General features: G+C 66.9%; 99 protein-coding genes and 3 tRNA genes (2 of these 102 only partly in view). 69 read left to right on the forward strand and 33 right to left on the reverse strand.

Features of this window, described 5'->3' with window-relative positions:
- The 9 genes from rpsH to map all read left to right on the forward strand — a co-directional run.
- A protein-coding gene (gene rpsH, locus HLA91_RS01915) for a 30S ribosomal protein S8 (RefSeq protein WP_102161510.1) crosses the window boundary here: on the forward strand, positions 1-287 show its 3' portion. Its footprint begins 112 nt before the window's first position; only the last 287 of its 399 coding nucleotides appear in the window; its start codon lies off the left edge, out of view; its stop codon occupies positions 285-287.
- Between the two features lie 17 nt (positions 288-304).
- Positions 305-841: a 50S ribosomal protein L6 gene (gene rplF / locus HLA91_RS01920; protein WP_170273284.1), complete on the forward strand. Its 537-nt coding sequence runs from the start codon at positions 305-307 to the stop codon at positions 839-841.
- Between the two features lie 2 nt (positions 842-843).
- On the forward strand, positions 844-1,224 hold the full coding sequence (gene rplR / locus HLA91_RS01925) for a 50S ribosomal protein L18 (protein ID WP_102161513.1): 381 nt from the start codon (positions 844-846) through the stop codon (positions 1,222-1,224).
- Positions 1,221-1,880, forward strand: coding sequence for a 30S ribosomal protein S5 (rpsE, locus tag HLA91_RS01930; protein ID WP_102161515.1), 660 nt, complete (start codon positions 1,221-1,223; stop codon positions 1,878-1,880). The genes rplR and rpsE overlap by 4 nt, the downstream gene beginning before the upstream one ends.
- Positions 1,880-2,062 carry a 50S ribosomal protein L30 gene (rpmD, locus tag HLA91_RS01935; protein WP_102161517.1) on the forward strand — a complete coding sequence of 61 codons (183 nt, stop codon included), beginning with the start codon at positions 1,880-1,882 and terminating at the stop codon, positions 2,060-2,062. Before rpsE ends, rpmD begins: the two co-directional genes overlap by 1 nt.
- A gap of 1 nt (position 2,063) precedes the next feature.
- On the forward strand, positions 2,064-2,516 hold the full coding sequence (gene rplO / locus HLA91_RS01940) for a 50S ribosomal protein L15 (protein WP_102161519.1): 453 nt from the start codon (positions 2,064-2,066) through the stop codon (positions 2,514-2,516).
- A gap of 256 nt (positions 2,517-2,772) precedes the next feature.
- Positions 2,773-4,074: a preprotein translocase subunit SecY gene (gene secY, locus HLA91_RS01945; protein WP_170273285.1), complete on the forward strand. Its 1,302-nt coding sequence runs from the start codon at positions 2,773-2,775 to the stop codon at positions 4,072-4,074.
- A gap of 125 nt (positions 4,075-4,199) precedes the next feature.
- The gene (locus HLA91_RS01950) at positions 4,200-4,769 is read left to right on the forward strand and encodes an adenylate kinase (protein WP_170273286.1); all 570 of its coding nucleotides are present in this window, start codon (positions 4,200-4,202) and stop codon (positions 4,767-4,769) included.
- Positions 4,769-5,641 carry a type I methionyl aminopeptidase gene (gene map / locus HLA91_RS01955; protein WP_102161523.1) on the forward strand — a complete coding sequence of 291 codons (873 nt, stop codon included), beginning with the start codon at positions 4,769-4,771 and terminating at the stop codon, positions 5,639-5,641. The genes HLA91_RS01950 and map overlap by 1 nt, the downstream gene beginning before the upstream one ends.
- A gap of 75 nt (positions 5,642-5,716) precedes the next feature.
- On the opposite strand, the gene HLA91_RS01960 is transcribed toward map, so the two are convergent.
- Positions 5,717-5,992, reverse strand: coding sequence for a hypothetical protein (locus HLA91_RS01960; protein WP_170273287.1), 276 nt, complete (start codon positions 5,990-5,992; stop codon positions 5,717-5,719).
- Positions 5,993-6,112: 120 nt separating this feature from the next.
- On the opposite strand from HLA91_RS01960, the gene HLA91_RS01965 reads away from it, so the two are divergent.
- Positions 6,113-6,367, forward strand: a complete 255-nt coding sequence (locus tag HLA91_RS01965; RefSeq protein ID WP_170273288.1) for a BlaI/MecI/CopY family transcriptional regulator — start codon at positions 6,113-6,115, stop codon at positions 6,365-6,367.
- Between the two features lie 111 nt (positions 6,368-6,478).
- Complete coding sequence (locus HLA91_RS01970; RefSeq protein WP_170273289.1) at positions 6,479-6,967, forward strand: hypothetical protein; 489 nt, start codon at positions 6,479-6,481, stop codon at positions 6,965-6,967.
- Here the strand turns inward: HLA91_RS01970 and HLA91_RS01975 are convergent.
- Positions 6,921-8,066 (reverse strand): MalY/PatB family protein, encoded by a 1,146-nt coding sequence (locus HLA91_RS01975; protein WP_338076718.1) that lies wholly within the window; start codon positions 8,064-8,066, stop codon positions 6,921-6,923. The two genes, HLA91_RS01970 and HLA91_RS01975, sit on opposite strands and share 47 nt — an antisense overlap.
- A gap of 223 nt (positions 8,067-8,289) precedes the next feature.
- Here HLA91_RS01975 and HLA91_RS01980 point away from each other — a divergent pair, with 223 nt between their 5' ends.
- Positions 8,290-11,232, forward strand: coding sequence for an alpha/beta hydrolase (locus tag HLA91_RS01980; RefSeq protein WP_239557010.1), 2,943 nt, complete (start codon positions 8,290-8,292; stop codon positions 11,230-11,232).
- A 134-nt stretch (positions 11,233-11,366) separates the two neighbouring features.
- Here HLA91_RS01980 and HLA91_RS01985 read toward each other — a convergent pair whose 3' ends face one another.
- Positions 11,367-12,380 (reverse strand): C2 family cysteine protease, encoded by a 1,014-nt coding sequence (locus HLA91_RS01985; protein ID WP_170273291.1) that lies wholly within the window; start codon positions 12,378-12,380, stop codon positions 11,367-11,369.
- A gap of 220 nt (positions 12,381-12,600) precedes the next feature.
- Between HLA91_RS01985 and infA the strand changes: the two genes are divergently transcribed.
- From infA to HLA91_RS02020, 7 genes are all read left to right on the forward strand, one after another.
- Complete coding sequence (infA, locus tag HLA91_RS01990; RefSeq protein WP_019159374.1) at positions 12,601-12,822, forward strand: translation initiation factor IF-1; 222 nt, start codon at positions 12,601-12,603, stop codon at positions 12,820-12,822.
- A gap of 78 nt (positions 12,823-12,900) precedes the next feature.
- Positions 12,901-13,014 (forward strand): 50S ribosomal protein L36, encoded by a 114-nt coding sequence (gene rpmJ, locus HLA91_RS01995; protein ID WP_102161533.1) that lies wholly within the window; start codon positions 12,901-12,903, stop codon positions 13,012-13,014.
- Between the two features lie 205 nt (positions 13,015-13,219).
- Positions 13,220-13,588 carry a 30S ribosomal protein S13 gene (rpsM, locus tag HLA91_RS02000; RefSeq protein ID WP_102161535.1) on the forward strand — a complete coding sequence of 123 codons (369 nt, stop codon included), beginning with the start codon at positions 13,220-13,222 and terminating at the stop codon, positions 13,586-13,588.
- A 42-nt stretch (positions 13,589-13,630) separates the two neighbouring features.
- Positions 13,631-14,035, forward strand: coding sequence for a 30S ribosomal protein S11 (gene rpsK / locus HLA91_RS02005; protein WP_102161537.1), 405 nt, complete (start codon positions 13,631-13,633; stop codon positions 14,033-14,035).
- A gap of 170 nt (positions 14,036-14,205) precedes the next feature.
- Positions 14,206-15,198 carry a DNA-directed RNA polymerase subunit alpha gene (locus HLA91_RS02010; protein WP_170273292.1) on the forward strand — a complete coding sequence of 331 codons (993 nt, stop codon included), beginning with the start codon at positions 14,206-14,208 and terminating at the stop codon, positions 15,196-15,198.
- 36 nt (positions 15,199-15,234) lie between these two features.
- Entirely contained in the window at positions 15,235-15,828 is a 594-nt protein-coding gene (gene rplQ, locus HLA91_RS02015) for a 50S ribosomal protein L17 (protein ID WP_170273293.1), read from the forward strand.
- 191 nt (positions 15,829-16,019) lie between these two features.
- On the forward strand, positions 16,020-16,181 hold the full coding sequence (locus HLA91_RS02020) for a hypothetical protein (protein ID WP_170273294.1): 162 nt from the start codon (positions 16,020-16,022) through the stop codon (positions 16,179-16,181).
- A gap of 27 nt (positions 16,182-16,208) precedes the next feature.
- On the opposite strand, the gene HLA91_RS02025 is transcribed toward HLA91_RS02020, so the two are convergent.
- From HLA91_RS02025 to purU, 5 genes are all read right to left on the reverse strand, one after another.
- Entirely contained in the window at positions 16,209-17,384 is a 1,176-nt protein-coding gene (locus HLA91_RS02025) for a nitroreductase family protein (protein ID WP_170273295.1), read from the reverse strand.
- Positions 17,381-18,607, reverse strand: a complete 1,227-nt coding sequence (locus tag HLA91_RS02030; RefSeq protein ID WP_170273296.1) for a hypothetical protein — start codon at positions 18,605-18,607, stop codon at positions 17,381-17,383. The genes HLA91_RS02025 and HLA91_RS02030 overlap by 4 nt, the downstream gene beginning before the upstream one ends.
- Positions 18,607-19,086: a hypothetical protein gene (locus HLA91_RS02035; RefSeq protein ID WP_170273297.1), complete on the reverse strand. Its 480-nt coding sequence runs from the start codon at positions 19,084-19,086 to the stop codon at positions 18,607-18,609. The genes HLA91_RS02030 and HLA91_RS02035 overlap by 1 nt, the downstream gene beginning before the upstream one ends.
- Positions 19,087-19,088: 2 nt before the next feature.
- Positions 19,089-20,693, reverse strand: coding sequence for a phenylacetate--CoA ligase family protein (locus HLA91_RS02040; protein WP_170273298.1), 1,605 nt, complete (start codon positions 20,691-20,693; stop codon positions 19,089-19,091).
- A 112-nt stretch (positions 20,694-20,805) separates the two neighbouring features.
- Positions 20,806-21,729: a formyltetrahydrofolate deformylase gene (gene purU, locus HLA91_RS02045; protein WP_165884702.1), complete on the reverse strand. Its 924-nt coding sequence runs from the start codon at positions 21,727-21,729 to the stop codon at positions 20,806-20,808.
- A 221-nt stretch (positions 21,730-21,950) separates the two neighbouring features.
- Between purU and glyA the strand changes: the two genes are divergently transcribed.
- Entirely contained in the window at positions 21,951-23,231 is a 1,281-nt protein-coding gene (gene glyA, locus HLA91_RS02050; RefSeq protein ID WP_170273299.1) for a serine hydroxymethyltransferase, read from the forward strand.
- Positions 23,231-24,121, forward strand: coding sequence for a bifunctional methylenetetrahydrofolate dehydrogenase/methenyltetrahydrofolate cyclohydrolase (locus HLA91_RS02055; protein ID WP_170273300.1), 891 nt, complete (start codon positions 23,231-23,233; stop codon positions 24,119-24,121). Before glyA ends, HLA91_RS02055 begins: the two co-directional genes overlap by 1 nt.
- A gap of 97 nt (positions 24,122-24,218) precedes the next feature.
- On the opposite strand, the gene HLA91_RS02060 is transcribed toward HLA91_RS02055, so the two are convergent.
- Positions 24,219-24,707 carry a GNAT family N-acetyltransferase gene (locus tag HLA91_RS02060; protein WP_102161564.1) on the reverse strand — a complete coding sequence of 163 codons (489 nt, stop codon included), beginning with the start codon at positions 24,705-24,707 and terminating at the stop codon, positions 24,219-24,221.
- Positions 24,708-24,998: 291 nt separating this feature from the next.
- Here HLA91_RS02060 and HLA91_RS02065 point away from each other — a divergent pair, with 291 nt between their 5' ends.
- Complete coding sequence (locus HLA91_RS02065; protein WP_170273301.1) at positions 24,999-25,808, forward strand: exodeoxyribonuclease III; 810 nt, start codon at positions 24,999-25,001, stop codon at positions 25,806-25,808.
- Positions 25,809-26,154: 346 nt separating this feature from the next.
- Entirely contained in the window at positions 26,155-27,774 is a 1,620-nt protein-coding gene (locus tag HLA91_RS02070; RefSeq protein WP_204514179.1) for an ABC-F family ATP-binding cassette domain-containing protein, read from the forward strand.
- A gap of 115 nt (positions 27,775-27,889) precedes the next feature.
- Here the strand turns inward: HLA91_RS02070 and HLA91_RS02075 are convergent, their stop codons facing one another.
- Both HLA91_RS02075 and HLA91_RS02080 read right to left on the reverse strand, forming a co-directional pair.
- Positions 27,890-28,096, reverse strand: a complete 207-nt coding sequence (locus HLA91_RS02075) for a YbdD/YjiX family protein (protein WP_102161567.1) — start codon at positions 28,094-28,096, stop codon at positions 27,890-27,892.
- Positions 28,097-28,098: 2 nt separating this feature from the next.
- Complete coding sequence (locus HLA91_RS02080; RefSeq protein ID WP_102161568.1) at positions 28,099-30,423, reverse strand: carbon starvation CstA family protein; 2,325 nt, start codon at positions 30,421-30,423, stop codon at positions 28,099-28,101.
- Positions 30,424-30,794: 371 nt separating this feature from the next.
- On the opposite strand from HLA91_RS02080, the gene trpS reads away from it, so the two are divergent.
- From trpS to HLA91_RS02095, 3 genes are all read left to right on the forward strand, one after another.
- Positions 30,795-31,811: a tryptophan--tRNA ligase gene (gene trpS, locus HLA91_RS02085; RefSeq protein ID WP_170273302.1), complete on the forward strand. Its 1,017-nt coding sequence runs from the start codon at positions 30,795-30,797 to the stop codon at positions 31,809-31,811.
- Positions 31,783-32,424 carry a 2'-5' RNA ligase family protein gene (locus tag HLA91_RS02090; RefSeq protein ID WP_170273303.1) on the forward strand — a complete coding sequence of 214 codons (642 nt, stop codon included), beginning with the start codon at positions 31,783-31,785 and terminating at the stop codon, positions 32,422-32,424. Before trpS ends, HLA91_RS02090 begins: the two co-directional genes overlap by 29 nt.
- Before the next feature lie 63 nt (positions 32,425-32,487).
- Complete coding sequence (locus tag HLA91_RS02095) at positions 32,488-33,537, forward strand: App1 family protein phosphatidate phosphatase (RefSeq protein WP_170273304.1); 1,050 nt, start codon at positions 32,488-32,490, stop codon at positions 33,535-33,537.
- Here HLA91_RS02095 and HLA91_RS02100 read toward each other — a convergent pair.
- The 5 genes from HLA91_RS02100 to sdhC all read right to left on the reverse strand — a co-directional run bounded on the left by HLA91_RS02100 (position 33,529) and on the right by sdhC (position 38,330).
- Entirely contained in the window at positions 33,529-34,749 is a 1,221-nt protein-coding gene (locus tag HLA91_RS02100) for a D-alanyl-D-alanine carboxypeptidase family protein (protein WP_338076719.1), read from the reverse strand. The two genes, HLA91_RS02095 and HLA91_RS02100, sit on opposite strands and share 9 nt — an antisense overlap.
- A gap of 142 nt (positions 34,750-34,891) precedes the next feature.
- Positions 34,892-35,683 (reverse strand): succinate dehydrogenase iron-sulfur subunit, encoded by a 792-nt coding sequence (locus HLA91_RS02105; RefSeq protein WP_170273305.1) that lies wholly within the window; start codon positions 35,681-35,683, stop codon positions 34,892-34,894.
- Positions 35,683-37,443 carry a succinate dehydrogenase flavoprotein subunit gene (sdhA, locus tag HLA91_RS02110; RefSeq protein WP_102161580.1) on the reverse strand — a complete coding sequence of 587 codons (1,761 nt, stop codon included), beginning with the start codon at positions 37,441-37,443 and terminating at the stop codon, positions 35,683-35,685. The genes HLA91_RS02105 and sdhA overlap by 1 nt, the downstream gene beginning before the upstream one ends.
- A 57-nt stretch (positions 37,444-37,500) precedes the next feature.
- A complete protein-coding gene (locus HLA91_RS02115; protein ID WP_102161582.1) occupies positions 37,501-37,947 on the reverse strand; it encodes a succinate dehydrogenase hydrophobic membrane anchor subunit in 447 nt (148 codons plus the stop codon).
- A gap of 5 nt (positions 37,948-37,952) precedes the next feature.
- Entirely contained in the window at positions 37,953-38,330 is a 378-nt protein-coding gene (gene sdhC / locus HLA91_RS02120) for a succinate dehydrogenase, cytochrome b556 subunit (protein WP_102161584.1), read from the reverse strand.
- Between the two features lie 345 nt (positions 38,331-38,675).
- Between sdhC and HLA91_RS02125 the strand changes: the two genes are divergently transcribed.
- The 5 genes from HLA91_RS02125 (at position 38,676) to HLA91_RS02145 (ending at position 43,961) form a co-directional block, all read left to right on the forward strand.
- Positions 38,676-39,791 (forward strand): mannose-1-phosphate guanylyltransferase, encoded by a 1,116-nt coding sequence (locus HLA91_RS02125; RefSeq protein WP_170273306.1) that lies wholly within the window; start codon positions 38,676-38,678, stop codon positions 39,789-39,791.
- A gap of 112 nt (positions 39,792-39,903) precedes the next feature.
- Positions 39,904-41,079, forward strand: a complete 1,176-nt coding sequence (locus HLA91_RS02130) for an amidohydrolase (protein WP_102161588.1) — start codon at positions 39,904-39,906, stop codon at positions 41,077-41,079.
- Positions 41,070-42,266: a BMP family ABC transporter substrate-binding protein gene (locus HLA91_RS02135; protein WP_170273307.1), complete on the forward strand. Its 1,197-nt coding sequence runs from the start codon at positions 41,070-41,072 to the stop codon at positions 42,264-42,266. The genes HLA91_RS02130 and HLA91_RS02135 overlap by 10 nt, the downstream gene beginning before the upstream one ends.
- A gap of 23 nt (positions 42,267-42,289) precedes the next feature.
- Entirely contained in the window at positions 42,290-43,402 is a 1,113-nt protein-coding gene (locus HLA91_RS02140) for an adenosine deaminase (RefSeq protein ID WP_170273308.1), read from the forward strand.
- A gap of 4 nt (positions 43,403-43,406) precedes the next feature.
- On the forward strand, positions 43,407-43,961 hold the full coding sequence (locus HLA91_RS02145; protein WP_170273309.1) for a hypothetical protein: 555 nt from the start codon (positions 43,407-43,409) through the stop codon (positions 43,959-43,961).
- A gap of 20 nt (positions 43,962-43,981) precedes the next feature.
- On the opposite strand, the gene HLA91_RS02150 is transcribed toward HLA91_RS02145, so the two are convergent.
- Genes HLA91_RS02150 through HLA91_RS02160 form a run of 3 tightly spaced genes read right to left on the reverse strand, consistent with a single transcriptional unit; the run spans position 43,982 to position 46,090 of the window.
- Entirely contained in the window at positions 43,982-44,809 is an 828-nt protein-coding gene (locus HLA91_RS02150; protein ID WP_170273310.1) for a hypothetical protein, read from the reverse strand.
- A gap of 17 nt (positions 44,810-44,826) precedes the next feature.
- On the reverse strand, positions 44,827-45,558 hold the full coding sequence (locus tag HLA91_RS02155; protein ID WP_170273311.1) for a tyrosine-protein phosphatase: 732 nt from the start codon (positions 45,556-45,558) through the stop codon (positions 44,827-44,829).
- Between the two features lie 13 nt (positions 45,559-45,571).
- Positions 45,572-46,090 (reverse strand): MarR family winged helix-turn-helix transcriptional regulator, encoded by a 519-nt coding sequence (locus tag HLA91_RS02160; protein ID WP_170273312.1) that lies wholly within the window; start codon positions 46,088-46,090, stop codon positions 45,572-45,574.
- Between the two features lie 330 nt (positions 46,091-46,420).
- Here HLA91_RS02160 and sucC point away from each other — a divergent pair, with 330 nt between their 5' ends.
- From sucC to HLA91_RS02175, 3 genes are all read left to right on the forward strand, one after another.
- Complete coding sequence (sucC, locus tag HLA91_RS02165) at positions 46,421-47,590, forward strand: ADP-forming succinate--CoA ligase subunit beta (RefSeq protein ID WP_170273313.1); 1,170 nt, start codon at positions 46,421-46,423, stop codon at positions 47,588-47,590.
- A gap of 24 nt (positions 47,591-47,614) precedes the next feature.
- On the forward strand, positions 47,615-48,511 hold the full coding sequence (sucD, locus tag HLA91_RS02170) for a succinate--CoA ligase subunit alpha (RefSeq protein ID WP_170273314.1): 897 nt from the start codon (positions 47,615-47,617) through the stop codon (positions 48,509-48,511).
- A gap of 630 nt (positions 48,512-49,141) precedes the next feature.
- A complete protein-coding gene (locus HLA91_RS02175) occupies positions 49,142-49,924 on the forward strand; it encodes a hypothetical protein (RefSeq protein ID WP_170273315.1) in 783 nt (260 codons plus the stop codon).
- On the opposite strand, the gene HLA91_RS02180 is transcribed toward HLA91_RS02175, so the two are convergent.
- Positions 49,905-50,306: a universal stress protein gene (locus HLA91_RS02180; protein WP_170273316.1), complete on the reverse strand. Its 402-nt coding sequence runs from the start codon at positions 50,304-50,306 to the stop codon at positions 49,905-49,907. The genes HLA91_RS02175 and HLA91_RS02180 overlap by 20 nt on opposite strands.
- Positions 50,307-50,459: 153 nt before the next feature.
- On the opposite strand from HLA91_RS02180, the gene HLA91_RS02185 reads away from it, so the two are divergent.
- From HLA91_RS02185 to HLA91_RS02200, 4 genes are all read left to right on the forward strand, one after another.
- Positions 50,460-51,788, forward strand: a complete 1,329-nt coding sequence (locus HLA91_RS02185; RefSeq protein ID WP_170273317.1) for a class I SAM-dependent methyltransferase — start codon at positions 50,460-50,462, stop codon at positions 51,786-51,788.
- A 75-nt stretch (positions 51,789-51,863) separates the two neighbouring features.
- Positions 51,864-53,672, forward strand: coding sequence for an N-acetylglutaminylglutamine amidotransferase (locus HLA91_RS02190; protein WP_212753884.1), 1,809 nt, complete (start codon positions 51,864-51,866; stop codon positions 53,670-53,672).
- 81 nt (positions 53,673-53,753) lie between these two features.
- Positions 53,754-55,448, forward strand: a complete 1,695-nt coding sequence (ngg, locus tag HLA91_RS02195) for an N-acetylglutaminylglutamine synthetase (RefSeq protein WP_170273318.1) — start codon at positions 53,754-53,756, stop codon at positions 55,446-55,448.
- Between the two features lie 246 nt (positions 55,449-55,694).
- Positions 55,695-57,062 (forward strand): osmoprotectant NAGGN system M42 family peptidase, encoded by a 1,368-nt coding sequence (locus HLA91_RS02200; RefSeq protein WP_204514180.1) that lies wholly within the window; start codon positions 55,695-55,697, stop codon positions 57,060-57,062.
- A gap of 57 nt (positions 57,063-57,119) precedes the next feature.
- On the opposite strand, the gene HLA91_RS02205 is transcribed toward HLA91_RS02200, so the two are convergent.
- Together HLA91_RS02205 and bcp are read right to left on the reverse strand one after the other, a co-directional pair.
- Positions 57,120-57,201 (reverse strand) — tRNA-Leu (locus tag HLA91_RS02205).
- A gap of 164 nt (positions 57,202-57,365) precedes the next feature.
- The gene (gene bcp / locus HLA91_RS02210) at positions 57,366-57,839 is read right to left on the reverse strand and encodes a thioredoxin-dependent thiol peroxidase (RefSeq protein WP_170273319.1); all 474 of its coding nucleotides are present in this window, start codon (positions 57,837-57,839) and stop codon (positions 57,366-57,368) included.
- 202 nt (positions 57,840-58,041) lie between these two features.
- Here bcp and HLA91_RS02215 point away from each other — a divergent pair, with 202 nt between their 5' ends.
- The 4 genes from HLA91_RS02215 (at position 58,042) to HLA91_RS02230 (ending at position 67,257) form a co-directional block, all read left to right on the forward strand.
- Entirely contained in the window at positions 58,042-58,326 is a 285-nt protein-coding gene (locus tag HLA91_RS02215; protein ID WP_102161613.1) for a DUF3618 domain-containing protein, read from the forward strand.
- A gap of 32 nt (positions 58,327-58,358) precedes the next feature.
- Complete coding sequence (locus tag HLA91_RS02220) at positions 58,359-58,652, forward strand: GroES family chaperonin (RefSeq protein WP_102161615.1); 294 nt, start codon at positions 58,359-58,361, stop codon at positions 58,650-58,652.
- A gap of 84 nt (positions 58,653-58,736) precedes the next feature.
- Positions 58,737-58,809 (forward strand) — tRNA-Lys (locus HLA91_RS02225).
- 465 nt (positions 58,810-59,274) lie between these two features.
- Positions 59,275-67,257, forward strand: coding sequence for a DUF7507 domain-containing protein (locus tag HLA91_RS02230; RefSeq protein WP_170273320.1), 7,983 nt, complete (start codon positions 59,275-59,277; stop codon positions 67,255-67,257).
- Positions 67,258-67,533: 276 nt separating this feature from the next.
- Here the strand turns inward: HLA91_RS02230 and HLA91_RS02235 are convergent, their stop codons facing one another.
- Positions 67,534-68,634 carry a hypothetical protein gene (locus HLA91_RS02235; protein WP_170273321.1) on the reverse strand — a complete coding sequence of 367 codons (1,101 nt, stop codon included), beginning with the start codon at positions 68,632-68,634 and terminating at the stop codon, positions 67,534-67,536.
- Positions 68,635-68,817: 183 nt separating this feature from the next.
- On the reverse strand, positions 68,818-70,482 hold the full coding sequence (locus tag HLA91_RS02240) for a hypothetical protein (RefSeq protein ID WP_170273322.1): 1,665 nt from the start codon (positions 70,480-70,482) through the stop codon (positions 68,818-68,820).
- A gap of 204 nt (positions 70,483-70,686) precedes the next feature.
- On the opposite strand from HLA91_RS02240, the gene HLA91_RS02245 reads away from it, so the two are divergent.
- The 3 genes from HLA91_RS02245 to HLA91_RS02255 all read left to right on the forward strand — a co-directional run bounded on the left by HLA91_RS02245 (position 70,687) and on the right by HLA91_RS02255 (position 75,511).
- Positions 70,687-70,762, forward strand: a tRNA-His gene (locus HLA91_RS02245).
- A gap of 688 nt (positions 70,763-71,450) precedes the next feature.
- Entirely contained in the window at positions 71,451-73,751 is a 2,301-nt protein-coding gene (locus HLA91_RS02250) for an AAA family ATPase (RefSeq protein ID WP_170273323.1), read from the forward strand.
- A gap of 269 nt (positions 73,752-74,020) precedes the next feature.
- Entirely contained in the window at positions 74,021-75,511 is a 1,491-nt protein-coding gene (locus HLA91_RS02255) for an alanine/glycine:cation symporter family protein (protein ID WP_170273324.1), read from the forward strand.
- A gap of 12 nt (positions 75,512-75,523) precedes the next feature.
- On the opposite strand, the gene HLA91_RS02260 is transcribed toward HLA91_RS02255, so the two are convergent.
- On the reverse strand, positions 75,524-76,600 hold the full coding sequence (locus tag HLA91_RS02260) for a GNAT family N-acetyltransferase (RefSeq protein ID WP_170273325.1): 1,077 nt from the start codon (positions 76,598-76,600) through the stop codon (positions 75,524-75,526).
- A gap of 360 nt (positions 76,601-76,960) precedes the next feature.
- Between HLA91_RS02260 and HLA91_RS02265 the strand changes: the two genes are divergently transcribed.
- The 8 genes from HLA91_RS02265 to HLA91_RS02300 all read left to right on the forward strand — a co-directional run bounded on the left by HLA91_RS02265 (position 76,961) and on the right by HLA91_RS02300 (position 87,636).
- Complete coding sequence (locus HLA91_RS02265; RefSeq protein WP_170273326.1) at positions 76,961-79,459, forward strand: choice-of-anchor M domain-containing protein; 2,499 nt, start codon at positions 76,961-76,963, stop codon at positions 79,457-79,459.
- 5 nt (positions 79,460-79,464) lie between these two features.
- On the forward strand, positions 79,465-81,006 hold the full coding sequence (locus HLA91_RS02270) for an anchored repeat ABC transporter, substrate-binding protein (RefSeq protein ID WP_170273327.1): 1,542 nt from the start codon (positions 79,465-79,467) through the stop codon (positions 81,004-81,006).
- Positions 81,003-81,968 (forward strand): choice-of-anchor M domain-containing protein, encoded by a 966-nt coding sequence (locus HLA91_RS02275; RefSeq protein WP_170273328.1) that lies wholly within the window; start codon positions 81,003-81,005, stop codon positions 81,966-81,968. The genes HLA91_RS02270 and HLA91_RS02275 overlap by 4 nt, the downstream gene beginning before the upstream one ends.
- A gap of 11 nt (positions 81,969-81,979) precedes the next feature.
- Positions 81,980-82,747, forward strand: coding sequence for an anchored repeat-type ABC transporter ATP-binding subunit (locus HLA91_RS02280; protein WP_259855203.1), 768 nt, complete (start codon positions 81,980-81,982; stop codon positions 82,745-82,747).
- Positions 82,744-83,610: an anchored repeat-type ABC transporter permease subunit gene (locus tag HLA91_RS02285; protein WP_170273329.1), complete on the forward strand. Its 867-nt coding sequence runs from the start codon at positions 82,744-82,746 to the stop codon at positions 83,608-83,610. Before HLA91_RS02280 ends, HLA91_RS02285 begins: the two co-directional genes overlap by 4 nt.
- Complete coding sequence (locus HLA91_RS02290) at positions 83,603-85,702, forward strand: hypothetical protein (RefSeq protein WP_170273330.1); 2,100 nt, start codon at positions 83,603-83,605, stop codon at positions 85,700-85,702. The genes HLA91_RS02285 and HLA91_RS02290 overlap by 8 nt, the downstream gene beginning before the upstream one ends.
- The gene (locus HLA91_RS02295; RefSeq protein WP_239557014.1) at positions 85,699-86,619 is read left to right on the forward strand and encodes a lytic transglycosylase domain-containing protein; all 921 of its coding nucleotides are present in this window, start codon (positions 85,699-85,701) and stop codon (positions 86,617-86,619) included. The genes HLA91_RS02290 and HLA91_RS02295 overlap by 4 nt, the downstream gene beginning before the upstream one ends.
- A 102-nt stretch (positions 86,620-86,721) precedes the next feature.
- Positions 86,722-87,636 (forward strand): CPBP family intramembrane glutamic endopeptidase, encoded by a 915-nt coding sequence (locus tag HLA91_RS02300; protein ID WP_170273331.1) that lies wholly within the window; start codon positions 86,722-86,724, stop codon positions 87,634-87,636.
- Here the strand turns inward: HLA91_RS02300 and HLA91_RS02305 are convergent.
- The 3 genes from HLA91_RS02305 to HLA91_RS02315 are packed head-to-tail and all read right to left on the reverse strand — an operon-like array spanning position 87,621 to position 90,864.
- Positions 87,621-89,198 (reverse strand): tripartite tricarboxylate transporter permease, encoded by a 1,578-nt coding sequence (locus tag HLA91_RS02305; RefSeq protein ID WP_170273332.1) that lies wholly within the window; start codon positions 89,196-89,198, stop codon positions 87,621-87,623. The two genes, HLA91_RS02300 and HLA91_RS02305, sit on opposite strands and share 16 nt — an antisense overlap.
- Complete coding sequence (locus tag HLA91_RS02310; RefSeq protein WP_338076720.1) at positions 89,198-89,833, reverse strand: tripartite tricarboxylate transporter TctB family protein; 636 nt, start codon at positions 89,831-89,833, stop codon at positions 89,198-89,200. The genes HLA91_RS02305 and HLA91_RS02310 overlap by 1 nt, the downstream gene beginning before the upstream one ends.
- Complete coding sequence (locus tag HLA91_RS02315; protein WP_338076721.1) at positions 89,830-90,864, reverse strand: Bug family tripartite tricarboxylate transporter substrate binding protein; 1,035 nt, start codon at positions 90,862-90,864, stop codon at positions 89,830-89,832. The genes HLA91_RS02310 and HLA91_RS02315 overlap by 4 nt, the downstream gene beginning before the upstream one ends.
- A gap of 228 nt (positions 90,865-91,092) precedes the next feature.
- Here HLA91_RS02315 and HLA91_RS02320 point away from each other — a divergent pair, with 228 nt between their 5' ends.
- Entirely contained in the window at positions 91,093-92,409 is a 1,317-nt protein-coding gene (locus tag HLA91_RS02320) for an MFS transporter (RefSeq protein WP_239557015.1), read from the forward strand.
- A 59-nt stretch (positions 92,410-92,468) separates the two neighbouring features.
- Here the strand turns inward: HLA91_RS02320 and mgtE are convergent, their stop codons facing one another.
- Entirely contained in the window at positions 92,469-93,821 is a 1,353-nt protein-coding gene (gene mgtE, locus HLA91_RS02325) for a magnesium transporter (RefSeq protein WP_170273333.1), read from the reverse strand.
- A 77-nt stretch (positions 93,822-93,898) separates the two neighbouring features.
- Between mgtE and HLA91_RS02330 the strand changes: the two genes are divergently transcribed.
- Positions 93,899-94,876, forward strand: a complete 978-nt coding sequence (locus tag HLA91_RS02330) for an SCO6745 family protein (protein ID WP_170273334.1) — start codon at positions 93,899-93,901, stop codon at positions 94,874-94,876.
- On the opposite strand, the gene orn is transcribed toward HLA91_RS02330, so the two are convergent.
- Positions 94,863-95,423, reverse strand: a complete 561-nt coding sequence (gene orn / locus HLA91_RS02335) for an oligoribonuclease (protein ID WP_239557144.1) — start codon at positions 95,421-95,423, stop codon at positions 94,863-94,865. The genes HLA91_RS02330 and orn overlap by 14 nt on opposite strands.
- 283 nt (positions 95,424-95,706) lie before the next feature.
- Here orn and HLA91_RS02340 point away from each other — a divergent pair, with 283 nt between their 5' ends.
- The 3 genes from HLA91_RS02340 to HLA91_RS02350 all read left to right on the forward strand — a co-directional run bounded on the left by HLA91_RS02340 (position 95,707) and on the right by HLA91_RS02350 (position 100,215).
- Complete coding sequence (locus HLA91_RS02340; protein WP_170273336.1) at positions 95,707-97,341, forward strand: DUF8094 domain-containing protein; 1,635 nt, start codon at positions 95,707-95,709, stop codon at positions 97,339-97,341.
- A gap of 37 nt (positions 97,342-97,378) precedes the next feature.
- Positions 97,379-98,338, forward strand: a complete 960-nt coding sequence (locus HLA91_RS02345; protein ID WP_170273337.1) for a tetratricopeptide repeat protein — start codon at positions 97,379-97,381, stop codon at positions 98,336-98,338.
- 119 nt (positions 98,339-98,457) lie between these two features.
- Entirely contained in the window at positions 98,458-100,215 is a 1,758-nt protein-coding gene (locus tag HLA91_RS02350) for a DUF8094 domain-containing protein (RefSeq protein WP_170273338.1), read from the forward strand.
- Between the two features lie 103 nt (positions 100,216-100,318).
- Here HLA91_RS02350 and HLA91_RS02355 read toward each other — a convergent pair whose 3' ends face one another.
- Positions 100,319-100,732 (reverse strand): hypothetical protein, encoded by a 414-nt coding sequence (locus HLA91_RS02355; protein WP_375545110.1) that lies wholly within the window; start codon positions 100,730-100,732, stop codon positions 100,319-100,321.
- Entirely contained in the window at positions 100,729-101,079 is a 351-nt protein-coding gene (locus HLA91_RS02360; protein WP_170273339.1) for a hypothetical protein, read from the reverse strand. The genes HLA91_RS02355 and HLA91_RS02360 overlap by 4 nt, the downstream gene beginning before the upstream one ends.
- A gap of 47 nt (positions 101,080-101,126) precedes the next feature.
- Between HLA91_RS02360 and HLA91_RS02365 the strand changes: the two genes are divergently transcribed.
- The 7 genes from HLA91_RS02365 to HLA91_RS02395 all read left to right on the forward strand — a co-directional run bounded on the left by HLA91_RS02365 (position 101,127) and on the right by HLA91_RS02395 (position 112,551).
- Complete coding sequence (locus HLA91_RS02365; RefSeq protein WP_170273340.1) at positions 101,127-102,392, forward strand: aminotransferase class V-fold PLP-dependent enzyme; 1,266 nt, start codon at positions 101,127-101,129, stop codon at positions 102,390-102,392.
- The gene (gene mnmA, locus HLA91_RS02370) at positions 102,389-103,567 is read left to right on the forward strand and encodes a tRNA 2-thiouridine(34) synthase MnmA (RefSeq protein ID WP_170273341.1); all 1,179 of its coding nucleotides are present in this window, start codon (positions 102,389-102,391) and stop codon (positions 103,565-103,567) included. The genes HLA91_RS02365 and mnmA overlap by 4 nt, the downstream gene beginning before the upstream one ends.
- A gap of 77 nt (positions 103,568-103,644) precedes the next feature.
- Positions 103,645-105,699 (forward strand): alpha/beta hydrolase family protein, encoded by a 2,055-nt coding sequence (locus HLA91_RS02375; RefSeq protein WP_170273342.1) that lies wholly within the window; start codon positions 103,645-103,647, stop codon positions 105,697-105,699.
- Positions 105,696-106,856, forward strand: coding sequence for a uroporphyrinogen decarboxylase/cobalamine-independent methonine synthase family protein (locus HLA91_RS02380; protein WP_170273343.1), 1,161 nt, complete (start codon positions 105,696-105,698; stop codon positions 106,854-106,856). Before HLA91_RS02375 ends, HLA91_RS02380 begins: the two co-directional genes overlap by 4 nt.
- A gap of 343 nt (positions 106,857-107,199) precedes the next feature.
- A complete protein-coding gene (locus tag HLA91_RS02385) occupies positions 107,200-108,000 on the forward strand; it encodes a hypothetical protein (RefSeq protein WP_170273344.1) in 801 nt (266 codons plus the stop codon).
- Between the two features lie 462 nt (positions 108,001-108,462).
- Positions 108,463-110,715 (forward strand): NAD-dependent DNA ligase LigA, encoded by a 2,253-nt coding sequence (ligA, locus tag HLA91_RS02390; protein ID WP_204514181.1) that lies wholly within the window; start codon positions 108,463-108,465, stop codon positions 110,713-110,715.
- A gap of 375 nt (positions 110,716-111,090) precedes the next feature.
- Positions 111,091-112,551, forward strand: a complete 1,461-nt coding sequence (locus HLA91_RS02395) for an AAA family ATPase (RefSeq protein WP_239557016.1) — start codon at positions 111,091-111,093, stop codon at positions 112,549-112,551.
- Here HLA91_RS02395 and HLA91_RS02400 read toward each other — a convergent pair.
- Entirely contained in the window at positions 112,545-112,784 is a 240-nt protein-coding gene (locus HLA91_RS02400; protein ID WP_170273346.1) for a hypothetical protein, read from the reverse strand. The two genes, HLA91_RS02395 and HLA91_RS02400, sit on opposite strands and share 7 nt — an antisense overlap.
- Before the next feature lie 154 nt (positions 112,785-112,938).
- Here HLA91_RS02400 and HLA91_RS02405 point away from each other — a divergent pair, with 154 nt between their 5' ends.
- From HLA91_RS02405 to gatB, 4 genes are all read left to right on the forward strand, one after another.
- Positions 112,939-113,412, forward strand: a complete 474-nt coding sequence (locus HLA91_RS02405; RefSeq protein WP_170273347.1) for a hypothetical protein — start codon at positions 112,939-112,941, stop codon at positions 113,410-113,412.
- 85 nt (positions 113,413-113,497) lie between these two features.
- Positions 113,498-113,803: an Asp-tRNA(Asn)/Glu-tRNA(Gln) amidotransferase subunit GatC gene (gene gatC, locus HLA91_RS02410; RefSeq protein ID WP_165882458.1), complete on the forward strand. Its 306-nt coding sequence runs from the start codon at positions 113,498-113,500 to the stop codon at positions 113,801-113,803.
- Positions 113,803-115,308, forward strand: coding sequence for an Asp-tRNA(Asn)/Glu-tRNA(Gln) amidotransferase subunit GatA (gene gatA / locus HLA91_RS02415; protein ID WP_170273348.1), 1,506 nt, complete (start codon positions 113,803-113,805; stop codon positions 115,306-115,308). The genes gatC and gatA overlap by 1 nt, the downstream gene beginning before the upstream one ends.
- Positions 115,309-115,317: 9 nt before the next feature.
- Positions 115,318-115,343: the beginning of an Asp-tRNA(Asn)/Glu-tRNA(Gln) amidotransferase subunit GatB gene (gatB, locus tag HLA91_RS02420; protein ID WP_170273349.1), read on the forward strand. 1,453 nt of this gene lie beyond the right edge of the window; the window shows 26 of its 1,479 coding nt (coding positions 1-26); the start codon lies at positions 115,318-115,320; its stop codon lies beyond the right edge, outside the window.

Here is a 115,343-nt window from a genome sequence, read left to right on the forward strand (position 1 = left end):
AGATCCTCAAGGCAGAGGGCTTCATCGCAGACTGGAGCGTCGAAGACGCCGAGGTCGGCAAGAAGCTCATGCTCGACCTGAAGTTCGGTCCGAACCGTGAGCGTTCGATCGCCGGTCTGCGCCGCATCTCGAAGCCGGGTCTGCGGGTCTACGCCAAGTCCACCAACCTCCCGAAGGTCCTCGGTGGTCTGGGCATCGCGATCCTGTCGACCTCCTCGGGTCTGCTCACTGACAAGCAAGCCGCAAAGAAGGGCGTGGGCGGAGAAGTCCTCGCCTACGTCTGGTAAGGGAAGGAGAGCAAGCAATGTCACGTATTGGCAAGCAGCCGATCTCCGTTCCGTCTGGTGTTGAGGTCAACATCAACGGCCCCGAGCTCGACGTCAAGGGACCGAAGGGCAACCTCTCGGTCACCATCCCGGAGCCTATCTCGGTGAAGCTCGACGACGGCACGCTGACCGTCGAGCGCCCCAACGATGAGCGCGAGTCCCGTGCCCTGCACGGCCTGACCCGCACCCTGATCAACAATCAGATCATCGGCGTCACCGAGGGCTACTCCAAGCAGCTCGAGATCGTCGGCACCGGTTACCGTGTGCAGGCCAAGGGCCAGAACCTCGAGTTCTCCCTCGGCTACAGCCACACGATCACCTTCGAACCGCCGGAGGGCATCACCTTCCAGGTCGAGGGATCGAACAAGGTGACCGTCACCGGCATCGACAAGCAGCTCGTCGGAGAGACCGCAGCGAACATCCGCAAGCTGCGCAAGCCGGAGCCCTACAAGGGCAAGGGCGTGCGCTACGCCGGCGAACAGATTCGCCGCAAGGTTGGAAAGGCTGGTAAGTAATCATGGCCTTCGGAATGAAGAAGAGCTACGGCAAGGGCAAGGCTGCCGCTCGTGCCCGCCGCCACGCTCGCCTGCGCAAGCACATCTCCGGCACCGCCGAACGTCCGCGCCTCGTCGTGAACCGTTCGTCGCGGCACATGTTCGTCCAGGTCGTCGACGACTCCGTCGGCAAGACGCTCGCCTCGGCCTCGACCATGGAAGCCGATCTGCGCGCATCGAGCGACGACAAGACCGCAAAGGCTCGCAAGGTTGGCGAACTCGTCGCCGAGCGTGCGAAAGCAGCCGGTATCGAGGCTGTCGTGTTCGACCGTGGCGGCAACGCCTACCACGGTCGCGTGGCAGCGATCGCCGAGGGTGCCCGTGAAGGAGGACTGTCCCTGTGAGCACTGAAGAGAACAAGGACCAGCAGGTCACCAGCACCGAGAACGCCCCGAAGCAGGACGATCAGCGCGGCCGTGGCCGCGGTCGTGGTCGCGGTGAAGGCGGCGGACGTCGCGGCGGTCGTGGAGACCGTGACGACAAGAACCAGTTCATCGAGCACGTCGTGACCATCAACCGTGTGTCGAAGGTCGTCAAGGGCGGACGTCGTTTCTCGTTCACCGCTCTCGTCGTCGTCGGCGACGGTGACGGCATGGTCGGCATGGGCTACGGCAAGGCGAAGGAAGTTCCCGCGGCCATTGCCAAGGGTGTCGAGGAGGCGAAGAAGAACTTCTTCCGCGTCCCGCGCATCCAGAAGACCATCCCGCACCCGGTGCAGGGCGAAGACGCCGCTGGCGTCGTCCTCCTGCGTCCGGCCGCACCGGGTACCGGTGTGATCGCCGGTGGTCCGGTCCGCGCCGTCCTCGACTGCGCAGGCATCCACGACATCCTCTCGAAGTCCCTGGGCTCGGCCAACGCGATCAACATCGTGCACGCGGCCATCGCAGCCCTCAAGGGCCTCGAGCGTCCTGAGGAAGTGGCAGCACGCCGCGGACTCCCGGTCGACGAAGTTGCACCGCACGCCATGCTGCGGGCTGCTGAAAGCGGGGCGAACGCGTAATGGCACAGCTGAAGATTACCCAGGTCAAATCGACAATCGGTGGCAAGCAGAACCAGCGCGATACGCTGCGGACCCTCGGTCTCAAGCGGATCAACGATTCTGTCACGCGTGAGGACAGCCCGGAAGTCCGCGGCATGGTCAACACCGTGCGCCACCTGGTCACATGTGAAGAGGTGGACTGAAATGGCAGATGAGAAGGCACTCAAGCTCCACCATCTGCGTCCTGCTCCCGGCTCCAACACCGCCAAGACCCGCGTGGGTCGCGGTGAGGCGTCGAAGGGCAAGACCGCCGGTCGCGGCACCAAGGGCACCAAGGCCCGCTACCAGGTGCCGCACGGCTTCGAAGGTGGACAGACCCCGCTGCACATGCGCCTGCCGAAGCTGCGCGGCTTCAAGAACCCGAACAAGGTTCACTACCAGGTTGTCAATCTCGACAAGCTGTCGTCGCTCTTCCCCAACGGCGGAGACGTGACGGTTGAAGACCTCGTCGCCAAGGGCGCAGTGCGCGCCAACCAGCCGGTCAAGGTGCTCGGCACCGGAGAGATCTCCGTGGCCGTGAACATCACCGCTGACAAGTTCTCCGGCTCTGCAGCCGAGAAGATCGCAGCGGCCGGCGGCTCGACCACGACGCGCTGAGGATCCGTCCTCACCGTCTGAAGAGCCACGCTCTGAGATGAAGAGGGAGGTCCGCCCCGTGCGGGCCTCCCTCTTGTCGTCTCCGACCACGGCAGCCGAGCCCTGTCTCCGCGCCGAAATTCTCGCTTTCCGATTGCTCTCTGGCAGGCGAGTCCTGATAAGGTCGGTCAGGTACTAAATGACTTGAACGTATTCTCGGGCCCGTGAGCAGCCACCGCTGCCTGCCTGCCCGAGGTGAAGATCCCCAGGAGGACGCTTGCTCGGCGCAATTGGGCGGGCTTTCAAAACGCCCGATCTGAGGAACAAACTCCTCTTCACTCTCGGCATCGTTGTGCTCTACCGCATCGGCGTCTTCATCCCGGCCCCCGGCATCGACTACGGGCAGGTGCAGGAATGCGTTGCCTCCCCGCAGATGACGCAGGGCGCCTTCGGGCTCATCAACCTCTTCAGCGGCGGCGCGCTGCTGCAGCTGTCGATCTTCGCGCTGGGCATCATGCCCTACATCACCGCCAGCATCATCACCCAGCTGCTGCGCGTCGTCATCCCACGCTTCGAGGCCCTCCACAAGGAAGGCGCCTCCGGCCAGGCCAAACTGACCCAGTACACCCGCTACATGACGATCGGCCTCGGCCTGCTCAACGCCACGACACTCGTGACGACCGTGCGCTCCGGCGCACTCTTCGGCGACGTCGCAGCCTGCCAGAACCTCATCGTCAACGACACCTGGTGGGGCATCGGCATCATCGTGCTCACTCTGACCGCCGGCACCGGCCTCATCATGTGGATGGGTGAGCAGATCACCGAGCGCGGTGTCGGCAACGGCATGTCGCTCATGATCTTCACTGCCGTGGCCGCCGGCTTCCCGGCCTCCTTCGGCGGCATCCTGCGCACCCAAGGCATCGACATCTTCGCCATCGTGCTGCTCGTCGGCCTGGCGATCGTCACCCTCGTCGTCTTCGTCGAGCAGTCCCAGCGCCGCATCCCGGTCCAGTACGCCAAGCGCATGGTCGGCCGCCGCATGTTCGGCGGCACCTCCACCTACATCCCGATCAAGGTCAACCAGGCCGGCGTCATCCCGGTCATCTTCGCCTCCTCGGTGCTGTACCTGCCGAGCCTCATCTCCCAGTTCGGCGACCCGGAGTCGTCGTGGGTGCAGTGGATCAACAAGTACTTCACCTCCGGTGACCACCCGCTGTACATGGCGATCTACTTCCTGCTCACCATCTTCTTCGCCTACTTCTACGTCGCGATCACCTTCAACCCCGAAGAGGTCGCCGACAACATGAAGAAGTACGGCGGCTTCATCCCCGGCATCCGCGCCGGCAAGCCGACTGAGCGCTACCTCAGCTACGTGCTCACCCGCATCACCTTCCCCGGTTCGCTCTACCTTGCGGTCATCGCGATGATCCCGCTCATCGCGCTTGTCCTCATCGGCGCGAACCAGGACTTCCCGTTCGGCGGCACCTCGATCCTCATCGTCGTGGGCGTCGGCCTCGAGACGGTCAAGCAGATCGACTCGCAGATGCAGCAGCGCCACTACGAGGGCCTCCTGCGCTGATCGCCGGGGCTGCGGCGCCCGCCCGGGCTGCCGTGCCCGAGGCGGTGGGCGCCCAGGTGCCCCGCCGCCGGACCGGCCGGCTGGCCGGTCGTAGAATGGGGGCACACTCCTATGAAAGGAAGCACATGAGCGTACGCATCATCCTCATCGGCCCGCCCGGTGCCGGCAAAGGCACCCAGGCCGCCAAGCTGAGCGAGAAGCTCGGCATCCCGGCGATCTCGACCGGTGACATCTTCCGCGCCAACGTCGCCGGAGAGACCGAACTCGGCAAGACCGCCAAGCGGTACATGGACGCTGGCGAGTACGTGCCCGACGAGGTCACCAACTCGATGGTCCAGGACCGTCTCGGACAGGATGATGCGCAGGCCGGCTTCCTGCTCGACGGCTACCCGCGCACCGAGGCGCAGGTCGCCGAACTCGACCGCATCCTCGAGGGCATGGGGGAGAAGCTCGACCACGTCGTCGAGCTCACCGCCGACACCGACGAGGTCGTCGAGCGTCTGCTCGCCCGCGCCCAGCTGCAGGGCCGCAGTGACGACACCGAAGACGTCATCCGCCATCGCCTCGATGTCTACGCCGAGCAGACCCAGCCGCTGACTGACATCTACGCTGAGCGCGGCCTGCTGCGCCAGGTCGACGGACTCGGCGAAGTCGACGCCATCACCGACCGCATCATCAAGGCCATCGACACCTGATGTTCGGACCGCGCCTGGAGCTCAAGACCCCGGCACAGATCAAGACCATGCGCAAGGCTGGTCTCGTCACACGGGCGGCCCTGGAGGCCGCCCGTGCGGCGTGTGTGCCCGGTGCCACCACCGCCGATGTCGACGCCGCCGGTGCCCGCGCGATCGCCGAGGCCGGCGCGCGCTCGAACTTCAAGGGTTATCACGGCTTCCCCGGCACGCTGTGCGTGTCGGTCAATGAGGAGATCGTCCACGGCATCCCCGGCGGCCGGGTGCTCGAAGCCGGCGACATCGTCTCGATCGATGGGGGCGCGATCGTCGGCGGATTCCACGGCGACTCTGCGATGACGGTCTTCGTCGGCGGCGAAGAGGCTGCCAGTGCCGAGGACCGGGAGCTCTCCCGGGTCACCGAGGCATCCATGTGGGCAGGCATCGCCGCCTTTGCCACTGCCGCCCGCGTCGGGGAGATCGGTGCCGCGATCGAGGAGACCGTCGACGATCTCGGCAGCGCAGCCGCCCTGAGCGAATCGCTCGGCACACAGCGCTCGCGTGGCTTCGGTCTCATCATGGAGTACACCGGCCACGGCATCGGATCCCAGATGCACATGGAGCCCGAAGTGCTCAACTACGCAGCCAAGCAGCTCGGCCCCAAGATCAAGCCCGGACTCGTGCTGTGCATCGAGCCGATGCTCACCGCCGGTTCTGCTGCCACCGAGGTGCTGGACGACGACTGGACCGTCGTGACGAAGGACGGCTCGCACGCCTCGCACTGGGAGCACGCCGTCGCCCGGCACTCGAAGGGCATCTGGGTGCTCACCGCACCCGACGGGGGAGCAGCGGGACTGGCGCCCTACGGCATCACCCCGGTGCCGCTGGAGGACTGAGACCGGCGCCGCCGTGAGGCATCACCAGCTGGCCGACATGACCGGCTGGCCGACGTGACCGGCTAGCTGCACCGCTCAGCCGGCTGCGGGACGCCGCGCAGCAGCCTGCTCGTCTGCAGCCGGTGCTGACTTGTCGACAACTCCGCCGCCGACATAGGTGCCGAGGTACGTGCCGCCGAATGTCAGCAGTCCCAGGCCGAGCATCCAGAACACCGTCTGCTCGATGCCGTATCCGATGATCATGAAGATCGCGAACGTGATCACCAGCGTGATCGACGTGGCCATGATCGCCATGCTCGCGGCGTGCTGAGACTTGTACATCGCTGTCTGTGCTTTGGGATTGACCGTCACCATGCCGATTCTTCTCCTCAAATACCCGAAACATCTGTGATTCCACCGTAGGGTGAGGGAAAGCTCAGTGGCTAAGACGTCCCGAATCGGAGCAGAACTGTGGCGCATGAGCGTTATCGCGTGACCCGAGCAGGATTCGATGTGGTGTCGGTGTTCGGCAGCCTCAGCGCTGCAGCCGGGCCCGGCACTGTGATCACTGCTGTACTTACAGAGCGCGGCTGGACGGCATCGAACGTCCGCAACCAGGTCACCCGGCTGCTTGAGCGCGGCGTGCTCACGGCCGAACGGGCCGGCCGCCACGCCGTCTACCGGCTGGCTCCGGCGATCGCCCGTCGATTCAACTCGATCCGCGGCTGTGCCGAAACACCGGCCTAAGACGGGTACTTCTATGCGATCTTCTACTCGATTCCAGAGACCGAACGCGGACTGCGGGACCGGCTGCTCTACGCAGCTCGGTACGGGGAGTTCCATCTGCTGCGTCCCGGTGTGCTCATCGGCCTGTCCGACAGCGCGGACTTCGTCCTCGGCACCACTGGTGAGGCGAGCCCGGACAGCTGGATGATCACCGGGCGGGTGACGCCGGCGGATCTGTCAGAGGCGCGCCGGATGGCGGCGATCGCGTTCGACCTCGCCGATATGTGGAAGCGCATCGGAGAGCTGCGCGGAGACGTCGCCAAGGTCGTCGGCGACGAGGCGTGCTCCGGCAACCGCTACTTCGATGTCTTCTACCGCGCATCGAGCGAGTTCATGCAGCTGCCCCACCTGCCTGCCGAGCTCGTCGATGGTCCGCGCCCCGAGCAGGAGCTCGGCGCACTCATGAGCCAGCTCCTCGACGTCTTCGGCCGACGCTACTTAGCCGACTGCCAGAAGGCGGCCCAGCAGGCGTCGGGCGCTGACCTCATCGAATACGTGCCGTGGGGTGAGCCGATCAGCGCGGCTGACAGGCCTTCGCAACCCGTTCGACAATCTCGGTGAGGATCGCGGCGGTCGTCGCCATGTTCACGCGCACGCAGCCAGCACCCACACGGCCGCACTCCTGGCCGTTGGTCAGCGCGACCTTCGCGTGCTCGCGCAGGAATGCTGCAGCGTCCTCGCCGATGTCGTAGGCGCGCAGGTCGAGCCACGCGATGTAGGTGCCCTGCGGCACAAGGTAAGACGCCTTCGGCAGATGCGTGTCCACCAGCTCGGCCATGAGCTTGCGGTTGCCGTCGAGGTAGTCGATGAACCGGCCGAGCCATTCGTCACCGTCGCGGTAGGCCGCTGTCGTGGCCACCAGTCCCGGGTTCGCTGCGGCACCGGAGACGAAGCGCGCCCGATCCCGGTAGACATCCCGGTCCTCGGGGTTGGTGAAGAGCACCTGCGCGCATTTGAGCCCGGGGATGTTGAAGGCCTTCGAGCACGAGGTTGCGGTGATCGTGTGCCGGCCCGCCGCCTCGGACACGGTGGCGTAGGGAACGTGCTGCAGGCCGTCGAAGACGAGCGGGGCATGGATCTCATCGGAGAACACGCGCGCGTCGTTCTTCTCGATGAGCTCAGCGATCCGCTCGTGCTCAGCACGCGTGTAGACCTTGCCGACCGGGTTGTGCGGATTGCAGTGCAGGAACACGGCACCGGGTTCGAGAGCGGCGTCGAGGGCGTCGAAGTCGATCTCCCAGGCGTCGGCCGTGCGGATGAGCGGCACCTCGCGCACCAGGCGGCCGCGCGTGGCCGGGGCGATGAAGAACGGCATGTATGCCGGCGTCAGCAGGACGACCGGGGCCTCCGGCGGCGCGAACAGATCGAGGGTGGCCAGGAGTGCCGAGAGGACATCGGGTGCGAAGTCGATGTCGCTGGGGGAGATGTCCCAGCCGTAGCGGCGGGCGTGGAACTCAGCGGTGGCCTGACGGGCTTCAGCGTGCATCGCCTGGGGAGCGTAGGTGAAGAGCTCCTTGGCGGTCAGCTCCTCGAGCGCATCGTGCACACAGGGTGCCGTGCCGAAGTCGGCCTCGGCGATGAACGCCCCGAGCGTTCCGGGGAATGTCGTCCACTTGACCGATCCGCGGTCGACGAGCTCCGCGGGCGTGTATTCCTTCACCTGATCTGTCCTCTCTTCGGCGTCATTGCCAGCATCCAGCCTAGCGCTGACTGCGCACGTGCCGAAAACGCGGACTCCAGCCGTGGAGTCCGTCCCCAGATGCGCGGAAAACACTACTACTTTCGTCATAGATCGAGTCGCTGACCAGCGGCGATGTCCGCACCTCCAAAAAGTATGAGAGAAAGGTCACAAATCGCACACTTTTCGCAGTAGGCTCTCGGGTATGACTGATTCAAGACAGACACCGCCGGCGCTGCGCAGAATGCGCACCGCCGGCGTCGCTACGACTGTGACTCTGGCGATGACCCTTGGATTCGGCACCTCTGTCCTCGCTGCACCGTCGCAGCCGGCGGAGAGCGCGCCCCAGACGGCCCCCGAATCGACGACGAACCCCACCGACATGGTCGACAAGCTCACCATCGCCTACACCGGCGAGACGACGATGGCCGAGGCAGAGACCCTCGAGATCCCCGTCACCGTCAAGGGCGACGCCGGCGATGTCCTCACCCTCAGGCTCAAACACGCCCAGAACAACGAAATCGTCGAAGGCACCGACACTGACGTCACGATCGGGGAAGACGGGACGGCAGAGGAAACCCTCGAAGTCGAGGACCTCGCACCGGGCACCTACGCGATCACCGGCGGCGACGAAAACCTCATGAACTCCGACAAGACCTTCACCGTCGAGGAGAAGGAAGGCGCAGAGGCGCCCGAGGCCGGTGACAACCCTGAGTCCAACGACCCGGAGGGCAAGGACCTCACGACCGAGCGCGAAGACGGCCTCGACAAGTACTACCCCGAGCTGGCCAAGGAGCTGTTCGACGAAGACGGCGACGGCACCTACGAGATCCCCGAGCCGGCCGCCGGTGGAAAGAGCACCGGAAACGTCCCGAAGGGCCTGGAGAAGCATTACGGCCAGGCGCTCAACCTCTCGGCCGAGAACTGCGAGAAGCTTGGCCACCCCAACTTCGAGCAGCGGATCGGCCGCGCCCCTGAGTGCGGTTACGTCATCATGCCGATCGACGCCGAGGACCCGAGCGCAGGCAACATCGCCGTCTCGGTCATGAAGGTCAAGGCCGGCAAGGTCGAGAACGGCACGTTCGTCGAGAACAAGAACCCGCGCGGCACCGTGCTGTGGAATCCGGGCGGCCCGGGCGGCTCCGGCATGACCCTCTCGGTCGCTGGCGCGCTCTACGAGCCCGACCTGGCAGCCGAATACGACATGCTCGGATTCGACCCGCGCGGCACCGGCACCTCGATGCCGTTCTCGCAGTGCTCCTCTGACGAGCAGATCGACAAGGACCGCGAGTCCAACCCGCACGGCAAGGACACCCGCGAGGAAGTCGAAGGCGCACTCAAGGAGCAGACCGAGCGTTTCGCCAATGACTGCTTCGAGAACACCGGCAAGGCCTTCGACCTCGGTGAGGGCGGGCAGAAGAAGCTCATGCAGCACCTGGGCACCTGGGACGCTGTGGGTGACATGGACCTCATGCGCTCGGCATTCGGCGATGAGAAGCTCAACTTCATCGGCTTCTCCTACGGCACCCGCCTCGGCTACGTCTACTCGCAGAAGTTCCAGCCCAACGTCGGGCGCCTCGTCCTCGACGGCGTCGTCGACCCCGGCAAGGTCGATGAACTTGCTGCGATGAAGGCGATCAACGCCGCCTCCGATAAGTTCATGCAGAATGGCGGCGACGACCCGGCTGATGACGAAGACAAGACCATCAACCAGGGTGCTGGCTTCCAGAACACCTTCGAGCAGTTCGCCAAGGACTGCACCGCCAAGGGCGCGCAGAAGAAGACCTGGGGCGAACTGTGGCCGGATGTCTTCGGTGACAGCCCGATCGCTGACGAGACCTTCAGCTGTGCACTCGGTGATGGAGTCGAGGACGTCGATCAGCTCACCGATGCGAACGCCAAGCTGCTGCAGACGCTTGAGTCCAAGCCGCTGCCGACCGGCCAGCCGAACGACGACCGGATGGTCTCCTTCGCTGACGGCCGCACCGGTGTCTTCCAGGCGCTGTACTCCGAGACGCTGTGGCCGCAGCTGGCCTACGGCCTTGCCGAGCTCAAGCAGGGTGAGACCGCCGGCATGCTCATGCAGCTGGCCGACAGCTACAACGACCGCGACGAGAACGGCCACTACGCGCCGATGCTCCAGGCGTTCACCAACATCCGCTGCACGGACGCCAACAGCTACGGTGACATGCCCGACATCGAGAAGGCACGTGACTTCGCCGAGCGCTACGACAAGGCCGCTCCGTTCCAGCGTTCGTCGAAGACCCCGGGTGAGTACGACTACTGCGACTTCTGGCAGTTCAAGGGCACCCTGCCCGCGCCGGAGAAGCTGACGAAGGTGCCGAACATCCTCGTCGTCTCGACGACGCATGACTCGGCCACCCCGTACCCGGCAGGGGTCAAGCTCGCCCGCGTCATCGACGGCACCCTGCTGTCGGCCTCGGGAGCTTCGCACACCTCGTACATGAAGCGCGACCCGAACATGACCTGTGTCGACGACACCGTCAACGACTTCCTTATCAACGGTGACGTACCTGAGGACGGCGACTACGGCAAGAAGCTCGACAAGCCCGACACCGTCAAGGATGATCGCGGCAACGACGTGACGCTCACGACCCAGTGCAAGGTCGAGACGTTCCGCTCGTCTGGCTTCTCGATCTCGACTGACAAGGCACACGCTGGTGAGAAGCTGCTCTACACCGCTGAGCACCAGGACGATGTCGATGACTACTCCGTCGCCTTCGACGGCAAGAAGGTCGCTGAGGGCACGATGGACAACGGCGGCAACGCCGCCGGTCAGTTCACCGTCCCGGAGGACGCCAAGCCCGGCAAGTACGAGGTCACCCTCGTCAACGCCGCCGGCGATGTCGTCGCCACCGACTTCCTCGAGGTCATGAGCGATGACAAGCCCAAGGGCGATGACGACGATGACTCCAACGGCGGTGGCGACACCGACAAGGACGACAAGGGATCGGACGACGACGGCAAGGGCAAGAAGGACGACGGCCGCGACAAGAATGCCGACAAGGACGGCAAGCTTCCGCGCACCGGTGCTGAGATCATGCCGTACCTGCTCCTCATCCTCGCCCTCATCGGCGGCGGTTCCGCAGCACTGTACAAGTCGCGCCGAGTCTCCTCGGACAGCTGAGTGACCAGCTGACACCTGAACCGCACAGTTCACAGTGAGCGATCCACAGGGGCGGTCTCTTCGGAGGCCGCCCCTGTGGCGTGTCTGGAATCGGCCGGGCGCGTGAGCCCCGCAGCAGGGGAACAGCGCCGTTGTCAGGCGTCGGTGAGTATCGGCCCAACGTTGACCGACAGGAAGATCCGCCGGAACTGCGCCTCCGACAGGTACAGGTCGGTGCGCCGCGGATGGCGTGAGCCCGGTCGCGGGTCGGCGCCGCCGAGCGGATTGCGCAGATGGATGCGCAGCGGGCCTGCACCGTCCGGCAGCTGCCGGCCGTCCTCATCGACCCGAGCTATGCCGCAGACAACGTAGACGTGCCCGTTCATGACAGCGATCTGCCGGGCGGGATCATCCTCACGTGGGATGAGCCTGGCCGGCTTCCAGCGCAGCAGCGTCGAGGCCACCACCGGCCGGCCGGCATCCAGCCAGGACCGTACGGTGGCCAGCCGGGGCACCGGGCGGGCCGGGGTGACCTGGCCGGTGAGCAGATAGAAGGCGTTGCCGGCGAACCCGTGCTCGATCCCGGTGTAGCTGCCGCGCCCGAAGGTGACAGCGGCGGCCTTCTCGACAAGGCTGGCGAGATTCGCCCGTCCCCGGGAGTCCCCGGTGCGGTGTCGGGCGGGCACGAACGGGGAGATCGTCACCGCCCGTGCTCGTAGCCCGGTGTGCAGTCGCACCTGGATGAGCCCATTGGGCAGCGACTCGATGAGTGAGGCGGTGAAACCTGGCTGGGTGTGCTCACAGGCGGCGAGGGCTGCGATGAACCAGCAGTCGCCCAGCCTGCCCTGCTGCACCTCGACAGGCGTCTCGATCACCGAGCCGGTTTCATCGGTGGGCACCTCGACGCCGACGTCGAGAGCCTGGGAACCACGGGCGCGGGGCTCCAAGGCGGGCAGCGCTGCCAGGGCGGCTGCCGCCTCGGGCGCGGATGCGGGGATGAGCGCCTCCACAGCGCGCGCGGCGCGGTGGTGATAGAACCCGGCCCGGCGCAGCAGGCGGGGGAGAGGTGTGAAGCGGGAATCCGGTTCGCCGGACAGTTCGGCATTGAGCGCGCCGGCATCGGCGGGCGTGAGGAAGGGCGCAGTCGCAGGCGCAGAAATGAGTGGCACGAACACACGGTTTCGTGTAGAGTAGTGGATTGGTCTGTGACCTCTGGACATGCCAGTTCCGTCTTTCTCCGGGTAGCTTAGCCCATCCGGTGAGCCGTGCGGAACCGGACACTCCGGGTCAGGACTGCCGGTCGAATCAGGCCCCACCCGGGCAGCCGAAGCGGGCCTGAGACACGAACGAACGCAGCATGTCTGCGGGAAAATGGGGTTGACGAACGATATGGCCAAAAAAGAAGGGGTCATTGAGATCGAAGGAACCGTTGTCGAAGCACTCCCGAACGCCTCGTTCCGGGTGGAGCTGACCAACGGCCACAAGGTTCTGGCGCACATCTCAGGAAAGATGCGCCAGCACTACATCCGCATTCTCCCCGAGGATCGCGTCGTGGTGGAGCTCTCTCCCTACGACCTGTCCCGCGGTCGCATCGTCTACCGGTACAAGTAACAGATCTTTTCGACCGCTACTCTGCGTCGCCCCCAGGAAGCCTCCTGGGGTTTTCGCAGTCAGCAAGAAGGACTCACGATGAAGGTTCACCCCAGCGTCAAGAAGGTCTGCGAGAAGTGCAAGGTGATTCGGCGTCACAGCCGCGTCATGGTGATCTGCGACAACCCGCGCCACAAGCAGCGCCAGGGCTGATCGCTCACTTAACGCAGACTCCCGTTCGCTCCTGCTAGATGCAGCTGCGAGCACCACACCCAAGCAGACCTCGCCCCCTGCGGCAGGCCAGGCCCAGCCTGACAGGCAGCAGGACGACACCCCCGGTTCGGAGGCCGGGGACCCGGGACATCTCGGGACAGGTCTGAGCAAGCACCTTCGAAACGAAAATACGGAGTAAGAACTTATGGCACGTCTTGCCGGAGTCGACCTCCCGCGTGAGAAGCGCGTGGAAGTCGCCCTGACATACATCTATGGTGTGGGCCGCACTCGTGCGAGCCAGACCCTGACCGAGACCGGGATCAACCCGCACACCCGCGTCAAGGACCTCAGCGATGATGAGCTCGTGCAGCTGCGCGACTACATCGAGGGAACGTTCAAGGTGGAAGGCGACCTGCGCCGCGAAGTGGCCGCAGACATCCGCCGCAAGGTTGAGATCGGCTGCTATGAAGGCCTGCGCCACCGCCGCGGCCTGCCGGTGCGCGGTCAGCGCACCAAGACCAACGCTCGCACCCGCAAGGGCCCGAAGCGCACGGTCGCCGGTAAGAAGAAGTAATCCCGCTTTCACCGAACACCCTCGATCAGGAGTTTGAGATCTATGCCTCCCAAGTCACGCGCAGGAGCAGTGCGCAAGCCGCGTCGTCGCGATAAGAAGAACATCGTCAACGGCCAGGCCCACATCAAGTCCACGTTCAACAACACGATCGTCTCGATCACCGACCCCACAGGAGCTGTGATCTCCTGGGCTTCCGCCGGTGAGGTCGGATTCAAGGGATCGCGCAAGTCGACCCCGTACGCCGCGCAGATGGCCGCTGAGTCCGCTGCCCGCCGCGCCATGGAGATGGGCCTGAAGAAGGTCGACGTCTTCGTCAAGGGCCCGGGTTCGGGACGCGAGACCGCGATCCGCTCGCTCCAGGCCGCCGGCCTCGAGCTGGGCACCATCCAGGACGTCACCCCAACGCCGCACAACGGCTGCCGCCCGCCGAAGCGCCGTCGCGGCTGAGCCTCTCCGGTTCCCCGCTCCCGAGGCGGGCCGCCTGCTGGCAGGTGAGCCCGCCTCGGGCACGGGGGACCGGACGCACTGTCCACCACCCGCAAGCGTTACGAGTACTGACTTACTCAACTAGTGCATGCGAGCGTCATATAGCGGATGCTCGCTGAAAGGAAGCCCACGTGCTCATTGCACAGCGCCCCACGCTCACGGAAGAGGCTGTATCAGCCAATCGATCGCGCTTCGTCATCGAGCCGCTCGAGCCCGGTTTCGGATACACCCTCGGCAACTCGCTGCGTCGAACCCTGCTCTCGTCCATCCCCGGTGCCTCGGTTACGAGCATCCGCGTCGATGGCGTGCTGCACGAGTTCACCACGGTGCCCGGAGTGAAGGAGGATGTCACCGAATTCATCCTCAACCTCAAGTCCCTCGTCGTGTCCTCGGAGTTCGACGAGCCGGTCGTGGCCTACCTGCGCAAGCAGGGCCCGGGCACGGTCACCGCTGAGGACATCTCGGCCCCGGCCGGTGTGGAGATCCACAACCCCGAGCTCTACATCGCCACGCTCAACGAAGACGGCCGCCTCGACATGGAGCTGACCATCGAGCGCGGTCGCGGCTACGTGTCTGCTGCGCAGAACAAGAACGCCGACGCCGAGATCGGCCGGATCCCGGTCGACTCGATCTACTCGCCGGTGCTCAAGGTCACCTACAAGGTCGAAGCCACCCGTGTCGAACAGCGCACCGACTTCGACCGTCTCATCGTCGATGTCGAGACGAAGCCGTCGATCGCCCCGCGCGACGCGGTCGCCTCGGCCGGCAAGACCCTCATCGAGCTCTTCGGCCTGGCCCGCGAGCTCAACGTCGAAGCCGAAGGCATCGACATCGGCCCCTCGCCGGTGGACGCTGCCCTGGCCGCCGATCTCGCTCTGGCGATCGAGGACCTCGACCTCACGGTCCGGTCCTACAACTGCCTCAAGCGCGAAGGCATCCACACCGTCGGAGAACTGGTCGCCCGCAGCGAAGCAGACCTCATGGACATCCGCAACTTCGGTTCGAAGTCCATCGACGAAGTCAAGGCCAAGCTCAACGAGCTCGGACTCAGCCTCAAGGACAGCCCGGCGGGCTACGGCGAGGCTGGCGAACAGATGAGCTACGTCGACGACGAGCAGTACTGAGCGGCTGACCGAACAGAGATTTCAAGGAGATAAACAATGCCTACGCCTACCAAGGGCAACCGCCTCGGCGGCTCCCCGGCGCACGAGCGGGCGATGCTGAACAACATGGCGTCCCAGCTCTTCGAGAACAAGTCCATCACCACGACGGTGACGAAGGCCAAGCGCCTGCGTCCGGTCGCCGAGCGCCTCATCACCTTCGCCAAGCGTGGTGACCTGGCTGCTCGCCGCCGCGTCATGCAGCAGATCGGCGACAAGTCCGTCGTCCACGAGCTGTTCACCTCGATCGCTCCGGCTGTCGCCGAGCGTCCGGGCGGCTACACCCGCATCACCAAGATCGGTCCGCGCAAGGGCGACAACGCCCCGATGGCCGTCATCGAGCTCGTGCTCGAGGCCTACTCGCCCAAGCAGGCCACGGTGAAGGAGGCCGAGGAGACCACCAAGGCCGCCGCTGCCGATGAGCCCAAGGCCGAGGACACCAAGGCCGAGGACACCGCCGGTGACGACGAGACCCCCGAGGTCGAAGAGGATGTCACCTCCGGTGCCCAGGACGACGAGGCACAGGAAGCCGCCGAGCAGTCTGAGGATGCCGCGAAGGCCGAGGACGTCGAGAAGACAGACGACGAGAAGTGAGTCGCTGAGCGTCCTGCAGCGTCACGCTGAGCATCGCAGGCCCGGAACCGCTGAGGTTCCGGGCCTGCAGTGCATTCGGGCCGCAGGTGCGGTCAGCTGGACGGATCGTCAGGGCCAGGCGCTACCATCAAGGGACATTGACGCATGCCGGCCTGCCATCGCGAGCAGGCCGCATCCGGAAAGGAGCGCACATGTCACCGAGGAACAAGAAGAAGCGCAAGCAGCAGGGCCGTTCGCCGCAGGAGGGCCGGGCACTGCTCGTCGGCCTGGCCAGCACCCTGCTCGGTGCAGCCGTTACCGCGGTGACGCGCAAGATCGCCGGCGACCGGCGCCGGCGCAGGAAGAAGAAGTGACAGACTCAGCGCTCGGCGCTTTGCAGCTCAGCGCAGCCGCGGTGAGCGCGGCACGGGGCCGGTCGACCGTCCCACCGTGAAAGCGGTGAAGGGCTGGTAGACCGGCTTCCCGCCGTTGCGGGCCGGGGCGGTGCGGCGCAGCACATCGGCGAGCATCGCCGCCGGCAGCTGCACATCCTTGAGCTGCGACTCGACCGAGACCCGCAGCCCATGGCGGGCGAAGATGAGCCACAGCCGCATGAGCTCGCGGCCCAGCAGCACCCAGCGTTCGGCGCTGACCTCACTGGGATGCCGAGCTTCGATCGCCAGTGCCAGCCGGTCCGGGGCGCGGCGGGTGATGAACGTCGGCAGCATCGTCGACCAGGCACCAGCAGTCACGAGCATGTCGCGCAGCCGGGCACGGGCCTCATCCGGTGCCTCATCACCGCCGAGCAGGCGGGCTGCCAGCCGGGAGGTCCGGCGCGGCAGGCGCAGGGTCTCAGCCGTCAGACCGTCCTCCTGATAGCGGGGATCGCGGTCGTCAAGCCGCAGCCAGCGCAGCGTCTCATCGAAGGCCTCCCGCGGCTCGAACGGCGCCGACTGCGCATAGCGGGCGGCCTTGACCCAGATTGCCTCTGGCACCTGCGCGATGACGATGCCCGAGATCCGGTCATCGACCTCCTGCCGGTGCACCTCACCGTGGGCGGTGCGATCGAGGATCGCCTGCGGGCGCAGCGCGGCATACTCGGCCACCGCTGCCTCGACTGCGGCGGTGTCGCGGCGCAGCCGGCCGCGATCAACCTGCCGGGTCAGCACCTCAGCAACCGAGAACCCCGCCGAGACCTCCGCATCGGGAGGTTCCGCCGCATCGGCCACGGGCGCCGCACCGCCCGCCGGCTCGGCTCCAGCGGGCGTCAGCAGGAACGTGATCGTCACGTCATGCCGCGCACCGGTGACCGTGAGCTCACGCAGCCGCAGGTCCTCCTCTGCTGCGGCGATCGCACAGGCCTCAACCCAGCAGCCCAGTGACATGCCGAGGTCCGCGCCGTGTTCGTCGCCGACCGGCAGTGTGCGCTCGGGGTCGGTGCGCACCCGGATTCTGGCCCCGGCCCCGGTGATCTCGAGCAGTCGCGGCAGCCACGGCTGCGTGTTGTGGGCGCTCGGCGCGCGGGAGGCGATGTCGAAGAGACCCTCGATCGTCTCGGTGGTCAGCGGTCGGGTCATGCCTGCACCTCGCGGAAGAAGAAGCGGAGTTCGTGAAGCCAGTGGCCGCCGGCCTTGCCGGGCACGGCCGAGGAACCGAGATTGTCATCACCGACGTACGTCACGCGCAGCCGCCGGTAGCCTTTGCGCACGAGTTCAGAGTACATCTTCCGCGCCAGCAGGGAGACGAGCCCGCGGCCCTGCGCGTCCGGGTGGGCGGCCTGGATGATGAGCACCGCGTCGCGCCCCGTGCCCGAGGCGGTGCGCCCGGTGAGCTGTTCGCGCGCCAGCAACCCGGCAGCCCTGGCATTGAGCCGTCCGCCAGTGGCCCGCAGCACGTTGACCGGGTCGGGGACGGTGAGGATGAACGCCGCCGCCGGGTCGCCTGGCCCGGCATCAACGTCTTCGGCGGTGACGATGAGGCCGGGGTCCATGAGCATGGCCAGCCCCTGGGTCTGGGAGGCGAACTGGGTGTTCGAGATCTGCGTGTAGTAGGCCAGCCCGTCGAAGGCGGCGTTCATCGTCGGCTGGATGCGGTTCAAGGCGCGGGACAGCCCGAGCCGGGAGGGCGCGGAGATGCGCACGCCGGCGGCAGCACACTCCTTCTCAGTCGGTGCCGTGGCCCGGGCGGCAGGGACATCGGCGAGCTCGACCTCCCATGTGTGTCCGCCGCCCCAACGGTGGAACCCGGCCGCCTCATAGATGTGAGCAGTGGCCGCAGTGTTCCAGGCGGTGTCGAAGAAGCCGGGGTGTTCGTGTCCGGAGACCACGACGCCGCCGGTCTCGTTCGGCAGCAGGGACACCGGGCCGAACAGGTGGGTGCAGCCGGCCGCCTGCGCGCGGGCCTCCAGCTCGGCGAAGAGCGCCTCAGCAGCCTCCGGGGTCTCGAACTCGGTAGCGCCGAACAGCTGGGCGCGCACCTGCCGGTGCTGCCAGTCGTCGACGACGTCTGCCTGTACCTCTGGTGGGGTGAGCCTGCGGCGCAGTCGGCCTGAGAGCCGCTCATCGAGTGCCGGATACCGGTGGGCGGTGGTGCGTCCGACGACTCGGCCGCCGGGATCCTTGGCGATGAGCAGGGTGACATCGGGAAACCAGGAGCGGCCGGTCCACCAGGCGGTGATATCAGAGCGCAGCAGCGGCACCCAGTGATCGGCCCCACCCTGGCTGGCTGCCAGCGTGGCGGAGAAGTCGAGGAATTCGCGCAGCTCAGCCCGGGTGGAGACTTCGGAGACGGTGATGAGCATCAGCGACCGGCACCCAGCTGAGAGCCTGCACCCACGGTCGCCGGCGCCTCGGCGGCGGTCTCACCGGCCACAGGGGAGAACCGGTCGATCATCCCGGTGGAAGCGTCCTCGGCGCGGAAGATCCCGTTCGTGTATCCCCAGTCCTCGGCGGTGAGGATGCGGATGAACCCGCCGCGGGCCGGGGACTCATCGCCGCGGCCCACCAGCCAGCGCATGATCTCGTGGTGCTCGTGCGTGCGGGCGAAGCGCATGAGGTCGTCCTGGGTTTCGAAGGCGACGATGAGCCCGATGCGTTTGGGGAACTCGTAGTAGCTGCGATGCCACAGGTAGCCCGGCGCGCGCTTGAGCGCCCGGGCGAGCTTGGGCCAGCGGCGGATCTGGTCGGCCATCGCAAGCGAGGAGCGGTATTCGTTGCAGCCGAGGAACACCGAACCAGCCCGGCCCTGCGGCGGGGTGTGGGAGAAGTCGGTTGTGCGCATGGTCAGTCCTCCGTCATGAGGTAGACGTTCTTGATCTTCGTCTGCCCGCCGGTGAACGGGCCGGTGCCGTGGTCGTGGAGCTCGAGGTGGATTTCCGCGGCCGAGGGGTCCTCTTCCAGGGACTGCTTGAAGTCCCGGGACACCTCGGTCAGGTGGTCGAGCACCCCGGACGTGAGGGCCGCGGTCATCGCGGTGCGCTCGCCGTCGGTGAGCGCGCGGGCCTTTGCGCTGTCGCGCAGCTGGACATGCAGGGCCGGGCGGACCTCCAGCTCGCCGTGGTCGCGCAGCTCGATGCGGAAGGACTCGATGAGCCCGGCGAAGCGCTCATGGCGGTACAGGCCGTTCTCGACATCGAGCGGGTAAATGTTGGCGCCCATGTAGGAGATCGTCGAATCTGCTCGGCCGTAGAGCAGCACGAACGGCAGCCGCATCCCCTGCCGGCGGAACGCCGACGACAGCCGGGAGGCTAGCTCTGGGAACTGGCGGGTGATGGCGACCATGTCGGGGAAGTCGATGAGGGTTGCTTCATCGCCGATGTTGTAGCGCAGCCTGGGGCTCATGACCGAGGCGGAGTTGATCGTGACGACGAGCTCCCCGTCGTCGGTGGTCTCCAGGAAGGTCTCCAGCGGGTTGTACTGGAAGATCATCGGCGTGCGGTCCTCACCCTCGCCGAGCAGTGCCGCACGGAAGGCGTCGTTGCGGGTGAGTTCGCGACGGATCTCAACGGCGACATCGGTCTCACCGGCCATCCCGATCGTCAGATCCGAGGCGCCGTATCCGGAGTAGACGCGCTCGAAGCGCTTCTGCACATAGTCGCGCAGCCCCTCGGTCATCGCCTCCCCGCCGACGAACCCGTTGAGTGTGAACTGATCCCAGTATTCGGGGTCCTCGGCGTCCATCCGGTCGACGAGGTGTTTGAGGAACGGGGGGTAGGCGCTGATGAGATACGTGTGCTGGGGGCCGAAATGGCGCAGCGTGTCGAGGATCTTCTCCAGGTCCGGGCCGGTGTTCTTCACCATCGCGACCTTCGCCATCGCCAGGCCGGTGTTCGTGCCGGTCGCCCAGGCGCCCATCGAGAAGGCGTTGATGCAGAAGAGGTCCTTCGAGCCGAACAGGAAGGTGACGTAGCCGGCGACGTTCTTGTGCACGGTCGCCAGCTCCTTCTTCGAGCGCATCCAGTTGTACGGGGTGCCCGAGGAGCCGGAGGATTCGTCGACGACGGTGCCGACCATGTCGATGCGGCCGTTCCAGCACCGGTCCTCCTCGGAATACGCGCTGACATACCCGGACTTCGAGGTCTGCGGGTAGCTGTCGAGGTCCCACCACCGGAACGCGTAGTTGTTGGCGACCAGATGGTCCTGATAGGCCGGCACATCGAGGCTGGCCTGCTGGCAGATCATCCACGCGTTGAGATTGGCGAAGCGCTCCAGGCCCGGCCGGTAGTTCCGGGCGGTCAGCCGCCACAGCGCCGGATGCGCCCGGTAGGCGGTGTAGGCGGTTGTCAGCCCGAGGTTCGTCAGCCGCAGCAGTGCCTGCCGGGCGAGGTTGACCGGCCCGCGCTTGATCACCGGCTGGCGGAGGGCGTCGTCGCTGTTGAGGTTGCTCATAGGGCCAATCTATGGCTCCACACGCACCAGCGGCAGGGTCTGCGTGTGATCGTTCGGCAACATCCCAGCAACGTGCCGGTGGCCGGGCCCGCTCCCGAGGCGGTGGCCGGGTTCAGTCGAAGACGACGGTGCGGTGCCCGTCGAGCAGCACCCGGCCCTCGGCATGCCAGCCGACAGCGCGCGAGAGCACAGCTGCCTCGACGTCCTGGCCGAAGCGGATGAACTGGGCCGGGGTGTGCCGGTGCTCGACGCGCACGACGTCCTGTTCGATGATCGGGCCCTCATCGAGGTCATCGGTGACGTAGTGGGCGGTCGCGCCGATGATCTTGACCCCGCGGTCGTGGGCCTGATGGTAGGGGCGGGCGCCCTTGAAGCTCGGCAGGAACGAATGGTGGATGTTGATGATCCGCCCGGCCATCCGCTCGCACAGGGCAGGGGAGAGGATCTGCATATAGCGGGCGAGCACGACGAGTTCGATGTCGAGCTCATCGACCAGCCGCAGCAGCTCCGCCTCAGCGTCGGCCTTCGTTTCGGCGGTGACGGGGATGTGGTGGAAGGGCACCCCGGCGTGCTCGGCCATCGGGGCGAGCACCTCGTGGTTGCCGGCCACTGCCGCGATGTCGATCGGCAGCGCCCCGGAACCGGTGTGGAACAGCAGACTGTTGAGGCAGTGCCCGGCCTTCGACACCATGACAAGCGTGCGCAGCCTCCGATCGGCCCGGTGCAGCTCAGCGGACATGTTCAGCCGCTCAGCAACCGGGGCCAGTGCCGCCCGGATCTCGTCCTCACCGGTGTGGGTGCGGAACTGCATCCGCAGGAAGAACTGGTGGGTGTCCGGGGAGCCGAACTGCTGGGATTCGGTGATCGTCGCCTCGATGCCGACGAGCATCCCGGACACGGCGTGGACGATGCCGCCCTGGTCGGGGCAGGCGATCGAGAGCACCCATTCGGGTGCCGTGTCCGCTCCCGAGGCAGGGGCTGGGCTGGCGGCTGGAACTGCGGTGGCGGGCGTGCTGGGCGAGGCGGGGGTCTGCATAGCTCATAAGTGTAGGCACGCGCGTGCGCGCGCCGGCGTTCGACCCCGGCCTCGGGCGCTGGGCGCGTGTGCTGATACGGCGGTGGACGTGTGGATGAGACGCCCGCCGTGCGGCGGTTTGCGGCTGTTAGAGTGGTCTCTGGCGAGCACCATGCCGGCGGTGGAGCCGGGCCGCCCGCTATCGAATCCCATATATTCCCGTCTTGCAAGGAGCCGCCGGAATGAACGATGCGTCGACCATGAACGCCTCGATCGATCAGATCGACCCGGAGATCGCCTCCGTCCTCGACCAGGAGCTCGACCGCCAGCGCGGCACGCTCGAGATGATCGCCTCGGAGAACTTCGTCCCCACTGCAGTGCTGCAGGCGCAGGGGTCGGTGCTGACGAACAAGTACGCCGAGGGCTACCCGGGCCGCCGCTACTACGGCGGCTGCGAAGCCGTCGACATCGCCGAGAACCTCGCCATCGACCGGGCCAAGAGCCTCTTCGGCGCCGAGTACGCCAACGTCCAGCCGCACTCGGGTGCTTCGGCCAATGCCGCTGTCATGCACGCCTTCGCCCGCGCCGGCGACGGTCTGCTCGGCCTCAGCCTCGCCCACGGCGGCCACCTGACCCACGGCATGAAGATCAACTTCTCCGGCCGCCTCTACGAGGTCTCGGCCTACGAAGTCGATCCTGAGACCTACCGGGTGGACATGGACAAGGTCCGCGAGCAGGCGCTCGCCAGCCGCCCGAAGGTCATCGTCGCCGGCTGGTCGGCCTACCCCCGCCAGCTCGACTTCGCCGCCTTCCGCGAGATCGCCGATGAGGTCGGTGCTGCCCTGTGGGTCGACATGGCCCACTTCGCCGGCCTCGTCGCCGCCGGCCTGCACCCCAACCCGGTCCCGCACGCCGATGTCGTGTCCTCAACGGTGCACAAGACGATCGGCGGCCCGCGCTCGGGCTTCATCCTCTCCCGCGACCCCGAGCACGCCAAGAAACTCAACTCGGCGGTCTTCCCCGGCCAGCAGGGCGGACCGCTCATGCACGTCGTCGCCGCCAAGGCCGTGGCGTTCAAACTCGCCGGCACCGAGGAGTTCAAGGAGCGTCAGGAACGCACCGTCGAAGGTGCGAAGATCCTCGCTGAGCGCCTCCTCGAATCCGATGTCGCCGCCGCTGGCGTCTCCGTCCTCACCGGCGGCACCGACGTCCACCTTGCACTCGTCGACCTGCGCAACTCCGCCCTCGACGGACAGCAGGCCGAGGACCTCCTCCACGAGGTCGGCATCACCGTCAACCGCAACGCGGTGCCCTTCGACCCGCGCCCGCCGATGGTCACCTCCGGTCTGCGCATCGGCACCCCGGCCCTGGCGACGCGCGGCTTCGGCGCGAACGAGTTCACCGAGGTCGCTGACATCATCGCCGAGTCGCTCAAGCCCAGCCCGGACGTGGCCGCCCTCAAGGCCCGGGTGGCGAAGCTGACCGCGGACTTCCCGCTCTACGAAGGACTGAACCAGTACTGATGACAGCGCAGAGACTCGACGGCAAGGCAGCAGCCAAGGACATCAAGGATGAACTCGCCTCACGGGTGCGCACCCTGGCCGAGTCCGGGCACACGCCCGGGCTCGGCACAGTGCTCGTCGGTGAGGACCCCGGCTCCCAGTCGTACGTGGCAGGCAAGCACCGCGACTGCGAGCAGGTCGGCATCCGCTCGATCCGCCGCGACCTGCCCGAGGACATCAGCCAGGCAGACCTCGAAGCGGTCATCGACGAGCTCAACGCCGATGACGAGTGCACCGCCTACATCGTCCAGCTGCCGCTGCCCGATCACATCGACACCGATGCGATCTTAGAGCGCATCGACCCGGACAAGGACGCCGACGGCCTGCACCCGATGAACCTCGGCCGGCTCATGCTCAACGTCAACCGGCCGATCGACTCGCCGCTGCCGTGCACCCCGCGCGGCGTCATCGAGCTCATCGACCGGGCTGGCATCGATCTGGCCGGCCAGCACGTCGTCGTCATCGGCCGCGGGGTCACCGTCGGCCGGTCGATCGGCTCGCTGCTCACCCGCCGCGACCACAACGCGACGGTCACCCTGACCCACACCGGCACCCGGAACCTCGATGAGCTGCTGCAGCAGGCCGACGTCATCGTCGCCGCTGCCGGCTCGGCCCACCTGGTCAAGCCCGAGGCGGTCAAGCCCGGTGCCGTCGTCCTCGACGTCGGGGTCTCCCGCGTCGTCGACGAGGAGACCGGCAAAGGCAGGATCACCGGTGACGTCGACCCAGCCGTGGCCGAGGTTGCCGGCTGGCTGTCGCCGAACCCCGGCGGAGTCGGGCCGATGACCCGCGCGCTGCTGCTGCGCAACGTCGTCGAGATCGCCGAACGCCAGGCCGGCCAGCAGGACTGATCCGCACACCGGCAGAACACAGTGAGGGCCTCACCCGCATCGGGTGAGGCCCTCACTGTGTCAAGGAGCCGTGCGGCTCAGCGCTGTGCCGCCTTCGTCAGTACGAGGTCAGCGGCATGCGGAAGAACACACGGGCGACACCGGGACCGCCGTAGTCCTCCATGAGCTCGCTCTCGAAGCCCATCGAGGAGTGGAACGAAATCGCACCGGAGTTGTCCGGCATCGTCGTCGCCTGCACTTCCTGCACGCCCTTGCTGCGGGCGAGATCGATGAACGCACGGTAGAGATGGCGCCCGATTCCCTGATGGCGGAAGTCCGAGCGTGCAGCGACCAGGTGGATGTAGGCAGGGCCGTCGATCGGGATCGCGCCGAGCAGATAACCGACGATCTCGGTCTTGTGCTTGGCGACGAGTCCGGACGAGGCGAACTGCCGGAACCAGTAGGGATCGTGGTGGTCTTTGAGCTCCAGGTCTCCCCAGAACTGCTCCTGCGCATTCATGAGGAACTCGCGCAGGTCGAGGGCGTCGACTTCGTCAAAGGGGCTGATGCTCAGGGCATCCGGATCGATGGGGGGCGTATCAGCCATGGCTCCTCCTTCGGCGGGTTATCTCCTCCCACTCTACGCCCTGGTCAGCTGCAGGGGGTAACCGGGCGAACCCTTTGAGCAAGGTCACAGGCGCATGAAGCGCCTGCCATCCTGACGCACCCACCCCGTCGGTGACCAGGACTGACGCCGATTGCCGGGAGGTGAGTCCCGCCTCGGGCACGGTGCAGACCCACCTCGGGCACGAGGCAGCGCATGCGGTCCGTTCCTGCTGTGCGAGACGGCGGTCTTGAGCGCCGGAGTCGGAGCTTGACACGTGGCACAATGGTGGCCATGCTCCGAATCGCCACAGTGAATGTCAACGGTGTCCGCGCCGCTTTTCGCAAGGGAATGTCCGACTGGCTGGCCGGCTCCGGCGCCGACATCGTCACCCTGCAGGAAGTCCGCGCCCAGAACGACATCGCCTTAGGCGTCCTCGAGCCCACCGGCTTCCACTCTTACTCCGCCGACGCCGAGGCGAAGGGCCGGGCAGGCGTGGCCGTCATGAGCCGCGCGCCTGCGAAGGAGCTGCGGGTCGGCAACGGGGATGACTACTTCGACCGCTCCGGCCGCTGGCTGGAGGCCGACTACGAACTCGCCGACGGCTCCCTGCTGACCGTCGTGTCCGTCTACGTCCACTCCGGTGAGGCCGGCACCCCGAAGCAGGATGACAAGTACCGGTTCTTCGACCAGATGGTGCGCCGGCTGCCCGAACTTCAGCAGCACGCCGATCACGCGCTCATCACCGGCGACCTCAACGTCGGCCACACGGAGCTCGACATCAAGAACTGGAAGGCCAACCAGAAGAAGGCCGGCTTCCTGCCTGAGGAGCGAGCGTACTTCGACCGGTTCTTCGGTGAGCTCGGCTGGGTCGATGTGCACCGCAAGCTCTCCGGTGAGGTTCCCGGCCCCTACACCTGGTGGTCGATGCGCGGGAAGGCCTTCGACAACGACGCCGGGTGGCGCATTGACTACCACGCCGCGACCCCGGGCTTGGCGGAGCTTGCCCGTGCGGCTCGCGTCGATCGAGCGGCCAGGTGGGGTGAGCGGTGGAGCGATCACGCCCCGCTCGTCATCGATTACGACCTGCCGGATCTCGCCTAGGCCGCCTGAGCTGGCTGGCCGCAGCCGGTATTCTCTTTGCGATCTCCCTGCAGCCGGCGGGTATACTGGCAGAGACCTCGCCGATGGTGACAGCATCGGCGCACTCCGGCAGAGAGCACACCACCTTCCGTGAAATCGACGATCACTCACCCCTGAGACGCGCATCATTCCCGCGCTCGGCAGCCGAACCGTTCACGGCTGCACGGCTGACGTGATCGATCATGCCCGCCGGAGATCCCGCAACACGCGGATTCCTGCGCTCCTGCAGACCTGTCTGCATCGATCATTGGGCTGAGCCTGTGCGCGTCTCGAATCGTCCTTTCGATTTCGACACGCGGAGGCATGCGTGGAACACTCACTCATCACTCTTGACTCGCTCACCTACACCTGGCCCGACGGCACCGCCGCACTGTCCGGGCTCACCGGCTCGATCGCCCGCGGGCGCACCGGTCTCATCGGCGCCAACGGCGCCGGCAAGACCACTCTCGTCCGTCTGCTCACCGGCGAACTGACACCGACGGTCGGGCGCATACACATCCACGGCAGCGTCGGCGTGCTGCCCCAGGACCTGGCCTTGAGCGACCAGACCATCGCCGAAGTGCTCGGCATCGACCAGGTGCTCGCCGCGCTCGAAGCGGTGGAGACCGGAGACGCCGACGTCGCCCACTTCGACGTCATCGGCCAGGACTGGGACATCGCCGCCCGCGCCTGCCAATCACTTGCGGCAGCCGGGATCCCGTTGGCCGAGCATGAGCTCGACCGGCCGATGCGCACACTCTCCGGAGGAGAGGCGGTGAAGGTCGGGCTCGCGAACCTGCACCTGCACCGGCCGGAGCTGGCGATCCTCGATGAACCGACGAACAACCTCGATGCTGCCGGCCGAGAACACGTGCGCGGACTCATCGAAAGCTGGCGGGGTTCGCTGCTCATCATCAGCCACGACCGGCGGCTGCTCGCAGGCGTCGACCGGATCGTCGAACTCTACGGCACCGGCACCCGCAATGCGGCAGGCGAGCTGCAGGCCTCGACAATGCGGACCTGGGAGGGCAGCTTCGCAGACTACCGTCGGCAGCTGGCCGCCGAACAGGAAGCCGCAGAACAGGCAGCCGTGACCGCGCGCAGCGAGCTGGGCAAGCAGAAGCGCAAGCGGATCGAGGCGCAGATCAAACTCGACCGCCGGCAGCGCACGGCCAAGCAGGCGGTGAAGGATGCGAAGCTCCCGCCGATCGTCTCCGGCAATAGAGCGATGGAGGCGCAGAAGTCAGCGGCGAAGCTCACCGGCACCCATGCTGACCGGGAGGCAGCGGCCTATCAGAATCTGCAGGGAGCCCAGGCTCAGGTGCGGCCTCGTGTCGTCATCGACATCGAACTGCCCGACACTGCAGTCCCAGCCGGGCGGACGGTCCTCGAACTCGACAGCGGGGAGGAGGTCTTCAGCATCCGCGGGCCTGAGCGGGTGGCGCTCGCCGGTCCGAACGGAGCCGGCAAGACGACCCTGCTCAACCGGATCCTGACAGCCGTACGCACGGGGGAGGAGCCTGGTGTGCGCGTCATCGACGAGGTGGGGGTGTTGCCGCAGCGCATTCTCCTCGACCCGCAGCTCAGCGTGCTCGACACCGTCCGGCTAGCGGCCCCGGACGCGGACCCGCACACAGTCCGCTCCCAGCTGGCTGGTCTGCAGCTGAAGAAGGACCGGCCCGATCAGCCGGTCGGCCAGTTCTCCGGTGGGGAGCGGTTCCGGGTCGCGCTCGCACAGCTGCTGCTGGCCGATCCGGCCCCGCAGCTGCTGCTGCTCGATGAGCCGACCAACAATCTCGACCTGGAGAGCTTTGAGGTGCTCGTCGAGGCGCTGACCGCCTACCAGGGCGCGCTCATCGTCGTCAGCCACGATGCGGAGTTCCTCGATGAGATCGGCTGCACCCGAACGTGGGAGATCACAGACGGGGCACTGAGCGAGGCGCGCTGACGGCCACCCGGCCACCACCTCGGGAACGGTGCGAACCACCTCGGGAACGGGAAAACGCGGCGGCCGCCGGTCCACCTGAGGTGAACCGGCGGCCGCCGGGTGGGACGTCACTGCTTCAGCAGCAGCGCGCCTTCGGGTTCGTCTCCTGCTCGTCGATGAGCTCGCGCCAGAATTCGCGTTCGCACATCGCACCCTCGCGGGTGCCGTGGTGGCGCTCGTAGTGCTCAAGGTAGTGGACGTAGGCGTTTTCGCCCATGACCTCCTTGAGGTACCAGTGCACGGCCTTGAACGGGCGGGCGACTGCGGCAGCAAACGAACTCATCGTCACTTCTCCTTCGGAGCGGCGTGCGAGCCGGAACCGGTGTCCGAGGCACCGTGATCCTTCTCAGCCTTCTCCTTCGAGGATACGCCGACAGCACCGGCGGGCGCGAGACCGTGCTTGCGACGGTACTCCTCCCACTGGGCCTCGACCTCGCGCTCGGCCTTCGTGGCGATGAGGCCGGCTGGGGCGAAGAGCTTCGTCGGCACGAACGCGGCTTCGGTCGTCTCCATCGGGCCGGTGCGGATCGACTTGATGCTCACCGCGATCGCCATGACGACGACCATGAGCACCAGCGAGGCGAACACGATCGACAGCGTGCCCTGGATGAACGTGTTGCGCACAACCGCGCGCATCGCATCGACACCCTCGGTGGTGCCCAGTGAGGTCTCACCGGCGGCGAGTGCCTGCTTGTAGGCCGAGTGCTGTGCCCAGTAGCCGAGCTTCGGGTCAGAGGAGAAGATCTTCTGCCACGAGGCGGTCATCGTCACGGCAAGGTCCCAGGCGAGCGGGATCCCGGGGATCCACGCATAGCGCGCCTTGCCGACCTTGCAGACCAAGGCGAACACCACCGCCAAGGCGATTGCCGCCAACAGCTGGTTGGAGATGCCGAACAGCGGGAACAGCGTGTTGATGCCGCCGAGTGGGTCGGTCACACCCATGAGCAGGATCGAGCCCCAGGCGCCGACCATGACGATCGTCGAGACCCAGGCGCCGATGTTCCAGGATGGGTCGCGGAACTTCGGCCAGAAGTTGCCCATCCAGTCCGAGAACATGAAGCGGGCAACACGGGTGCCGGCGTCGATGGTGGTGAGGATGAACAGTGCTTCGAACATGACCGCGAAGTGGTACCAGAAGCTCATCGCCGACTGCCCGCCGAAGCCGGGCACCTGATGCAGGACATGCGCCATGCCCATTGCCAGGGTCGGCGCACCGCCGGTGCGCGAAACAATTGAACCCTCGCCGACGGCCTCACCAGCAGCGGCGAGTTCGGCGGCGGTCGTCTGCGTCTCCATGAACGGATTCGAGTTGATGAACTCGGCAGCGCCCTCGGCGGTGCCGCCGGTCAGCGGCTCGGCTGCGTTCATGGCGAAGTAGATGCCCTTGTCGAGGCAGATCGCGGCGACGAGCGCCATGATCGCCACGAAGGACTCCATGAGCATGCCTCCGTAGCCCACCAGACGCGCCTGCGATTCCTTCTCCAGCAGCTTCGGCGTCGTGCCCGAGGACACCAGGGCGTGGAAGCCGGAGAGCGCACCACAGGCGATGGTGATGAACAGGAACGGGAACAGGGATCCGGCGAAGGCCGGGCCCTCGGAGTTCGAGGCGAACGGGGTGACGGCCGGCATCTGCACGGTCGGGTTGACGATGATGATGCCGACGGCCAGCAGCACGATGGTGCCGATCTTCATGAAAGTCGACAGGTAGTCGCGCGGGGCCAGCAGCACCCACACCGGCAGCACAGCTGCGAAGAAGCCGTAGATCATCAGCGACCAGGCCAGCGTCGTCTTCGACAGGTGGAACATCTCAGCCAGCGCCGGGTTGGCATTGACCCAACCGCCGGCGACGATCGCGAGCACGAGGAGGGCGATGCCGATGACAGAGGTCTCGATGACCTTGCCGGGGCGGATGTAGCGCATGTAGATACCCATGAACACGGCGATCGGGATCGTCATCGCGATCGAGAAGACGCCCCAGGGGCTCTCGGCCAGGGCGTTGATGATGACGACGCCGAGCACGGCGATGAGGATGATCATGATGAGCAGGATGCCGAGGCTGGCGATGAAGCCGCCGACGGAGCCGAGCTCGTCACGGGCCATCTGGCCCAGCGACCGGCCGTTGCGGCGGGTCGAGAAGTACAGCACCATGTAGTCCTGCACCGCACCGGCGACGATGACGCCGAGGATGATCCACAGCGTGCCGGGCAGGTAGCCCATCTGAGCGGCGAGGATCGGGCCGACGAGCGGGCCGGCGCCGGAGATCGCGGCGAAGTGGTGGCCGAACACGACGCGGCGGTCGGTCGGGGTGAAGTCGCGGCCGTTCTCGTTGATCTCCGCGGGGGTCGCCCGCTTGTGGTCGGGTCGGCAGATCTTCCATTCGATGAACTTCGCGTAGAAGCGGAAGGCGATGAGGTAGCTGCCGACCGCAGCGGCGACGAACCAACTGGCTGAGAGGTTCTCGCCGCGCACGAACGCGACCATCACCCAGCCGACGGCGGCGACCGCAGCGATCGCAACCCACAGGACGATCTTGCCCGGAGTCCAGCGCGGACGTTCGATCACGCCGACTGGAGGCAGACTCTCATCGGTTCTGACGTATTCAACCGACATACGTGCTCCATTTCTGCTCTGCTGCATGAGCCCCGCCGGGTCAGGCGGAACATCACGGGAACGCGGGCATTCACCTGGTCGTGCGGCATCCGCGCGGCACGGCACCGCACGGAAGGGCTGGGCCGGGGAGCCGCAGCGTACGGCAGAAGTGTGTGAGTTCCCGGAGACTGAATATATGGTGAGGCCAATTCTGTGATTTGTCTAACTTTTCGGCAGGTTCTGCGCGAACCACCGTCAAACCGTTACCAAAGCTGCGCATCTGTTCACTCTGCGGACAGTCCAGTGGTGCTCTGCGCCGCTGTCCGCCGCCGAGGCGGTGGTCGGGTGGCCGAGTCGCAGACCGCGGGTGCGGAAGTGGCACAATGGAATCCATGACCGCCACGCACGATCCGCAGACCCGCCTGCGGACTCTCTCCGGAATCCAGGCCACCTCCGACTCCCTCCACCTGGGCAACTACATCGGTGCGCTGCAGCAGTTCGTGGAGCAGCAGGAGACGCACGACGCGTTCTTCTTCATTGCGAACATGCACGCGATCACCGTCGAGCAGGATCCCGCGCTGCTGCGCGAGCGGACCCTGCGCACCGCCGCCCAGTTCCTCGCCGCCGGCATCGATCCGGAGAAGTCGACGATCTTCGTGCAGTCCCACGTGCCCGAGCATACGCAGCTGTCCTGGGTGCTCGAATGCACCACCGGTTTGGGCGAGGCGCAGCGGATGACGCAGTTCAAGGACAAGTCGTCCAAGCGCGAGAACGTCTCGCTCGGCCTGCTGACCTACCCGGCGCTCATGGCTGCTGACATCCTCATGTACCACCCCGATGTCGTCCCGGTCGGCGAGGACCAGCGCCAGCACCTGGAGCTCACCCGCAACCTCGCCGAGCGCTTCAACCACCGTTACGGGCACACCTTCACGGTGCCTGAGGCCGGAATTCCGAAGGAGACGGCCAAAATCTACGATCTGCAGGACCCGACAGCGAAGATGTCGAAGTCGGCGGCCTCCCCGGCCGGTCTCATCAACATCCTCGATGAGCCCAAGGCGCTGGCGAAGAAGTTCAAGTCCGCCGTCACCGACAATGACACCGTCATCGCCTACGACCCCGAGCACAAGCCGGGTGTGTCGAACCTGCTGACGATCTACTCCTCGCTGTCCGGCCGGCCGATCGATGCGATCGTGACCGAGTTCGACGGCAAGATGTACGGCCACCTCAAGGTCGCGCTCGCCGACCTCGCCGTCGAGACGCTCGCGCCGGTGCGCGAGCGCACCGGTGAGCTGCTCGATGACCCGGCTGAGCTCGAGCGGCTGCTGTCGATCGGTGCCGATGCCGCCTCGGCGATCGCCGAGCAGACCATCAAGGACGTGTATGACCGCATCGGGTTCCTCCGCCGCTGAGTCACCGGGCCGGATGGCCCGTCCTGACGAATGGGGCCTCGGCCCGGCCTGGGGCACTCCGCCGGGAGTGCCCGAGCTGCCGCCGGACGACGGCTCGGGGATGGTCTCGATCGGGGTGACCCTCGATGTGCCTGAACCCTACGGCTCCCAGCTGCAGTCGCTGCGGGCAACGCTCGGCGACGCCCGCGGCACGACGGTCCCGGCCCACATCACCCTCATCCCGCCGATGAAGATCCCGGCCACCGCATGGCCGATCGTGCGCGAGCACATCCGCAGCGTGGCGAATGCGACCTCGCCGTTCACCCTGCAGCTGCGGGGGACCGGGACGTTCATGCCGACCTCGCCGGTCGTGTTCATCGCCGTCGCCCGCGGCATCTCCGAATGCCAGCAGCTCTCCGATGCCCTGCGCCACGGAGTGCTGAATCAGCAGCTGGCGTTTCCGTACCACCCGCACGTCACGATCGCCCAGGAGCTCGACGAGGAGGTCCTCGAACAGGCCTACCGGGAATCGGCCGACTACGACGTGTCATTCATGGCCCACGGCTTCGGCGTGTACTTCCACACCGCCGATGAGGAATGGCAGCTGTTCGACAACGTGCCCTTCGGCCCGTAACCGAGCCACCTCCTCGGGCACGATGGGCCAGGCGTGTGGCATCTGCTCAGCTGAACCGGAACAATGGCAGGTGTGAAGAAGAAGACCGCACCGCGCAATCTCGCCCCCGAGATGCTGCACACCGCCGCCCGCCTCGAAGACCGCTACCACGCCTGGGCGCGGGAGAAGGCGACGAAGCGCGGCTGGCATCGCACCGTCATCGCCTACGACTCCTACGGCAGCGAGAACTTCATCCGCGTTCTCGCCCGCGTCGTGCTGACCAAGACCGGCCAGCCGGCAGCCGATACGCAGGCCTCGATTCGCGGCTGGCGCTCTTTCGGCAATGTGCCGCTGTCCGATGACCATGCCTGGGTGCGCGTCAACGGCGCCGAACATATGGTCACCGCCGATCGCGGCGGGATCGTCGATGCGATCATCCCCGGTGACTTCGAGCCCGGCAATGTCGAGATCGAGCTGTGGACCGATGACTCGCTCGTCGACACCGCCAATGTGCGCATCATCGGTCAGGAGCAGGGCTTCGGGATCGTCTCCGACATCGACGACACCGTCATGGTCACCGCGCTGCCGCGTCCCTTCCTCGCCGCCTGGAACACCTTCGTCCTCGACGAGCACGCCCGCTCGCCGGTGGCCGGCATGGCGGTGCTCTACGACCGGCTCACCTACCTGCGGCCGAACTCGCCGATCCTGTACCTGTCGACCGGGCCGTGGAACGTCGCCCCGACCCTCAAGCGCTTCCTCACCCGGAACATGTACCCGGTCGGACCGCTGCTGCTGACCGACTGGGGGCCGACAGCCACCCGCGCGTTCCGCTCCGGGCAGGATCACAAGCGTGCCACCCTCGAACGTCTGGCCCGGGAGTTCCCGCAGGTCAAGTGGCTGCTCATCGGCGATGATGGGCAGCATGACGAGGAGATCTACGGCGAGTTCGTCGAGAACCACCCGGAGAATGTCGTCGCGGTTGCCATCCGCCAGCTGACCGTCGGCGAGGCGGTGTGGGCCGGTGGTCGTTCGAAGGGCTCCGGCCGTGGCCAGGGCGTGCCCTGGATCTACGCTCCCGACGGTGCGGGGCTGGCCTCGAAGCTCACCGAGCGCGGCATCTTCTCCTCACTCTGAGGCGGCTGCGCGCTGTCGGCGCTCGCGCCGGCGCAGGGCCGTGAACGCGATGCCGCCGGCCCCGAGTACCGCGGCGGCAGCGGCGATGAGGATGAGCGGTGAGCTCAGTGGGCTGGCCGGCTCCTGCGCCTCGGCTGCCGCGGTCTCCTCATGCGTGGGTGCGGCGGGCTCCGGACTCGGCTCCTCGCTGGGCTCCGGGGTCAGCGCGATGGTCGTCTCGACTGGCAGGTCCGACTGTGCGAACGACCAGTCGAGCAGGTCGATGGCCGCCTGACGGGTGCTGTTGTCCGAATGCAGGATCGCCGCCGCGTAGGTCTTGCCGTCCCGCTCAGCCACGGCGACGAAGCTGCCCTTGGACTTGACGGTGTAGCCGTTCTTGAGCCCGAGTCCGCCGTCGATGCGCCCGACGATCTTCGTGTGGTCCTGGATCGGGTAGCCCTTGAACTTCTCCTTCGTCTCCGGGTTGACACCACCAGGCATCTTGTACTCGGTCGTCTGCACGATCTTCATGAGGTAGTCGTTGTCCAGCATCGCCCGGGCGATGATGAGCTGATCGCGCACTGTCGTCACCTGGCCGTCGGCGTCCAGGCCCGAGGTGTTCTTCGGCACCGTGCCGGTCAGCCCGAGCTCCTCGGCCTTGGCCTCCATGAGCTCAACGGCCCTGTCCTGCCCGCCGGCGGCATTACCCAGGGCGTGGGCGGCATCGTTGGCACTCGACATGAGCATCGCGTGGAAGAGCTGGTCGATGGTGTACTCGTTCTTCTGCACGAGACCCACCTTGGTGCCGTCGACGGCCATATCGTCGAAGACCGCCTCGTACTTCTGCTTCGGGTCATCGAGCACATCGACGAGAGCCAGAGCGGTCAGCAGCTTGATGACCGAGGCCGGAGCGAGCTGCCGGTCCATCTCCTGGGACGTGAACACGTCACCGGAGTCGAGATCGCCGACCACCCATGCGGACGCTTTCGGCTGCGGGGCCGGGGCGCCGTCTTCGATGAGGGCGCGTTCGTACATCGTCTCTGTCGGAGATGCCTCTGCCTCGGCAACGACGTCAGCTGCCGCACCAGGGGAGGCTAATGCAGCAGGGGAGGCCAGAGCAGCGGCCGGTGTGAGCGCGCTGCCGGCCACGACGGCTGCAGCAGCAACGCCGGCGCCGAGGCAGGCGCGCAGGCGAGCACGCCGCGTCTGTGTGGAACGAATCGAGTGGTTCACAGGTCGCAAGTCTAACCATGCCAGCTGAGACCACCGGCACCTTATCGCCCACCGCCTCGGGAACGGGGGGGCAGAACCAGGGTGAATGCACTCAGGCCCCGTGCCGCCAAGATGCGGGACGGGGCCTGATGCGCGTGGTGGGTCAGAAGGCGCGCTGGAGCAGCGCCTGCTTGACCTCGGCGATCGCCTTGGTCACCTCGATGCCGCGCGGGCAGGCTTCGGTGCAGTTGAAGGTGGTGCGGCAGCGCCACACGCCCTCCTTGTCATTGAGCACCTCCAGGCGCATGTCGCCGCCCTCATCGCGGGAGTCGAAGATGAAGCGGTGGGCGTTGACGATCGAGGCCGGACCGAAGTACTGACCGTCGGTCCAGAACACCGGGCACGAGGTGGTGCACGATGCACACAGGATGCACTTGGTGGTGTCGTCGAAGCGCTCACGATCCTCGATCGACTGCAGGCGCTCACGCGTCGGCTCGTGACCGGAGGTGATGAGGAAGGGCATGATCTCACGGTACGACTGGAAGAACGGCTCCATGTCAACGATGAGGTCCTTCTCCAGCGGCAGGCCCTTGATCGCCTCGACGGTGATCGTCTTGTTCGTATCGAGGTCCTTCAGCAGGGTCTTGCAGGCCAGACGGTTGCGGCCGTTGATCCGCATCGCATCCGAACCGCACACGCCGTGTGCGCACGAGCGGCGGAACGACAGCGAACCGTCGATCTCCCACTTGATCTTGTGCAGGGCGTCGAGCACACGGTCGGTGCCGTGCATTGTGACCTTGTACTCCTCCCAGTGCGGGGCCTCGTCCTTCTCGGGGTCGAAGCGTGCGATCTGGAAGGTGCAGTCGAACGACGGGATCTCGCCGCCGCCACCGCCGAGGTGGTCGGGGAGATCGACCTTGGATGCAGGCTCTGCAGTGTTCTGATTCTCGCTCATCAGTACTTACGCTCCATCGGCTGGTATCGGGTGACGACGACCGGCTTGGTCTCCAGGCGCATGCCCTTGATGCCCTCGGCCTCGCCGTCCGGGTCGAGGTAGGTCATCGTGTGGTGCATGAAGTTCTCGTCGTCACGGTCGGGGAAGTCCTCGCGGAAGTGACCGCCGCGGGATTCCTTGCGGTGGATGGCTGCCACCGTGACGACCTCGGCGATCTCGAGCAGGAAGCCCAGCTCGATCGCTTCGAGGAGGTCGAGGTTGAAGCGCTTGCCGCGGTCGTGGATGCCGACGTTGCGGTAGCGCTCGCGCAGCCGCTCGATCTCGTCGAGTGCCTCGCGCAGGGTCTCATCGGTGCGGAACACCTGGACGTTGGCGTCCATGATCTCCTGCAGATCCTTGCGGATCGAACCGACGAGCTCGGTGCCGTTCGATGCGCGCATCGTGTCGACGAGCTCGACGGTGCGGTCTGCGGCACCCTCCGGCAGCTCCGGCAGCTCGGCGGTCTTGGCGTATTCCGCGGCGGCGATGCCGGCGCGCTTGCCGAAGACGTTGATGTCGAGCAGCGAGTTGGTGCCCAGGCGGTTCGAGCCGTGCACGGAGACACAGGCGGTCTCACCGGCGGCGTAGAGGCCGGGGACGATGTCGGTGTTGTTGGCCAGCACCTCGGACTTGACGTTGGTCGGGATGCCGCCCATCGCGTAGTGCGCGGTCGGGAACACCGGCACCGGCTCAGTGTAGGGCTCCACGCCGAGGTAGGTGCGGGCGAACTCGGTGATGTCCGGCAGCTTCGCGTCGATGTGCGCCGGCTCCAGGTGGGTGAGGTCGAGCAGCACGTAGTCCTTGTTCGGTCCGCAGCCGCGGCCCTCACGCACCTCGTTGGCCATCGACCGGGCGACGATGTCACGCGGTGCGAGGTCCTTGATGGTTGGGGCGTAGCGCTCCATGAAGCGCTCACCGTCGGCGTTGCGCAGCACCGCTCCCTCGCCGCGGGCAGCCTCGGAGAGCAGGATGCCGAGGCCCGCCAGGCCGGTGGGGTGGAACTGGAAGAACTCCATGTCCTCCAGCGGGATGCCGTTGTTGTAGGCAACCGCGACACCGTCACCGGTCAGCGTGTGGGCGTTCGAGGTGGTCTTGAAGATCTTGCCGAACCCGCCGGAGGCGAAGACGACGGCCTTGGCGCGGAAGACGTGGATCTCACCGGTGGCCAGCTCGTAGGACACCACGCCGGCCGGGCGGCGAACGCCGTCGACCTCGGTCATGATGAGGTCGAGGACGTAGAACTCGTTGTAGAACTCGACGCCGTGCTTGACGCAGTTCTGGTACAGCGTCTGGAGGATCATGTGGCCGGTGCGGTCTGCAGCGTAGCAGGCGCGGCGAACGGGCGCCTTGCCGTGATCGCGGGTGTGGCCGCCGAAACGGCGCTGGTCGATCTTGCCCTCCGGGGTGCGGTTGAAGGGCAGGCCCATCTTCTCCAGATCGAGGACAGCGTCGATGGCCTCCTTGGCCATCACCTCGGCAGCATCCTGATCGACGAGGTAGTCGCCGCCCTTGATGGTGTCGAAGGTGTGCCACTCCCAGTTGTCCTCCTCGACGTTGGCCAGCGCGGCGCACATGCCGCCCTGTGCCGCGCCGGTGTGGGAGCGGGTCGGGTAGATCTTGGTCAGCACGGCGGTGCGTGCGCGCTGGCCGGATTCGATGGCAGCGCGCATTCCAGCGCCGCCGGCACCGACGATCACCACGTCGTAGTCATGTACCTGCATAGAAATCCAATTCTCCTTGGCCGGAAAGAGCCGTTGGGGCGAGTGAGAGAGGCGCAATCACCGTGAGCAGAAGTCAGGGATGAGCGACGGATCGGCTCCGACCGGGCACGGATCGAACGTGAAGATCACGAGCGTGCCGAGCACGATAATGACCGCCGAGGCGATGTAGAGCGTCAGCAGCAGCGCCATGCGGGTGCGCGGCTTCTCTGCGTAGTCGCTGATGATCGTGCGCATGCCGTTGGTGCCGTGCAGCATGGCCAGCCACAGCATGAGCAGATCCCAGATCTGCCAGAACGGGCTTGCCCACTTGCCGGCGACGAAGCCGAAGTCGAGGCCCTGGACGCCCTCGCCCTGCCACAGGTTGACGAACAGGTGCCCAAAGATGAGCACGATGAGCACGACGCCGGAGAGGCGCATGAACAGCCAGGCCCAGAGTTCGAAGCGCGAGCGCGTGGACTTGTGCCGGTCATAGCCGGTGCGCGGTGCGGGAATGGTCGACGTCATGTTCCTCAGCCTCCGAACGTGTGCATCAGGTGTCGGGGCAGGAACGCGGCCATCATGATGACCCAGCCGATGATGACTGCCCAGAACAGCTTCTTCTGGTTCTTCGGGCCGCCGGACCAGAAGTCGACAGCGGCGATGCGCAGGCCGTTGAAAGCGTGGAACACAATGGCTGCGACCAAGCCGATTTCGCCGATGGCCATCAGAGGGGTCTTGTACGTCGCGATGACGGCGTCATACGCCTCAGGCGAGACACGGACAAGAGCTGTGTCGAGCACGTGTACGAGCAGGAAGAAGAAGATGCCGACGCCGGTCACGCGATGCGCAACCCAAGACCACATTCCTTCATTTCCGCGGTACAGAGTGCCCGTTGACGCATTGGCCACGGGGCATCCTCCAAGTGAAATGCGAACAGATGTGTACCACTCGAAATTACGCCGAACTGGGGAGAATCGCCAATCTGCCCGGCGGCATTGTTGCCGATTCGATGTGAATCCCCTCAAAGAGGCGTCCATAGAACGGACGCGAGATCTCGCGTGAGATTTAGGACATGCCAGTGTGCCGTAAACATGATGGGTCTGTGTCCGCATCGGCTGAGGCGCCGGTGAGCGTCTGTGCATGTGCTGAGCAGGAGAGGCGGTATCGTGGCCGGCAGGTGCGGGGTGCGCCGAAGATGCCTCCGGCGCCGCAGTCAAGCCAGAGTTGCAGTCTGAGACGGAGGATGAGACGCGATGAATCCGCACTTCCACGCAGTGATCCCGGCCGGCGGCTCCGGCACCCGGCTGTGGCCGGTCTCCCGGGAGGCCTCCCCGAAGTTCCTCCATGATGTCCTCGGCCTCGGCCGCACCCTGCTCCAGTCGACCTGGGATCGCGTCCTCCCACTCGTCGACGCCGACCGCACCTGGGTCGTCACCGGCACCAGCCACGCCGCAGCCGTCGCCGGCCAGCTGCCCGAGCTGCGGGCCGACCGGATCATCACCGAACCCTCGCCCAAGGACTCCGCTGCCGCCATCGGCCTGGCCGCGATGCTCATCCACGACACCGACCCGCAGGCGATCATCGGCTCCTTCTCCGCCGACCACTCGATCACCAATGTCGCCGAGTTCCATGACGTCATCGGCCAGGCAGTCACCGCCGCCGAGCAGACCGGTGACATCGTCACCATCGGCATCACCCCCACCTACCCGGCCACCGCCTACGGTTACATCAAAACCGGCTCCCACCTCGGGATCCCCGGCGCCTATGCCGCCCGCCGTGCCGCCGCCTTCGTCGAAAAACCCGCCGCCTCGGTCGCCCGAACCTACGTCTACTCCGGCTCCTACCGCTGGAACGCTGGCATGTTCATCGCCACCACCGAGGCGATGCTCGCCGTGTTGGCCGAACAGGCCCCTGAGCTCTACGCCGCGCTGCGCTCGGTCGCCGACATCTGGCACGACGAGTCCGCCCGCGAGCAGAAGCTTGCCGAGGTGTGGCCGGGACTGGAGAAGCGTGCGATCGACTACGTCGTGGCCGAACCGGCCGCCGAGGCCGGCCGGGTCATCGTCGTGCCCGGTGACTTCGGCTGGGATGACGTCGGCGACTTCGACTCGGTGGCCAAGCTGCGCCAGCCGGTGCCCGGCGAATCCTCAGCCGTCTACGCGATCGGCGAGGAATGCCAGATCGTCGACGTCGACACCTCGGGCGTGGTCTTCTCCAGCACCGACCGGCTCGTCGCCCTCGTCGGGCTCGACGATGTCGTCGTCGTCGACACCGACGATGTGCTGCTCGTCGCCTCCCGCTCCCACGCCCAGGACGTCAAGGCCGCCGTCAGCCGGGTCGCCGAGATGGGCCGGGACGACCTGCTCTGACCCCGCGCCCGAGGCGGGACCGCCACCCGGCACCGGCTCGCCTGAGCGGATTGTGAAGTTTTGGGACGCCCGCCCAGGATCGTCGCAGGTCGGCTGACTAGAATCGGACGCTGTGATCCAAAGCCACCTTGCGCCCTTCTACGATGAGCTGCTCGAGTTCCGGCGTGACATCCACGCCCACCCCGAGCTGTCCTACGAGGAGTTCCGGACGACGGAGAAGATCCTCGGGTTCCTGCGCAACGCCGACCTCGACCCGCAGGCCCTCGAGGGCACCGGCGTCGTCTGCGAAGTCGGCGAGGGCCCGCTGGTCGCCGCTCTGCGCGCCGACATCGACGCTCTGCCGCTCGACGACCTGACCGGCACCCCGTTCGCCTCGACGGTGCCCGGCGTCGCCCATGCCTGCGGCCACGACATCCATCTCAGCTCCCTGGCCGGAGCCGGCCGGGTGCTGAGTTCCATCCACAAGGAGCTGCCCGGCGGACTCGGCGGGCGGATCCGGATGATCTTCCAGCCAGCCGAGGAGGTCACCCCCGGCGGTGCGCTCAAGGTCATCAGCCAGGGTGTGCTTGCCGATGTGCCGCGCGTCTTCGCCATCCACTGCGACCCCAACGTCGACGTCGGCAAGGTCGGCTCGCGCATCGGCCCGATCACCGCGGCCGGTGACACCGTCATCATCCGGCTCTCCGGCCACGGCGGCCACACCTCGCGCCCGCACCTGACCGAGGACCTCGTCTACGCCCTCGGCAAGCTCACCACTGACCTGCCGGCCACGCTCTCACGCCTCATCGACCCCCGCCATGCGATCTCGCTCGTGTGGGGCGAGATCCGCGCCGGCCACGCGCCCAATGTCGTGCCGTCCGACGGGTTCCTGCAGGGCACCCTGCGCTGCCTCGACGTCGACGGCTGGAACCAGGTCGCCGAGGTGCTGCCCGACCTCGTCGAACGCGTCACCGGGCCCTACGGCGTCACCGTCGACCTGGAGCACCGCCGCGGCGTCCCACCGGTGGTCAACACCGAAGAGGACGTCTCCCTGCTCGAGGCCGCCGTGCGCGATGAGCTCGGCCCGGGCAGCGTGCAGCTGACCCCGCAGTCGATGGGCGGGGAGGACTTCGCCTGGTACCTGACGAACTGTCCGGGCGCGCTCGTGCGCGTGGGCACCCGCACGCCGGGCGGGATTACGTACGATATCCACCAAGGCGACTACCTCGTCGATGAACGCGCACTGGAGATGAGCGTCCGCGTCTACACCGCGATGGCGCTTCGAGCCCTGGGAGTCCCGTGGTCTTGAAACCTGCCGCAGCCCTCACCACGGCCCTCATCGTGCCCGGACTGGTGCTGCTGACAGGGTGCGGCTCCGAGGAGCCGACCGAGCCGCTGCTCACCAGCGGCTGCATGGTTTCCTCACCGGCCGGCTTCGACGACCGCTCGATCGGCCAGCTGAGCTTCGGCGAGGTGTCCAACGCCCAGCGCTCCGACTTCCTCGGCTCGACCTCCACCCAGCGCGTCGACTCCCTCGATGACACCCGCCGCGCGCTGGAGAACTACGCCGAGCGTGGCTGCACGCTCACCGCGCTGCTCGGCCCCGGTGGGGCGCAGATGCTCGCCGAGGTCGCCGCCGGCCACCCCGAACAGGCGTGGATGGCCGTGGCCACCGCCGGTGCCGGAGCCGGCGGTCAGGACTTCCCGGACAACGTCATCACCGTCGACTTCGACCTGCTCGAACCGGCCTTCATCGCCGGTTACATCGCCGCCGCCAGCTCCAAGACCGGCATCGTCTCGGCCTACTCCTCCTACGGATTCGAGAACAACCGCGGACTGCTCACCGCCTTCGACGCCGGCGTCGACCTGTTCAACGAGGACACCGATGCGGCAGACGACGAGCGCGTGCGCAGCCACCGCGCCGGCCAGATCGAGGGCCGCACCGTCTCCGACACCACCGCCGCCGGCTTCGACATCACCGCCGAAGCGATCGAGGCCGACGCTGATGTCATCGTGCCCTTCGCCTCGGGTGCGGCCAGCGGTTCGCTCACCTGGTTCCAGGAGCACTACTTCCCGCCGGTCGAAGAGACCGCCGGGCCCGAGGCGGAGGACGCCCCTGCAGACGAGCCCACCGAGGCGCCCGCAGACGAACCCAAGCGCACCCTCGTGTGGTACGGCGCCGACGGCTCGGAGACCCTCGGGCGGGTCGGCCGCTACGTCATCGCCTCGATCGTGCCCAACATCGCCGCCGGCTTCCAGACCACCATCGAAGGCTGGCCGCAGACCGGCTTCGCCGGCGAACTCGAACCGGCCGGGCAGAAGCCGGAGCCGATCGGTGACCTGCTCGTGCGCTCCCACAGCTACCGCGGCACGATCGAAAACGGTGGCATTACGATGGTCGCCTCCGATGTGCCGCTGTCCGGAGTCGCCGGGGTCGGCCGCGAGGTCGCCGATGTGCAGGAGCGGATCCGCTCCGGGGAGATCGAACTGCCCTGACCCCATGCCGTAAGCTGAGGGACGTGGATTCCAAACTCTTTGAGACTCCCTTAGGAGTCGACCCCGATGACCCGATCCTCGAACTGCCGAAGGTGTCGCTGCACGACCACCTCGACGGCGGCCTGCGCCCCCAGACGATCATCGATCTTGCCGCCGAGGTCGGCCATGAGCTGCCGGCCACCGATGCCGAGGCGCTGCGCCGCTGGTTCTCCGAGTCCGCGAACTCCGGTGACCTGCCGCGCTACCTGGAGACCTTCGACCACACCATCGCCGTCATGCAGACCGCCGAGGGCCTGACCCGGGTGGCCCGGGAGTGGGCGCTCGACCAGGTCGCCGACGGTGTCTTCTACGCCGAGGCCCGCTGGGCGCCCGAACAGCACGTCCAGCAGGGACTGTCGATGGACGAGGCCGTCGAAGCAGTCCAGCGCGGACTCGACGAAGCCGATGCGATCGCTGCTGACAACGGCCGCTTCATCCGCACCGGCCAGATCATCACCGCTATGCGGCACGCCGACAACAGCCTCGCTGTGGCCGAGCTCGCTCTGCGCCACCGCGACCGCGGCGTCGTCGGCTTCGACATCGCAGGTGCCGAGGACGGCTTCCCGCCGGCTGACCACCTCGCCGCCTTCGAGCTTTTGCACCGCGAGTGCTTCCCGGTCACCATCCACGCAGGCGAAGCCGCCGGGGTGGAGAGCATCCACGCCGCCGTGCAGATCTGCCACGCCCAGCGCATCGGCCACGGCGTGCGCCTCATCGACGATATGCAGTTCACCGGGGACAACGGCAGCGGCAGCCTCGGCCGGCTCGCCGCCTGGATCCTCGACCATCAGGTGCCCCTGGAGCTGTGCCCGTCGTCGAACCTGCAGACCGGGGCGGCGACCTCGATCGAGGATCACCCGATCACCCGGTTCAAGGAGCTCGGCTACGCCATCACCGTCAACCCGGACAATCGGCTGATGTCGGCGACCTCGATGACCCGTGAGATGCGCCTGCTCGTCGACCGCGCCGGTTGGCAGCAGCCGGACCTCGAATGGGCGACCGTCAACGCCCTGGGCGCGGCGTTCCTGCCCCACGATGCGCGCAACCGGTTCCTCGATGACCTCGTGATCCCGGGCTTCGAGCGTCTGGACCTGTGATTCCATGAGCGGCAAGCGACGCAAGCGCAGCGCCGGGGGAGACGACTCCGTTCACATCCACCCGTCCGACACCGCGCCGGCCCCGTCTACCGACGAGACCGCAGGCGCAGCCGGCAGCCCGCTGACCCCGGGCACCCCGATGGCGACTCGCCCGTGGACGCTGTGGCTGGCCATCGCGATGGTCGTGCTCGAAGCGGTCGTGCTCGTCGTGGCTGCGGTGTTCTTCGTGCGCACCGGCGGTGCCGCCGGGGCCGAGCTGCGCAGCTCCCTGTTCGGGCTGGCCGTCATGTTCATCATCATGGCCACCGGCCTCGTGCTCGTCGCCCGCGGGCTGCACCGGATGCGCCGCTGGGCGCGCCCGGCCACCGTGGCCTGGCAGCTGCTCCAGGCGCTGTTCGGGCTCTCGATGTGGGGTGCTGGCATGGCTCTGCAGGTCGGGGCGATCCTGCCGGCAGTGCTGTGCCTCTTCGGGCTCTTCAGCCCCGCCAGCGTGCGCGCCTACGAACAGGCGCTCGGCGCCGGCGGCAGCGAACAGCACTTCGACCAGCAAGACGACTGACGAGCCCGGGCCGGCTGGGATCAGCCGCCGAGCTCGCTCTGCTCGGAATCCTCGTTCGAGGTGACGTCGTCATCGGAACCTGAGCCGTCACCGGCCCCACTGCCGTCTCCTGACCCGCCGTCGTCGCCGCTGCCGGCTCCATCGCGGTACGGGCCACAGGCCTCGCCGAGGAAGTCTCCGGCGAAATCGCCATCGGAATCACGCAGGGACAGTGCTGTCTGCTGGATGCCCCACCACACCTCGGGCGCGGCAGCCCAGCGCAGGCGCATGTCCTCACGCTGATCAGGATCCTTGGCCAGATCCGAGGCCGCCAGCTCAATGCGGTCCTGGGCGTCATCGGCGGTGCAGCGGGCCTGCGAATCCGGGCCCTGCGGGTTGAGCTCGGCGATCTCATCGCCGTTGACCGTTGTGAGGGTGAACGCCGAATCGCCGATCTGCTCGACCTCGAAGGTGCCCAGCACCTGGTAGAAGCTGCCCTCATGCGCGCTCACCTGCTCAGCATCGACGTTGACGGTCACGCTGTTGGGCATGTCCGGGGTCAGCGACACCTCGCCGGAATCGGCGACATCGCCGAAGGTGCGCAGGTAGGCATTCAGGTAGGCCTCCTCGCCGTTGGCGGCGGCCTTCTCCAGGCCCTGCCACAGCGGGTCGTTCTCCTTCGCCCCGCCCGGGGAAGTGTCGACAACGACGACCGGGGGAGCGGAGTCCGGAGTCTCGACCGGGGTGACCTCCTCCGGCGACAGGGAGGGGCGCTGCTCGGGGCGCTCGGACTCGTTGACGGCACAGCCGCTCAGCAGCAGACCGGAGGCGCACACTGCGGCGGGGAAGATGAGGAGGCGTCGGCTCATGTGTCGAGTCTAGAGAATCACGGCCGCAGAGTGGCCAAGGCGGCCACGTGTGCCGGGGAGATTCTCAGCTGCGCAAGCGTCTTTTCGGCCGGATGACGGTCGAGGAATTCCAGCAGCGTTGCTTTGCGGGACCCGGACCAGGCGGCGAACTCGTCGGCCTCCATGAAGTACTCCACCGGGTGCCCGGAGGTCTTGTGGTGCTCATTGACGACGGCCAGTGAGCGCACGTACTCCTCGGCGATGACCGCCGGTTCGACACCGGCCAGCTGCAGCATCCAGGCCGAGAACAGACCGGTGCGATCTCGGCCGGCCGAGCAGTGCAGGTACACCGGGCCGGTCTCCAGCGCCTCGGCGAGACTCTCCAGCGCACCGGCCAGCAGCCGCGGGAAGTGGGTCAGCAGCAGCGGGTACTGCTTGGGGTGGTTGAGGAACGGGTGGTCGATCGCCTTGACGTAGGCCTCATCGCTGAAGTCCTCGACCGGGCAGGTGCGGATCGCAAACCGGTCCCAGGCCGCCTCGGGAACCTGCGGATCAGAAGGCCTGCAGCCCACCTCGGCGGGGGCGCGCAGATCAACGACCGAACGGATCCCCAGATCAGCCAGCTGGTCGACCCCGCGGGCGGTGATGAGCTCGCGGCGCCCTCCAGCGAACACGCGCCCGAGGCGGGTCAGGCCCCCAGCGGCGGGCAGGCCGCCGAGATCGCGCGGGCCGAGGGCACCGTCGACGGTGGGGAAGCGGTCAGCGGTCAAGAGCGATCAGTGCTCACGTGGCAGTCTCCGGGGTCACGATGCGGGAACCGGTCTCGAAACCGGTTGACAGGGTGCGCAGCAGCTCGGTGAGCTTGCGCTTCTGGGCGTCGGTCAGCTCGGCGAGCAGGTCGGCCTCATGGACGAGGAGGTCGGATAGGGCGTTGTCGACCTTCTGCTTGCCGACTTCGGTCAGAGTCACGAGGATCGACCGGCGGTCCTTGGGATCCGGGCGGCGAGAGACCCAGCCGACCTTGACGAGACGGTCGATGCGGTTGGTCATCGTCCCAGACGTCACCATCATCTCGCTGATGAGCCGGGAGGGGGAGAGCTCGTAGGGCTCACCCGCGCGGCGGAGTGCCGAGAGCACGTCGAAGGCCCAGACCTCCAGCTCATGGTCGTGGAAGGCCGACTTGCGCGCCTTGTCAAGCTGTTTGGCCAGCCGGGAGACCCGCGAGAGCACCTCCATCGGGGCGACATCGAGATCGGGGCGCTCGCGCCGCCATGCCGCTACGATCCGATCGACTTCATCCATGACCCCATTCTACTGCGATAGGGCCAGCGTCAAGATACTTTCCCGCAAAGCATCTTGATGTCAAGGAACCTCCAGGCGGCGGCAGCGCCGCCCAGACGTCAGCACAATCACACTGCGGGCGCGGGATTCACCTGCCTGACGATGTGGCCAAACCGCCGAAGGATACTAAAGTGAGGAATGGTCGACATGCGCTGGAGCCATGCCAGCCCAGCGGTCCGCACTCAGGTGGGGACCGCCTCGGCGGCGGTGACCCCAGCCATCCGCAGAAGGAGCACCCGGCACACGGGCCGACCCCGCGCCGGGGCACCAACATTGACGTTAGGAACTCACGTGGATCTTTTTGAGTATCAGGCCCGTGACCTGTTCGAGAAGCACGGTGTGCCCGTGCTCGGCGGACGGGTCGCTGAGACGCCGGAGGAAGCACAGTCCGCAGCCCACGAGCTCGGCGGCGGCACCGTCGTCGTCAAGGCCCAGGTAAAGACCGGCGGCCGCGGCAAGGCCGGCGGCGTCAAGCTCGCCAAGTCACCCGAGGACGCGCGTGCCAAGGCCGAGGAGATCCTCGGACTCGACATCAAGGGCCACACGACCGAAAAGGTTATGATCGCCGAAGGCGCCGACATCGCCGAGGAGTACTACTTCTCGATCCTGCTCGACCGCGCCAACCGCTCCTACCTCGCCATGTGCTCCAAGGAAGGCGGCGTCGAGATCGAGACGCTGGCCAAGGAGCGCCCCGAAGCGCTCGCCAAGGTCGACGTCAACCCGCTGACCGGCATCGACGATGCCAAGGCCGCCGAGATCGCCTCCGAAGCCGGCTTCGATGGTGAGGACGCGAAGAAGGTCGCGGAGGTCTTCAAGCAGCTGTGGACCGTCTACGCCGAAGAGGACGCCACCCTCGTTGAGGTCAACCCGCTGGTCAAGACCGGCGACGGGAAGATCATCGCACTCGACGGCAAGATCACCCTCGACGACAACGCCTCTTTCCGCCACGAGGACCACGAAGAGCTGCGCGACATCAGCGCTGAGGATCCCCTCGAGCTCAAGGCCAAGAAGCTCGACCTCAACTACGTCAAGCTCGACGGCGAGGTCGGCGTCATCGGCAACGGCGCAGGACTCGTCATGTCGACCCTCGACGTCGTCGCCTACGCCGGTGAGGAGCACGGCGGCGTGAAGCCGGCGAACTTCCTCGACATCGGCGGCGGCGCCTCGGCTGAGGTCATGGCCAACGGACTCGACGTCATCCTCGGCGACGACCAGGTCAAGAGCGTCTTCGTCAACGTCTTCGGCGGCATCACCGCCTGCGACGCGGTCGCCAACGGCATCGTCAAGGCTCTCGAGATCCTCGGCGACACCGCCTCGAAGCCACTCGTCGTCCGCCTCGACGGCAACAACGTCGATGAGGGCCGCAAGATCCTCGAAGACGCCAACCACCCGCTGGTGACCCTGACCGACACGATGGACGGCGGCGCCGACAAGGCAGCCGAACTCGCCGCCAGCCGCTGATCCCATCCGAAAGGCTTAAGAATCATGTCGATTTTCCTCCACTCTGACTCGAAGATCATCGTGCAGGGCATCACCGGCGGTGAAGGCACCAAGCACACCGCCCGGATGCTCGCAGCCGGATCGCAGATCGTCGGCGGCGTCAACGCCCGCAAGGCCGGCACCACCGTGTCCCACAAGGACAAGGACGGTAACGAGGTCGAACTTCCGGTCTTCGAATCCGTCGCTGAGGCGATGGAGAAGACCAGCGCCGATGTCTCGGTTGCCTTTGTGCCGCCGGCCTTCTCGAAGGACGCCGCGTTCGAAGCCATCGATGCCGGTATCGGACTGCTTGTCATCATCACCGAGGGCATCCCGGCCCAGGATGCCGCCCAGATCTGGGCGCACGCCTGCGAGAAGGGCAACAAGACCCGCATCATCGGCCCGAACTGCCCGGGCATCATCAGCCCCGGGCAGTCGCTGGCCGGCATCACCCCGGCCAACATCACCAACCGCGGCAAGCTCGGCCTGGTGTCGAAGTCGGGCACGCTGACCTACCAGATGATGTACGAGCTGCGTGACCTCGGCTTCACCACCTGCATCGGCATCGGTGGTGACCCGATCATCGGCACCACCCACATCGATGCGCTCGAAGCGTTCCAGAACGACGACGAGACCGAAGCCATCGTGATGATCGGCGAGATCGGCGGCGACGCTGAGGAGCGTGCCGCCGAGTACATCAAGGACAACGTCACCAAGCCGGTCGTCGGCTACGTCGCTGGCTTCACCGCGCCCGAGGGCAAGACCATGGGCCACGCCGGCGCGATCGTCTCCGGCTCGTCCGGCACCGCCGAGGCGAAGAAGGAAGCGCTCGAAGCTGCAGGCGTCAAGGTCGGCAAGACCCCGTCGGAGACCGCTCGCCTCATGCGCGAGCTGCTCGGCTGAGTGAGCTGATGCGCTGAGAGCTGCTGCGGCTGACAGCCCAGTTCAGCTACTTGATACTGCGGGCGCTGGTCACTGCGACCAGGGCCCGCAGTGCTGTGCAGGGGAGCGGGCCCGGCCTGACTCCACGAGGGGGGTGGGCTTTCTGAGGCTCGTCGGCCTCTGCGCAGGTTATGGGTGAAGAAGTTTGTAGACCTATTCATATTCAGAGGCCGGTGAAATATGAATAGGTCTACAAACTTTGCCGCGGTTCAGACGGTCGGGCCCATTCGGCCCACGCTTGCGGGGCTTGCGAAGCGTCTCTGAAGGCGTCGAGGGACGGAATCAACTTCAGGTCACAAGCAGGCCGGCATCCTCGAGGGTATCCACAGCTCAGCAGAATCCCTCGCGCTAGAGCCCTGTGGGGGAGAGGCTCTCGGCATGAGCATTCGACCAGATGCCCCAGCAGGGAACCACGGTAGGCTCCATGCCGCGCCGACCCCCATTGCAGTGTCAGATCTGGGCGGCGTCTCGCGCGCACGCCGGTACACCGGCAGCCAGCCGACAGCGACCGGTTGTCGCGGTGCACACGCCGTCCCGACGCATGCGCCGCTGCCCAGCGGACCGGCATGGGCAGACGAAGAGTGGTATCGCGTGCGGTACGAACTCGCGTGCCTCAACGCTGTGCGCCCGGACGCGTTGGGCGGACAGATCACCGCGGCGATCCTCCGGGGCTGGCCGGTTCCTCAGCGGTTGCGCGGCGAACCGCTCACCGTCACACTGCCTGCAGGCAGTAGCCTGCAGCGCCGCGGGATCAGAGCAGCCCGGTCCAAATGCTACGCACCCCACGTCATCTACAACGTCCGGCTCAACCGCATGGACTACGTCGTCTACGAACTCGCACGCGTCATGAACGTCGGCGAGCTCGTCTACGTCATCGACGCGATGTGCGGGACGTGGAGGACGAACCCGGTGGCCACAGTCGAGCGGATCAGAGCTGCCGCGCTTGAGGCTCGCAACGTCTTCGGCAAGAAGAACCTGCTCACCGCTCTCGATCTCGCTCGCGACAAGGTCGGCTCACCGCAGGAGACGCGGCTTCGGCTGCACATCGTCGGTGCCGGGCTGCCGACTCCGCTCGTCTGCGCGCCGATCCAGCTGCCGCGCGCCGAACAGCTCTACCACCCGGACCTGACCTACCGGGGTGCGCGGATCGCCATCGAGTACGAGGGCGGGCACCACCGCACGGATGCGTGGCAGTGGGATCATGACATCCAGCGCGAGCGCACCTTCCGCACCGCCGGGTGGGAGTACTTCCGGGTCACGAAGCGCACCGACATCTCGGAGTTCCTGGCAGACCTCACGGCCGCGCTCGACGAGCGCGCACCGCAGTGGCGCCGCAGCTCGACAGGCCCCGGCCTCAGCTCTTCTTCGCCTTGACGGACACGACCGGCACCTCGGCGCCGAGGATGATGCGCTGGGCGGTCGAGCCCATGATGAGCTTGCCCACCAGCGAGCGCTCACGCGAACCGATGACGATCATCCGCACCTCCGGCGTCGCCTCGGCGAGGGCGAGGATCTCCTCGACCGGGTCGTTGCCGCGCAGGAACTGCTTGAGCTCCTGCCGAATCCCAGCGGCCTCAAGCTTGTCGCCAAGCTCTTTGAGGTTCTCGGCGGTGGCGATGCCCTTCTCCTCGTGCGCTTCCCCGATCCCGGCGTTGAGCACGAGCAGCGCCTCGTCGAACGCCCGCGCCTGCTCGATGCCGAAGTCGACGGCTGCCATGCCTTCGGGGCTGGGGGTGTATCCGACAAGAATGGTCATGCGTCCTGGCTCCTCTGCCGTTGCTCTCGCTGTCGCGCGCGGGAAACGTCCTGCTCACAAGCCTATCGACCGAGGCTGGCGAACAGAAGATGGAACCAGGCGTTTCATCGGTCACATCCGCACGCTCCCCGGACTGGTGGGAGACTGGTGGGTATGGTTCAGTCTCTGCTGCCGGTTGCCTGCGTGCCCGATCATACCGCCCTGCGCTCACACCTCGGCCCCGCCGCCGAGGTGGTGGCCCGGTTGTGGCCGGACTGGCCGGCCGGGCATGGGGCTTCCCGGTTGGCGTGCGAGTACCTGCTCGGCCGCAGCCGCGGCTGGCTTGACATCTCCGGGCGCCCCCAGAGTGGGGAGCAGGGGGAGCAGGCGGAGACCGCGTGGTCGCCGCGGCCGACGGTCGTCATCGACGATGCAGACGGCGCACTGTTGGCCGCCGCAACCGTCGCGGGCCCTGCGATCACTGCCTACTGGGATGACCTGCGTGGCGAGCGTCGGGGGAGCGCGGTCGCAGGTCTCCTCACTGAGGCAGGCCTGCCGCAGCCGCACACCGCCTCGCCGGACCTGCACGTCGGAGCACCCGGCGGCCCGGAGATCTTCCCGCCTGGCTGCCGGGTCGTGCTGGCGGCACCGAAGGCGACGGCCGCGCTGCGGGAGTACCTGCAGGCGGCCGCCGGGTTGGCTGAGGAGTTCATCGTCGTCGGCCGGGAGAAGCACATGAGCACGGCGATCAACGAGGAGCTGGCCGAGGTGTTCGACCGAGTCGACGTCTCACCCGGGCTGGCGAAGTGCCGGCTCATCATCGGCAGCCACCCGCGTGGCGGCAGCGGTGCTGGACCGGCCGAGGCTGCCCCGGTGTTCCCGCGCAGCGACATCCGGCCGCTGCGCGTGCCCGGTGCAGCACCCCTCGAGGTCGCGGCCTACGGCGCCTGCTACGGCGGCACCCAGATCGATCACGGCACCGACGTGCTCGTCACCAGCCTCATCGACCACCGCGCCAAGCTCACTCCTGCTGCCGGCAGTCACGATTCTGCCGGGCTCACGGTCGCCGACCTCGGCTGCGGCAACGGCTGGCTGCTGGCCAACCTCCAGGGGCTGCTGAACCCAGCCACGAGCATCGGGATCGACGTGTCCAAAGCCGCCCTCGCCTCGGCCACGGCCACCCTGAGCACAGGCAACCCGGACGTCCAGCTCGTCCTTGCCGACGCCTCAGCCGAGACCGACCCGGCACTCGATGCGCTTGCCGGCAGCTGCGATCTCATCGTGCTCAACCCGCCTTTCCACACCGGACACACGATCGAAACCGGCACCGCACACGCAATGATCCGCACAGCCCACCGGATGCTGAAACCTGGTGGGAGACTCGTCTGCGTCTACAACTCCCACCTCGGTTACCGTGGTGCGGTCGAGCGGACGTTCGGGGCCAGCCGACAGTGGGCCAGGGACCGCAAATTCACCGTCGTCACCGCCGTGCGAGGAGCCTGACCGAGGCTGCGCTGCGGGGTGGTGCGTTGTATAGGATGGTGAGCACTGCAACCTACCTGAAGGATGTGAGCCGGCGTGAGCGGCATCTGCGGACAGATCTCGACAGCCCAGGCACCACACAGGGACGCGAAGGCCGCGGTTGAGGCCATGAGCAAGGCGATGGCCGGCCGTGGCCCTGACGGTGACGGCATCATCGACGACGGGCGGGTCGCACTCGGCCACCAGCGTCTGGCGGTCATCGACCTCGGAGAGACCGGCGCGCAGCCGATGCACGACCCCGATGTGCGCATGACGATCGTGCTCAACGGCGCGATCTACAACTACGAAGAGCTGCGCGAGGAGCTCCACGGACTCGGCCACACCTTCCGCTCCAGCTCCGACACCGAGGTGGTGCTCAAGGCCTTCGCCGAATGGCGCGAGAAGGCCCTCGAGAAGTTCCAGGGCATGTTTGCGCTGGCCATCCACGAAGAGGAGTCCGGGCGCGTATTCATCGCCCGCGACCGGATGGGCGTGCGCCCGGTGTACTTCGCCGAGGTCGACGGCGCCTTCCGCTTCGCCTCCACACTGCCGGCGCTGCTGGCTGCCGGCGGCATCGACACCCGGATCGACCCGGTCGCGCTCAACCACTACATGACCTTCCACGCCGTGGTGCCCTCGCCGTTCACCATGCTCCAGGGCGTGCGTAAGCTGCCGCCGGCGACCTACATGTGGGTCGAGACCGATGGCTCGCAGACGCAGACGCAGTACTGGCAGCCGCTGTACGGCACCGGTGAGGACAAGGCCGACTGGTCCGAAACCGACTGGCAGGACGCGATCTACGACAGCCTGCGCGAAGCCGTGCGCCGCCGGCTGGCCGCCGATGTGCCCGTCGGCGTGCTGCTCTCCGGCGGCCTGGATTCCAGCCTCATCGTCGGGCTCATGGACGAGCTCGGGCAGAAGGACATCGAGACCTTCTCGATCGGCTTCGAGTCCTTCGGCGGTGAAGAGGGCGACGAGTTCACGTACTCCGACGTCATCGCCGAGCACTTCAAGACCAACCACCACCAGCTGCGCATCTCCACCGACCGGATGCTGCCGGCCCTCGACGAGGCGATCGGGGTCATGAGCGAGCCGATGGTCAGCCACGACGCGGTCGCCTTCTACCTGCTGAGCCAAGAGGTCGCCAAGCACGTCAAAGTCGTGCAGTCCGGGCAGGGGGCCGACGAGGTGTTCGCCGGCTACCACTGGTACCCGCCGATGTACGAAGCCGGCGACGACGTCGAGGCTGCGCTCGCCAGCTACCAGCAGTCGTTCTTCGACCGCAGCTACGAGGAGATGGGCCAGCTCGTCTCCCCGCAGTTCATGACCGGCTCCGATGTTTCCACAGAGTACGTCGACGCCCACTTCCGCAGCCCGGGTGCGACCACCGGCATCGACCGGGCGCTGCGCATCGACACGACGATCATGGCCGTCGACGACCCGGTCAAGCGCGTGGACAACATGACGATGGCCGCAGGGCTCGAGGCGCGCATGCCGTTCCTCGACCACGACCTCGTCCAGCTCGCCGCCGAATGCCCCGCCGAGTACAAGACCGCCCAGGAGGGCAAGGGCATCCTCAAGGAGGTTGGCCGCCGGGTCATCCCGAGCGAGGTCATCGACCGGCCCAAGGGCTACTTCCCGGTCCCGGCCCTCAAGCACCTGCAGGGCCCATACCTGGAGAAGGTCCGCGAGGCGATCTCCGGGCAGGTCGCCCGCGACCGCGGCCTGTTCCAGCCAGCCGCCGTCGAGGCACTGCTGAAGGCCCCGAACGAGAATCTCACTCCGCTGCGCGGCAACCGGCTGTGGCAGATCGCCCTGCTGGAACTCTGGCTGCAGAACCACGGGATCACCGGCCCGGCAGCCTGACCCACCGACTTCACGCCGACACCACCGGGCCGGGGCAGGAATCCCACCCGGTGGTCTCGGCACATCCCGGCAGGAGGGACCATGAAGCACGACGTCATCCAGGAGCTCGGCTGGGGCCGGCTCGTTTTCGGCCAGACCTTCGCAGAGATCGAGGAGATCGGCCGGGTGCTGCGCGACGAAGCAGGCGGCACCCGCGATATCTGCATGTACCTTTCGGATCCGCATGTGCTCGTCGCACTGCATCCGGAGGAGTACTTCATCGACCCGAGCCACACTTACCGCCTCGATCTGGAGAACCGGCTGCCCGTCCCGGTCGAAGTGCCCGGCGTAAAGGTGCGTTCCATCGAGACCGAGGCCGACTGCGAGGCGATCAACCGCATCTACGTCACCCGCTCGATGGTCCCAGCCGACGTCAGCGTCATCTGGGACAACCACCGCAACGCCGAATCGATGCACTACCTCGTCGCCGAGGACGAATCGACCGGCGAGATCATCGGCACCGTCACCGGCGTCGACCACTCCGAGCTGTTCGACGACCCCGAACGCGGCTCCTCACTGTGGACGCTGGCGGTCGACACGACCAGCGGCCACCGCGGCCTCGGCCGGTTCCTCGTCGTCGCACTCGCCCGCCTGCTGGCCGAACGCGGTGCGGCATTCATGGACCTGTCGGTGATGTGGAACAACGAAGCCGCCATCAGCCTGTACGAGCACATGGGCTTCACCCGCATGCCGATCTACGGCGTCAAGCGCAAGAACGCCATCAACGAGCAGCTTTACGCCCAGCCGCGCATCGAGGGCCTCGACGAGCTCAACCCGTACGCCCGCATCATCGCCGATGAGGCCACCCGACGCGGCATCCGCGTCAGCGTTCTCGATGCCGACACCGGCTACATCCAGCTCGAATTCGGCGGCCGGACCGTCATCACCCGCGAGTCGCTGTCGCAGTACACCTCGGCGGTGGCAATGAGCCGGTGCGAGGACAAGCGCGTGACCCGCAAGATCGTCGAAGCCGCCGGCGTGCGCGTCCCGCAGGGCCGCAACGCCACCTTCGACGAAGGCGACGTCGACTTCCTCGACGAGTACGGTCCGCTGGTCGTCAAGCCGGTGCGCGGCGAGCAGGGGGCTGGCATCACGATCGGCGTGCAGACGGAGAAGCAGCTCAAGGACGCACTCGGCCGCGCCGGAGGCGAGGGCTCCGAGGTGCTGCTCGAAGAGTTCTGCGAAGGTGAGGACCTGCGCATCCTCGTCATCACCGGCCGCGTCATCGCCGCAGCGATCCGCCGGCCGGCCGCCGTCGTCGGCGACGGCAAGACCCCGGTCGCCGAGCTCATCCGCAAGCAGTCCAAGCGCCGGGCAGCAGCCACCGGCGGGGAGTCAAAGATCCCGCTCGATGAGTCGACCGAGGCGACAGTGCGCGAGGAGGGCTACAGCCTCGACGACATCCTCGAACCCGGCAAGCGACTGCAGGTCAGGCGCACCGCCAACCTCCACACCGGCGGCACCATCCACGACGTCACCGACCGCCTGCACCCGGAGCTGGCGAGGGCCGCGATCACCGCCGCAGCGGCCATCGACATCCCGGTCACCGGCATCGACCTGCTCGTCCCCGACGTCGAGGGCTCCGACTACGTCTTCATCGAGGCCAATGAGCGCCCCGGCCTGGCCAACCACGAGCCGCAGCCGGTCGCCGCCGAGTTCGTCGACTACCTGTTCCCCAACTCCAAGCGCACCCCGTGGGCGTGGGAACCGGACAAGCCAGCCGACCCGACGAACTGACCCCCGGGCCCAGCAAACTTACGCCTAACGCCCCCGCGAACCGGCCCCACCGGGCCCGAGGCGGGGGCTGAGTGCGTGCCGGGAGCCGCCTCGAAAGGCCCTCCAGACTCTGACATGCGGCTGGCCACAGCGCCTGCGGGCGCTATGGTGGCCACTGTGCGGGCATGCCCGGCATGCCCGCCACCATCCGCAGAGCCGACCGGCTGTGCGGACGCCCCCTTGAGCACGACAGAAGGAGGAGTCAGAGTGCCCCACGACGACACCGCCGACAGCGTTTACAACGTCGCTGAACTCGGCAACGACAATGCCACCGGATTCACTGATCTCACACCCGGAGTCATCGACCAGGGGTGGATGCTCGACATCCTCTTCCGCCTGCTGCGCACCCCCTCTCCCTCGGGACGCACCGATGCCGTCATGCAGTTCATCGGCGACATCGTCGCCGACCTCGGCCTCAACGCCCAGCTCACCCGCCAGGGTGCGCTCATCGTCGAACTGCCTGCCGCCTCGGGCACGGATGACGGGGAGGCCGACGACGCTGACCTGCATGAGGAGATCGACGCCGAGCGCTGCATCGTCGTCCACGCCGACACGATCGGCTGCATGGTCTCGAAGCTCAAGGACAATGGCCGGCTGTCGGTCGTGCCGGTCGGCACCTTCTCCTCCCGGTTCGCCGAAGGGGCGCGCGTGCAGATCATCACCGAGTTCCCCGATGTCGTCTACACCGGTACGATTCTGCCCCTCAAGACCTCCGGCCACGCCTACGGCGACGAGGTCGACGAGCAGCCGGTGAGCTGGGATGAGGTCGAGGTGCGCGTCGACGAGGCCGTCAGCGACAAGGCCGGCCTGGAGGGGCTCGGCATCGAGGTCGGCAACACGGTCGCGCTCATGACGCATTCGTCGATGTCGAAGTCCGGCTACATCAACTCCCGCCACCTCGACGGCAAGGCCGGTGTCGCGATCGCGCTCGCCGCAGCCAAGAGCGCCATCGACGGCAAGCTGCGCCTGCCGGTGAAGACGACGATCCTCGTGACGATCTTCGAGGAGGTCGGCCACGGCGCCTCGGCCGGTGTGTCACAGAACGTCGCCGAGCTCGTCTCGATCGACAACGCCGTGTGCGCCCCGAACCAGAACTCGCTCGAGCGCGGGGTGACGATCCCGCTCAAGGACATGCACGGCCCCTTCGACTACCACCTGACCCGCAAGCTCATCCGGCTCGGGCAGCGCCACGGCCTCGACATGGCCCGCGACATCTTCACCTACTACCGCTCCGATGTCGCCGCCGCGCTGGAGGCCGGAGCCGGTGCGCGTGCGGCACTCATGGCGTTCGGGCTCGACGGTTCGCACGGCTGGGAGCGCACTCACGTCGATTCGCTCATCCAGTGCGCGAAGCTTGTGACCCTGTGGCTGCAGACGCCGCTGACGCTGGAGAAGTGGGATGAGCACCGCCTTGGCGGGCTGCGCGACTTCCCGTCCCAGCGCCAGCCGGCCATCGCTGAGCGGGTCGGCGACCGGCAGCATGAGGGTGCGATCTCCAATGTGCCGCGCTATCGCGGCGCCGATGAGCCGGTCGATGCCAACGGGGTCGGCCCGGAGGGCTGGGATGAGGAGTGAGCGCCGGTCCCGGGGCCGGCGCGCTTGGGGGCTGCGATACGGCCAAGGGGACCACGGTGCGCGAGGAGGGACTCGAACCCTCACGTCCGCAGACACTGGAACCTAAATCCAGCGCGTCTACCAATTCCGCCACTCGCGCGAAGCGCTCACCAGCTTAGACCAGCCGCCTGCCCGACGGCGAACCGGCTCGGCACACGGCGAGGGAAGCAGATCCCCCGCGTGTGCCGGGCCGGTTGCGTCAGGTCTGCCGGTCCCGAGGTGCGGGTCCGGTCCCGAGGCCTGGGCCCGGTTCCGAGATTCGGGTCAGCCGTCGTCGATGCCGAGCTGCTTGCGCAGCCGGGCCACGTGGCCGGTGGCCTTGACGTTGTACTGCGCGTGCTCGACCGTACCGTCGGCATCGACGACGACAGTGGAGCGGATGACACCCTGGACGATCCTGCCGTAGTTCTTCTTCTCCCCGAAGGCACCCCATTCCGTCATGACCGACTTGTCGGCATCGGAGAGCAGCGGGAAGTTCAGTGACTCCTTCTCACTAAACGTCGCAAGCTTCTCCGGCTTGTCCGGGGAGATGCCGAGGACCTGCAGACCGGCGCTTTGCAGGGCTGCGAGCGAATCGCGGAAATCGCAGGCCTGGGTGGTGCAGCCTGGGGTCATGGCAGCAGGGTAGAAGTACACGACGACGCGCTGGCCGCGGAACTCCGACAGCGTCACCTCCGCGCCGTCCGCTGCGGGCAGGGTGAAATCAGGGGCGGTGTTGCCGACCTCAAGACGGGGCATGCTCATTCCTTTCAGGTGCACGGGTGCCGCGTTCACAGCTGCGGCGCTCGACTCGTCGAACGCCGGTTCCACCATATCCGGTGTGAACCGGTAAGCTCTAGAAGCAGAGACAATGATGTGGGACGACGGCACCTGCCGCCACTGTCTGGGCACCTGCCGGTCTCCTGCACGCCAGCCCCTTCGTGAGTGAGGAAGCATCCTGATGAGCAGCAATGTCTACACCTCCGACGTTACCGTCGACAGCGCCAATAAGTCCCAGCTCGAAGAGTCGATCCGACTGCGCGAACAGCGGCTGGCTGCCAATATCGACGAGTTCGTCGGCCGGGTGCACCCGAAGGCGCTGACCCGTCGCGCCACCGACAACGCCAAGTCCGTCGTCATCAACGACGACGGTTCGGTCAAGGCTGACCGCGTCGCTCTCATCGGCGGTGCCGTGCTCGCCTCGGCCGCGCTGGTCACCCTGCTTGTCCTGCGGGCCAAGCGCTGAACGTGGGCCAGACATCGTCGCTTCCCATTCGCATGCTCCATGACCGGCTCCTCGTCGAGCCGGACGCGGAGCTCGGTGAGCGCACCTCGGCTGCCGGCATCGTCATCCCCGCGACGGCTGAGGTCGGCAAGCGGCTGGCATGGGGCAGCGTCGTGGCAGCCGGCCCTCATGTCCGGCAGGTGCAGCTGGGAGACACCGTGCTCTTCGATCCTGAGGAGCGTGCCGAGGTCGAACTCGAGGCCACGACGTACATGCTGCTGCGGGAGCGGGACGTGCATGCGATCTCCGAGCAGCGAGCCTCAGAATCAACCGGCCTGTACCTGTAGTCCGTGAACCTCACCACATTCAGCGCTGAGGCTTGGATCTGATTTTGCAAGCCGCCGACGGATGTGTAGAGTTGTCTCTCGTTCGCACCTCTAGCTCAATTGGTAGAGCAACTGACTCTTAATCAGTGGGTTCCGGGTTCGAGTCCCGGGGGGTGTACAGATCCTTCGAAGAACCCGCTGTCTAGCGTTGCTGGACAGCGGGTTCTCTGCTGTGACCCGGCGGTCGTTGACGAGAGCCGAAACGTGGGTTGCACGTTAGCGTACACCGTCTCCTCCCGTTCCGTCCGCAGATCCGGTCAGCGGCGATCAGGATGCGTTGAGCCAGGGACCTGAGGCGCTCTTCCCCGGGGACAGGGGTCGGGGGCATCTCGTCAGCCGCTGGGCGCAGCCGAGCGCTCCGATCCAGGCGAGTGTGATAACTTTCTGGTAACGTGCATGAGGGATTCAGGAATCTCACACGATAATGGAATCGACGTCATCCGAATATATGTTGCTTTAAGCCCTCTCCCCAAAGCGCTCGCGCTGCGTACGGCCGGGGCATCCCCGAACGATCAGAAGCAGGTGGCATATGCCCTCTCAGTCTACGTCCCAGCGACCTGACCGGCGCTTCAGTCTTCGCGAGATGTGGCGGCAGGCTGCGCATACTCCCGTCTTCAGGACTTTGGCCGGGGCGCTGGCTCTGGCGCTCGCGGTCGGGCTCGGCGTCGTTGCCGGCGTCATCGTGCCGGCAGGTGAGGCTGAGGCCAAGCCCATCACGCCGATGTCGCAGCGCTACAACGCCACTGTCAACGGCGACTTCCTCATGGTGGGCAATGGTGCCCTCGAGTGCGATAAGACGAAACCGACATGGCGCACCGATGCCAACTGCACCGGCCTGCACGGCGGCTCCGCGAGCGACTCTCCGAATGACTTCCTGTGGATGAAGAACAGCGTCAACGGTGCTGCCGGCATGGGTGCGAACTCCTCCTCAGCGAGCGTCACCGTGCCGGCCGGAGCGAAAGTCGTCAAAGCGCAGCTGTACTGGTCGGGCAACACCGGCTACGTCAACGGGGTCGCCGGTGTGCGCTGCACGGCAAACGCGCGCGGCACCCTGCCGAACTGGGTGGCCAGTGAGGGCAGCCCGCAGTCGACGCGGCCGCGCATCTCCGTCGCCGGCAGCGCACCGGTGTCGGTCGATGTCGGGCGCTACACGCAGGAGAGCAACGCTGACCTGGGCAGCAACGGCATTCAGTACTACTCCGCCTCAGCCGACGTCACCGCACAGTTCGCCAATGTGCCCACCGGTTCAGCACAGACCGTGACGGTCGGTAACCTGTGGTCGGTCCAGGGATACGGCTGCTACACCGGCTGGTCGCTGGCGGTCGTGTACGACTTCGGCACATTCGTGCCCGGCAACGCCGCCGCCGCGGCCCGCACTGTCATTCTCTACGACGGTCACGTCCGCAAACAGCCGGGCGAGCAGTCGGAGAACGTCACGTTCGACGGCTTCACCGCCCAAGGCCCGGGAGCGCGCGCCGGGTTCAGCCTGTATGAAGGTGACCGCTCGATCAGCGGCGATACCGCCCGCTACCGGACATCGAGCAGCCCGACGCTGCGCGAGATCCCCAACGCCTACGGGGAGACCGGCAACATCGGTGTGTCCCGGGCTGAAGGCTCGCAGAACTACCGGTCGTACCCGAACTCGAATCCCTTCGTCAACGCCAGCGTCGACGTGCTCACTACATCGCTGCCCAACGTCAGGGAGGGTGACACGAGCACCACGCTCAGCCTGTCGACGACCGGCGACTCGTACCTGCTGCAGAACTCGATCTTCTCCGTGCCCACTGGTGCGGTGCGCATTAAAAAGAGCTTCAACGGCACCGACGATACGCAGACCGTCAAGCAGGGGGAGCGGCCGAGCTACACGATCACCGTTACCAACAGCGGATCCACGGAACTGAGAAACGTCCGGGTCGAAGACCCTGCTGCCCCGGAGTGCGCCCGCACGATCGGCAGTATGCCGGCCCCGACTGCTGACGGATACGAGCAGACTTACACCTGTGAGGGACCAGAGACCTCGCAACCGCTGACGAACACCGCCTCAGTGAAAGCGAGCACGCCGAACGGCGCAGACCTGGCATCCAGTGATACGAGCCAGGTCGAGACAGCTGGCATCGACGTCTCGAAGAACGCCGATCCCACCGTGGTCCCGGCAGGCGAGGACGTCACCTGGACGATCTCGGTGACCAACAGCGGATCCGTGCCGCTGGAGAACATCACCATTGAAGACAGCGTGCTGGACTCCTGCGACCAGTCAGACCTGTCGCTGGCACCGTACGAGTCCCGCGAGTTCACCTGCAGCGGCCCGGTCACCGGTGTGACGACCAACAAGGTCACCGCCACCGGCGAGGCCGGATCGCTCACCGTCTCCGACGAAGCGACCGCCAGCGCCTCGGCGATCGCCCTGCAGCTGCAGAAGCAGGCTGGTGCGTTCACCGACGTCGACAACTCCGGCACTCAGAACGCCGGCGACACCATCGAATACACCTTCAAGCTGACGAACTCGGGCTCGGCACCGCTGACGAACCTGTCAGTCTCCGACCCGAAGATCGGCGACATCACCTGCCCATCGGACACCATCCTCGGCGTGGGTGAGAGCGTCGACTGCACGGCAGCGACCTACACCCTCACGCAGGCGGACGTCGATGCCGGCAAGGTCGACAACACCGCCACAGCCGAAGCGACCGACACGAACGGAATCGCCACAGCGAAAGCCGAGAGCTCAGCGACCGCAGAGATCTCCTCGATCTCCTCGGTCAACCTGCAGAAGTCCGCTTCGCAGATCACCTCTCCCGACGGCACTCCGCGCGAACCCGAAGACGTGGTTCCCGGCGACACGATCACCTACTCCTTCAGCGTGACGAACACCGGCACCACGACCCTGCGCGACGTCCGGCTCACCGATGAGCTGCTCGGCATCGACAATGTCGCCTGCCCGATCCCCGGCGGAGCGCTGGCCCCGGGTGAGACCGTCGAATGCCCGTCGGAAACCCACACGATCACGCAGACCGACCTCGATGACGAGAAGCTGGAGAACACCGCCACCGCGACCGCCCAGCCGCCGCTGGGCGACCGGATCTCCAACGACTCCAGCATCACCGTGCCGGTCGGCAGCGACGCCGGTGCACTGCAGCTGATCAAATCGATCACCGGCGGCAGCGATGCCGACGGCAATGGCCGCGTCAGCGCCGGAGACACCGCTGAATACAGCTTCACTGTCACCAACACCGGCAACGTCACACTGCGAGATCTGGCCATCAGCGACCCGCAGGCACAAGGCGACATCACCTGTGAGGCGACGTCACTCGCCCCGCGCGAATCGACCACCTGCACCGGCGCGTTCCACGTCCTCACCCAGGACGACCTCGACTCCGGATCGTTCACCAACACCGCCACAGCCACCGGCAGGACTCCGCTGAACCAGGAGGTCAGCGCCGAGGACAGCGTCACCGGCATGGTGACCCCGGCCTCGGGCATCAAGCTGACGAAGACCGTCGCCGACATCCCCGAGGGAGCAGGCGCAGGAACCGACGTGGAGTACACCTTCACCATCGAGAACACCGGCGAGACCACGCTGCGCAACGTCACACTCGAGGACAACCGCCTCGACGCCCCGGCCACCTGCGACCCGGACACGACGACACTCGCCCCAGGAGAGACGCTGACGTGCACCGGCACGCACGCGCTGACCCAGGACGAAGTCGACGCCGGAGTGGTGAGCAACGACGCGCTCGCCACCGGCACCCCGGACAAGGGCGACTCGGTCACCTCCGATGACCACACCGCAGCAGTCATCCCGACGGAACCGAGCATGTCGGCGATGAAGTCCTCCGGTGAGATCGTCGACGCCAACAACAACGGCCACGTCGATGCCGGGGACACCGTCGACTTCAGCATCACGGTGAAGAACACCTCGACCGTGACGCTGACCGACCTGCGCGTCGAAGACCCGCTCATCTCCGATGAGCCGCTGGAATGCGGCACGACGACGATCGCTCCGCTCGATGAAGTCGTCTGCGGGCCGTTCACCTACACGCTGACGCAGGCTGACATCGACGCCGGCGTCATCGTCAACAACGCCCACGTCGAGGTCACCCCACCGAGTGGGGAGAAGCTCACCGACGACCCGGTCGAGAGCGTCATCATCGAACGGGATCCAGCGATCAGCGTCGAGAAGTCGGTCTCGGACCTGAAGGACACCGACGGCAACGGACCAGACCCCGGTGACACGCTGTCCTACAGCTTCGAGGTCACCAACACCGGCAACACGACCGTGACCGGCATCGAACTGACCGATGAGATGCTCGGCGGTGTCCTCGAATGCGGAACCGAGTTCCCGACGACGCTCGCACCAGGGGAGTCGGCGACCTGCGGGCCGATCGACTACTTCCTCAGCTTCGACGACGTCGACGCCGAGGGCGTGCGCAACACGGTGAAGGTCACCGGCGACTCCCAGGGCACACCGGTCGAGAGCACCGATGAGCTGCTGACGCCGATCACCGGCGCGACACCGTCGATCGACCTGAAGAAGACCGGTGAGCACTCCGACGTCAACGGCAACGGCATCGTCGACGTCGGTGATGAGATCACCTACACCTTCGATGTCACCAACACCGGTGCGATCACCCTTGCCGACATCGAACTCACCGACCCCCGCCTCGGCGGCGCCGTCGAGTGCCCTGAAGAGGTGCTCGCCTCCGGATCGCAGATGACGTGCACCGGTGCGACGCTGACGATCACCCAGGAGGACATCGACTCCGGGTCCGTCGACAACACCGCCACCGTCAACGGCAAGCCCCTCAACGGAGCCGACGAGGTCACCGACGACGGCAGCTTCAGCCTGCCGGTCACCGGCATCCCGACCTTCACCATGGAGAAGAGCGCGAGCTCCGGTGAGGACCGCGACGGTTCGGGAACCGCGACCCCGGGTGACACCATCGACTACACCTTCGAGGTGACGAACACCGGAATCCTCACGATCTCGAACCTCGCCATCGACGACCCGAAGCTCGGCGAGGTCACCTGTGACCCGTCGACGCTTGCACCGGGTGCCTCGGTGACGTGCACGGCAGAACCGTACGAGATCACGCAGGCCGACATCGACGCCGGAGAGGTGGAGAACACCGCCACCGTCACCGGCACCGGCCCGCACGGCGACGATCCCGAGCCGGTGACCGACTCGGCCGTGCTGCCGCTGCCCAGCGCCCCGGACATCAACCTCGTCAAGACGAGCGGCCGTCCGATCGACGATGACGGCAACGAGGTCGGTGACAGCCCGGACAATCCGGTGCGCGAAGGCAACCGGATCCCGTACACCTTCGAGGTCAAGAACACCGGCAACCTCACCTTGACCGACGTCGTCGTCAACGACGCCACCGTCAGCGACGACCCGATCACCTGTGAGGCCGACACCCTGGCCCCCGGAGAGACGACGACATGCGGGCCGGTGTACTACTCGCTCACGCTCGACGACGTCAACGCCCGCCACGTGCTCAACACGGCAACTGTCACCGGCTCGGCGTCGAACGGTTCGGAGGTCGACGCCACCGACACAGTCGACACCGCGTTCTCCGGCCGCGGCGCGCTGACGCTGACGAAGGACAACTCGGGTGTCAACGACATCGACGACAACGGCGTCGACGTCGGCGACACAGTCGACTGGACCTTCACGGTGCGCAACACCGGCACGCAGACCGTCAGCGACATCTGGATCGACGACGAGCTGCTGGCCGACAGCACCATCACCTGTGAAGCCACCGAACTCGCCCCCGGCGAGACGACCGACTGCACCGTCGCCCCGGCCTACGCGCTGACGCAGGCCGACGTCGATGCCGGCATGGTGGAGAACACGGCGATCGCCCGCGGGAGGTTGAGCGAGTTCGACATCGAATCCCCGGAGACGATCTCGACGGTGACCTTCACCGGATACGGTGCCTTCGAACTCGACAAGACCGCCGGAGACGTCGTCGATGCCAACGGCAACGGCCGCACCGATGCCGGTGACACCATCACCTACGGCTTCCGTGTTGAGAACACCGGCAAGACCACGCTGACGTCGGTGAGCCTTGATGATCCGAAGCTCGGTCTCGAAGGCGTGGCCTGTCAGCTGCCCGACGGCGGACTGGCACCAGGTGCCGCCGTCGACTGCGCAGAGCAGACCTACACGCTCACCCAGGCTGACATCGACGCCGGCGAGGTGAAGAACATCGCCACGATCTCCGGTCGCGGCCCCGGCGCCCCGCCGGAGGACTCGACCGATGAGGTGACGAAGGAACTCGACACCGCCAGCGCGATCGGACTGGAGAAGTCCGTCTCCGAGGTCGTCGACACCAACGGCGACGACCGTGTGAGCGCGGGTGACCAGGTCGAGTACTCCTTCGAGCTGACCAACACCGGTGTCACCACCCTGACCCGGGCGACCCTGACCGATGAGAAGCTCGGACTCGACGGCGTTGAGTGCGCGCTTCCCGACGAGGGCCTGGCACCAGGGGAGAAGGCCACCTGTGACAGCGTCACCTACACGCTCACCCAGGGCGACGTCGACGCCGGGAAGGTGACCAACACGGCTACCATCACCGGCACCGACACGAAGGGCACCACCACCTCGGGCGAGGACGACGCCGAGCGCACGTTCACCGCCGAGACCGCCCTGAGCCTGGAGAAGCAGGCCGGCGCCGTCACCGACGCCAACGACAACGGCCGCGTCGATGCCGGTGACACGATCGACTACACGTTCACGATCACGAACACCGGTGCGACGACGCTCGATGCGATCAGCCTCGACGACCCGCTGCTCGGCGGCGACGTCAGCTGCCCGGCGCTGCCCGATGAGGGACTGCCGCCAGGCGAGTCGCTCGAGTGCGGACCGCACACGTACACGATCACGCAGGACGACGTCGATGCCGGTGAGGTGACGAACACAGCGACCGCCGGCGGTGAGCGCGAGGCCGGGAACAACCCGCCGGACGCCACCGACGAGACGCGCACGCCGATCGACGGCAGTGCGAGCCTGGCGGTGATCAAGACCGCCGGTGACATCGTCGACGCCAACGGCAGCGGCAAGGTCGATGCCGGTGACACGATCGAGTACACAGTCGCCGTCGAGAACACCGGCACGCTCACCGTCCGCGACGTCACCGTCACCGACCCGCTGCTCGGCGGGGAGATGACCGACTGCAGCCCAGCCGTCCCGGCCACGCTACAGCCCGGTGACGACCCGCTGACCTGCACCGGCACCTACACGCTCACGGCTGCCGACCTCGACCGCGGATCGGTCGAGAACACGGCCAAGGCGAGCGGGACGTCAGGACCGGACGACGCACCGGTCGAGGATGAGAACACGATCACGACCCCGGTCGACGGCAGCGCGGCAGTCTCGCTGTCGAAGACCGCAGGTGCGGTCGAGGACACCAACGGTAGCGGCCGCATCGATGCGGGTGACCAGGTGAGCTACACGTTCACCATCACCAACACCGGTGACGTCGGCCTGCGCAGCGCCACCCTGACCGACCCGAAGCTCGGCCTCGACGGGCACGACTGCCAGCTGGCAGACACCCTCGAGCCAGGCGAATCGGCAGAGTGCCAGGCGCCGGCCTACACGCTCACGCAGGAGGACATCGACGCCGGAACGGTGGAGAACACCGCGACGGTCGATGCCGTCGACACCCGCGACCGCACGGTCAGCGCCGACGATTCGGCAGACGTGACCTTCGATCGGGAAGGCGGCGTCGAGCTGAAGAAGGAGGCCGGCGAGGTCACCGACGTCGACGGCGACGGCATCGGGGCAGGGGACACGATCTCCTACACCTTCACCGTCACCAACACCGGCACGACGACTCTGACCGACATCGCGGTCACCGACCCGATGCTCGACGGCACCGAGGTCACCTGCGCGCAGACGACCCTGGCGCCAGGGGAGTCGACGCAGTGCGGCCCGGTCGACTACGAGCTCACGCAGGCGGACGCCGATGCCGGTGAGGTGACCAACTCCGCGAACGTCACCGGCAAGCGGCCGGACGGCGAGACCGAGACCGACGAGGACTCGATCACGACACCGGTGCCGGCGCAGAAGTCGGTCAAGCTGGAGAAGCACGCCGAGGGTCCGAAGGACACCAACGGCAGCGGCAAGGCCGACGCCGGCGACACCATCGAGTACAGCTTCACCGTCACCAATGACGGCCATGTCACGCTGACCGAGATCGTCATAGACGATCCGCTGCTCGGCGGTGAGATGGCCTGCGACATCGGCACGCTGGCACCCGGAGAATCCGCGGAGTGCGGCCCGTATCCGTACACGATCACCGCCGAGGACATCGCACGCGGCGAGGTCACCAACGACGCCACGGTCATCGGCATCCCCGACGACGGCGACGACGATGACGGCGGCCGCGATGATCACGACAAGCCCAAGCCGCCGCCGACCGAGGACGACGACTCGAAGAAGATCGAGACGGATAAGCTGCCGCGCACCGGCACGGAGATCGCCGCGATGGCGATCCTGGCCGCCCTGCTCATCGGAGCCGGCGTGACCGCCGTGCTCGTGATCCGCAGGCGCCGGCGCAGCTGACCGCCCGCAGGGAGGGGCAACCGCGCCCGAGGCGGTGGTTGCCTTTCGAGCACTGGTCAGGTCGAAAGGAAACCGGTTTCGGCAAGCGGCAGCGCAGTCTGACAGCGGCACACGGGCGGTGAGTCTTGAGGACTCACCGCCCGTGGCGTGCGTGGGGGGCCTCTCAGGAGCTGTCGCCGGCCGTCAGCCTGTCGGCACGGCTGCTCCCTATTGGAGCAGCGAAGTCAGTGCGCCAGTCAACAAGGTGAGGTCAGTGCGCCAGTCAGCAAGGTGAGGTCAGTGCGCGCGGCGCCGGTCGCTGCGGCCGAGAAAGAAGACGACGAGGCCGATGGCCATCGCGGCGATGCCGACGAGCCCGCCGATCGCCCAGCCGGAACCGGTCGCGCTGGCCAGGTCGGCGGCATCGTCACCGGCGCTGTCAGCGCCCGCTTCAGCCGACCTTTCAGTCTGCCCACCAGGGGACCCCTCGGCGCTGATGACATCGTCAGTCGCGGACTCATCGTCATCGGGAGCCCGCGGGACCGGGTCGGCGTAGTTGTACTGCGGCTGCTGATTGCTGCCGTCACCCGTAGGGGCCCAATCATCGCCAGCCTGACCGGGGACGCGGACGGACCGGCGGCCGTTGCCGGTGTTCGGGTCCTCCGGGCTGCTCGGCGGCGCTGTGGAGTCCGGCTGGTCGTCCTCGCTTGGGTCGGGCTCACGACGCAGATCATCGTCATTCGGCGGGTCGTCGTGTGGGGGAGGGGTCGTCGGTTTTGGCGAAGGCTCGCGCGTGGGCCCGTGGGATGGCGTCGGGTCGCCTGTCGGCGTCGGAGTCGCTGTTGGAGACGGTGAAGGCGGGTTCGAATGGCGGAGCGATTCAAGAGGGATCGGGGCAGAGGTGACCTTCAGCTTCCGGTCGGATCCCAATTCGAAAGTAATCTGCGGATCGTCTTTGAACTTGATGCGCTCGCCGGCCCGCGGCATCGAACTCGATGCGGGCTCAGCATGGTGGGACTTCGCGACGATGAGGAATCCGTCGTCATCTACAGAGCATTCGGGATCGAAGCTGCTGATATTGCAGTCGAAAGTACTGTCTAAATCGCCGGGTTTCACGACACCGCCGTGACTTTTGACGAACTGGACGGCGCCGTCGATCTTCCGATACTCGGACCTGCCCTTGATGCTGCTCTCGTCCGGGCTTCGTAGGCTGGACGGGCCATGAGGTTCTGCGCTCGGCAGCGGCACACTGGGCGAAGAAGCTCCGGTGGAAACTGCCGAAGCCTCAGCAGACCCTCCCACGCCGGGCACAGCGCCGGTGAGCGGCACGCTCAGGGCAGCAACGACAGCAATCGCAGCGGCAACGCGTGCTGCGGCGGTGCGGTGTGGGGTATGCATCTGTCCTATAGGGCTCGCTGGCAGAATTCGTCGCCGGTCACGTCTTGCATTGCAAGAATGCATCGACGGCCAACAGTATGATAGCCGCCGGCCGAAGGGCGAACCAAAGCGAGGCCCCGAAATGGGGCGGCATCCGAGCCGCGCGTCGGCACCGTGAGAGAAGCGGCGTAAGCGACTGACCGGTCACCGCTCACTGCGGTATCCCACCACTCGGTCGGCGCCCTCTCGGGTGATGGCGTAACCGTCGGCGGCGGTAACGGCCAGGAGGTTCGTGCGCACCTTCCAGGCAGTGTCGGCGCTGACGAGAACCGGGGTGTTGTCGATGACGGCCGGCACCACATGGCCGCGCGGTTCGGAGAAGCGGGCGTTGGACTCCGAACCGTCGCGCACGAGCAGTCCGTCCTCCATCGAGAACAGGTACGGGCCGATGACGGCAAGCTGGTAGCCCTGCCCGCGCACCCAGTCGGCCTCTCCGACGGCGTCGGTCGTCGTCGAGACGGTCGAGGCGATCGTGCCATCGGACAGCGAATGGACGACGAGCTGGATCCGGTGCCCGGAATTCGTGCTCGCCCCTGGCTGACCCCACAGTGTCACAACCTTGCCGTGTCCGGCGGTGACCCAGCGGATGATCTGCAGATCATCGCGCGGGGCCTCAAGGTCGAGCGTGCGCTCCTCACCGGACTCGACATCGGTGACTGTGAGCGGGCCGGCGAAGGTCGCGCTGATGAGATCTCCGCCGTCGAGGGCCATCGGCGTGGAGCCGGCAGCCGGCGTCGGCAGACGGGTGAGCCCGCCCCGGGCGAAGGTCGAGAGCTCATCACCGTTCTTGATGAGAACATTCGTACCCGCCGACGAGATCCTCGCACCACTCGGCAGCTCGTACTCATGCGGCTCATGGCTGCCGTCGACCAGCGCGTAGGCGCGATCGCCGATCCGCCACACAAGCGAAGGCCGGCCGTCGATGACAGTGTCGACAGCAAAGCTCGGCGGCTCGTCGATGTCGGTCTCAAATCGCTGCTGGCCGGTGCGTGCGTCGAGCACCTGCAGCTGGGAGTTCGTGACGACGACGACCCCGCGGGCGGTGGCCGTGACCGAGGCGTGGAGCGGGATCGTCTCCTCCCACGACGGGGTGGCCTGGAAGCCGGGAACCGGGGCGCCGCCGGTGGCCATCGACAGGCTCTGCTGGGTCGCCGCCCCGTTGGCCGCCGGGATGCTCTCAGGCGCCTGGCTCTCCGGGGTGCCGATGATGCGCGGCATGATGTAGGCGGCCAGGGCGATGATGAGCAGGATCGCAAGCACCAGAGTCGGTACCGTCAGCCCGCGCATCTGCAGCCGGCTGCGTGCCCGCTTGACCCGGCGCCGAGGTGTGCCGCCCTTGGACTGGCGGCGCTTGTCTGCTTGCTGCGGGCTGCCGCGGCGAGAATCCTGTTCAGGAATCGATCCGGTCGGCGGGCCGGTCGGATCGGCCGGCCCGGAGAACCGGTCGCGCACCGGATAGCCGTTCTGGGACTCAGATGAGGTGAGTGGATACTGCGGCCCGTCAGCGTCATCGCCGGCGACCTCAGCGGGGTCGTCTTCCTCGCTGCCCTGCCCGGCATCTGCGGTGCCCTCGGTTGCGGAGGCGACCTCCGCCTCGGGCACGGAGCGCAGCCGGCCAGAGGCATCGATGTGCAGCGTCCGCTCGGTCCCGTGGTCGTCGAGCTTGACGGTGACTTCGCTGCCCTGCTCGCGCGCCAGCGCCGTCAGGTGCGCGATCGCAGACCCGACATCGGGGTGCTGCGACGTCGTGCCGGCAGCCGTGACCTGCACGGTCCGGTCAGCGGCGACGCGCACGTGCGCAATGGGCATGGACAGTTACCTCGGAGGATGCGGCGGGGAAGGGTCGATCCCAGTGTAGGGACACGATCTGCTGAAAGGCCTGGCCGAGTCCGAATAGTTATCTGGCAGCGATCCGATCGTGTCCTGGACGCCCGGATGGCAGGTGGGACAGCGCGGTTTGCTCTTCGCTGGGTGACGTCCTAAGATAGTCGATGCTGTCTGAACGCAGTGATGGTGGCTATAGCTCAGTTGGTAGAGCACCGCGTTGTGGTCGCGGGGGTCGCGGGTTCAAGTCCCGTTAGCCACCCCATGTGTATAGGTCTCGGGGCATTGCTTGCGCGGTGCCCCGAGATTCTTTGTTCGCGAGCGAGTGTCTGGGTTAATGCTCAAAAAGGAGTCCGCACCCCCAAATGAGCATTAACCCGAGTGTCTCGCGTCGTCGTTCCGGGTTGCACGTGAGAACCAGCAGATACGACCACGCTTGAGAGACTCTCATTCGGGGTCTCGCTGGTGCCCGCACAGTGTCTCGTTTTGACCTGCTCCTATGCATGCAGCTATTGACGACAAGGAGGCGGGACCCGGCGAGTGTGTGCTACCGGCGTCAGGTCGGTTCGCTCAGGTTGTTCGGTTAACGGTAAAGCGCGAAATGAGCGTGAGACGTGAGTATCCCCAACCTGGGGCGCAGGTGTGCGATCCCCCGAAACCCTTCTCTGGCGCAAAATTCTCCGGCCGACGTGGATGGAATCGGCTGCAATCACGACCCATTGGGCAGACAGCTGGATCTTATAGATTTCCGACACTAATTCGGAGTACCTTGCGCAACTCATGATTAGCTTGGTCACTACAGCGTTGCGGCGCCTTCCACTGTACGAAATACGCAGACGCAACAACCCCAGTCCGCCTTGCGCACCGACAACTCGCGTTTGCACTTTCATTTTGTTTCCGGTTAGCCGTGTACCATCGATCCAAAGGACGGAGCGTGCGGCAAGGAGGCAAGTATGCTGACCAAAATTCTCAATGTTGAGGGCGTAGGGCTTCTACGTCGAGCCAATGGAGGCGCTAGGCACCTTTTCGGCAAGAACACTTTACTCTACGCCGAGAACGGTCGTGGAAAGTCGACCCTGTCCAGCGTGCTCACATCGTGCGCAACCCGAGACACAGAATTAATCGAGGATCGCATCACGATCGGCGGCCAGGTACAACCAGCGGCGAAACTCCTGTTTGAGTCTGCACTTGCCGAGTACAAGAACGGGTCATGGAGCGGGTACACCCCTGAGATCCTCGTATATGACGGCCATTTTGTTAACTCGAACGTCCATACTGGAAATGAGATCACGAGCAACCAGAGAGCGAATTTGCTCGACTTCGCTCTGGGTTCGTCAGCAGTTAAGGCGCGACAGCGCGAGCAAAAGGCCACATTGGCGGAGAAACGAGAGAGCAGTGACGTAAAGGAAGTGCGGCAAAAAATAGAAGCGCTTCTAGCAGGGAAAATGGCGGTACCGCAGTTCCGTGCGCTCAAGAAAGACACCAAGATAGACCAGAAGATCGCAAGGGCTGAAAAGCGCTTGAGTGAGCTGGTCCGGTCCGCTGATATTAAACGTCAGCCGATACCCGAACAGTATGAAATTCCAAAATTGAACATCGGTGAGGTAGTCGAGGTGCTGAATTCGACCCTCGAAAGCGTTCACGCCAAAGCAGCGGCTAAAGTGTCTGATCATCTCGCTAGTTTGAAAGATGCGAACTCAGCGGCCTGGATTCGTCAGGGATTGGATATTGCCAACGACGATCAGTGCCCATTCTGTGGACAGGACACGTCCGCAGTTGACTTGCTAGATATGTATAAGATCTACTTCGACCAAGCGTACACAGATTTGCAACAGAGTGTGGGGCGGACGGCGCGGCAGGTTCTGGAGCGGACTGATCTTAGTCAAATTGGCGCGTTCGCAAAGGTTCGCACGCGGAACAACGAGATTTTGGAACAATGGAAAGACTATATTCGGATTCCAAATCTGGACGATAGTCAAGACGAGTTTGCTCGCCTGGCCTTAGAAAACCTCAGGGAGTCACTGGAGTCGCTCTTTTTACGAAAGGAGGCGTCTCTAGGAGATGCGTGCGTCGAAGATAGTCAGATTGAAGATCTTCAAGCGGAGTGGGATCGTTTTACGAACGTTTATAAAGAAGAGAATCAAGTGATTCTTTCAACGTTGTCCGATATCGGTAAGTACAAGAAGAACTTGGATGCTTCTAGTCTGGATGAGCAGCGCGATGAACTCGATAATCTGCGTCTCGTGAAGTTACGGTATGACGCAGACACTGTCGCATTGCTCTCCACGCTGAGTGCTGCTGAAACCAGCTTGAAGAACGCTCGGAAGGCCAAGAAGGAAGCTCGGGGCGAGCTTGATCAGATCATGAAGGACACGCTCATTCAGTTCAAGGATACAATTAATGACCATTTGGCTGCCTTTAATGCGGAATTTCGGATAGCGGAATTCAATCATAATTACTTAGGTCAGGCCCCGCGCGTTGAGTATCAGATTCGTTTGCGAGGGGAGTCTATTGAGTTGAGCGGGGGTCGACCCACCTTTGCGACCGCCTTAAGCGAAGGAGACAAGAAGACTATGGGCTTTGCATTCTTCGCAGCCTCTACTCTTGCTGATCCAGACTTGGGTGAGAAGATTGTCGTAATTGATGACCCTATGAGTAGCCTTGATGCGCCTCGTCGCGAACACACTATGAAAGTTATTGAACAGATTTCGGGTGAGGCGAAGCAGTTAATTCTGATGGCGCACGATGGTCACTTCCTCAGGGGCGTACGGGATCGCTTGTTGAGATCAGGCGATGCTCCCGATGTGACGCAAGTCTCATTAAGGATGTCTAGCGGTCACTATTCTGATATTGGACTCATCGACCTGGATGCTCTTTGTCAATCTGATTATTTGAGAAATTACAAGCTTGTTTCAGGCGTAGTGTCCGGCGAGCTCAACGGCGTTGATGATGTGAAGTCCGGGGCGATTGCTTTGCGCCCCTTGCTTGAAGGTTATCTGCATCGTAAGTATCCGGAGGTGATTCCGACTGGAGTGACGTTAGGTTCAGCAATCACAGCAATTGAGGACTCATCAGGTTCAGACTCCCCCTGTGCAGCTATGGCCTCTCGCGTTGAAGAACTCCGGGAGATGAACGCTTACGCTAGCCGTTTCCACCACGAGACTCAGCCAGACTACGTTGCTGCGCAATGTGCTGATCACCGTGAAGTTGCTAATCATGGTAAGAGGATTTTGGAGTTTATTCATTCTGCGTAGGTCGGGCCCGCGGAGCCTATTTTAAGTGGAAGAAACATGCGCACAATAGCTGTGGCGTAGGCGTCGCGACGCTACCGGTCTACCCGCCTTTTATCGTTTGGTTCCGGTGTGGGTGCGGAAGGTTGTTCTGACTGGGGGGGGGAGCGTAGGAGGTAATGTTTGGCTGTCGTCCTACGTTGCCTTTGGCGCACTTTCTGCGCTGGCCGACTCACCCGCCTTGTCAGTTTCAATACATGAGACACTCAGGAGATACATCAAGGAGGCTTGCTATGAGCGACGACTCGCCGATCATCGACGTCATCACGACGATCAACACCCCACTGACCTATGTCCTCATCGCGGTTCTCGGCGCCGCCGGACTGTATCTGTCGATCCGCACCGGAATCGTGCAGCTGCGGCTGCTGCCGGAGATGTTCCGGGTCATCGGCGAATCGGCCGGACGCGACTCGGCAGGGGAGAAGCAGATCTCCTCGTTTCGCGCCTTCTGCGTCTCCGCAGCCTCCCGCGTGGGCACCGGCAACATCGCCGGCATCGCCCTGGCGATCTCCGTCGGCGGACCCGGTGCGGTGTTCTGGATGTGGCTGCTGGCCCTTATCGGCTCGGCGACCGCGTTCACCGAATCCACGCTGAGCCAGCTGTACAAGGTCAAGGACCAGGCCGCCTACCGCGGCGGCCCGGCCTACTACATGAAGCTCGGCCTGCGGAAGCCGTGGATGGGCGCGTTCTTCGCTGTCATCATCGCCATCACCTACGGGCTTGTGTTCAACTCCGTGCAGTCGAACTCGATCGTCGATGCCACCAGCACCTCCTTCGGCGCCCAGGGTGAGGCCGGCCGCGAGATGATGGCGATCGTCATCGGCATTGCGCTTGCCCTGCTCGTCGGCGTCATCATCCTCGGCGGCGTGCACCGCATCTCGATGCTCTCGTCAATCATCGTCCCGGTCATGGCGGTGCTCTACCTCATCCTCGGCATCATCGTCGTGTTCATGAACCTCGACACCGTCCCGCGCATGTTCGAGCTCATCGTCTTCAACGCCTTCGGCCTGCGCCCGGTCATGGGCGCCGGGGTCGGCCTCATCATCATGACCGGCATCCAGCGCGGCCTCTTCTCCAACGAGGCCGGCATGGGCTCAGTCCCGAACGCCGCAGCGACCTCCTCGGTGTCGCACCCGGTCAAGCAGGGACTCGTGCAGAGCCTCGGCGTGTACTTCGACACGATGATCGTGTGTACGATCACCGCTTTCATCGTGCTGCTGTCCAACCCCGAATACGGCACCGCCGCCGGCGCCTCACTGACCCAGACCGCACTGTCGGACCAGCTCGGCCAGTGGGCCGTGCACTTCCTGACCATCGCGATCTTCCTCTTCGCCTTCTCCTCGATCCTGGGCAACTACTACTACGGCGAGACGAACATCCAGTTCCTCACCGACCGCCGTTGGGTGCTCAGCGTCTACCGCGCGATCGTGCTCATCGCCGTGTTCGTCGGCGCCGTGCTCGCCCTGCCGGTCGTGTGGGAGGCGGCGAACCTGTTCATGACGATCATGGCGCTGACGAACCTCGTGGCCGTCATCCTGCTCGGCCGCAAAGCCGTGTGGCTGCTCAAGGACTACCTGCGCCAGCGCAAGGACAACCGCGAGCCGGTCTTCAGCCGTGAGCAGCTCGACGACCAGCGCGGCATCGAAGCCTGGGACGGTGCCGATGAGGTGACCCGCCCGGAGTTCTGGGACGAGCAGGCCCAGGCGAAGCAGAAGAACCGCTGAGCCAGCAGGCGATCAGAGCCTGAGCTCGAAGATCGCCTCAGCGAGGAAGCCGGTGAAGCCGAGCTCCTCATTCACCCGCAGCATTGGGGTGTTCTCCGCGGCATTCCACGTCATCACGTAGGGCGCCTCGGGCACCTCGACGCGCAGGCGCAGCAGGTTGGCCGCCTTGACGAGCTTCCCGAGGCGGTGGCCGCGGTGCGGGCCGGCGACGAGCGTGTCCCACTGCTCAACCGCGTTGGACGGTGAGGCTGCCGGGCTGGCGAGCTCGTTGTAGGCGACGAGCTCACCGGTCGGCAGGTGCTCGGCAACCGCGAGGAACACACGGTGGGTCACGGCGTATTCGACGTAGGCATCGCGGATCCGCTCGGCATCCCAGCGTTCGGCGACGATGTCGAGCCCGCCGTGCGGAATGTCGATCGACATCCGGCTGACGAGGGCCGCCATCGCCTCCAGGCGGTCGTCGAGAACTCCGCCCTCCCACAGGTGAACCCGGTAATCGGACCCGGCAGACGCCTCGGCGTCGGCAAACGCGCGTTCGAGCAGCTCGGTGCTGCCGGTGAGCTCATACCGGGAGACCCGCTCGATCTGGCCGAGCGTCATCCCCAGGCCGCGCGCGAGGCGGACACCGGGGTGGTCTGCGGGCACGACTCCGTGCCCGGTGGGGGAGCGCAGCAGCTTGACCGCACTCGGCTCGGTGATGACCGGGGTCGAGACATAGCCGTGCACAAGCCGAGCGCCGGCGCTGCGGGCAGCGGTCAGTGCCGCCTCGGCGAGCCGGCGGCCGATGCCCTGGCCGCGGTGGTCGGGGTGGACGAAGACAGTGAGCTCGGCAGCAGCATCGGTATCGCGCAGCTGCAGTCCCAGCCGGGCATGGCCGAGGGCGGTTTCGCCGTCGCGGGCCAGCCAGCGGCGGACGTGCAGGTTCGTGTTCGCGACCTCGGAGCGGTAGTCCTCGGCCGGGTCGGTGTCCCATTCGCCGGAGCCGATGGTCTCGGCGTTGCCGAGGCGGACGAGATGGCGGTGGTCGAGCCAGTCGGGGTGGTCAGGTGATGAAGGACGGGCGACCTCTGCGACGGTGCAGGCAGGCATGACGGGGCCTTTCGGAAAGTGATGACAGTGATGATCAGGTGGGGTCGCTGAGACCGCCGTGGAGCGACGGTGCCCGACACGGAACAGTCAGCGGGCAGGGTCGTCTCAGACGCCCTGCAGCAGCGTGACGATCGTCATAGCTGCCGACGCTACCACGGCTGTGGCGCGTGTGGATCGCACCGGAATCATCGACCTTCCGCCTGGTTGCTGAGCTCGCGCAGAATCGGCTTCATATCGGTGTATATGCACGTAATTACGTGAACGTACTTACATATGACCCTGCGGATTTCTGGACGTACGCTGTGCACGACAACCCGACTTATTGACTAAGTGTTCATATAAAAGAAAGCGGTTCTGGCCATGCGTTCCATCCGGCGATTCCTCGTCGCAGCAGCCACCTCAGCAGCACTCATCGCCGCGCCATTCTCCACCTCAGCGCTCGCCGCTCCGGCCCCGGGTGACACCGCCGTCGCCCCCGCCGTTGCCGGCACCTGCGGGGATGACCGGACCGACCTGTGGGACGACGTGCCCCAGGTCGGCAAGCGCAACGTCGTGACGACTGAGCATTCCGATTCCGTGGCGATGTGCCTGACCGGAGGTCAGATGCACATGTTCAGCCTCGTCGACTGGGCACCGGAAGGAGGCCAGTACCGCCCGCACACCCGGCACGCGGCGAACTCGCTGTTCTTCAACGTCAACGACAAGCTGAAGATGGCCCTGCCGGCCGAGCCGAAGTGGGAATTCACCGGAGCCGCCGGCACGGAAGCCTGGGTGATCCCGCAGCAGCAGAACCCGGAGGGAATCTGGGCCGGTTGGAACACCCAGGACATCCGGGAAGCTGACATCGACGGGCCGGTCACCATGTCGATCGATTCGGCCAAGTCGAGCGTGCCTGAGGGGGCCAACGTCGAGTTGTTCCAGTTCGGCATCTTCGGCGAATCCAAGCGGATCCTATCGCTCAACGACGATGCGCACCGCACTTACCAGCAGCCGGCGAACGCCCACGTGCACTCGAACTGGTCGTTCACCCACCCGGGCATCTACAAGCTGCACTTCACCGCGACTGCCACTCCGAAGGATGGACAGCCGACGAGTGCCGGACAGGACTACTACTTCGTCGTCGGTGACTACAACGACTACGCCGACGAGCTCACGGAGATCGACATCCCGCCGACTGAGGACCCGACCGAGGATCCCACCGGCGAGCCGACCGATGATCCCAGCCAGACGCCTCCCGAGGACAGCGATCTGCCGCGGGTGAGCATCAAGGGCGACCGCACCCACTACCGTGTGGGCGACCCGGCGAACTTCTCGGCCGTGCTGCAGGACAGCGATCGCATCGGCGTGCTGTACTGGGAGACCGCTGCAGCCGGTTCGAAGCACTGGAACCGGCAGGGCAACAACGCCGACAACACCTACACGATCCGCGAGATCACCGACAAGCACGACGGCACGCGCGTGCGGGCGATCTACCAGGTCGACGGCGGCGGAATCGCAGCCTCGAACGAGTTCGTCATCAAGGTCCGCGGCTCCGCCGAGGACGAATCCGATGACAACGGCGAAGATGAGCCCGGCGGCGACGAGACCGCAACGCCTGATGAGACCGAATCGCCCAATGAGGGCGAGGGGTCAGAGAAGGACGGCTCCGAGAACGACGGTTCGAAGGACTCTGACGCCAAGGGCAACGCCAGCGGCAGCGGCTCCGGCAGCGGTGCTGGCAGCTCCGGTTCCGGTGCCAGCGGCACCGGCGCCTCGGGCGCGGGATCTGGCGGATCCGGTGGCAAGACCTACGCCGTGTGCACCCCCGACTCCGCACCGAACGGACACGGCGGCACCGGAGCCTCCGGTGGCGGCGGTGCTGGTGGCGGCGCCGGCGGCGGCGCCGAGGGCCAGGGCACCGAAGGCGACGAGGCACCCGCTGGTGAGCGCGTGCAGGTCTCCGACGGACACTTCGACTTCGGCCCCCGGATGCGCGGGAACTCCGTCAAGGCGCAGCTCAAGGACGACCGCGAGGCGCCGCCGACCTGGCGTGACCCGGCAGACGTCGAGTTCCTCATCAGCGATGCGGCCAAGCAGCCGCTGCCGGACCAAGGCTTCGACTTCGTCGGCAACCCCGGCGACGAGGTGTGGATGATCAGCCAGGTGCAGCAGACCGGTGTGCCGTGGCTGGGCTGGAACACCCAGGACCCCGAGCTCGTCAACAACGCCTCGGCCGTCAACATGCGCCTCGACTCCGTCAACGGACCCGGCAAGCTCAACGTGTTCGTCGGCGGTGGCGGATTCGGTGGCACCGACGTCAAGCAGGTCTTCCAGCAGGCCGGCGACTCCTACGACATCCCGATGCGCACCCATGAGCACGGCTACTGGGTGTTCACCGCAGCCGGACAGTACACCGCGGACATCACCTTCACCGTCACCACCGCAGCAGGTGAGCAGCTGAGCGCCTCGGGCACCCTGCACTTCACCGTCGGCGGCGACGCCAACGCCGGTGGCGAGGCCCAGGCTGGCGGCGCCGTTGCACAGGCCGCCGGCGCACAGCCGGGCCAGCCGGGTCAGCCCGGTGCTCCCGGACAGCCGGGCCAGCCAGGCGAAGCTGGCCAGCCGGGAGCCGATCCGAGCGCCTCGGCAACCCCGTCGAGCGCACCGGCCGGTGCCGGCGCCTCGGGCGCGGGCAGTTCCGGGACGATGACGGACAAGGGCGGCAACCCGGTTCCGGCCGGCGCCAAGATCCGCTACGTCGACTGCTCGAACCTGCCGCGCACCGGTGCCGGCTCGATCGGCTACTACGTCGCCGGCGGCGCGGTGCTCATCGCGCTGGGCGTGGTGCTCCTGTCTGCCCGCCGAAAGGAAGACAGCTGAGGCGCATGCGCCGGCTGGCCGCACTGTGCACGACCCTGACCCTGGCCATCTCCGGGTGCGTGGCGAAGCCGCTGCTGAGCGCGCACCCGGAGGACGGCAGGCTGCAGGTGGTGGCGACGACGAACGTCATCGCCGACATCGCCGCCCAGGTCGGCGGAGAGCACGTGCAGGTCGCCAGCCTCGTGCCGCCGGGGGCGGACCCGCACTCCTATGAGCCGACGCTGCGCGATGTGCGCAATATCGTCTACGCCGACGTCGCGTTCTCCAACTACGTGCTGCTCGAAGAGCACAAGCTCATCAAGACCCTCGACTCCAACATCAGCCCGCAGGCGGCGAACGTCGCCCTGGCCGAAGGTGCGGTGAAGTACGCCGCCGAGGTGATCCCGCTCGTCGAGGACGTCTCGCTCGACACGATCTGGCTGGGCCTGCGCGTCCACGGCGGCGGCAGCCGATTCGGCGCCGACCGCACAAGCGATATGCACCTGCGGCTGACCGGATTCTCTGGGCCGGGCACGATGCACGGGTTCCTTACCGAGGGTCTGGGCCAGACGTCGATGTACTTCGATACCAGCGACGGTGTCGACCCGAGTGAGGACGAGGCGGTGCTGCCGGCCAATGCGCACACGCACTTGAGCTGGGCGTTCTCCAAGCCGGGTGTCTACACCGCGACCTTCGCCGGCAGCGTGCGGCCGGAGGCCGACGGGCCGCAGAAGCGGGTCGGGGAAGCGACGTTCACCTTCGTCGTCGGTAAGGACCCGTCCCAGATCCCGGAGCTGGCTGGACGTGAGCGGCTGGCCGGCGGGCATGCCGATGTCACGATGAACCTCGACAAGCAGGCGATGGAGATCGTCTACGACGACACGAGCGGCGGGACGGTCGAGCACCGGCACATCCCCGCCTCGGACGCGGTCATCGAGGTGACGAACAAGGCCTGGCAGGAGATCCCGTCCGGGGCCGGGTTCCTCGGGCCGAGGGGCTCATCGGTGTACCTGCTGCCGCAGGCGGTGCTCGGCAAGCACGTCCACGGTGAGATCGACCCGCACCTGTGGCATTCGGTGACGAACGCGATCGCCTACGCCAAGCTCATCCGCGACACCTTCATCGCAAAGGACCCTGCGCACAGGGACGAGTACCACGCCGCCGCCGAGGCATACATCGACCGGCTCGATGCGCTCGATGACGAGGTGCGGAAGACGATCGCCGAGATCCCCGAGTCCCGCCGCCACCTGGTGACTACGCATGACGCGTTCGCCTACCTGGCCAAGGACTACGGCATCCCAGTGGCAGGCTTCGTCACCCCGAACCCGTCGACCGAACCGTCGATCACCGACATGGTGAGGCTCACCGACACGGTGCGCAACCTCAAAGTGCCCGCCGTGTTCCTCGAACCCCAGCTGGCCAGCCGTGCGCAGACGCTGCGCGAACTAGCCTCCGTCACCGGCATCGACGTCTGCCCGATCTACTCCGATGCCTTCGATGACACCGTTACGACCTATGAAGGGCTCATGCGCTTCAACGCCCGATCACTCACGAGGTGCCTGTCATGACCATCCGCTCCGCCCTCAGCTCCGCCTGCCTGGCCGCCGCCCTCATCATCGGCCCGGCCGCCGCCCCGGCACTCGCCCAGCCGACCGAGGACCCCAACCTCGAGCAGACTGTCACCGGTGAGGAGAAGCTCGTCGACGACGAGGCCGTCCTCGACGCAGGCCACGTCGACATCGGGCCCAAGCAGGTCGGCAGCGAGTTCCATCTCGTCATGCGCGATGACACCGAAGCCCCGCCGGTGTGGCGCAGCCTCGACAAGACCGTCCTCAAGGTCAACGACGAGGGCGCGAAGATGCCGATGCCCGAAGACGAGCAGTACTCCTTCATCGGCGCGAAGCCAGGCGAAGACGTCTGGCTCATCCCGCAGGTCGAGAAGCCCGGCCTCATCTGGGTCGGCTGGAACACCCAGGACCCGGCCTTCACACAGACCGCCCAACGCGGCATGAACCTCGAATACCACGGCATGCAGGGGCCCGGTGACATGGTGCTGTACCTGCAGAACGGCAGCTTCGGCGAACCCGAGCAGCTGTGGGATTCGCGCAAGGGCGCGGACCAGAAGATCTTCGTGGAGAACAACACCCACACTCACGCCAACTGGGTTTTCACCAAGCCCGGCGTCTACCTCCTCGACGTCGGCGTGTCCTTCACCGACGCCTCGGGCAACGAGGTCTCCTCCCGGCAGGTGCTGCGCCTGGCCGTCGGCGATGCCGCCAGCACCGATGAGGCGATGAGCGCCGAGTACACCGGCGGTCAGGACAGCGGCGACGGTGATGCGGCCGGCAAGGCTGATGCCGATGCCGGCGCCGAGGCGGGGGCCGGGTCGGGTGCCGATCCGCTCATGTTCGTGCTGCTGGGTGTCGGCGCGGTGCTCCTCGTCGTCGCCGCCATCGCAGTCATCGGCACCGCACGCGCCAAGAAGCGCGCCGCGGCAGCCCAGGACAGCAGCCAGGGGACCGGCCAGTGAGGCAGGCAGACGTGACCAGCACGGCTACCGCCTCGGGCGCGGCACTGACGGTCGCCGGGCTCACCGTCGACCTCGGCGGCAGGCCGGTGCTCACCGGGCTGAACCTCACCGTCGAGCACGGCCAGTTCCTCGGGTTGCTCGGACCCAATGGTGCGGGCAAGACGACCCTGCTGCGCGCGATCCTCGGGCTCCTCCCGCACCGCGGGGACATCCGCGTCGCCGGCAAGCCGGCCGCAGCGCTGCGCGGGCGGATCGGGTATGTGCCCCAGCGCCACGAATTCACCTGGGACTTCCCGATCAGCGTCGAAGACGTCGTGCTCACCGGCCGGTCCTCACGGCTGGGCTGGCTGCGCCGCCCGCAGGTCGCCGACTTTCAGGCCGTCAACACCGCGCTCGCCCAGGTCGAACTCGACCATGTGCGGGGTCGCCCGGTCGCCGAGCTCTCCGGCGGGCAGCGCCAGCGGGTGCTCGTCGCCCGGGCACTTGCGATGGACTCCCAGCTGCTGCTGCTCGACGAGCCATTCACCGGCGTCGACATGCCGACCGCCGAACTGCTCACCGGCCTCTTCGGCCGGCTCGCCGCACACGGGCGCACCGTCATCATGTCCACCCACGACCTGCCTTCAGCAATGGCCACCTGCACGCAGATCGCGCTGCTGCGCGGAACCATCCGCCAGCAGGGCACACCGGATGAGGTCCGCGACCGGCAGGCGTGGATGGACACCTTCAGCGTCTCGGCGACTTCACCGCTTCTCACCAGCATCGGACTGATCGCATGAGCTTCATCGACTTCCTTTCCGACCTGACCAACCCGATGCTCGCCTTCCTGCCCAAGGCGCTGCTCATGGCGGTCATGGCCTCGATCATCTGCGGTGTCGTCGGCACCTACGTCGTGCTGCGCGGCATGTCCTTCATCGGCGACGCTGTCGCCCACTCGGTGTTCCCCGGCCTGGCGATCGCCTTCGTGCTGCAGGGCTCCCTCGTCCTCGGCGGGGCGGTAGCCGGCGTGTGCACCGCGATCCTCGTCGCGATCTTCTCCCAGAACCGCCGGCTGAAGGAGGACAGCATCATCGGCGTGTTCTTCGTCGCCGCCTTCGCCGCCGGCATCGTCATCATCTCCCAGGCACCCGGTTACGCCGGCTCCCTGACGGACTTCCTGTTCGGCTCGATCACCGGCATCCCCACCCGCGACGTCTACACCGTCGCGATCACCGGCACGCTCATCATCACGCTGCTCGTCGTACTCCACAAGGAACTCGTGGCCGTCAGCCTCGACCGCGACTTCGCCCGCGCCATGGGCTTGCCGGTGTTCTGGCTCGACATCGTCCTCTACGTGCTCGTCACCCTGGCGATCGTCGTGTCCGTCCAGACCATCGGCAACATCCTCGTCCTCGCCCTGCTCATCGCCCCGGCCGCCGCCGCCCGCCTGCTGACCGACCGGCTTGTTTCGATGATGATCCTCGCCCCCGTCATCGGTGCGGTCGGCGCATTCGCCGGCCTGTACCTGTCCTGGGGTTTCGATCTGCCCGTCGGCGGCACCATCGTCCTGGTGCTCACCGCAGTGTTCCTGCTGCTGTGGATCGTCGCCCCACGCCACGGCCTGCTCATGCGCGGCCGCCAGCGGGTGGTCGCCCATGCCTGAGACCCTCCGGCAGGCAGTATCGCTGCTGGTGGTCACCCTGCTTGCCGCCGCACACGTCGCGTTCGGCTGGATGCCGGTGACCGCAGCCGAGGCGCCGGGCACCGACAGTGCCGACGCTCCCGTGTCGCTGAAGACCACTGGTGAGAGTGCCGGGCGCCTGCACGTCGACACGCGTTCCTTCGCTCGTGCTCTCGGTCCGGTGACCGTGCGCATCGACCGTTCGACCGTGCCCGAGGCGGAGTTCGCCGGCCGGAGGCTGCCGGCGGCTGTGCAGATGCGCCCGCAGACCACCGGCCACCTGCCGGTCACCGGCCTGGAGTCAGGCGCCTGCCTGGGCGTACGCGTCTCGGCTGTCGTGAAGAAGGGCGAGAAGACTCAGCGGGCCACGATCGACACCGTCGTCACCACTAGCGGCACGGGTGCAGGCGACGCGACGACCTGCCCGGACTACACCGAGCTGCCCCACATCGCACCGCAGCCGATGCCCACCCCGAAGGCGAAGCCCGGTCCAGGCGAGGGTGCCGTGCACATCACCCCAGAAGGGGCCTTCACCCGCGCTGGCCGGGAGTGGGCGAAGGCCAGTGACCTCGACCGGAAGCTCGAGAAGCACGAGGACGGTGCGATCGCCGAGGACATCACCCTCGACATCGACCAGCTCACCGGCACCACCGCCTCGGGCGCGGAGACCGCGCATGAACCAGGGCCCCGTGACTGGGTCGAGGTGCGCATCCGCAGTGCTGAGAAGGTGCAGCTGACGAACCCCGCCGACCCGCGCGGCACCCAGCATCATCCCGGGAGCGCGAAGACCGTGACGATGCGCATGACCGACCCGACCCGGCTCGTCTTCGACGCCGCGTTCCCCACCACCGGCCCGCACTGCCTGGGCCTCGACATCGTCGCGGCAGGGAGGAAGGAACCGGCCGTTGCCACCACACTGCACTACGGGCTGCGCGGCGCTGATGCACGCACCTGCCCCGATCCGCGCGACCCCGACGCCGCCCCCGACGACGAGTCCGAGGACCCCGACGACTCCGGCGACCCCGATGACACCGACACCGGTGACGACGGAGACAAAGACGACGACACCGGCGAGGACACCAACAGCGATGACACGGACAGCCGCGACTCCGATCCTGAGGGCGGTCTGAGCCTAGAGGAGCGGCGCACGCTGGCCGACCAAGGGGCCGTGTTCGGCTCCGATATGGTCGCCTCTGCTCCGGTGCCCGGCCTGCCGCTCGTCCAGAGCATCTCCGCTCCGGTGGTGCCGGCTTTCGGGCTCATGTGCACCCCGGCAGCCGCAGGCCAGCGCGTCCAGGTCCGCTCCGGGCTCACCCAGCTGGCCATCACCCACGACTTCACCGGTCCGCGCGCCGAACTCACCGACCTACGCACCCACACCCCGGTCACCCGCCAGCTCGCCGATGTCGACTACGTGCTGCCAGCCACCGCCACCCTCACCGTCGGCGACGACGGACTCGGTGACATCGCGAAACCCGGTGACGAGCTGTGGGCCAGCTCCCAGGACGGGATGAGCGCACCGGCCATCGGCATCGCGGCTGTCGGCGGGCAGCTGCGCGGCAGCGTCGAGGTCGGCATCGACACCGTCGCAGGGCCCGGCGACGTCGCCCTCATCGGCACCGATGAGTTCGGCGACAGCTCCCTGCTGGCTGCCGCCGGATCGGCGATGAGTGTGCCGGCCGGCGGCACCGAGTTCCCCCGCTTCGCTTTCACCCAACCGGGCACCTATACCGTCAACACCGTCATTCGCACCGGCAACAGCAGCACCTCGGCCCAGGAGATCGTCGTCCCGCTGCACTTCTCCGTCGGCGAGGTCGCCTCCCCAGTGGCGACCAACACCGCGCTCGCCGCCCTGGTGGGAACCTGCACCGACGTGTCGATGGCCTCCACTCTCGCCCAGCCGGACCTGCCCGAACAGCAGCCCAGCCCCGAGGCGGCACCACCCCCGGCCGTCACCGGCCCGGCTGCCTGGATGTGGCTGCTGGCAGGCCTCGGTATGGGCATCGCACTCACCGCCGCCGGCTGGGGAACCCTGCTGCTTGTGCGCAGCCTCAGCCCCGGGAGGTCCACATGAAGCCGGCCCGCCTGCGCGCCGTCGGGCTCATCGCCTTCGGGCTGAGTCTGGCCGTGCTCACGATGCTCTTCCTCAGCGACCTCGTCGGCGCCCACCAGCGGGCGAGAGCCCAGTCACCGCACGACCCGCGGCCCACCGCCGAGGCGGTGCCCACCCCAGCCCAGGAGGCACCGGCTGGCCCGGACGCCGGTGGGGGAGCAGACACCGCGCAGCTGCAGCGCACCCAGGTGTCCTCCCAGTGGATCGCCGACCAGTCCAGGCGCACCGGCATCCCCGCCCGGGTGCTGCAGAGCTATGTCGCCGCCGAGATCTGGGCGGCCCGCCAGTTCCCGCAGTGCGGGCTGCGCTGGAACACCCTGGCCGGCATCGGGTTCGTCGAATCCGCCCACGGCACCCTCGGCGGCACCTCGGTGACAGCCGCAGGAACTGCCGCCCAGCCGATCATCGGCCCGCAGCTCAACGGCCGCGGACTCGCCCGCATCACCGACACCGACGGCGGCAGACTCGATCAGGACCGCGACTTCGACCGGGCGGTCGGGCCGATGCAGTTCCTGCCGGCAACGTGGCAGGCCTTCGGCATCGACGGCAACGGCGACGGCACCGCGGACGCCCAGAACATCGACGACGCCACCGCCTCGGCGGCGAAGTACCTGTGCAACGGCCAGCGCAACCTCGCCACCCCGGAGGGCTGGACCCAGGCGATCCTCGCCTACAACCCATCCGATGCCTACGTCCGCGCGGTCTTCGACGCCGCCAACCGCACCGCCCATGCCAGCAGCGGCGCCCCGCTGACCCCACCGCAGCCGGCCCAGGCGGGAACCCAGCCACCAGCCACTGACGGGGCCCAGCCCCCAGGGTTCGGGCCCTCCCACCAGCCCGGAGCACAGCCGAGCACACCGCACCCGGGCGCCGGCTGAGGATCGGGGGGATTTCCCCACCCGAGGCGGCGGGCACCTCCATCCCGGCAGCACGCGGCAGCGACGAGAGTGGAAGCACAGCTTCGACGACGAGGAGTCGCCATGACCATCCCGGCCGCCCCTACCGCACCGACCCCCACCCCGGACAGCCTCACCGGCGAGCGGCTGGAGGCTGCGGCGAGCATCCCCGCTGACGTCATCGCGATCGGCGCGATCCTGCTGGCCATCAGCACCGCAGCGGTCGTGCCGTTCTGGTTCGGCGCCGATCCCATACTCCTGCCGGTCGTCATCCTCACCGTTGCCTGGACCCCAGCGTTGACGTGCTTCATCGCCGACCGCATCACCCGGTCCCGCGCCGCGCCCGAGGCGGTGGCGGGCTTCAGGAGCCAGGCTGGGCTGACGACCGGGCGCCCGTGGACCGGCAGCCTCGCAGCGCTGGCGGTGCTGCTGAGCGTTGCAGCCGTGTCGACCGGCATCGGGGCGTTCGCCGGCTGGCAGCCGCTGAACATCGGCGCAGATGCGCTCGCGGTGCTCACCCTGCTGCCGCTGGCGGCAGTGCTCATGCTCGTCCAGGTCACCGGTGAGGAGATCGCCTGGCGCGGCTACCTGCATACCCGGCTGACGGGCCTCGGCACCGGCACCGCGGCCGGGGTGATCGCGGTGTTCTGGGTGATCTGGCACGCCCCGCTCATGCTGACCTACCTGCACTTAGGCGAGATGAGCGAGCGCGCGGTCATCGTCACGCTCATGAACCTCGGGCTGGCGTCGCTGACGCTGACCGCCCTGCGGGTGCTGAGCAGTTCGGTGATCCCGGCGATCATCGCCCACACGGTGCTCAACACCGTCTTCGCCTACATCGCCTCGAATCTCGTAGTCGCGCAGACGAGTTGGTCAGGCACCGCGTTCTGGCTCACCGCCGCGACCGGCTGGGCGTGCTGGGCGATCGCAGCTCTCGGTCTGGCGATCGCCCAGCAGCGCCGGGCTCACCGGCAGCCAGTCGGTCAGCGCAGCTTCTGATCCTCGGCATCCTCAGCGTGCTCGGCCTCGGCATCAGCTGAGGCTGAGGCGTCGCCGATGTCGCCGACCCGGCGGCCGCGCAGCCGGCCGATCGTCGTGTAGACGAGTGCGGCGGCGAGCACGACGTAGAGGATGATCGACAGCGGTGAGCTGAAGAAGGTGGCGTAGCTGCCGCCGGAGCTCAGCAGCGCATCGCGGAAGTTCGTCTCCGCCAGCGGACCGAGCACCATGCCGATCATGAGCGGAGCCAGCGGCACACCGTAGCGGCGCAGCACGAGACCGAGCACGGCGATGATGAGCAGCAGCGCCAGATCGAACACCGACGAGGAGGTGGCATAGACGCCCAGGCCGCAGAACACGGCGATGCCGGCGTACAGGTGCGGGGCCGGGATCTTCATGAGGCTCGCCCACACGCTGGCCAGCGGCAGGTTGAGGATGAGCAGCATGATCATCGCGATGAAGAACGAGGCCAGCAGCGCCCATACGAGGTCTGGCGCTCGGTCGAACAGCAGCGGGCCGGGCTGCAGACCGAACTGGCGCAGTGCCGCCAGCATGATCGCTGCGGTCGCTGAGATCGGCAGGCCGAGTGCCAGAAGCGCGCCAATCGCCATCGCCGTCGTCGCGTTGCCCGCCGCCTCGGGGCCGGCGATGCCGCGGATGGCACCGCGCCCGAACTGCGGGTCCCTGCGGTTCTTGTCCAGGCGCTTCTCCAGCCCGTAGGACAGGAAGGTCGGCACATCGGCACCGCCGACGGGGATGACGCCGAAGGGCAGGCCGATCGCGGTGCCGCGCAGCCAGGCCGGCATCGACTCGCGGAACTCAGCTCGCGACAGGAACGGCCGGCCGGTCTCCGGGGTCTGCGTCAGGTGCTCGGTGCGCCGGATCCGGGAGGCGATGTGGAACACCTCGCCGAGGGCGAGGATCGCAACGGTGACGGTGACGAGTGAGATGCCGTCGAACAGTCCGGGCAGACCGAAGGTCATCCTCTCGGTGCCGGAGACCGAGTCGATGCCCACCAGTGAGATGCCCACGCCGAGCACGAGGGCCGAAAGCCCCTTGAGCACCGAGTCGGCCACGACCGAGGAGGTCGCCACGAAGGCGAAGAGGGCGAGTGCCGTGTATTCGGCGGGCCCGAAGTTCGTAGCGAAGTCCGCCAGCGCCGGAGCGAAGAACACAACGACGACGGAGGAGACGATGCCGCCGATGAATGCGCCGATAGCCGCGGCCGCCAGCGCTTGCGGGGCGCGGCCTGCTTTGGCCATCCGGTGTCCTTCGATCGAGGTAGCGATCGCTGATGGCTGGCCGGGGGTGCCGGCGAGGATGCCCATCGTCGAGTCGCCGAACAGCCCGCCGAAGTACACCCCGGACATGAGGATGAGCGCACCGGCCGGGTCGAGGGCGAAGGTCATCGGCAGCAGCAGCGCGACCGCCATCGACGAGCCGAGACCGGGCAGCACGCCGACAGCGGTGCCGAGCAGGCAGCCGACGAACACCCATAGGAGGTTCATCGGGGTGACGGCTTCGGCGAAGCCGCCGAAGAGGGACATGAGACTGTCAAGCATCACAGACCTCCGAGGATGCCCGAGGGCAGGTTGAGACCGAGCGAGACGCCGAGGGCCAGGTAGATGATCGAGGACACGGTGAGTGCGACGGTCGCATCGAACAGCGGCTTCGTCGAACCCATCGCGCGCGTGACGCACCAGTACAGGCCAGCGGCAGCGAGGATCCAGCCGAGCGGTTCGAGCAGGAGCACGAAACCGGCGAAACCGCTGATCGCCCACGCTAAGGACGCGTAGTCGCTGAAGGTGCGGTAGCGGCCCTGGGCTGCGGCGATGTCATCCGGGTCGGCTGAGGTGCCGCCGGCAACCGCCCCGCCAGCCTCGACCGGGGCCTCGGGCGTGCGGATGTAGGCGACGGCGAGCAGCGCGGCCAGCAGGTAGCTGGCGGTCGCAATGACCATCGGCACGAACTGCGGGCCGGGCTTGTCGGCATCTTCGGCGACCTGCATCGTCAGCACGCCGTAGAGCATGTACGTGCCGAAGGCGGCCATGATGAGCGCGAGCACCAGCCCGGAGCGGCCGGTCCACCAGGACCTGTCGCCGGCTGCGCCCGCGCTGGCTCCCGCGCCCCCGCCCGCGGCAGCGGTGCGGTGCGTGCCCGAGGTGTGGGCTCCGGTGTGTGCAGGGGTCTCGTTCACAGTCCCAGCTCCCCAAGCAGCTCGGCAGTGTTCTTCTGGTCCTCGGCGAGGAAGTCCTCGAACTCCTCACCGGTCATCCACGCATCAGTCCAGGAGTTGCGCTGGAGCGCGTCCTTCCACTCCTCGCTGTTGCGGGTTTCCTCGAGCATCGCGATGAGTTCGGATTTCTCCTCATCAGTGATGCCGGGGGCGGCGAGCATGCCGCGCCAGTTGCCCATGACGACGTCGACGCCCTGGTCGACCATCGGCTCGACGTCGACGCCATCGAGCGGTCCCGGCGAGGTCAGCCCGAGTGCTTTGATGCGGCCGGCCTCGATCTGGTCGGAGACCTCGTTGTAGCCGGTCGAGGCGACATCGGTGGTGTCGGAGAGCAGCGTCTGGATCGCCTCACCGCCACCGGATTTCGGGATGTAGGTGATGTCCCTGCCGTCGATTCCGGCTTCCTGCGCCAGGCGGGCGATAACCTGGTGATCGAGCGAGCCGGCCGAACCGCCGGTCCAGCGGAAGCCGCTCGGATCGTCCTTCCATGCTTCGAGCAGACCGGGGATGTCGTCATACGGAGCATCGACCGGGGCGATGACGACGTCGTAGTCCTCCGCCATCCGGGCCAGCAGGGTGACGTCGTCGAAGCCGACCGGGGAATCGTTGAGTTCGATGCCGCCGGTCATCGCCGAGCCGGTCGCCATGATCGTCGAAGCCTCACCGTGCATGGTGGAGAAACGGCCCAGGCCGATCGTGCCGCCGGCGCCGGGGATGTTGACGACTTGGGCGTTGCGGGCGACGCCGGACAGGCGCATGGCCTGCTGCTGCTCGCGCACGAAGGAATCCCAGCCGCCCCCGGCTCCGGCAGGGGCGATCATCGTCAGCCCGGCGCGCAGGTCACCGGCCTGGCTGGAGGAGGAGAACGAGAAGAAGGTCGCGGTGGCGATCGAGATGACGGCGACGAACGCATAGACCGTCAGCGCGATCTTCTTTGCGCGCGGGGAGGGACCGCGCGTCTGCGTGCTGCCTGAGGTTGGTGGACGTCCCACGAGCGGCTGTGTCCTTTCGAGGTCGGCGGCGTCGGCGATGCGGCATCGTCTGCGCCATGGGCACTGACCGATAAATTCTAGGCATTTGCTCAGACTGTGTCGAGGATCATCTCAGCTCGTGCAACAGAGCTCCCTGAGCGGGTCGAACGCACCGGGCCCGAGGCGGTGGGGCGGGTATACGATGACAGCACAACCGGCAGCACACGAGAGGCGCAGGCAGACAGGCAGATGAACAGGGCACAGCAGTCCTCGCACATGTGGCTGTGGCTGCTCGTGGCAGCCGCCGTGTGCACGCAGACCGGTGTGTATTTGCTGCGGCCGGTGACGACATACAAGCTCATCGACCTCGGCACCGGGGCGACCTCTGTTGGTCTCGTCACTGCGATCTACGCCCTCGTCCCGCTCGTGGCGGCACTCGCCCTCGGACGCCTATCGGATCGCACCACCCGGCTGCGGCTCATGGTCCTTGTCGGGGCGCTCATCCTCGTCGCCGGCGGCGTGCTGCTCGCGCTCGCCCAGTCACTCGTGCTCGTGGCAGTGGCCAATGCGATCCTGGGCATCGGCCATCTCGTCTTCACGATCGCCGGACAGTCCTCGATCGCCCGCTACGCGCGGGCCGATCAGCTCGACTTCGGCTTCGGTTGGTTCACCGCTGCATACTCCGCCGGGCAGATGATCGGTCCGCTCGGTGTCACCCTGCTGCTCGGCAGTCAGGCTGCCACCCGGACTGGCGAGGTGTCGCTGGCGTTGTGGCTCGGTGCGATCATCACCGCTGGTGCGGTGCCGCTCATGCTCTTCAGCTCCCGGGCCTTCCAGCCCCGCCAGCAGGGATCGACCGGTCCCGAGGCGGGGGCTGAGCCCGAGGCAGAGGCTGCGTCCGGGGCACCGGCCGGTCCCGAGGCGGGGGAGCGGACTGCAGACCCGCAGCCGGAGACGGACGCACCGGAGACGTCGGAGCCGGAGCAGGCGCGCGTGCGCTCGATCCTGTCCAACGGCGACATCCGGGCGGCGATGCTGTCGTCGCTGGCGCTGCTGGCCGTCCTCGACATCCTCGTCGCCTTCCTCCCGCTCGTCGGCGAGGAGCATGGTGTCGCCCCGGCCTGGATCGGCGTGCTGCTGGCCGTCCGCGGTGTCTCCTCGATCATCTCGCGCGTGTTCCTGCCGTACTTCTCCCACCGCTTCGACCGCAGCCTGCTCGTCTTCGTCAGCGTGCTCGGTGCCGGAGTGTCACTGATCTTCCCGCCGATTGTGCTCGACTGGATGTGGCTGGCGGCGCTGTTCATGCTCATCAGCGGGTTCTTCCTGGGGTTGGGTCAGCCGCTGACGATGGCGCTCATCACCTCATCGGTGCCTGCGGCCTGGCGCGGTTCAGCGCTGGCGCTGCGCCTGATGGGCAACCGGATCGGGCAGGTGGCGATGCCGCTCATCGCCGGTGTCGTCGCCGCTCCGGTCGGGCCTGCGGCAGCGATCTGGTGCGGGTCAGGTCTGCTCATCGCTGCGGCGGCGAATCAGTATCACCGCAACCGTGCCGGCGGTCAGGAGTGACAGGGCAGGCGTCTGGTTGAGAGACAGACGCGAAGCCCAGGCGCCACAGCGTCCGACTCTCAGATCCCGAGAAGCAGCTTGGCGATGCCGAAGTAGATGAGCAGACCCGACGCGTCGACGAAGGTTGTGATGAACGGGTTGGAGAACACGGCAGGGTCAGCACGCAGCGCCTGCGCTGCCATCGGCATGACTCCGCCGACGGTGGCAGCCATCGTGCACACGCAGACGAGGGTGAGCCCGATGACGAGTCCGATGTGGAAGTCGTACACCGCAGTTGTGAGCAGGAACCCGAGCGTGCCGAGCGAGACGCCGAGCATGAGACCGACGAGGAACTCGCGGCCGATGACCTTGAACGAGTCCCGCGGCGACACATCGCCCAGCGCCAGAGCACGCGTGACCGTCGTCGCCGCCTGATTGCCGGTGTTGCCGCCGGTGCCGATGAGCAGCGGGACGAACACCGAAAGCACGAGCATCTGGCTCAGTGTGGCCTCGAAGACCTCCAGCACCTGCACTGTCAGCGTCGCCCCGATGGCGAGCACGAGCAGCCAGATGATGCGCGAGCGCATGAGTGTGATGATCGAGGTCGACATGTACGGCCGGCGCAGCGGCTCCGAACCGGACATGCGCGCCAGGTCCTCGGACTCCTCGTCCTCGAGCACCGTGAGAGCATCGTCGATGGTGAAGATGCCGACGAGCCGCTGCTCGGAGTCGACGACCGGCATTGCGAGCACCTTCGCCTCCGCACACCGGCGGGCAGCGGTCTCGATTGGGGTGCGGGCGTGGACCATCTCGGGCTTGACCATGAAGTCGCGCACGAGCGTGTCCGGCGCGGCTTCGATGACATCGCGCAGGCTCACCACACCGGTGACGATCCGGTCAGCGGTGAGCACCGGGATCGTGTACAGCGTCTCCGAGTCCTTCGACCGCGCCCGCACATGCTCCATCACCTCGGCAGCGCTGGCGGTCTCGAGCACGTGGATGAGCTGCGGGCTCATTCGGCGTCCGACCGAACCGCGCGGATAGCCGAGCACGATCGCCGTCAGCTCCCGCTGCGAGCGATCAAGGGTGCGCAGCATCTTCGAGGCGACCCCGGCCGGCAGCTCATCGAGCAGTTCGACGGCGTCATCGGGATCGAGTTCGTCGAGGACCGCGGTGACCTCTTTGTCCGTCAGTCCGTTGACGAGCTCGCCGCGCAGCTCCGCGTCGAGGGCGTCGAAGACCTGGGCGGCGCGGTCCTTCGACAGCAGCCGGTAGACCACCGCCCGATCGCGCGGGTTCATCCGCTCGATGACCGCGGTGACATCGCTGACGGTCATCTCATCGAGGGTGTGGGTCATCGCATAGACGTCGTTGCGGTCGACTGCCTCCTGCAGCGACTGTTCATAACTGGCGCGCAGCTCCTCAATCCGCATGTTCCAACACCCTCCTTCTGTCTCATCGGCGCTCAGCGGCAGGCGCTGAGTTCATCCGCATCTCCTATGCTGGGTCCATGTATGACGCGCAACACATCGAACGCATCCGCACGACGACGAAGCGGCTCGATGCACTTCACTCCGCCAGCTACTTCTCCCCGGCGGTCGCCCGCGCGTTGGCCGAGATCGGGCTGACGCACCCCTCTGGCGGGTACTTCGCTGCGCGTTCGGCTGCGCTCGGCCGGGTGCCGGCCTCGGTCGTCGCTGCGACGTTCTACAGTTTCAACGCTGACTTTATCAGCGAGTTCGTCCCGGCCTGCTGGGATCTCGCCGCGCCCGAGGCGGTGCTTGCCGCCCGGCATCGCGGGGTCGAGGAGATGATGGCTGAGATCTTCACTGCCGAGGGGGTCGAAACCGATGCGCTGGCCGATGCCGCCGCCGAGGTGCTGACGCTGCTGCAGCCGGTGCTCGAAGTGATGCTGCCCGACGGCCGGACGCTGTTCGCCGCCCATGCCGAGGCGCTGTCGGAGGGGATCGCCACCAGTGACGGCGTGCTCGCGCCGCTGACCCAGCTGTGGGCAGCGGTGACGCTGCTGCGCGAATACCGCGGTGACGGGCATATCGCTGCGCTGCTGGCTCACGATCTCACCGGTTTGGAATCGGTCATCCTGCATGTGGCCAGCGGTACGAGCTTCACCGCGCGGTCCGCGCGCCGCTCGCGCGGCTGGTCGCACGAGATCTGGGAGACCTACGTCGAGGGGCTGATCGACAACGGCCTGCTGCAGCGCACCGGCCAGCACACCGACGCCGAGGCGGCCGATCCGGAGCAGGTGGCCACCGGCGGGCTGGCGCTGACCGATGAGGCGATCGTGCTGCGTGAGGCGATCGAGGACGCCACCGACGACACCGTCGCCCATGCGTGGAGCATGCTCGATGAGCATGAGCTTGCCCGGCTGGCGGAGCTGGCGACGCCGCTGGCGCGCACCGTGGTGAAGTCCGGGGTGTTCCCGGCGAAGGTGTTCGCGCCGGGGTCGGGAATGGTCAGGCGCCGCTGACCGCTTGGGCGGCTGCGGTCGCCTCATCCCCGGTCGGCTCTTCGGCGCGGAAGAGCAGTGTGCGGTAGTACTGCAGCTCGCGGATCGAATCCTGGATATCGCCCAGCGCCCGGTGCCCGCCGGTCTTGGCCGGGGCGCAGTAGTAGGCGCGCGGGTACCAGCGCTTGGCCAGTTCCTTGATCGAGGAGACGTCGATGATCCGGTAGTGCAGCACCTCGACGAGGTGCGGCATCTGCGCCTGCAGGAACTGTTTGTCGGTGCCGACTGAGTTGCCGCCCAGCGGGGCGCGCACCGAGGCGTGCACATGCTGGCGGATGTAGTCGATGACCTGCTCTTCGGCAGAGGCGACATCCGTGCCGGCATCGAGCTCGTCGATGAGCCCGGAGGCGGTGTGCATATTCGTGACGAATTCACCCATCTGGGCTCGGGCCGCATCCGAGGGCCGGATGACGATGTCGATGCCTTCGTCGACGGGGTTGAGGTCGAAGTCGGTGACGATGCACGCGATCTCCACCAGCTCGTCGGTGCCGACCTTGAGGCCGGTCATCTCACAGTCGATCCATACAATCTTGTCGGTAGCCACAGGAGCAATCCTAGGACATGGCCGCCGGCCCACCGCCTCGGGACTGGGGCCCACCGCCTCGGGACTGGGGCCCGCCGCCTCAGTGCCGGCGTCCTGCGCCTGCCGACTGAGCGAACACTCAGACTGAGCCGCTAGCCTGGTCGGCTGTCCTCCGCCGCGCCGGGTCACCCCGGGATCCTGAGGCGGGTCAACTACACTTGAAGCACGCGTGCGCACCCGCGCCTGAGCCGTTGAACGAAGGGACTCCATGCGCTATTTCCTAGCCGGACTGCTGGTGATCGCCGGCCTCATCCTCGGCGGAATCGGGATACTGCAGAAGACCGCCTGGGCACCGGACACCCAGATCACGAGCTCGGCGACTTTCGACGATCCCGGCTCGGTCATCGTCGTCGAGCCCGGGGTCCTCAACCTCTACGAGACCCCTGCTGAGCTGACGGTCGAAGGCGAAGGCGAGATCACCATCGCGCAGGCCAGCAAGGAGAACGTCGACGCCTGGGTCGGCACGAGTGCCCACACCACTGTCACCGGCGTCGACGGTGAGGGAGGGCTCGTGACCGAGAAGGTCGACGGCGAGGAGAACACCACTCCGCCGATCGCCGGCGCGGACCTGTGGAACGCCGAGACCACCGCAGCCTCCCCGGCACAGCTCGAATGGGTCCAGGACGCCGGACGCACGAGCTTCGTCATCGGCACCGACGGAGAGAATCCGGCCGCCTCGAAGGTGACGCTGGCCTGGCCGAACGACACCGCAACCCCGTGGGCGATCCCGCTCATGATCATCGGCGCGATCCTCATCGGACTGGGCATCCTGGCCGGCTGGTTCAACCGCAAGAAGGCCATCCGCGAAGCCCAACGCCGGCAGGCCCGCCAGGAGCGGCGCAAGAAGCTCGCCCAGACCGGTGCCGCGTTTGCGATCGTGCCGGTCATCGCGCTTGCCGGCTGCGGTTCCGAAGAGGTGCCCAAAGCCAAGCCGTCTGACCCGCCGGAGACCCCGGTGGCCGTCATCGACGACGGGCAGGCCGAGAAGATCCTCAGCCAGGTCGCCGAGACCGTTGCCGCCGCAGACAAGGACACCGACGCTGAAGCGCTCACGGCCCGTGCCGACGGCCCGGCTCTGCAGCAGCGCGAAGCCGCCTACAAGGTCAAGGGCAAGGCCAAGGACGCCAAGTTGCCCCCGGCCGTCGCTGCCGATGAGATCGCCCTGAACTTCACCGCCGCCTCCGACCAGTGGCCGCGGGTGACCGAACTGGTGACGAAGAACGCCGAGGACGGCAGCCTGCAGCTGCTCGTGCTCTCCCAGGCCGACCCGCGGGCTGACTACAAGCTGTGGGCGCAGACCGTCATCCTCGGCGGCGCCCAGATCCCCGAGGTCGCTGATGCCCGGCAGGGCGCAGAGCTGCTCCCGGCAGACGCCGAGGGCCTGCGCCAGACCCCGGCCGACACCGTGAAGAAGTACGCTGAGGTGCTCGCCAAGGGCAAGGACGCCAAGGATGCCGGCGCCTACACCGAAGACGCCCTGCGCAAGCACATCGCCGATGCCCAGAAGAAGCAGAAGGACACCCTGTCCGAAGGCAAGGCGAAAGTCGAATACAAGTACGAAAGCGGCCCCGAGGTCGTCGCCCAGCGCACCGCCGACGGCGGGGCACTGGTGACCGGCTCGATCCGCGGCACCTCGACGATCACCCCGGACAAGCAGGACGACCGCACCGGCGAGATCACTCTGCCCAAGACCCAGGCAAAGGTCACCGGCGAGAAGACGACGAAGAAGAAGCTGGAGACCGAGTTCCAGTACATGGTCACCTTCGTCGTCCCGCCCGGTGAGGACGGCCAGATCACCCTTGTCGGATTCAGCGAAGCACTCACCGGAGCCAAGCTGCTCTGAGTTGCAGCCGCCCCATGCGAAAGGAACCCACACGAGCATGACCGAACACCCAGGAAACCCCGCCGCCGGCAGCCAGGGACTCGACCTGTCCGCCGTGCGCAGCCGCAGCCAGGCCGAGACCGCACCCGCCGCCCCGGTCGGCGGCGCACCCGCCGGTGGTGCACCGGCTGCGGGTGCCGACACCGTCAGCGTGCCGGCCCTTGTCTTCGACGTCACCGAGGAGACCTTCAACGACGTCGTCGAACTGTCGATGAGCGTCCCGGTCGTCGTCGACCTGTGGGCCGACTGGTGCGGGCCGTGCAAGCAGCTCTCCCCGGTGCTGGACAAGGTCGTGTCCGACTTCGGCGGCAAGGTCGTGCTCGCCAAGGTCGACGTCGACAAGAACCCGCGCCTGCAGCAGGTCTTCCAGGTCCAGTCGATTCCGACGGTCGTGGCGATCCTCAAGGGCCAGCCGGTGCCGCTGTTCCAGGGCGCCCAGCCCGAACCGCAGGTCCGCCAGGTCTTCGAACAGCTCGTCGCCGCAGCCGCGCAGAACGGCGTGACGAAGACGGCCGTGCCTGCCAGTGAGCAGGCCCCGGCCGCCGCCGGTCCGGCCCACCCCGAGGCGATCGAAGCACTCGAACGCGACGACCTCGACGGTGCCGAGCAGATCTACCGCAAGGCTCTCGCCGAAGCACCGGCGGATGAGGAGGCCCGCCTCGGACTCGCCCGCGTCGGCCTGCTCAAGCGCGTCAAGGACGCCGATCCCGAGGCGGTGCGCGCGGCAGCGGCTTCTGACTCCACCGACGTCGACGCCGCCCTGGCATGTGCGGACCTCGACACCGCCGGCGGACACGTCGACGACGCGTTCAACCGGCTGCTGACGATCCTGCCGAGCCTGACCGGAGACGACAAGGAGCGTGTGCGCACCCGCCTTGTCGAGCTCTTCGACGTCGTCGGTGCTGAGGACCCGCGGGTGACGAAGGCCCGCTCCCGCCTCATGCGCGCCCTGTTCTGAACCGGCCTTCCGGCTGGTCGCCCTAAGGTCGGCCAGCCGGATCACCGCCGGATCGCCGCTGACCAGCTGACCGTTCCGCCGCCCATCTGTTCCCGCACGAGAAAGGACCGCTCAACCGCGTGGTTCGCCTCATCCTCGCTGCCTTCTCCGCCATCGTCGGGCTCGTCTGCGCTGCCCTGTCGCTGTCAGCGCTGTCAGTCGTCGGCGCCGATGACATCGTCGACACCGCACCATCCCAGGTGCACGACGGCGCCTACGCCTTCGTGCTTAACCCGCAGCTGGTGCCGTTCGAGAACACCGAGGCGACCCTGCAGGTCAGCGGGGACAAAGACCTGTTCATGGGCACGGCCAGCGGGGTTGATGTCGACAGCTACCTCACCGGCATCGCCCATGAGGAAGTCACCGAGATCGATTTCCCGCAGGCGCTCAAGACCCGGTTCGTCGATGGGGAGCCGGCACCGCTGAACGACGCGGCCGGCCGGGACTGGTGGACCGCCTCGCAGACCGGCAGTCAGCTGTCGCACACCTTCGACCTCGACGCCGAATCCGGTGAGGTCATCGTCGTTGCCCCAGCCGACCCGGAGGGCAACCTCGATGGAGTCGACGTGCAGCTGAAGATGGACACCGGGGGAGTGTTCCCCGCCAGCCTCATCGGCCTGGCCATTGCGATCCTCGCCTTCGGCGCGGCCGCCTACTTCCTGCTGCGCTGGCTCGACGCCCGGCCCGGACGCCGGCGCCGGCTGCGCCGCGAGTACGGCCGCGGGGGATCGGGCCGCGGCGGCTCAGGAGGCTCCGGCATGTCCGACCTCGGAAACCGGGCGAAGGACCTGGCCGGCCGGACCGCCGCCTCGGCCAAGCGCGCGACGGCGCGGAAGAACCGCAGCCAGCGCACAGCCCAGCGAGCGCGGAAGGCCACCGGCATCGGCTCCGTCGTCACCCTCGGAGTGCTCGCCGGCTGCTCACCGCTGCCGGTCGCCCAGCCCTCGAGTCCGAACCTCACCGAATTCGAGCGCCCAGCCCTGCGGGCAGGCGAGGCCGGAGAGTTCCTCACCTCCTACACCGAACGTCTCGACGCCAGCCTCAAGGGTGACGAGGACCAGCTCGACAAGATCCAGGCGCCGCCGCTGCTCGACCGCACGCGCGCCGAGATCCTCATCGCCAAGGCCGGCAAGACGGAGCTCTCGGCGGTGAACTTCGACCAGATCGTCGCCGGTGGGCCGTCGTTCGCCGAGTACCCGATGTGGTTCATCGCCTTCGGCAAGCCCGCTGAGAGCGATGAGACCGTCCAGGCGATGCTCGTGACCCGCGAATCGGCAGGCGAGGACTGGCAGGTGACGCAGAGCCTGTTTGTCCCGCAGGAGAACGTGCCGACCCTCGTGGCCGGCGGCACCGGCGCGGTCGAGCAGTCGGGCAAGGAATTCACCGAGCTGGGCACCACCGCCAACGAAACCCTCCAGCAGTACCTGGAGACCGGTGAGATCCCAGAGAACGACCAGAGCATCGAATACGCCTCAGACGCCTTCACCGGGTTCCGCGACTATGTCGATGAGATGGCCGGCAACGACGAGGCCTTCGAGGACACGAAGGTCACCTGCGACCCCTACGACCAGGCGACCGTGCCGCTGGCCTCCCACGGGCTCAAGACCGAAACCGGGGACGTGTCCTTCGGCGAAGTGCGGTGCGCGATCGAACTCAAGGTCCGCTCCGGCGGGTCGATCGACGTCGGCGAAGAGCTCGAAGCTGTCATGACGAGCGACCTCGAAGGCGGCAGGCTGGTCATCAGCACCTCGATCCCCTACATGCTGCTCGGCTCTGAGCAGACGAACCTCATCGTCGGTTCCGACTGGTTCCTGCTCGAAGCCCAGACCACCGACTGACGGGCGGACCGGCAGGCTGCCTGACTGTTCAGGCGCGGTCACGTCAGCCGCGGCAAGCTCAGCCGCGGCATGCCCAGTTGCGGCATGTCCTGCCGCACCACACTCAGACACGGTCGGCTGCCACGCGCCTGCCGACCCGGCGCAGCCACAGCAGCCCGACGATCGGCAGCACGAGCGGGATGAAGCCGTAGCCGATCCCGAACAGCGACCACACGCTGGGCTTTTGGAACAGCTCCGGGTGGGTGAGGCTGAGGAACCCGACGACGATGACACCGATGAGTTCGAATGTCGTCGCAGCAACCGCGATCCGGTGCGAGGTGCGCGAGCCGATGACGAGGCAGACGGTGGCGATGATGTAGACGACGGCTGCGAGTGCGGACAGCGAGTACGCCAGAGGCGCCTCGTGGTAGTCGCGGATGAGCTGCACACCGGCGCGTGCGGTGGCCGCCAGGGCGAAAATCCCGTACACCGCGGTCAGCCCACGGCCGGGACCGGTGTGCATGGCCGAATAGCTCACAGCCAAATCTGATCCATCCTCTCAATCATGATGCCCACGGTCGCGGCAGCGGCGGCCAGCACACCGGGGCCCCAGCGGCTGAGTTCGGCGAACGCCCAGAATCCGGCCAGCGGCAGCAGCACGATCGCGGTGAACAGGTAGCCGAAGAACAGCACCCCGTCGGTGTCGCCGGACTGGCCCCACATGACGATCGAGACGACGAGCTGGACGAGCAGCAGGAGCAGCAGCACGCTGGCTCCGCCGAGCATGAGGATGCCGGCTGGCTTGTTGCGGATCGTCTGCACAAGCGCCCACAGGCACAAGCCGGCCGAGGCGGCGAAGAGGGTGTAGGTCAGTACGGTGAGCACGCCCAATATTTTAGACCCACGCGAGGCTGCCGCGTAGAATGGGGTCAGTGCGCGTCTATCTCGATCACGCCGCCACCTCGCCGATGCCCGCTGAGGTGCTGACGGCCTTCACCGAAGAACTCCACCGCGTCGGCAATCCCTCGTCGCTCCACGCGGACGGTCAGGCTGCCCGGATGCGCATCGAAGCCGCGCGTGAAACCCTCGCCGACTGCCTCGGCGCCACGACCGCCTCTGAGGTGATCTTCACCTCCGGCGGCACCGAAGCCGACAACCTCGCCCTCAAGGGCATCTTCTGGGCCCGCAACGCAGGCCGCACCGCCGGACCCTTCGACCGTCCCCGCGTGCTCGTCTCCGCGATCGAGCACCACGCGATCCTGGAGACCGCCGAATGGCTCGAATCCTGCGGGGCTGAGCTTGTCATCCTTCCGGTCGATGAGACCGGACGGCTCGATCTGGCCGCCGCCGAGGCGGAGATCGCCGCGGCACCGCAGCGCACCGCCCTCGTGTCGGTCATGCTGGCCAACAACGAGATCGGCACCCTCCAGCCGGTCGCTGAGCTCGCCCGCATCGCCGAACCTCACGGCATCCCCGTGCACACCGATGCGGTGCAGGCCTTCGGGCAGGTGCCGGTGAACTTCGCCGAGCTCGCGGTCGCTGCGATGACGGTGACCGCCCACAAGCTCGGCGGGCCGGTGGGCATCGGTGCGCTCGTGCTCGCCCGCGACCTGACCCCGGTGCCGGTGCTGCACGGCGGGGGACAGGAGCGCAAGGTCCGCTCCGGCACCCTCGACGTCGCCGGGGCTGCCGCCTTCGCGGCCGCCGCCGAACGCGCCTGCCGCACCCTCGACTCAGCTGAGACCGCACGGCTGCGCGACCGGCTCATCGCCGGCATCGAAGAGCGCATCCCGACCGCCCGGCTGTCCGGCCGGCGCGGGGATGAGCGGCTGCCGAACAACGTCCACATCGTCTTTCCCGGCTGCGAAGGCGACGCGCTGCTGTTCCTGCTCGATGCCGCCGGCTTCGCCACGAGCACCGGCTCGGCCTGCCAGGCCGGCGTCTCCCGGCCCTCCCATGTGCTCATGGCCTGCGGGGCCGATGAGGACACCGCCCGGTCCGTACAGCGCTTCACCCTCGGCCCGGAGACCACCGAGTCCGACATCGACGCGCTGCTCGACGTGCTGCCGGGCATCGTTGAACGCGCCGCCAAGGCCGGCATGGTCTCTGCCGCCCCGTCATGGCAGGCGACCACCGCCTCGGGCCCGGCGACCACCGCCTCGGGCGCGGCCGCCGCATCTGCAGGAGGACAGTCATGAGGATCCTTGCCGCCATGTCCGGCGGCGTCGACTCCGCAGTCGCCGCCGCCCGCGCCGTCGACGCCGGCCACGAGGTCGTCGGCGTGCACCTGGCGCTCTCGCGGATGCCCGGCACGCTGCGCACCGGCTCGCGCGGCTGCTGCACGATCGAGGACTCCCGCGACGCCCACCGGGTCGCCGGCATGCTCGGCATCCCCTTCTACGTGTGGGACTTCTCCGAACGGTTCAAGGAGGACATCGTCGATGACTTCATCGCCGAATACTCCGCCGGGCGCACCCCGAACCCGTGCATGCGCTGCAATGAGCGCATCAAGTTCGCAGCCCTGCTCGACCGGGCGCTCGCGCTCGGCTTCGACGCGGTGGCGACCGGCCACTACGCCGAGATCATCCGCGCTGACGACGGCACTCCCGAGCTGCACCGCGGACTCGACCTGAACAAGGACCAGTCCTATGTGCTCGGCGTGCTGACTGCCGAACAGCTCGAACACTGCTATTTCCCCATCGGGGCCTCCGCCTCGAAGGCCGAGGTGCGCGCTGAGGCCGCCGACCGTGGCTTCCCGGTGGCGAACAAGCCGGACTCCTACGACATCTGCTTCATCCCCGACGGCAACACCAAGGCGTGGCTGGCCGACAAGATCCCGATGCGGCCGGGCCTCATCAAGGACGAAGCCGGTGAGGTGCTCGGTGAGCACGACGGCGCGATGACATACACCATCGGCCAGCGCAAGGGACTCGGAATCGAGAAGCCGGCCGCTGACGGCAAACCGCGCTACGTCGTCGGCATCGATGTTGCTGACAACTCCGTGACCGTCGGGCCCAAGCAGGCGCTGCGCGTCGACCGGCTCGAAGGCATCCGCACCACCTGGTGCGGGCTTCCGCCAGCCGACATCGGCGACAGCAAGACGACCGCGATCGACTGTGAGATCCAGATCCGTGCGCACTCCGATCCGGTGCCAGCCCGCGTGTGGCTCGGTGAAGTCGATGAGACCGTCCCAGCACACGAGGAGAACCTGCCGGCACCCCGGCCGCGCGGACAGATCATGCACGTGGCCGTCGAGGAGCCGCTGTCCGGTGTGGCCGCCGGCCAGACGATGGTCGTCTACCGCGGCACCCGCGTGCTCGGCCAGGCGACGATCGACCAGACCGCCCGCAGCGCCGAACTGCTCGACGCGTGAGCCCGCACGCGGCTGCGGCTGCGCTGTGCGATCCGGGGAGCGCGGGCAGCGTCCGTGCGGTTCGGTAATCTGTGGCCATGACCATCGCGCCATACGGTTCCTGGCCGTCTCCGATCTCCGCCGCCGATGTCGCTGCCGGCTCCGAGCCGATCAGCGACGCGCGCTTCATCGGCGATGCCATCATCTACGCCGCCCGCGTCAGCTCCGAAGGCGGACGCACCGGCATCGTCGTCAACCGATCCGGTCACCTCGGCGATGAGATCCAGTTGCTGCCACCGAACTTCAGCGCTCGCTCCCGCGTCCACGAATACGGCGGCTGCCCCTGGGCCGCCGACCCAGCAACCGGCACGCTGCTCTTCGTCAACGCCGACGACCAGCGCATCTACCGCCTCGACATCTCCGCCGTGCTCAATGGCTCGGCACCAGCACCCGCCTCACCGCCGGTGCCGATCACCCCGGACACCGACATGGCGATCCGCTATGGGGACCTGACCTACACCGGTGGGCGGATCCTCGCCGTCGAGGAGACCCACGAACACCTGCTGCCCGGCGCCTCGGGAACGGAGATCGCCGACGCAGCCAGCACACGGGCCTCCGAGCAGCCGATCACCCGCAGCATCGTCGCCGTCGACGACTCCGGTGTCACCCGCCTGGCCGACGGGGCGCGGTTCCTCGCCTGGCCGCGCATCAGCCCGTGCCAGACGCTGCTGTCGTTCATCGGCTGGGAGCACCCGCACATGCCGTGGGACGAAACCGCCGTGTTCCTCCAGCCGCTCGACGCATCCGGCGCACCCGACGGGCCGGTCGAGAAGATCTACTACCGGCCGGGCGTCTCCGTCCTGCAGCCGGAGTGGCTCTCACGCACCAAGCTCGCCGTCACCGCCGACCCGACTGGCAGCTGGCAGCTGACTGGACTCGACGTGCCGGCCTTCCGCGCTCAGGCGCGCGGAGACAAGGGCGTCATGCCCGCCGAGGAGGAGCCGCTGCTCAGCATAGAAGGCGAGATCGGCGGCCCGCTGTGGCTGCTGGGCGAGCAGCACTACCTGCCCGTCGACGGCGGCAGCCGGGTGCTCGCCGCCGCACGCTTCGGCACCAGCCGGCTCATCTGGGCAAGCCCCCGCTCACACGAACACCAGAGCCTTGACTGCCCGCTGTCCGACATCGGGCTGCAGGACTACCGCAACGGCACCGCCCTCATGATCGGCGGATCCTCCGACCGGGTCCGCGGACTCTACACGTACACCCTGGCCACCGGCGAACTCGAACCCGTCGCCCTCTCAGCAGCCGCCCCGGACCGCACCCGGGCGGCCTACTATCCGCGGGCAGAGCTGCGCGAATTCGACGGCATCCACGCGATCGTCTACCCGCCGCGCCACCCCCACTACACGGCGCCTGAGGGCGAGAAACCGCCGTATGTCGCCTTCGTCCACGGCGGACCGACCGGCCAGGCAACGCCGAAGGTCTCCGCCCATCACGCCTTCTTCACCTCCCGCGGCATCGGCGTCATCGACGTCAACTACCGCGGCTCCACCGGCTACGGACGCGCCTACCGGGATGCGCTCAAAGACCAGTGGGGCATCGTCGACGTCGCCGACACCATCACCGCCGTCACCGGGCTCGTCGACGCCGGCCTGGCAGATGCCGACCGGCTGGCGATCTCCGGCGGATCCGCCGGCGGCTGGACGGTCCTGCGCGCCCTGACCACCACCTCGGTGTTCGCCGCCGGCGCCAGCTACTACGGCGTCGGCGACCTGCGGGCCCTGGCTGAGGAGACCCACGACTTCGAATCCCGCTACCTCGACGGACTCGTCGGCGTCTACCCCGAAGAAGCCGAACGCTACACCTCGCTCGCCCCGGTCAACCTGCTCGATGAGCTCAGCGTGCCGGTGGCGATCTTCCAGGGCGAAGAGGACCCGATCGTCCCGCCGAGCCAGGCCCGCCTGCTCATCGAGGCTCTCGAAGCCCGCGGCCTGCCCTACACCGCGACCTTCTACCCGGGTGAATCCCACGGCTTCGTCCAGACTGCCAACGTCACCGACTCCCTCGAACAGGAGCTGTCGTTCTACGGGCGCGTCATGGGATTCGACACTCCCGGCCTGCCGGCCGCCCGGATGAAGGGCCGCGGCCGGTGAGCCGGTACAGTCACAGCACTGACCGGGTGTTCGCCTCCGGCCGCGGCGGCTGGCCGGTCACGGCCGCCGCCTGGACCGGCACCGGACGGCCGGCAGACGGCGAGTCGCGCACCGAGTCCGATGTCCGCGAGGCCGCCCGCATCACCGCCGGGATGCTCGCCGAGGAGGCGGTCCCGTTCCTGCCGGCGGTCACCACCGGGCCCGGCAGCGAGGGCGTCGCCCGGGCGGCCGCCCTGTGCGCGGACCTGACCGTCGAAGCCACCGCCGCAGGCTGGCAGCTGACCCACCGGCCCGGCCGCGACGCCCGCCGCGCGGCCTCACGGCTCGGGGAGGATGCCGATGCCGCCGCCGAGGTGTTCGCTGAGTTCGCAGGCCCGGTCAAGATCAGCCTGCCGGGACCGGTGAGCCTGGCGGCCCTGCTGCTCGAACCCCGCGGCGAATCGACGCTGGCCGATCCCGGTGCGCGCCGCGACGTCGTGGCCGGTTACGCCCACGGGCTCAGCGAGCACGTCACGCACCTGCGCCGGCTGATGCCAGACGCTGTGATCATCATCCAGCTCGACGAACCGCATGCCGCTGCCGCACTGTCCGGGCAGCTGGCCACCACAGCCGGGCGCACGCGGCTGCCGGCCCTGCCCGAGACCGAGGCGGTCACTGCCTGGCGAGGTATCCGCGAGGCCATCGCCTCCGCCGCAGGGAACACGCTGGTCTTCCTGCCCGGGATCCGACCGCTGACCTGGTACAGCCACGGGCAGGCCCGCAGCCTCACCGAGGTGCTCACCGGTGCCGGCATCGGCGGCATCGGCATCGACGTCGATGCCCGCACAGACGCACGACTCTTCGAACAGGCCTTCACCTGGTGGGCCGGCCACCGCACAGCGGCTGCCGGTCACCCGGTTCCGGCGCTGACGCTGGGAGTCGGGACCGCCTCGGGAACGGGAATCGACATCGCCGCCTGGCGGCACCGGCTCACCGGCGTCGTCGAGACCCTCGGACTGCCCGATGCGGCACTGGCCGAGCTCGGCATCCTCACCGGCCCGCCGGCCCCGCTCACCCGCGCGCAGGCCCAGGCGGCCGCCGATGCGGATCCGGTGCATCCGCGCACCTGGCTGGCAGCAGCGAGCCAGCTGGCGCAGGAGTGCGCGGGCCTGGACTGAGCCTAGAACACCGCGAATGAACTCTCCGTAGCTGCGTGGGATTCACCCCTGACCATTCTGGACCGCTGCGCCAGTGCCCTGAAGTGACGGTTGCATCTGCTCGATTGAAAGATGTCAAAAGTGCCTGAGACTGTTGGCACGAAATCACTGAGCACCACACCACACGGTGCTGGATCCGTCCATGAGGCGTGATGCCGATCGTTGCCCTCAGGAACGCACTGAGAACACAGGTACTTGGATCACAATCAGGTAACGCGTTACGTGCGGGTGCAGGTCCGCAGCTCTGATGCCGTGTGATGAACACCGTTCACTTGCATCCCCAGAGCCGTGAAAGAAGTCCCCAATGAAATATATATCCCGTACTATCGTTGCGGTTGTGTCATGCTTTTTGCTGGCCGAAGTTTCCCTCGTTCCCGTGGCTGCGCACGCGCTACCCGAGGTGGCCGAACTGCGGAATACGGCTGAAGCAAGCGGGTATCCAGTCATCGAAGAGTCGGTGGATGGATCACTTTACATCTACAATCCGCAAGAGCCGGTTGATCGTATTACACAAGAGCAGGTTCCGGATGAGTGGATTTCTGCAGTTCCATCGGAGTCGGAAACGGCAAAGTATGTGGCGAGTGAGGTGGGTGGACCTCGTGGCGATGCGTCAGGTGTTCGCGATGCCATTGCAGGTTCAGGTGGTGTAGCGTCAGCAGGAAAATCGCCTTATCACTACCATTTTAACGTTGTGATCTGGAGAGATGGGTCAGGTTCCTCAGCTAAGGCTCGAGCTCACTTTCGAGCTTTGAACAAGAATATGAAGAAGACGTTTCCCTTAGGCGGTATGCCGCGCACGGTTAGAACTGGTGCCACGTACAAGCTTCGGCCTGGCTCCAACCCAGTGAAGGTCACTGCTGTTGGGAAAGACTACTTTACTTTGCGATCGCTCCCGGGGCATGCCGAAGGGGCAGGTAAAAATGTTACGTTCAAAATCAAGTACACTAAGCCGAACTATGTACTTTCAGCTAGTGCCAATGGTCCAGCTCGCGCTTGGCAGAAAAAGCCGATGCTCAAGTTCGGAAATAAACTATTTGCATACTCACTCTGGAGTAGCTTTGCTTGCAGGATTCGTAATGACGTACTTAAGAGGCCATGTATCTAAATTATAGGTTTCGCCGGTAGAAAGAATTGATGGTGGATATGAAGCATTTTTGCGTAATAATTGGTCTTGGGTGCGCGGCGGCTGGCGGGGCCCTCTTGGGTGACTTGTTTGTTTACGGGAACCCGGTTTGGCCACTCATCGCTGTTGTGTCGACTCTGGTGCTGTATATTGTAATGCATCGTCGGGTCGATACTCCAGTCCTCACGCTACTCGTAGGTGCGGTTTTCTTCTTGGCGGTGAATATTTCAGCAATTCCCTTCTACTTTCAGCAGGTCATTTAGTCGTGTGAAATGGCTTGAGTGCACGGGTAGGGTGAGTCAGATAGTTGTCGCTCCTCTACCCGTTGTGAACAATAATTGAAAGGAGAAGTGAGCTTCGGTGGTGAAGCTGGGGTCGAGGCCTTATTCCTTGCCGCCCCCACCGTGACTCGGATGTCCGTCGGTCGATGGGATAATGAATCCCATGACCACAGGTGCCGACACTTCTGCAGACGTCTCCTCTGACTCCGGCGACGACATCGTCGACAGCCCCGATTCGGCCGACATCGCCCAGGCGGCCGCCCACGGACGCGCATTCGACACCGCCCGGGCCCGTGCCAAGGAACTGGCGCTGGAGATCGAGGAGCACCGGGAGCGCTACTACGTCAAGGACGCCCCGACCGTCTCCGATGCCGAATTCGACACGCTCATGCGCGAACTCGAAGACATCGAAGACCGGTTCCCCGAACTCAGGGACCCCGACTCGCCGACACAGCACGTCGGCGGCGGCGTCGACACCGAGCTGTTCGCCGAAGTCGTCCACACCGAGCGGATGTACAGCCTCGACAACGCCTTCTCCCGCGCGGAGCTCGACGACTGGGCTGCCCGCGTCGACCGCGGGCTGGGCCGCAAACCGGCCCGCTATCTGTGCGAACTCAAGATCGACGGGCTGGCGGTCAACCTCACCTACGAGCACGGCCGCCTCGTCCGGGCCGCCACCCGCGGCGACGGGCACACCGGCGAGGACATCACCGCCAACGTCCGCACCATCGCCGACATCCCCGCCCGGCTCGCCGGCAGCGGGCATCCGGCCCGCGTCGACATCCGTGGCGAGGTGTTCATCCCCGTCGAGGCGTTCCGGCAGCTCAACGAATCCCTCGTCGAAGCCGGCAAGAACCCGTTCGCCAACCCGCGCAACTCGGCAGCCGGGTCGCTGCGGCAGAAGGATCCGCAGATCACTGCGCAGCGCCCGCTGCATATGCTCGTCCACGGCATCGCCGCCTGGCAGCCCGAAGACGGCGGTGCGGGTGCCGAGGCGCCGAGCCAGTCGGAGGTCTATGCGCAGCTGAAGGAGTGGGGCCTGCCGACCAGCGAGTACTTCCGGGTGGTCACCTCGATGGATGAGGTGCACGCCTACATCGACTACTACGGCGAGCATCGTCACGATGTGCTCCACGAGATCGACGGTGTCGTCGTCAAGGTCGACGAACTCGACGAGCAGTACGAGCTCGGCTTCACCTCCCGCGCCCCGCGCTGGGCGATGGCTTTCAAATACCCGCCTGAGGAGGTCACGACCACGCTGCTCGACATCCGCGTCAACGTCGGTCGCACCGGCCGCGTCACCCCGTACGCGGTGATGGAGCCGGTGCTCGTCGCCGGCTCAACGGTCGAGAAGGCCACCCTGCACAACGCCCATGAGGTCAAGCGCAAGGGCGTGCTCATCGGCGACACCGTCGTGCTGCGCAAGGCCGGCGACGTCATCCCCGAGATCCTCGGACCGGTCACCGCCGCCCGCACCGGCGACGAGCACGCCTTCGTCATGCCCACGCACTGCCCGGACTGCGGCACCGAACTGTACGAGCAGAAGGAAGGCGACAAGGACCTGCGCTGCCCCAACAGCCGGACCTGCCCAGCCCAGGTCGCCAACCGCGTCGAATACCTCGCCTCCCGGGCCGCGCTTGACATCGAGGCCCTCGGTGAGGAGGCCGCCAACGCGCTGACCCGCCCGCCGGAGGGCCAGCCGCCGCTGGCCAACGAGGCCGGCCTGTTCGACCTGAGCGCTGAGGATCTCGCGGCGGTCAAGGTCTGGCAGGACAAACGCGGCAAGAATGCTGCCGAAGGTGAGAAGGAGCTCGTGCCGTACTTCTACACCAAGGACGGCAGCAAGCCGCGGGCGAACACCGAGCGGATGCTGCAGCAGATCGCCGCGGCCAAGGACCGCCCGCTGTGGCGGGTGCTCGTAGCCCTGTCGATCCGCCACGTCGGCCCCGTCGCCGCCCGCGCCCTGGCCGAGCACTTCCGGTCGATGGACAGGATCCGCGCCGCCTCGATCGAGGAGCTCTCCGAGATCGACGGCGTCGGACCGGTCATCGCCGAGTCCCTGCACGACTGGTTCACCGTCGACTGGCATTCAGCGATCGTCGACCAGTGGGCGGCCGCCGGGGTGCGGATGGAGGACGAGGCGCCGGAGGACTCCGGACGCCCGCAGACCCTGGCCGGGCTCACGATCGTCGCGACGGGCTCGCTGGACAACTACACCCGCGATTCGGTCAAGGAGACGATCATCGCCGCCGGCGGCAAAGCGGCCGGTTCGGTGTCGAAGAAGACCGACTACGTCATCGCCGGGGAGAACGCCGGTTCGAAGCTGACGAAGGCCGAGGATCTCGGCGTGCCGGTGCTCGATGAGGAGGCGTTCGAAAAGCTGCTGGCCGCCGGGCCCGAGGCGGTGGCCGACTGACCTGCGTGCCGTTCCTGCCGGATGGAATCCGGACACCGTGCCGAATTCCTGCACCTGCCTGGCCCCCGCAAGCTTCGGCGATGAGCGCCTCGTCTTCGGTCACCAGCTGGTCCTCGCAGAACCGGACGACTGCCGATCACGCTGCCGTGTCACTGCGCTCAGCCGGTGGAGGGCGTTCATCCTTCTCGGCCATGTTCGCCCTTCCGCGCCGCCAGGGTTCCACGGTGCATCTGATCGATGCCGGCCTTGAGCTTCCTGACGGCCGCTCGCAGCGGGAACCGCCTTCGGAGGAGGCTGTCCAGATGCCTGCTGCCGGGCTAGCGGTCTGCGCCGCGCCTGGGAACGTCTCCCGGCCAGTCTGGCTAGACTGCGGCCATGAACGACACTCCCCGCACCCAGCCCACCTCGTCGGCCAGCCCGCTCGTCACCCCCGAGGAGCTGCGCGACTTCGCCACCCGGTTCTCTGCCTTCGTCGACACCATGGCCGAGCACAGCACTGCCGGCAACCCTGCAACCCCGAGCTTCCGCGCGCTGCTGAGCGACCACCTCGGCGGCCCGGCCGAGGAGTTCGAAGCTGTCGCCAAGCGGTTCCCCGTCTGGCGCTACGCCGACCTCGACATCGGCATCGAAGCCGTGCTCGGTGACGAGCGCACCGTCCACGGCATCAACACCGATGAGGACTCCTTCGACTTCACCGAACTCATCGCCAACCGGTACGACAACTTCTTCCCCGGTGCCGTGCAGTACGAGTCGGTACCCACCGGCCCCGAGGCGCGCCGCCGGGTCGCTTCGGAGGCGGTGTCCCTCTTCGAACGCGACGGCCAGCCGATGGCGCTGCTGCAGGCTCGCTCCGGTGATTTCGGTGAGCTCGTCTCCTACGTCTCGATCCTCTCCGGCGATGACATCGCCGCCGAAGAAGTGCTCACCGAGATCGCGGAGGCGATGAACGCCCGCTCGACCCTGCGTGGGCAGGTCGTGACCTTCGGGGGAGGAGCCTTCGGCGAGGCCTCCCAGGCGGTGCAGTTCCATCCTCGCCCGCAGATCGCAGCCGACCAGGTGATCCTGCCGGAAGACACGCTGGAGCGGATCCGCCGCCACGTGCTCGGCATCTCCGAGATGGCGAAGCAGCTGCAGGCCGCCGGCCAGCACCTCAAACGCGGCATCCTGCTCTACGGCCCTCCCGGCACCGGCAAGACCCACACCGTCCGCCACCTCACCGGACTGGCCACCGGCAGCACCGTCATCATGCTCTCTGGGGAGAGCCTGCAGGCGATCAGCCTTGCCGCTGAGACCGCCCGCGCCCTGCAGCCGGCGATCGTGGTGCTTGAGGACTGCGACCTCGTCGCCGAGTCCCGTGACTTCTCCGAAGGCGCCCGGCCGCTGCTCTTCGAAGTCCTCGATGCCCTCGACGGACTGGCCGGTGACGCTGATGTCGCCTTTGTCCTCACGACCAATCGGGCCGAGGCCCTCGAAGAGGCGCTCGTGCAGCGGCCGGGCCGCATCGACTTGGCTGTCGAGATCCCGCGTCCGGATACGGCAGCCCGCCGTGCCCTGTTCGAGCTGTACTCCCAGCAGCTGAGCTTCACGCCGGCCGCCCTCGACGAGGCCGCCGCGCGCACCGAGGGAGTCACCGCCTCCTTCGTCAAGGAAGCCGTGCGCCGCTCTGTGGTGCTCGCCGCCCTCGATGGGCAGAAGGCAGAAGATGCGTCGCTGCTGGCAGCGGTCGCTGAGCTGCGCGGGGATGAGGAGCGCCTGACTGCCTCACTGCTGGCAAGCGGCAGCGACGGTGAGGACTTCGACGTCGACGGGTTCGGCGAAGGCGACGTCGACTACTGAGGTCTCCGGTTCTCGCGGCCCCGGCGCCGTCGGCTGCTCACGCTGGACTCGCCGCGCCGCACGGTGCGCCAGCGGCGGACGGCGATGACGAGTGCGGCGATGAGGGACACGAGAGCCAGGCCCCAGAACACCGCTGCCAGATCGTGCAGCCCCGGTGCGAAGACGAGCGCCAGGCTGCCGATCGCCAGCAGGAGCAGGTCGATGATCCATCTCGACGCCTGCGGGATTCTCATTCGTCCTCCACTCGCTCGGTGATGCCTCGACGCTAGGAGCCGTCGCCGGCTTCTGGCAACCCCCGCCCGCTATCACGGACCGTTCTGCCTACGGTTCAGCGGAGACCCAGCCGGGACGAAGCCGGCCACCAACTGCCGGTGCCAGACTGGAGGCATGTGGACTCTCGTACGCCTGGTCATCGGCTCGGCACTCGTCTCCGGCATCGTCTTCGGCGCCGGCCACGTCACCCGGCTGATCGACACGCAGGTACTTCCCGACACCCCTGGCATCGCTGTCCAGGAAGCGACAGCCGAACTCGACGAGAACAGCGGCACCCTGCGGGCTGCCATCGCCGAGGTCGGACGCACCGCAGCACCGGAAGCCGCCTACCTGCCCACCGCCTCGGGCCAGGAGACCCGGCCCACCCGCAAGGACGACGACGATGACGACGACACCCCCTCCTCGGGCACGGCCACGAGCAGGCACACCGGTGACGCCGCACTGCCAGCCGACAGCGCGCAGGCGCGGGTGAACGGGCTGGCCGCCGACCTCAGCCGGGCAGTGGCCAACGGCCACGCCACCCCCGCGGCCGCAGAGCGGTTCCTCACCGAAGTCGCCGGCTACATCCGCAACGAATCGGCTGCCTGACCGAGGCAGAGCGTTGGCACCCGCAGGTGGCCAGGCGCCGGTTAGACTCGTCTGTGACACGAACGCGAACAATGAAGGGGTGACGATGTCGCAGACATCCGCGATCACCGCCGCTGAGGTCAGCCACCTGGCCGACCTCGCCCGGATCGCCCTGACCGATGAGGAGCAGGCCGCACTCACCGGCGACCTCAACGCCATTCTCTCCAGCGTGGCCGCCGTCCAGGAGGTCGCCACCGACGAGGTGCCGGCCACCAGCCACCCGATTCCGCTGAGCAACGTCATGCGCCCGGACACCGTCGGCGAGACGCTCACCGCCGACGAGGCGCTCTCCGGCGCCCCGGCCAGTGAAGACGGCAAGTTCCTCGTCCCGCAGATCCTCGGGGAGGACTGATGGCAGATCTCACGCGCCTGAGCGCGCTCGACCTCGCCGCCGGCATGCGGGCCGGCGACTACACCTCGACCGAGGTCACCCAGGCCCACCTCGACCGGATCGGTGCCGTCGATGAGACCATCGGCGCCTTCATCACCGTCACCGCCGATGCCGCCCTGGCCACCGCCGCTGACGTCGACCGACGCCGGGCCGCAGGTGAGACCCTGCACCCGCTGGCCGGTGTGCCGGTCGCGCACAAGGACCTCATCGTCACCGAGGGCGTGGCGACGACGGCCGCCTCGAAGATGCTCGAAGGCTGGGTGCCGCCGTACTCGGGCACCGTCTACCGCCACACCCAGGAAGCGGGCATGCCGCTGCTGGGCAAGACGAACCTCGATGAGTTCGCCATGGGTGCGACCACCGAGAACTCCGCCTTCGGTCCGACGGCCAACCCGTGGGATACCACGAAGGTCCCCGGCGGCTCCTCCGGCGGTGCCGCGGCAGCGCTGGCCGCCTATGAGGCGCCGCTGTCCGTCGGCACTGACACGGGTGGTTCGGTCCGCCAGCCGGCCGCCTTCACCGGCACCGTCGGCGTCAAGCCGACCTACGGCTCGGTCTCCCGCTATGGAGTCATCGCGATGGCCTCCAGCCTCGACCAGGTCGGCCCGATGGGCCGCACCGTCGCCGACGCCGCCGCCCTGCACGAAGTGCTCGCCGGCCACGACCCGCACGACTCGACCTCGCTGCGGGACCAGGCGACCGGCTTCCTCGCCGCCGCTGAGGCCGGCGCTGCTTCCGGCAGCCTGTCCGGCAAGCGCCTGGGTGTCATCCGACAGCTCACCGGCGAGGGGGTCGAACCCGGCGTGCAGGCCGCTTTCGACGAGGCGCTGCGGATCGCCGCAGCTGCCGGGGCTGAGATCGTCGACATCGACTGCCCGAGCTTCGCCTACGCCGTTGAGGCCTACTACCTCATCATGCCCTCGGAGGTGTCCTCGAACCTCGCCCGCTACGACGGCATGCGCTTCGGCCTGCGGGTCGAGCCCGAGGAGGGCCCGGTCACTGCGGAGACTGTCATGGCCGCCACGCGCGCCGCCGGATTCGGCGCGGAGGTCAAGCGCCGCATCATCCTCGGCACCTATGCGCTCTCGGCCGGCTACTACGACGCCTACTACGGTTCGGCCCAGAAGGTCCGCACACTGGTCCAGCGCGACTTGGCCAAGGCCTTCGAGACTGCCGATGTGCTCGTCTCGCCGACTGCCCCGACGACGGCCTTCGACCTGGGGGCTGCCAAGGAGATGGACCCGATGTCGCTGTACCTCGGCGACGTCGCGACCATCCCGGCCAACCTCGCCGGCGTGCCGGGCATGAGCGTGCCGGCCGGTGTGACCGACGGGCTGCCGGTGGGCTTCCAGCTGCTCGCCCCGGCCCGTGAGGATGTGCGCCTGTATGAGATCGGCGCCGGCATCGAGGCTGCCGTCAACGAGACTCGCGGGGCTGGCGTGCTCGCCGCCGCGCCGGAACTGTGAGGACGTGAGATGAAGTACGAAGACGCCATCAAGAA

It is taken from the genome of Brevibacterium luteolum, from assembly GCF_013004595.1.
GTDB classification, from domain to species: Bacteria; Actinomycetota; Actinomycetes; order Actinomycetales; family Brevibacteriaceae; genus Brevibacterium; species Brevibacterium luteolum.

Excerpts from the sequence above, each read along its gene's own strand:
- HLA91_RS02235 (WP_170273321.1), bottom strand. The coding sequence starts at position 68,634 with ATGCATACCCCACACCGCACCGCCGCAGCACGCGTTGCCGCTGCGATT.
- HLA91_RS02250 (WP_170273323.1), top strand. The coding sequence starts at position 71,451 with ATGCTGACCAAAATTCTCAATGTTGAGGGCGTAGGGCTTCTACGTCGA.
- rplQ (WP_170273293.1), top strand. The coding sequence starts at position 15,235 with ATGCCTACGCCTACCAAGGGCAACCGCCTCGGCGGCTCCCCGGCGCAC.
- HLA91_RS02300 (WP_170273331.1), top strand. The coding sequence starts at position 86,722 with ATGACCATCCCGGCCGCCCCTACCGCACCGACCCCCACCCCGGACAGC.
- ligA (WP_204514181.1), top strand. The coding sequence starts at position 108,463 with ATGACCACAGGTGCCGACACTTCTGCAGACGTCTCCTCTGACTCCGGC.
- HLA91_RS02230 (WP_170273320.1), top strand. The coding sequence starts at position 59,275 with ATGTGGCGGCAGGCTGCGCATACTCCCGTCTTCAGGACTTTGGCCGGG.
- purU (WP_165884702.1), bottom strand. The coding sequence starts at position 21,729 with ATGCAGACCCCCGCCTCGCCCAGCACGCCCGCCACCGCAGTTCCAGCC.
- HLA91_RS01950 (WP_170273286.1), top strand. The coding sequence starts at position 4,200 with ATGAGCGTACGCATCATCCTCATCGGCCCGCCCGGTGCCGGCAAAGGC.
- HLA91_RS02040 (WP_170273298.1), bottom strand. The coding sequence starts at position 20,693 with ATGAGCAACCTCAACAGCGACGACGCCCTCCGCCAGCCGGTGATCAAG.
- HLA91_RS02320 (WP_239557015.1), top strand. The coding sequence starts at position 91,093 with ATGAACAGGGCACAGCAGTCCTCGCACATGTGGCTGTGGCTGCTCGTG.
- gatC (WP_165882458.1), top strand. The coding sequence starts at position 113,498 with ATGTCGCAGACATCCGCGATCACCGCCGCTGAGGTCAGCCACCTGGCC.
- HLA91_RS02080 (WP_102161568.1), bottom strand. The coding sequence starts at position 30,423 with ATGTCGGTTGAATACGTCAGAACCGATGAGAGTCTGCCTCCAGTCGGC.
- HLA91_RS02265 (WP_170273326.1), top strand. The coding sequence starts at position 76,961 with ATGCGTTCCATCCGGCGATTCCTCGTCGCAGCAGCCACCTCAGCAGCA.
- infA (WP_019159374.1), top strand. The coding sequence starts at position 12,601 with ATGGCCAAAAAAGAAGGGGTCATTGAGATCGAAGGAACCGTTGTCGAA.
- sdhA (WP_102161580.1), bottom strand. The coding sequence starts at position 37,443 with ATGCAGGTACATGACTACGACGTGGTGATCGTCGGTGCCGGCGGCGCT.
- HLA91_RS02220 (WP_102161615.1), top strand. The coding sequence starts at position 58,359 with ATGCTCCATGACCGGCTCCTCGTCGAGCCGGACGCGGAGCTCGGTGAG.
- HLA91_RS02150 (WP_170273310.1), bottom strand. The coding sequence starts at position 44,809 with ATGAGCCGACGCCTCCTCATCTTCCCCGCCGCAGTGTGCGCCTCCGGT.
- rpmJ (WP_102161533.1), top strand. The coding sequence starts at position 12,901 with ATGAAGGTTCACCCCAGCGTCAAGAAGGTCTGCGAGAAGTGCAAGGTG.
- HLA91_RS02125 (WP_170273306.1), top strand. The coding sequence starts at position 38,676 with ATGAATCCGCACTTCCACGCAGTGATCCCGGCCGGCGGCTCCGGCACC.
- trpS (WP_170273302.1), top strand. The coding sequence starts at position 30,795 with ATGACCGCCACGCACGATCCGCAGACCCGCCTGCGGACTCTCTCCGGA.
- HLA91_RS02395 (WP_239557016.1), top strand. The coding sequence starts at position 111,091 with ATGAACGACACTCCCCGCACCCAGCCCACCTCGTCGGCCAGCCCGCTC.
- HLA91_RS02180 (WP_170273316.1), bottom strand. The coding sequence starts at position 50,306 with ATGACCATTCTTGTCGGATACACCCCCAGCCCCGAAGGCATGGCAGCC.
- HLA91_RS02290 (WP_170273330.1), top strand. The coding sequence starts at position 83,603 with ATGCCTGAGACCCTCCGGCAGGCAGTATCGCTGCTGGTGGTCACCCTG.
- HLA91_RS02055 (WP_170273300.1), top strand. The coding sequence starts at position 23,231 with ATGACAGCGCAGAGACTCGACGGCAAGGCAGCAGCCAAGGACATCAAG.
- HLA91_RS02160 (WP_170273312.1), bottom strand. The coding sequence starts at position 46,090 with ATGGATGAAGTCGATCGGATCGTAGCGGCATGGCGGCGCGAGCGCCCC.
- HLA91_RS02115 (WP_102161582.1), bottom strand. The coding sequence starts at position 37,947 with ATGACGTCGACCATTCCCGCACCGCGCACCGGCTATGACCGGCACAAG.
- orn (WP_239557144.1), bottom strand. The coding sequence starts at position 95,423 with ATGACCGGCCTCAAGGTCGGCACCGACGAGCTGGTGGAGATCGCGTGC.
- HLA91_RS02105 (WP_170273305.1), bottom strand. The coding sequence starts at position 35,683 with ATGAGCGAGAATCAGAACACTGCAGAGCCTGCATCCAAGGTCGATCTC.
- HLA91_RS02405 (WP_170273347.1), top strand. The coding sequence starts at position 112,939 with ATGTGGACTCTCGTACGCCTGGTCATCGGCTCGGCACTCGTCTCCGGC.
- rplF (WP_170273284.1), top strand. The coding sequence starts at position 305 with ATGTCACGTATTGGCAAGCAGCCGATCTCCGTTCCGTCTGGTGTTGAG.
- HLA91_RS02400 (WP_170273346.1), bottom strand. The coding sequence starts at position 112,784 with ATGAGAATCCCGCAGGCGTCGAGATGGATCATCGACCTGCTCCTGCTG.
- HLA91_RS02185 (WP_170273317.1), top strand. The coding sequence starts at position 50,460 with ATGGTTCAGTCTCTGCTGCCGGTTGCCTGCGTGCCCGATCATACCGCC.
- HLA91_RS02305 (WP_170273332.1), bottom strand. The coding sequence starts at position 89,198 with ATGCTTGACAGTCTCATGTCCCTCTTCGGCGGCTTCGCCGAAGCCGTC.
- rpsM (WP_102161535.1), top strand. The coding sequence starts at position 13,220 with ATGGCACGTCTTGCCGGAGTCGACCTCCCGCGTGAGAAGCGCGTGGAA.
- mnmA (WP_170273341.1), top strand. The coding sequence starts at position 102,389 with ATGAGGATCCTTGCCGCCATGTCCGGCGGCGTCGACTCCGCAGTCGCC.
- HLA91_RS02065 (WP_170273301.1), top strand. The coding sequence starts at position 24,999 with ATGCTCCGAATCGCCACAGTGAATGTCAACGGTGTCCGCGCCGCTTTT.
- rpsK (WP_102161537.1), top strand. The coding sequence starts at position 13,631 with ATGCCTCCCAAGTCACGCGCAGGAGCAGTGCGCAAGCCGCGTCGTCGC.
- HLA91_RS02340 (WP_170273336.1), top strand. The coding sequence starts at position 95,707 with ATGCGCTATTTCCTAGCCGGACTGCTGGTGATCGCCGGCCTCATCCTC.
- HLA91_RS02330 (WP_170273334.1), top strand. The coding sequence starts at position 93,899 with ATGTATGACGCGCAACACATCGAACGCATCCGCACGACGACGAAGCGG.
- rpmD (WP_102161517.1), top strand. The coding sequence starts at position 1,880 with ATGGCACAGCTGAAGATTACCCAGGTCAAATCGACAATCGGTGGCAAG.
- HLA91_RS02145 (WP_170273309.1), top strand. The coding sequence starts at position 43,407 with ATGAGCGGCAAGCGACGCAAGCGCAGCGCCGGGGGAGACGACTCCGTT.
- HLA91_RS02385 (WP_170273344.1), top strand. The coding sequence starts at position 107,200 with ATGAAATATATATCCCGTACTATCGTTGCGGTTGTGTCATGCTTTTTG.
- rplR (WP_102161513.1), top strand. The coding sequence starts at position 844 with ATGGCCTTCGGAATGAAGAAGAGCTACGGCAAGGGCAAGGCTGCCGCT.
- HLA91_RS02090 (WP_170273303.1), top strand. The coding sequence starts at position 31,783 with ATGACCGCATCGGGTTCCTCCGCCGCTGAGTCACCGGGCCGGATGGCC.
- HLA91_RS02020 (WP_170273294.1), top strand. The coding sequence starts at position 16,020 with ATGTCACCGAGGAACAAGAAGAAGCGCAAGCAGCAGGGCCGTTCGCCG.
- HLA91_RS02255 (WP_170273324.1), top strand. The coding sequence starts at position 74,021 with ATGAGCGACGACTCGCCGATCATCGACGTCATCACGACGATCAACACC.
- HLA91_RS02060 (WP_102161564.1), bottom strand. The coding sequence starts at position 24,707 with ATGGCTGATACGCCCCCCATCGATCCGGATGCCCTGAGCATCAGCCCC.
- HLA91_RS02270 (WP_170273327.1), top strand. The coding sequence starts at position 79,465 with ATGCGCCGGCTGGCCGCACTGTGCACGACCCTGACCCTGGCCATCTCC.
- HLA91_RS01980 (WP_239557010.1), top strand. The coding sequence starts at position 8,290 with ATGACTGATTCAAGACAGACACCGCCGGCGCTGCGCAGAATGCGCACC.
- sucD (WP_170273314.1), top strand. The coding sequence starts at position 47,615 with ATGTCGATTTTCCTCCACTCTGACTCGAAGATCATCGTGCAGGGCATC.
- HLA91_RS02030 (WP_170273296.1), bottom strand. The coding sequence starts at position 18,607 with ATGCTCATCACCGTCTCCGAAGTCTCCACCCGGGCTGAGCTGCGCGAA.
- bcp (WP_170273319.1), bottom strand. The coding sequence starts at position 57,839 with ATGCCCCGTCTTGAGGTCGGCAACACCGCCCCTGATTTCACCCTGCCC.
- HLA91_RS02025 (WP_170273295.1), bottom strand. The coding sequence starts at position 17,384 with ATGACCCGACCGCTGACCACCGAGACGATCGAGGGTCTCTTCGACATC.
- HLA91_RS02215 (WP_102161613.1), top strand. The coding sequence starts at position 58,042 with ATGAGCAGCAATGTCTACACCTCCGACGTTACCGTCGACAGCGCCAAT.
- HLA91_RS02295 (WP_239557014.1), top strand. The coding sequence starts at position 85,699 with ATGAAGCCGGCCCGCCTGCGCGCCGTCGGGCTCATCGCCTTCGGGCTG.
- HLA91_RS02075 (WP_102161567.1), bottom strand. The coding sequence starts at position 28,096 with ATGAGTTCGTTTGCTGCCGCAGTCGCCCGCCCGTTCAAGGCCGTGCAC.
- ngg (WP_170273318.1), top strand. The coding sequence starts at position 53,754 with ATGAAGCACGACGTCATCCAGGAGCTCGGCTGGGGCCGGCTCGTTTTC.
- HLA91_RS02345 (WP_170273337.1), top strand. The coding sequence starts at position 97,379 with ATGACCGAACACCCAGGAAACCCCGCCGCCGGCAGCCAGGGACTCGAC.
- mgtE (WP_170273333.1), bottom strand. The coding sequence starts at position 93,821 with ATGCGGATTGAGGAGCTGCGCGCCAGTTATGAACAGTCGCTGCAGGAG.
- rplO (WP_102161519.1), top strand. The coding sequence starts at position 2,064 with ATGGCAGATGAGAAGGCACTCAAGCTCCACCATCTGCGTCCTGCTCCC.
- HLA91_RS02240 (WP_170273322.1), bottom strand. The coding sequence starts at position 70,482 with ATGCCCATTGCGCACGTGCGCGTCGCCGCTGACCGGACCGTGCAGGTC.
- HLA91_RS02260 (WP_170273325.1), bottom strand. The coding sequence starts at position 76,600 with ATGCCTGCCTGCACCGTCGCAGAGGTCGCCCGTCCTTCATCACCTGAC.
- HLA91_RS02095 (WP_170273304.1), top strand. The coding sequence starts at position 32,488 with ATGGCAGGTGTGAAGAAGAAGACCGCACCGCGCAATCTCGCCCCCGAG.
- map (WP_102161523.1), top strand. The coding sequence starts at position 4,769 with ATGTTCGGACCGCGCCTGGAGCTCAAGACCCCGGCACAGATCAAGACC.
- HLA91_RS02035 (WP_170273297.1), bottom strand. The coding sequence starts at position 19,086 with ATGCGCACAACCGACTTCTCCCACACCCCGCCGCAGGGCCGGGCTGGT.
- HLA91_RS02275 (WP_170273328.1), top strand. The coding sequence starts at position 81,003 with ATGACCATCCGCTCCGCCCTCAGCTCCGCCTGCCTGGCCGCCGCCCTC.
- HLA91_RS02375 (WP_170273342.1), top strand. The coding sequence starts at position 103,645 with ATGACCATCGCGCCATACGGTTCCTGGCCGTCTCCGATCTCCGCCGCC.
- glyA (WP_170273299.1), top strand. The coding sequence starts at position 21,951 with ATGAACGATGCGTCGACCATGAACGCCTCGATCGATCAGATCGACCCG.
- gatA (WP_170273348.1), top strand. The coding sequence starts at position 113,803 with ATGGCAGATCTCACGCGCCTGAGCGCGCTCGACCTCGCCGCCGGCATG.
- HLA91_RS02285 (WP_170273329.1), top strand. The coding sequence starts at position 82,744 with ATGAGCTTCATCGACTTCCTTTCCGACCTGACCAACCCGATGCTCGCC.